The sequence below is a fragment of the Chitinophaga varians genome, assembly GCF_014529945.1.
GTDB classification, from domain to species: domain Bacteria; phylum Bacteroidota; class Bacteroidia; order Chitinophagales; family Chitinophagaceae; genus Chitinophaga; species Chitinophaga varians.
In genome coordinates, this window is the sequence record NZ_JACVFB010000005.1 from 230,686 (window position 1) to 346,028 (window position 115,343).

Annotated in this window: 88 protein-coding genes (2 of these 88 only partly in view); 47 read left to right on the forward strand and 41 right to left on the reverse strand. The window is 49.0% G+C overall.

The genetic code is table 11. The features are described from left to right. Positions 1-1,573, reverse strand: the 5' portion of a protein-coding gene (gene recJ / locus ICL55_RS24465; RefSeq protein WP_188102394.1) for a single-stranded-DNA-specific exonuclease RecJ. 134 nt of this gene lie to the left of the window's left edge; the window shows 1,573 of its 1,707 coding nt (coding positions 1-1,573); it begins with the start codon at positions 1,571-1,573; its stop codon lies off the left edge, out of view. Between the two features lie 138 nt (positions 1,574-1,711). Continuing rightward, on the reverse strand, positions 1,712-2,677 hold the full coding sequence (locus ICL55_RS24470; RefSeq protein WP_188102397.1) for a polyprenyl synthetase family protein: 966 nt from the start codon (positions 2,675-2,677) through the stop codon (positions 1,712-1,714). A gap of 499 nt (positions 2,678-3,176) precedes the next feature. Between ICL55_RS24470 and ICL55_RS24475 the strand changes: the two genes are divergently transcribed. The 3 genes from ICL55_RS24475 (at position 3,177) to ICL55_RS24485 (ending at position 8,578) form a co-directional block, all read left to right on the forward strand. Beyond that, positions 3,177-4,541 carry an OmpA family protein gene (locus ICL55_RS24475; protein WP_188102399.1) on the forward strand — a complete coding sequence of 455 codons (1,365 nt, stop codon included), beginning with the start codon at positions 3,177-3,179 and terminating at the stop codon, positions 4,539-4,541. A 169-nt stretch (positions 4,542-4,710) separates the two neighbouring features. Beyond that, the gene (locus ICL55_RS24480) at positions 4,711-6,666 is read left to right on the forward strand and encodes a KUP/HAK/KT family potassium transporter (RefSeq protein ID WP_188102401.1); all 1,956 of its coding nucleotides are present in this window, start codon (positions 4,711-4,713) and stop codon (positions 6,664-6,666) included. A 154-nt stretch (positions 6,667-6,820) separates the two neighbouring features. Then, entirely contained in the window at positions 6,821-8,578 is a 1,758-nt protein-coding gene (locus ICL55_RS24485; RefSeq protein WP_188102403.1) for a DUF4091 domain-containing protein, read from the forward strand. Positions 8,579-8,666: 88 nt separating this feature from the next. On the opposite strand, the gene ftsZ is transcribed toward ICL55_RS24485, so the two are convergent. The 13 genes from ftsZ to mraZ form a co-directional block, all read right to left on the reverse strand. Beyond that, on the reverse strand, positions 8,667-10,523 hold the full coding sequence (gene ftsZ, locus ICL55_RS24490) for a cell division protein FtsZ (protein ID WP_188102405.1): 1,857 nt from the start codon (positions 10,521-10,523) through the stop codon (positions 8,667-8,669). A 172-nt stretch (positions 10,524-10,695) separates the two neighbouring features. Then, complete coding sequence (gene ftsA, locus ICL55_RS24495; protein ID WP_188102407.1) at positions 10,696-12,099, reverse strand: cell division protein FtsA; 1,404 nt, start codon at positions 12,097-12,099, stop codon at positions 10,696-10,698. After that, positions 12,096-13,205, reverse strand: a complete 1,110-nt coding sequence (locus tag ICL55_RS24500; protein WP_188102410.1) for a cell division protein FtsQ/DivIB — start codon at positions 13,203-13,205, stop codon at positions 12,096-12,098. The genes ftsA and ICL55_RS24500 overlap by 4 nt, the downstream gene beginning before the upstream one ends. 12 nt (positions 13,206-13,217) lie before the next feature. After that, positions 13,218-14,567 carry a UDP-N-acetylmuramate--L-alanine ligase gene (gene murC, locus ICL55_RS24505; RefSeq protein WP_188102412.1) on the reverse strand — a complete coding sequence of 450 codons (1,350 nt, stop codon included), beginning with the start codon at positions 14,565-14,567 and terminating at the stop codon, positions 13,218-13,220. A gap of 28 nt (positions 14,568-14,595) precedes the next feature. Next, the gene (gene murG, locus ICL55_RS24510) at positions 14,596-15,687 is read right to left on the reverse strand and encodes an undecaprenyldiphospho-muramoylpentapeptide beta-N-acetylglucosaminyltransferase (RefSeq protein ID WP_188102414.1); all 1,092 of its coding nucleotides are present in this window, start codon (positions 15,685-15,687) and stop codon (positions 14,596-14,598) included. Between the two features lie 46 nt (positions 15,688-15,733). Then, entirely contained in the window at positions 15,734-16,933 is a 1,200-nt protein-coding gene (locus tag ICL55_RS24515; protein ID WP_188102416.1) for an FtsW/RodA/SpoVE family cell cycle protein, read from the reverse strand. 62 nt (positions 16,934-16,995) lie between these two features. Further along, positions 16,996-18,336, reverse strand: coding sequence for a UDP-N-acetylmuramoyl-L-alanine--D-glutamate ligase (gene murD, locus ICL55_RS24520; RefSeq protein WP_188102418.1), 1,341 nt, complete (start codon positions 18,334-18,336; stop codon positions 16,996-16,998). A 38-nt stretch (positions 18,337-18,374) separates the two neighbouring features. Beyond that, the gene (mraY, locus tag ICL55_RS24525) at positions 18,375-19,634 is read right to left on the reverse strand and encodes a phospho-N-acetylmuramoyl-pentapeptide-transferase (RefSeq protein WP_188102420.1); all 1,260 of its coding nucleotides are present in this window, start codon (positions 19,632-19,634) and stop codon (positions 18,375-18,377) included. Between the two features lie 92 nt (positions 19,635-19,726). Then, positions 19,727-21,193: a UDP-N-acetylmuramoyl-L-alanyl-D-glutamate--2,6-diaminopimelate ligase gene (locus ICL55_RS24530; protein ID WP_188102422.1), complete on the reverse strand. Its 1,467-nt coding sequence runs from the start codon at positions 21,191-21,193 to the stop codon at positions 19,727-19,729. After that, on the reverse strand, positions 21,194-23,299 hold the full coding sequence (locus ICL55_RS24535; protein WP_188102424.1) for a penicillin-binding transpeptidase domain-containing protein: 2,106 nt from the start codon (positions 23,297-23,299) through the stop codon (positions 21,194-21,196). Between the two features lie 212 nt (positions 23,300-23,511). Then, positions 23,512-23,892 (reverse strand): FtsL-like putative cell division protein, encoded by a 381-nt coding sequence (locus tag ICL55_RS24540; RefSeq protein WP_343067866.1) that lies wholly within the window; start codon positions 23,890-23,892, stop codon positions 23,512-23,514. 103 nt (positions 23,893-23,995) lie between these two features. Continuing rightward, the gene (gene rsmH / locus ICL55_RS24545) at positions 23,996-24,907 is read right to left on the reverse strand and encodes a 16S rRNA (cytosine(1402)-N(4))-methyltransferase RsmH (protein ID WP_188102426.1); all 912 of its coding nucleotides are present in this window, start codon (positions 24,905-24,907) and stop codon (positions 23,996-23,998) included. A gap of 11 nt (positions 24,908-24,918) precedes the next feature. Beyond that, positions 24,919-25,386, reverse strand: a complete 468-nt coding sequence (gene mraZ, locus ICL55_RS24550) for a division/cell wall cluster transcriptional repressor MraZ (RefSeq protein ID WP_168870029.1) — start codon at positions 25,384-25,386, stop codon at positions 24,919-24,921. A gap of 513 nt (positions 25,387-25,899) precedes the next feature. Between mraZ and ICL55_RS24555 the strand changes: the two genes are divergently transcribed. From ICL55_RS24555 to ICL55_RS24595, 9 genes are all read left to right on the forward strand, one after another. Continuing rightward, complete coding sequence (locus tag ICL55_RS24555; RefSeq protein WP_188102429.1) at positions 25,900-26,733, forward strand: outer membrane protein assembly factor BamD; 834 nt, start codon at positions 25,900-25,902, stop codon at positions 26,731-26,733. Continuing rightward, entirely contained in the window at positions 26,702-27,043 is a 342-nt protein-coding gene (locus ICL55_RS24560) for a DNA-directed RNA polymerase subunit omega (RefSeq protein ID WP_078668842.1), read from the forward strand. Before ICL55_RS24555 ends, ICL55_RS24560 begins: the two co-directional genes overlap by 32 nt. Before the next feature lie 95 nt (positions 27,044-27,138). After that, positions 27,139-28,362 carry a bifunctional phosphopantothenoylcysteine decarboxylase/phosphopantothenate--cysteine ligase CoaBC gene (gene coaBC, locus ICL55_RS24565; RefSeq protein ID WP_223151583.1) on the forward strand — a complete coding sequence of 408 codons (1,224 nt, stop codon included), beginning with the start codon at positions 27,139-27,141 and terminating at the stop codon, positions 28,360-28,362. Beyond that, the gene (porD, locus tag ICL55_RS24570; RefSeq protein WP_188102432.1) at positions 28,355-29,281 is read left to right on the forward strand and encodes a type IX secretion system protein PorD; all 927 of its coding nucleotides are present in this window, start codon (positions 28,355-28,357) and stop codon (positions 29,279-29,281) included. Before coaBC ends, porD begins: the two co-directional genes overlap by 8 nt. Before the next feature lie 43 nt (positions 29,282-29,324). Beyond that, positions 29,325-29,804: a DUF4296 domain-containing protein gene (locus tag ICL55_RS24575; protein WP_188102434.1), complete on the forward strand. Its 480-nt coding sequence runs from the start codon at positions 29,325-29,327 to the stop codon at positions 29,802-29,804. Positions 29,805-29,826: 22 nt separating this feature from the next. After that, positions 29,827-30,519 (forward strand): CoA transferase subunit A, encoded by a 693-nt coding sequence (locus ICL55_RS24580; RefSeq protein WP_188102437.1) that lies wholly within the window; start codon positions 29,827-29,829, stop codon positions 30,517-30,519. A gap of 47 nt (positions 30,520-30,566) precedes the next feature. Further along, positions 30,567-31,223, forward strand: coding sequence for a 3-oxoacid CoA-transferase subunit B (locus tag ICL55_RS24585; protein WP_188102439.1), 657 nt, complete (start codon positions 30,567-30,569; stop codon positions 31,221-31,223). A gap of 244 nt (positions 31,224-31,467) precedes the next feature. Beyond that, a complete protein-coding gene (locus ICL55_RS24590; protein WP_188102442.1) occupies positions 31,468-32,307 on the forward strand; it encodes an aminotransferase class IV in 840 nt (279 codons plus the stop codon). 1 nt (position 32,308) lies between these two features. Beyond that, complete coding sequence (locus tag ICL55_RS24595) at positions 32,309-33,613, forward strand: cryptochrome/photolyase family protein (RefSeq protein ID WP_188102445.1); 1,305 nt, start codon at positions 32,309-32,311, stop codon at positions 33,611-33,613. Positions 33,614-33,756: 143 nt separating this feature from the next. Here ICL55_RS24595 and ICL55_RS24600 read toward each other — a convergent pair whose 3' ends face one another. After that, positions 33,757-34,566 carry a 1,4-dihydroxy-6-naphtoate synthase gene (locus ICL55_RS24600; RefSeq protein WP_188102447.1) on the reverse strand — a complete coding sequence of 270 codons (810 nt, stop codon included), beginning with the start codon at positions 34,564-34,566 and terminating at the stop codon, positions 33,757-33,759. A 21-nt stretch (positions 34,567-34,587) separates the two neighbouring features. Then, positions 34,588-35,274, reverse strand: coding sequence for a futalosine hydrolase (gene mqnB / locus ICL55_RS24605; protein ID WP_188102449.1), 687 nt, complete (start codon positions 35,272-35,274; stop codon positions 34,588-34,590). A gap of 115 nt (positions 35,275-35,389) precedes the next feature. Between mqnB and ICL55_RS24610 the strand changes: the two genes are divergently transcribed. The 3 genes from ICL55_RS24610 to fabD all read left to right on the forward strand — a co-directional run bounded on the left by ICL55_RS24610 (position 35,390) and on the right by fabD (position 37,540). Continuing rightward, positions 35,390-35,803: a 6-pyruvoyl trahydropterin synthase family protein gene (locus ICL55_RS24610; RefSeq protein ID WP_169224158.1), complete on the forward strand. Its 414-nt coding sequence runs from the start codon at positions 35,390-35,392 to the stop codon at positions 35,801-35,803. Between the two features lie 84 nt (positions 35,804-35,887). Beyond that, the gene (gene folE, locus ICL55_RS24615) at positions 35,888-36,475 is read left to right on the forward strand and encodes a GTP cyclohydrolase I FolE (protein ID WP_168870018.1); all 588 of its coding nucleotides are present in this window, start codon (positions 35,888-35,890) and stop codon (positions 36,473-36,475) included. Between the two features lie 174 nt (positions 36,476-36,649). Further along, the gene (fabD, locus tag ICL55_RS24620; RefSeq protein ID WP_188102451.1) at positions 36,650-37,540 is read left to right on the forward strand and encodes an ACP S-malonyltransferase; all 891 of its coding nucleotides are present in this window, start codon (positions 36,650-36,652) and stop codon (positions 37,538-37,540) included. Positions 37,541-37,657: 117 nt separating this feature from the next. Here the strand turns inward: fabD and ICL55_RS24625 are convergent, their stop codons facing one another. The 3 genes from ICL55_RS24625 to ICL55_RS24635 form a co-directional block, all read right to left on the reverse strand. After that, the gene (locus ICL55_RS24625; RefSeq protein WP_188102454.1) at positions 37,658-38,509 is read right to left on the reverse strand and encodes a GNAT family N-acetyltransferase; all 852 of its coding nucleotides are present in this window, start codon (positions 38,507-38,509) and stop codon (positions 37,658-37,660) included. Positions 38,510-38,582: 73 nt separating this feature from the next. After that, positions 38,583-39,053, reverse strand: coding sequence for a GNAT family N-acetyltransferase (locus ICL55_RS24630; protein ID WP_188102456.1), 471 nt, complete (start codon positions 39,051-39,053; stop codon positions 38,583-38,585). 11 nt (positions 39,054-39,064) lie between these two features. Then, positions 39,065-40,204: a serine hydrolase domain-containing protein gene (locus tag ICL55_RS24635; RefSeq protein ID WP_188102458.1), complete on the reverse strand. Its 1,140-nt coding sequence runs from the start codon at positions 40,202-40,204 to the stop codon at positions 39,065-39,067. A gap of 98 nt (positions 40,205-40,302) precedes the next feature. Here ICL55_RS24635 and ICL55_RS24640 point away from each other — a divergent pair, with 98 nt between their 5' ends. The 5 genes from ICL55_RS24640 (at position 40,303) to ICL55_RS24660 (ending at position 47,379) form a co-directional block, all read left to right on the forward strand. Next, complete coding sequence (locus ICL55_RS24640; RefSeq protein WP_188102460.1) at positions 40,303-40,794, forward strand: DinB family protein; 492 nt, start codon at positions 40,303-40,305, stop codon at positions 40,792-40,794. Between the two features lie 49 nt (positions 40,795-40,843). After that, entirely contained in the window at positions 40,844-41,539 is a 696-nt protein-coding gene (locus tag ICL55_RS24645; RefSeq protein ID WP_188102462.1) for an NUDIX hydrolase, read from the forward strand. An 84-nt stretch (positions 41,540-41,623) separates the two neighbouring features. Next, positions 41,624-43,552, forward strand: coding sequence for a sensor histidine kinase (locus ICL55_RS24650; RefSeq protein ID WP_188102464.1), 1,929 nt, complete (start codon positions 41,624-41,626; stop codon positions 43,550-43,552). A 16-nt stretch (positions 43,553-43,568) separates the two neighbouring features. Then, complete coding sequence (locus ICL55_RS24655) at positions 43,569-45,476, forward strand: sensor histidine kinase (protein WP_188102466.1); 1,908 nt, start codon at positions 43,569-43,571, stop codon at positions 45,474-45,476. Between the two features lie 25 nt (positions 45,477-45,501). After that, on the forward strand, positions 45,502-47,379 hold the full coding sequence (locus ICL55_RS24660) for a sensor histidine kinase (RefSeq protein WP_188102468.1): 1,878 nt from the start codon (positions 45,502-45,504) through the stop codon (positions 47,377-47,379). 3 nt (positions 47,380-47,382) lie between these two features. Here the strand turns inward: ICL55_RS24660 and ICL55_RS24665 are convergent, their stop codons facing one another. Then, complete coding sequence (locus ICL55_RS24665; RefSeq protein ID WP_188102470.1) at positions 47,383-48,393, reverse strand: beta-ketoacyl-ACP synthase III; 1,011 nt, start codon at positions 48,391-48,393, stop codon at positions 47,383-47,385. Positions 48,394-48,586: 193 nt separating this feature from the next. Between ICL55_RS24665 and ruvA the strand changes: the two genes are divergently transcribed. The 5 genes from ruvA (at position 48,587) to ICL55_RS24690 (ending at position 60,782) form a co-directional block, all read left to right on the forward strand. Then, positions 48,587-49,177 (forward strand): Holliday junction branch migration protein RuvA, encoded by a 591-nt coding sequence (ruvA, locus tag ICL55_RS24670; protein ID WP_188102473.1) that lies wholly within the window; start codon positions 48,587-48,589, stop codon positions 49,175-49,177. Positions 49,178-49,312: 135 nt separating this feature from the next. After that, on the forward strand, positions 49,313-56,491 hold the full coding sequence (sov, locus tag ICL55_RS24675; RefSeq protein ID WP_246496547.1) for a T9SS outer membrane translocon Sov/SprA: 7,179 nt from the start codon (positions 49,313-49,315) through the stop codon (positions 56,489-56,491). 159 nt (positions 56,492-56,650) lie between these two features. Beyond that, positions 56,651-57,019: a hypothetical protein gene (locus ICL55_RS24680; RefSeq protein ID WP_188102477.1), complete on the forward strand. Its 369-nt coding sequence runs from the start codon at positions 56,651-56,653 to the stop codon at positions 57,017-57,019. A 206-nt stretch (positions 57,020-57,225) separates the two neighbouring features. Next, positions 57,226-59,511: a TonB-dependent receptor gene (locus ICL55_RS24685; protein ID WP_188102479.1), complete on the forward strand. Its 2,286-nt coding sequence runs from the start codon at positions 57,226-57,228 to the stop codon at positions 59,509-59,511. Between the two features lie 62 nt (positions 59,512-59,573). Then, positions 59,574-60,782: a sialidase family protein gene (locus tag ICL55_RS24690; RefSeq protein WP_188102481.1), complete on the forward strand. Its 1,209-nt coding sequence runs from the start codon at positions 59,574-59,576 to the stop codon at positions 60,780-60,782. A 76-nt stretch (positions 60,783-60,858) separates the two neighbouring features. Here the strand turns inward: ICL55_RS24690 and ICL55_RS24695 are convergent, their stop codons facing one another. The 6 genes from ICL55_RS24695 to lnt form a co-directional block, all read right to left on the reverse strand. After that, complete coding sequence (locus tag ICL55_RS24695; RefSeq protein ID WP_188102483.1) at positions 60,859-61,014, reverse strand: hypothetical protein; 156 nt, start codon at positions 61,012-61,014, stop codon at positions 60,859-60,861. A gap of 156 nt (positions 61,015-61,170) precedes the next feature. Continuing rightward, positions 61,171-61,926 (reverse strand): SDR family NAD(P)-dependent oxidoreductase, encoded by a 756-nt coding sequence (locus tag ICL55_RS24700; protein WP_188102485.1) that lies wholly within the window; start codon positions 61,924-61,926, stop codon positions 61,171-61,173. A 97-nt stretch (positions 61,927-62,023) separates the two neighbouring features. After that, on the reverse strand, positions 62,024-63,952 hold the full coding sequence (locus ICL55_RS24705; protein ID WP_188102487.1) for a T9SS type B sorting domain-containing protein: 1,929 nt from the start codon (positions 63,950-63,952) through the stop codon (positions 62,024-62,026). A 154-nt stretch (positions 63,953-64,106) separates the two neighbouring features. Next, positions 64,107-66,758 carry a PKD domain-containing protein gene (locus ICL55_RS24710; RefSeq protein ID WP_188102489.1) on the reverse strand — a complete coding sequence of 884 codons (2,652 nt, stop codon included), beginning with the start codon at positions 66,756-66,758 and terminating at the stop codon, positions 64,107-64,109. A 36-nt stretch (positions 66,759-66,794) separates the two neighbouring features. Further along, positions 66,795-67,586: an alpha/beta fold hydrolase gene (locus ICL55_RS24715; RefSeq protein WP_188102491.1), complete on the reverse strand. Its 792-nt coding sequence runs from the start codon at positions 67,584-67,586 to the stop codon at positions 66,795-66,797. Continuing rightward, positions 67,567-69,180: an apolipoprotein N-acyltransferase gene (gene lnt, locus ICL55_RS24720; protein ID WP_188102493.1), complete on the reverse strand. Its 1,614-nt coding sequence runs from the start codon at positions 69,178-69,180 to the stop codon at positions 67,567-67,569. Before lnt ends, ICL55_RS24715 begins: the two co-directional genes overlap by 20 nt. 751 nt (positions 69,181-69,931) lie before the next feature. On the opposite strand from lnt, the gene ICL55_RS24725 reads away from it, so the two are divergent. Then, on the forward strand, positions 69,932-72,985 hold the full coding sequence (locus tag ICL55_RS24725) for a SusC/RagA family TonB-linked outer membrane protein (RefSeq protein WP_188102495.1): 3,054 nt from the start codon (positions 69,932-69,934) through the stop codon (positions 72,983-72,985). Positions 72,986-73,008: 23 nt separating this feature from the next. Beyond that, on the forward strand, positions 73,009-74,409 hold the full coding sequence (locus ICL55_RS24730; protein WP_188102497.1) for a SusD/RagB family nutrient-binding outer membrane lipoprotein: 1,401 nt from the start codon (positions 73,009-73,011) through the stop codon (positions 74,407-74,409). A gap of 117 nt (positions 74,410-74,526) precedes the next feature. On the opposite strand, the gene guaB is transcribed toward ICL55_RS24730, so the two are convergent. Together guaB and dprA are read right to left on the reverse strand one after the other, a co-directional pair. Further along, the gene (gene guaB / locus ICL55_RS24735) at positions 74,527-75,999 is read right to left on the reverse strand and encodes an IMP dehydrogenase (RefSeq protein ID WP_188102499.1); all 1,473 of its coding nucleotides are present in this window, start codon (positions 75,997-75,999) and stop codon (positions 74,527-74,529) included. 131 nt (positions 76,000-76,130) lie between these two features. After that, positions 76,131-77,231, reverse strand: coding sequence for a DNA-processing protein DprA (dprA, locus tag ICL55_RS24740; RefSeq protein WP_188102502.1), 1,101 nt, complete (start codon positions 77,229-77,231; stop codon positions 76,131-76,133). A gap of 96 nt (positions 77,232-77,327) precedes the next feature. On the opposite strand from dprA, the gene ICL55_RS24745 reads away from it, so the two are divergent. Continuing rightward, a complete protein-coding gene (locus ICL55_RS24745; RefSeq protein WP_246496558.1) occupies positions 77,328-78,137 on the forward strand; it encodes a 5'-nucleotidase, lipoprotein e(P4) family in 810 nt (269 codons plus the stop codon). Positions 78,138-78,301: 164 nt separating this feature from the next. Here ICL55_RS24745 and ICL55_RS24750 read toward each other — a convergent pair whose 3' ends face one another. The 4 genes from ICL55_RS24750 to pckA form a co-directional block, all read right to left on the reverse strand. Then, the gene (locus ICL55_RS24750; RefSeq protein ID WP_188102504.1) at positions 78,302-80,191 is read right to left on the reverse strand and encodes an OmpA family protein; all 1,890 of its coding nucleotides are present in this window, start codon (positions 80,189-80,191) and stop codon (positions 78,302-78,304) included. A gap of 96 nt (positions 80,192-80,287) precedes the next feature. After that, complete coding sequence (locus ICL55_RS24755) at positions 80,288-80,914, reverse strand: 7-carboxy-7-deazaguanine synthase QueE (RefSeq protein ID WP_188102507.1); 627 nt, start codon at positions 80,912-80,914, stop codon at positions 80,288-80,290. Between the two features lie 36 nt (positions 80,915-80,950). After that, the gene (folD, locus tag ICL55_RS24760; protein ID WP_188102509.1) at positions 80,951-81,838 is read right to left on the reverse strand and encodes a bifunctional methylenetetrahydrofolate dehydrogenase/methenyltetrahydrofolate cyclohydrolase FolD; all 888 of its coding nucleotides are present in this window, start codon (positions 81,836-81,838) and stop codon (positions 80,951-80,953) included. Positions 81,839-82,127: 289 nt separating this feature from the next. Beyond that, positions 82,128-83,729 carry a phosphoenolpyruvate carboxykinase (ATP) gene (pckA, locus tag ICL55_RS24765; RefSeq protein ID WP_188102511.1) on the reverse strand — a complete coding sequence of 534 codons (1,602 nt, stop codon included), beginning with the start codon at positions 83,727-83,729 and terminating at the stop codon, positions 82,128-82,130. A gap of 330 nt (positions 83,730-84,059) precedes the next feature. On the opposite strand from pckA, the gene ICL55_RS24770 reads away from it, so the two are divergent. From ICL55_RS24770 to ICL55_RS24790, 5 genes are all read left to right on the forward strand, one after another. Beyond that, positions 84,060-85,349: an aminopeptidase P N-terminal domain-containing protein gene (locus ICL55_RS24770; RefSeq protein WP_188102513.1), complete on the forward strand. Its 1,290-nt coding sequence runs from the start codon at positions 84,060-84,062 to the stop codon at positions 85,347-85,349. Between the two features lie 133 nt (positions 85,350-85,482). Next, a complete protein-coding gene (gene pssA, locus ICL55_RS24775; RefSeq protein WP_188102515.1) occupies positions 85,483-86,250 on the forward strand; it encodes a CDP-diacylglycerol--serine O-phosphatidyltransferase in 768 nt (255 codons plus the stop codon). 158 nt (positions 86,251-86,408) lie between these two features. After that, positions 86,409-86,654, forward strand: coding sequence for a phosphoribosylformylglycinamidine synthase subunit PurS (purS, locus tag ICL55_RS24780; protein ID WP_188102517.1), 246 nt, complete (start codon positions 86,409-86,411; stop codon positions 86,652-86,654). Positions 86,655-86,742: 88 nt separating this feature from the next. Next, on the forward strand, positions 86,743-87,411 hold the full coding sequence (gene rsmI / locus ICL55_RS24785; protein ID WP_169224191.1) for a 16S rRNA (cytidine(1402)-2'-O)-methyltransferase: 669 nt from the start codon (positions 86,743-86,745) through the stop codon (positions 87,409-87,411). A 161-nt stretch (positions 87,412-87,572) separates the two neighbouring features. After that, positions 87,573-89,456 (forward strand): M1 family metallopeptidase, encoded by a 1,884-nt coding sequence (locus ICL55_RS24790; protein ID WP_188102519.1) that lies wholly within the window; start codon positions 87,573-87,575, stop codon positions 89,454-89,456. A gap of 61 nt (positions 89,457-89,517) precedes the next feature. Here the strand turns inward: ICL55_RS24790 and ICL55_RS24795 are convergent, their stop codons facing one another. From ICL55_RS24795 to ICL55_RS24825, 7 genes are all read right to left on the reverse strand, one after another. Continuing rightward, positions 89,518-90,561, reverse strand: coding sequence for a patatin-like phospholipase family protein (locus tag ICL55_RS24795; protein ID WP_188102522.1), 1,044 nt, complete (start codon positions 90,559-90,561; stop codon positions 89,518-89,520). A 165-nt stretch (positions 90,562-90,726) separates the two neighbouring features. Beyond that, positions 90,727-91,293 carry a DinB family protein gene (locus ICL55_RS24800; protein ID WP_188102524.1) on the reverse strand — a complete coding sequence of 189 codons (567 nt, stop codon included), beginning with the start codon at positions 91,291-91,293 and terminating at the stop codon, positions 90,727-90,729. Between the two features lie 195 nt (positions 91,294-91,488). Then, on the reverse strand, positions 91,489-91,698 hold the full coding sequence (locus tag ICL55_RS24805; RefSeq protein WP_188102526.1) for a hypothetical protein: 210 nt from the start codon (positions 91,696-91,698) through the stop codon (positions 91,489-91,491). A gap of 21 nt (positions 91,699-91,719) precedes the next feature. Beyond that, positions 91,720-92,103, reverse strand: a complete 384-nt coding sequence (locus ICL55_RS24810) for a hypothetical protein (RefSeq protein ID WP_188102529.1) — start codon at positions 92,101-92,103, stop codon at positions 91,720-91,722. A gap of 16 nt (positions 92,104-92,119) precedes the next feature. Continuing rightward, on the reverse strand, positions 92,120-92,677 hold the full coding sequence (locus ICL55_RS24815; protein ID WP_188102531.1) for an RNA polymerase sigma factor: 558 nt from the start codon (positions 92,675-92,677) through the stop codon (positions 92,120-92,122). A 124-nt stretch (positions 92,678-92,801) separates the two neighbouring features. Then, positions 92,802-93,431, reverse strand: a complete 630-nt coding sequence (gene rsmG, locus ICL55_RS24820; RefSeq protein WP_188102533.1) for a 16S rRNA (guanine(527)-N(7))-methyltransferase RsmG — start codon at positions 93,429-93,431, stop codon at positions 92,802-92,804. 146 nt (positions 93,432-93,577) lie between these two features. After that, complete coding sequence (locus ICL55_RS24825) at positions 93,578-94,714, reverse strand: glycosyltransferase (protein WP_188102535.1); 1,137 nt, start codon at positions 94,712-94,714, stop codon at positions 93,578-93,580. A gap of 277 nt (positions 94,715-94,991) precedes the next feature. Between ICL55_RS24825 and tgt the strand changes: the two genes are divergently transcribed. The 14 genes from tgt (at position 94,992) to ICL55_RS24895 (ending at position 114,820) form a co-directional block, all read left to right on the forward strand. Continuing rightward, positions 94,992-96,122, forward strand: a complete 1,131-nt coding sequence (tgt, locus tag ICL55_RS24830) for a tRNA guanosine(34) transglycosylase Tgt (protein WP_188102537.1) — start codon at positions 94,992-94,994, stop codon at positions 96,120-96,122. A gap of 38 nt (positions 96,123-96,160) precedes the next feature. Continuing rightward, on the forward strand, positions 96,161-97,240 hold the full coding sequence (locus ICL55_RS24835) for an LptF/LptG family permease (protein WP_188102539.1): 1,080 nt from the start codon (positions 96,161-96,163) through the stop codon (positions 97,238-97,240). A gap of 569 nt (positions 97,241-97,809) precedes the next feature. Further along, on the forward strand, positions 97,810-99,135 hold the full coding sequence (locus tag ICL55_RS24840; protein WP_188102541.1) for a citrate (Si)-synthase, eukaryotic: 1,326 nt from the start codon (positions 97,810-97,812) through the stop codon (positions 99,133-99,135). 143 nt (positions 99,136-99,278) lie between these two features. After that, the gene (gene recG, locus ICL55_RS24845; RefSeq protein ID WP_343067881.1) at positions 99,279-101,357 is read left to right on the forward strand and encodes an ATP-dependent DNA helicase RecG; all 2,079 of its coding nucleotides are present in this window, start codon (positions 99,279-99,281) and stop codon (positions 101,355-101,357) included. A gap of 164 nt (positions 101,358-101,521) precedes the next feature. After that, a complete protein-coding gene (locus ICL55_RS24850) occupies positions 101,522-105,184 on the forward strand; it encodes a T9SS type B sorting domain-containing protein (protein WP_188102543.1) in 3,663 nt (1,220 codons plus the stop codon). A 6-nt stretch (positions 105,185-105,190) separates the two neighbouring features. Further along, positions 105,191-106,216 carry a PorP/SprF family type IX secretion system membrane protein gene (locus ICL55_RS24855; RefSeq protein WP_188102545.1) on the forward strand — a complete coding sequence of 342 codons (1,026 nt, stop codon included), beginning with the start codon at positions 105,191-105,193 and terminating at the stop codon, positions 106,214-106,216. Positions 106,217-106,293: 77 nt separating this feature from the next. Beyond that, positions 106,294-106,875, forward strand: coding sequence for a hypothetical protein (locus ICL55_RS24860; RefSeq protein ID WP_188102547.1), 582 nt, complete (start codon positions 106,294-106,296; stop codon positions 106,873-106,875). Positions 106,876-107,028: 153 nt separating this feature from the next. Further along, a complete protein-coding gene (locus ICL55_RS24865; RefSeq protein WP_188102548.1) occupies positions 107,029-107,706 on the forward strand; it encodes a phosphonatase-like hydrolase in 678 nt (225 codons plus the stop codon). 20 nt (positions 107,707-107,726) lie between these two features. Next, complete coding sequence (locus tag ICL55_RS24870) at positions 107,727-108,857, forward strand: TIGR03364 family FAD-dependent oxidoreductase (protein WP_223151585.1); 1,131 nt, start codon at positions 107,727-107,729, stop codon at positions 108,855-108,857. A gap of 439 nt (positions 108,858-109,296) precedes the next feature. Next, positions 109,297-109,995 (forward strand): LOG family protein, encoded by a 699-nt coding sequence (locus tag ICL55_RS24875; protein WP_188102550.1) that lies wholly within the window; start codon positions 109,297-109,299, stop codon positions 109,993-109,995. Positions 109,996-110,123: 128 nt separating this feature from the next. Beyond that, positions 110,124-110,762: an O-methyltransferase gene (locus ICL55_RS24880; RefSeq protein WP_188102552.1), complete on the forward strand. Its 639-nt coding sequence runs from the start codon at positions 110,124-110,126 to the stop codon at positions 110,760-110,762. Between the two features lie 39 nt (positions 110,763-110,801). Beyond that, a complete protein-coding gene (locus tag ICL55_RS24885; RefSeq protein WP_188102554.1) occupies positions 110,802-112,289 on the forward strand; it encodes a glucosaminidase domain-containing protein in 1,488 nt (495 codons plus the stop codon). A gap of 52 nt (positions 112,290-112,341) precedes the next feature. Next, on the forward strand, positions 112,342-112,884 hold the full coding sequence (hpt, locus tag ICL55_RS24890) for a hypoxanthine phosphoribosyltransferase (protein ID WP_188102556.1): 543 nt from the start codon (positions 112,342-112,344) through the stop codon (positions 112,882-112,884). A 190-nt stretch (positions 112,885-113,074) separates the two neighbouring features. Further along, positions 113,075-114,820 (forward strand): YfbK domain-containing protein, encoded by a 1,746-nt coding sequence (locus ICL55_RS24895; RefSeq protein WP_188102559.1) that lies wholly within the window; start codon positions 113,075-113,077, stop codon positions 114,818-114,820. Positions 114,821-114,823: 3 nt separating this feature from the next. Here ICL55_RS24895 and ICL55_RS24900 read toward each other — a convergent pair whose 3' ends face one another. Beyond that, on the reverse strand, positions 114,824-115,343 hold the 3' portion of the coding sequence (locus tag ICL55_RS24900) for a class I SAM-dependent methyltransferase (RefSeq protein WP_246496560.1). It continues 422 nt past the right edge of the window; only the last 520 of its 942 coding nucleotides appear in the window; its start codon lies off the right edge, out of view — the gene reads right to left on this strand; it ends in the stop codon at positions 114,824-114,826.

Consider the following 115,343-nt stretch of genomic DNA (forward strand, 5'->3'; position numbering starts at 1 on the left):
ACCCGATCCCTGAAAGGGTAGGGCCGGTGCGACCTTGTTTCACCGAAAATTTGATATGTTCTTCCTTCACCAGTTTGGAGTAGCCGGTATCGGTAATGTTCCGCGCCAGAAAAACAGGCCGCAGGTTATCCGGTCCCAATGGCTCAAACTGTTTGAGGATATTATAAAACGCATTGTTGATATCACTGAAATAAATCTCGGTATCGATCACTATTTCCGGAACAAGCTGGTCTGGCCTGATACTGTTGGCCACTACTTCTTCAAAGCGTTGCTGGAAAGCAGGTACATTTTCCGGTTTAAGGGTCATGCCGGCTGCATAAAAGTGGCCGCCGTAGTTCACGAGCAGGTCTTTGCACTGGTGAATGGCTTCATATACATTGAAACCCGTAACGGATCGGGCAGATCCTGCCACCACGTCATTGGATTGTGTGAGGATGATGGTAGGGCGGTAGTAGTATTTGTCGATCAGTCGTGATGCCACGATGCCCACCACGCCTTTATGCCAGTGTGCCTGATACAAAACCGTTGATTTTCTGCGGCTTACCGATTCATCATTTTGCAGCAGGGAAACAGCTTCCTGTGTGATGGTATTGTCTATTTCCTTCCGGTCGAAGTTGTCGGCGTGTAATACCGCAGCGATGGCGGCTGCCTTTTCCTCGTCATTTTCTATAAACAGGTTGACGGCCTTGCGGGCGTCGTCCATGCGGCCGGCCGCATTTACGCGGGGGGCGATGACAAATACGAGATTGGAGATGGTAAGCTGTTCTTTCAGTTCGCTGAGGGTGATCAGTGCTTTGATGCCTGGTAAGGGGCTGCTGTTCACCTTTTTCAGTCCATGAAAAGCCAGGACCCTGTTTTCCCCCGTCATAGGAACGATGTCTGCTGCGATGCTGGTGGCTACCAGATCGAGGTATTGATTCGCTTCTTCGATGGGGATGCCTCTTTTCTGGGCGAAGGCGCAGATCAGTTTGTAGCCGATACCGCAGCCGCTTAGTTCTTTATAAGGATAGGGACAGTCGTATTGTTTGGGATTCAGAATGGCCACAGCCGGGGGGACTATCGCATCGGGCAGGTGATGGTCGCAGATGATGAAGTCGATTCCCATGTCTTTGGCCGCTGAGATCAGTTCTACTGATTTGATGCCGCAATCCAGCGCGATAACGAGGCTGAAGTCATTGTCACGGGCATAAGCGATGCCTTCCGTAGAAATACCATATCCCTCCCGGTACCGGTGTGGGATATAAAACTCGATATTATTGTAGAGTTTGTGTAGAAAAGCGTACACAGTGGCAACAGCCGTACAGCCGTCCACATCATAATCGCCGTAAATAAGTATTTTTTCGTGGCGGAAAAATGCCAGTTCAATGCGGGAGATGGCTTTGTCCATATCCTTCATCAGCCAGGGATCATGGAGATCATCGAGAGTGGGGCGAAAAAACTGGCGGGCAGCCTCATAGGTATGTACATGCCGTTGTACCAACAGCCGGCACAGCAAAGGATGTATGCGGAGCGAGGATTGAAGTGCTTTTTCCTGGTTTGGTTGATATGCTTTGACTGTCCAGCGTTTTTGCATTATGTTGTCAGGTAAGAGGAACCGTTTTAAAAGTGAAAAATGTAAAATAATAATGTAAGTGGTAATGGCTGGCGGTTTTCGCGAGCATTATTACAGCTACAGTTTACATTTATTATTTTACATTTTTGCTTTTTTCTTCTAAAATGTTCTGTCGGTGGTGAATCTTACCAGTGATTCCAGGCCGTTCCGGATATCGTTTTGCGGGAACTTGTGCAGGATCGCGAGGGCTTCATCGCGGTATTCCAGCATTTTTTGTTTGGTATAGTCAATTCCGCCGGAAGCTTTTACCAGCTGGATGACTTCTTCCACGCGGTCTTTTTCCGTATTGTGATTTTTAACGATGTTGATGATTCTCCGCCGTGTTTCAGGAGTGGCATGTTCGAGCGTATAGATCAGCGGAAGGGTCATTTTCTTTTCGCGGATATCGATGCCGGTGGGTTTCCCGATTTTGGCAGAGCCATAGTCGAAGAGGTCGTCCTTGATCTGGAAGGCGATGCCCACTTTTTCACCGAACAGCCGCATTTGTTCCGTGGCGTGGTCGTCGTTGCTGGCGCTCCATGCGCCGGCAGCGCAGGCGGAGGCCAGGAGGGAGGCTGTTTTGCGCCGTATGATCTCAAAGTAAATATCTTCCTTGATATTCAGTTTTCTGGTTTTTTCGATCTGGAGCAGTTCCCCTTCGCTCATTTCCTTTACCGCTTCGGAAAGGATTTGCAGGGAACGGAAGTCGTTGTTGTTTAATGACAGCAAGAGCCCTTTGGACAGTAAATAGTCGCCCACCAGAACAGCTATTTTGTTTTTCCATAATGCGTTAATGGAAAATAATCCCCGGCGCTGGTTGGCGTCATCTACCACATCATCATGCACCAGGGTGGCAGTGTGCAGTAGTTCCACGAGCGCAGCGGCCCGGTAGGTGCTTTCCCCGATTTCCTGACTGAAAAGCCGGGCAGACAGCAGTACAAACATCGGTCGGATCTGTTTCCCTTTCCGCTTTACAATGTAATGCATGATCCGGTCCAGTAATGGCACGTGGCTTTTTACTGAATCTGCGAATTTGCCTTCAAAATCCTGTAATTCCTTACCTATCAGTTGCTTGATATCGTCCATGTATAAAATAAAAAGGATTGCTAAGCTAGGTTTTAAATGGGAAACTTTAACATTTTGGCCTTTAATTTGTATATGAAGTATAACATTCCTTTAACACAGGTGAAGGATTCTTTTAACAAGGGCTAAACAATACTTTAACTTAACGTGGAAATAAGGTATATAAATACTTTCAGTTAAGCTCTAATATTGAAGCACTTATCAATGAAAATAATATTGCAAGAAAAATTTGTATATTCATTTATGATATTTACCTTTGCTAGGTAAAAAACGGGTTATTAGTAAATTTTTAACAGTTTTTAAATAAAACACAATTATGGCAAGCAAAAAGTACTTATTACTGGCAGGCGCTGTGGGTTTACTATCAGCATCTACCGGTTTTGCACAGGTTCAACCAACCGGCTATGATGCATTGGATTCTTCCAAAGTGTCAGGCAAGCGGTTGGTACAACAAAATAACTTCCTGAACCATCAATCTAATTTCCCTGCTAAACCTAGGGATATGTGGGAACTTGGTCTTTCTGGCGGTTTACACCTGATCAGCGGAACCGTTCCGGCTCAACCAGGTTTTGGTGGTGGTATCTCCCTGAGAAAAGCACTGGGTCATACCTTCTCACTGAGAGCTGAGTACATCGGTTCTATCGACAAAGGACAAGATTACAAACTGCGTCCTGCTATCGCAGCAGCTGGCAACCCTTGGGCAGCAACTGCAGCTAGAAACGGCGGTATGATCGTTCCTAACTACCGTTCTCAGAACCATCAGCTGTCTTTGGACGTGATCGCTTCTCTGAGCAACATCCTGTTCTACAGAGCAGAACCTAAAGTTAACTGGTACGTACTGGCAGGTTACTCTATCGTAGCTGCTGACGTTGACGTTGACGCTCTGGACGGTAACGGTAATGGTTATGACTACTCTGGCATCAACTTCGGTGCTAAACGTAGCGACATCAGAAAACAACTGAACAACCTGAGAGATAAAAAATACGAGCAAAATGCTCCTTCTCAGGGTAACAGAATCTCCATCGGTCGTAACGACGACAACCAGCTGATTCGTCACGCGCTGGACGTTGGTACCGGTGTTGCTTTCAAAGTTTCCAAACGTTTCAACATTGGTATTGAAGAGAAAGTAACGATGCCTTTTGACGCTTACCTGGATGGTTATCCTGGTCCTGGCGGTTCTTCAAAAGACTTCTACTCTTACACCAGCGTACGTCTGAACTTCAACCTGGGTAACGCTTCTAAACGCGTACAGCCACTCTGGTGGATCAACCCGCTGGAATACGCTTACAGCGAGCTGAGCAACCCTCGTCACATGAAACTGCCTACTCCTGTTCTGCCTGATGCTGACGGTGATGGCGTTACTGATCAGTTCGACCGCGAACCTAACACTCCTGCAGGTGCACCAGTTGATTCTCACGGTGTAGCTAAAGATACAGATGGTGACGGCGTTCCTGATTACAAAGACAAACAACTGATTACTCCTACTTACTGCCAGCCAGTTGACGCTGACGGTGTTGGTAAATGCCCGGATCCTGAGTGCTGCAAAAACCAGCCTGTAGCTGCATCTTGCGGTTCCCTGGTTCTGCCTAGCGTTTCCTTCAAAGGTGCTTCTACTAAAGTAGGTCGTGATCAGGAAGCTATCCTGGCTTCTGTTGCCTCTACCCTGAAAGCTAACCCTTCTTGCAACGTGCTGGTTACTGGCCACGCAGGTGCTAAAGGTAAAAAAGGTGGTGTTGACCTGAGCAGCCGTCGTGTTGACTCTGTGATCGACTACCTGGCTGACAAACAAGGCATCGACCGCGGTCGCTTCATCAAACAAAACACTCCTGGTGAATCCGGTACTGTTGACTTAGCTCCTGCTAACTAATCAGTTCCATCTCACTAAGATGAATAATTAAAAAAAGCCTCTCCCAGTACAACGGGAGAGGCTTTTTTAATGCCAACTACCCCCAATCAACCTCTTCCACTGTCACCTTTTTATTGCTGGTCTCAATATTTACTCCTAATTTTGGAGGCTTTTTTAAAAATTTTTCTTCGTGGGCATAAACATTAACAGGGTATCCCTGGCAGGTTTAGTAGTAGCGCTGGGTATCATCTACGGCGACATCGGAACTTCTCCGCTCTATGTTTTTAAAGCCATTGTTGGCGGTAATCCCATCAGCGATCTCCTCGTTATCGGCGGTATCTCCTGTATCATCTGGACGCTGACCCTACAAACTACTGTTAAATACGTTATTCTTACCCTCCGGGCAGACAATAAAGGCGAAGGAGGCATCTTCTCCCTGTACGCCCTTGTCAGACGACATGCCAAATGGACGGTAATTTTTGGCATGATCGGTGGCGCTGCCCTCCTGGCAGATGGCATCATTACACCGCCTATCACCGTCACCTCTGCCATCGAAGGTCTCCGTACCCTGGAGGTATTTAAAGACCTCAGCCAACTCACTATCGTAAAAATCGTATTGACCATCATCACCGGCCTGTTCATCATGCAACAGTTCGGGACCGTGTCTATCGGCCGCATGTTCGGGCCTATCATGGTATTATGGTTCTCTATGCTGGGCATTCTCGGCATCTCCCATATTACAGACGATTTGGGTATTCTCCGGGCCTTCAGTCCGCATTACGCCATCGAATTGCTGACGACCTACCCGAAAGGATTCCTCATCCTCGGCGCCGTATTCCTCTGTACTACAGGGGCTGAAGCGCTTTACTCCGACCTGGGCCACTGCGGCCGTGGTAACATCCGCGTATCCTGGATTTTCGTGAAATCCTGCCTGGTACTGAACTACCTCGGGCAGGGCGCCTGGCTCCTGAGCCAGAAAGGACAAATCCTGCCTAAAGACCAGAACCCGTTCTTTATGATCATGCCGGAATGGTTTATCATCTTCGGTGTACTGATCGCTACACTGGCATCCATTATCGCCAGCCAGGCATTGATATCCGGCTCCTTTACCCTCATCGCGGAAGCGATGCGGCTCAACCTCTGGCCTAAAATGCGGGTAAACTATCCCACTGAAATGCGCGGACAGCTCTATATCCCCGGTATCAATACCATGCTTTTTGTAGGCTGCGCGGCCATCGTGATCCTCTTCCAGGAATCTTCCCATATGGAAGCGGCCTACGGGTTGTCCATCACCATCTGTATGTTGATGACCTCCTGTCTGTTTGCCTTTTACCTTTATACGCGAAGGGTCTGGACCGGCTGGATACTATTATATCTCATCGTATACCTTTCTATCGAATTCTCGTTCCTGTTCGCCAACCTTGTTAAGTTTATGCATGGTGGTTACGTGACTGTAATTGTGGCAGGAGCCCTCTTCCTTGTGATGATCGTATGGTTCAAATCCCGCAAGATCAAAAACCGCTACGTGGAATTTGTACGGCTGGAAGATTATCTCCCTATTATCCAGGAACTCAGCAATGACACCACTATTCCCAAATACGCCACCCATCTGGTGTATATGAGCAGTGCCGACAATCCCAAGGAGATAGAACATAAAATCATCTATTCCATCCTCAATAAAAAGCCGAAAAGAGCCGATATATACTGGTTTGTACACGTAGATGTGGTAGATGAACCTTATCTCAGCGAATACTCTGTTCAAACCATTATACCCAACGAAGTCATCCGCGTGGAATTCAGACTGGGCTTTAAAGTGGAACAGAGGATCAACCTGATGTTCAGAATGGTGGTGGAGGACATGGTAAGAAATAAGGAAGTGAATATCACCAGTCGCTACGAATCCCTCAGCAAAAACAATGTGGTAGGCGATTTCCAGTTTATTGTCATGGAGAAATTCCTTTCCCACGATAATGACCTGCCATTATATGAAAGAATGGTGATGAAGATGTATTTCTTCCTGAAGAAAATCAGTCTGTCAGAAGAAAGAGGCTTTGGACTGGACTCCAGTTATGTGACTATTGAGAAATACCCGCTGGTAGTGGCTCCGGTCACCAACCTGCAATTAAGACGCATTATTCACCACTAATCATTTGAGAATTTTGATATTTTGATATTTGGATATTTATGACTCGAAAATCCCGGTTTTTTTTAAGATCTTGGAAGTCATGGATTTTGTACTGAGTTTGGGCTAATAAACCCAATAACCAAATCTCAAAATATCAAAATTTCTAAATTATTGTATGGTGAACAAATTTTTTGGCGTGCTGGTATTACTGGCATTGCAACAAAACGTATGGGCCCAAAGTGGTCCGGCCGGTGATTATCAGGAGATACCTGATCCCAGACCGGTCAACAAAGCTTCCTGGGAAGCTGTCAAGGGCGACCAGCTCCACGTTGCCTTTGGTTCCAAAGATATCCGTTATGAAAAGAGGAATGCACCCGATCCGCAAAGCCTGGCAGCCTCCTGGAACGCCAAAGCCTGGAAAGGCGAACGGATACATACCCAATTGCTGATCTGGACTACTCGTCCGCTTACCAATGTCACGGTTACCTCCGGCGCGCTGCAGGGCGGCAAAGGCACTACCATCCCAGCCTTCGCGATCACCACAGGCTTTGTGAGGTATGTCATGACCGATGAGTTGAATAAAGACGGCAGCGGTTGCGGTTATCGTAAACCGGAGAATTTCGATTCCTCCCTGGTAGCTGACGGTATTGACATCCTGCGCGCCAAAGACATCGCTGCCAATCAAACGCAGCCCGTGTGGCTGAGTATTCAGGTACCTGCCGGCACCACTCCCGGCGTGTACAAAGGCACGGTGAAAATCAACGCGGGTGGCGCCGTCAGCAGTCTGCCTTATGAAGTAGAAGTAGTAAATCATACCCTGCCGGCACCGAAAGACTGGAAATTCCATCTGGACCTCTGGCAGAGCCCCGACGCCATAGCCCGCATGTACAACGTAAAACCATGGAGCGAAGCCCATTTTAAGGCGATGACGCCTTATATGCAGATGCTGGCCAATGCTGGTCAGAAATGTATCACCGCCACGCTCATTTACGACCCATGGAACAGCCAGACAGAAGATGTGTATGGCAGCATGATAAAATGGACTAAAAAGAAAAACGGTACCTGGTCTTTTGATTACACCATCTTCGACAAATGGGTGGAATATATGATGGGCCTGGGTATTAAAAAGGAAATCAACTGCTACAGCATGATTCCCTGGAACCTGAAGTTCTATTATTATGACGAAGCCAAAGGCAAGGACACGCTGCTGATCGCCAAGCCCGGCTCTCCGGAGTATGCCGCACACTGGCAGCCTATGCTGAATGATTTTGTCAAACACCTGAAAGCCAAAGGCTGGTTCAATATTACCACTATTGCCATGGACGAGCGTCCTATGGCAGACATGCAGCAGGCGCTGGCCCTCATCCGCAAGGCGGATAAAGACTTTAAACTGTCGCTCGCAGGCAGCTATCATGCGCCGCTGGACAAGGATATTTATGATTTCTGCGTGGCCTCTAAAGAGCCTTTTCCGGATGAAGTGCTACAGGCAAGGCTGAAGAAAGGCTGGCCTACCACTTTCTATACCTGCTGTACAGAAGGTTTTCCTAACACCTTTACTTTTTCACCTCCGGGAGAAGCTGCCTTTATGGGCTGGCATGCGGCTTACAAAGGATACACCGGTTATCTGCGCTGGGCTTACAACTGCTGGGTAAAAGCACCGCTGCAGGATAGCCGTTTCCGTGCCTGGGCGGCAGGAGACACGTATTTCGTATATCCGGGACCGCGGTCATCTATCCGCTTTGAGCGGCTGGTAGAAGGTGTGCAGGATTATGAGAAGATCCGTATACTGCGGGAGGAATTCACGAAAACCAATAACCGGGAAGGGTTGAGTAAACTGGAAAAGATGTTATCACCATTTGATATCAACGCTCCGAAAAACACGCCGGCCGGTGATTTGGTGAAGGCGGCCCAACAAACACTGAATACTTTATAAAAAGAAAAATCCTCCGGGGAACCGGAGGATTTTCTTTTAACACAACTAAAAAACAATCAAATGTCCGAATGGAATATCTCTATGTTCATCAATCGGGCTTCTTCCCATCTAAAAATGTATTGATAGTATTTATTTCAGTGTGATTGTTCTGGCCCGGATCGCTCACGGTATAGTTGGAATAGAAGTGTTCGGCGGAGCCGGCACCATTTTCCAGGGCTATGTTACGACGCAGGTAGGCCGGAACATTTTCAATTTCCGCATTGTTGTCCATGTTCTTCACGTTGAAGCTGATGCTGCGCAGTTTAGCTACTCTTTCAGCTTGTTTACGTTTTTGCTCTTCCAGTTCTTCATAGGAAGAGTGTTGCATGGGCACTTCCGGAGGCAACGGATTGCCTGGTTCTTCTTCTCTGTACACCATTTTCATTTCCGGGGGCGTAGGCGTGCTGCCTGGCTCCACGTAGATGTTAGCCGGACGGTTCAGGTAACCACCTGCTGCGCTGCCGCCCTGTGGCTGTATTACGTTCACATTAGGCTGAACAGGTTGTTGCACATGTTGCGGCTGCACAGGCTGTTGTACGTGTTGCTGTTGTTGCGGCACGTGCTGCTGTGGCTGCGGAATGTGCTGTTGGACCGGTTGTTGTTGAATCGGTTGCTGTTGCACCGGCAGGTGTTGTTCCTGAGCGGGTTGCGGCTGCTGGGCGGGGATCTGTTGTACGTTCAGTACATAGTTCTGCCTTGCAGGAGCAATGGGCGCCTGTTGTTGTGGTTGCGGAGGAGTATATCCGGTAGCAGGTTCAGGATGGGATACTACAGGTTCCATCAGGCGCGGGGCCATCAGGTCCTGTGGTTCCTGGAACAGGAGACCCTGAGACTGCTGGATGTTCATTTTTTTCTCATCGCCGTCTTTACCCAGTTGCATCACGATTTTAGGTTCGGTGCGTTCCGGGGTGGAAGGGGTCATTTTCATCTGCTGGATGGGTTTCTGTTCGAAGCCGGTAGCGATGATCGTAACGCCCAGTTTACGGTCCAGTGTCTGGTCGTAGCCCACACCGAGGATCACGTCGCAATCCTCGCCTGCCTGGCTTTGTACGTAGGCCTGGATGATATCCATTTCATCGAGGGTGTGTTCGAATTCACCTTCAGAAGAAGAGATATTGATGAGGATCCATTTAGCGCCACGGATATCGTTGTCGTTCAGCAGCGGAGAAGTCAATGCATCTTCGATCGCACGTTGAGCGCGGTTTTCACCTTCAGCGATAGAAGCACCGAGGATCGCCACGCCACCGTTACGCATAACGGTGCATACGTCGGCAAAGTCCACGTTGATCTGACCGGTGGAGTTGATCACATCGGTGATACATTTGGCAGCGGTAGCCAGTACGTTGTCCGCTTTTTCGAAAGCGGCCTTAAACTTCAGGTCACCGAATTTCTGTCTTAATTTATCGTTGGAGATGATCAGCAGGGTATCCACATACTCTTTCAGGCGTTGTACGCCTTCATCAGCCTGCAGCATTCTCTTTTTTCCTTCGTAAGAAAACGGGGTGGTAACAATACCAACGGTCAGAATACCCAGTTCCTTGCATATCCGCGCGATGATAGGAGCGCCACCGGTACCGGTGCCACCGCCCATACCGGCAGTGATGAAGGCCATTTTGGTATTCACCTCCAGTATTTTTTTGATTTCTTCAAAGGACTCTTCTGTTGCCTGCTTACCAATTTCGGGATTGGCGCCGGCACCAAGGCCCTGTGTGAGGTGTGGTCCCAACTGTATTTTGTTGGGCACAGGACTGTTGGCAATAGCCTGAGCATCGGTATTGCAGATAATAAAATTCACCCCTTCAATGCGCTGGCTATACATATGATTCACCGCATTACTTCCACCGCCACCAATGCCGATGACCTTGATGATAGAAGATTTTTCCTTAGGAAGATCAAAATGTATCATGACTCTATACTTTTATGGGTTAGTATGGATAATTAATAATGAACATGTTCGGTGTTATAAGCGTGTATTCTTTGCCGTTAATATGGTTCATTTGTCCTATCATTATTAATTATCGATCTTAATTCTTATATATTAAACGTTTGCAGTTCACAACAATTGCGCCATTTCACATTTACAGTTTTGCATCTTCTTCTTCTGTAAACATGTCAATGATCTTCGTTTTCATTTTATCCAGGAAATTCTTCAGGGAAGCATTCCTTTCTTTGGCTTTTCTGTCCTGTATTTCCTGAGTAGTGGGGCCTTCTTCCTCCCATTCTTCCTGTTGGGCTACCGACTGAGCGGCTTGTTCTTTCGCGAGGTAACTGGTATTAATTTTTATATAATTTTCTTCCAGTGATTTACGGTCATTTTCGAAATCGTTGTAGCCTTTGAGGATCAATCCTACGCAGGTCGCATACATGGGTTTGGTCAGCTCCTCATCGAACAGGCCGCTGGCCAGGTGTTCGTTGGGGAAACCGATGCGTGCGCTGGCGCCGGTAGTGTATTCTGTCAGCTGGATCAGGTGTTTCAGCTGAGAACCGCCACCGGTGAGGATAATACCACCATTCAGCATTTTATTGTCCATCCCGATCTGTTTAAGGTGATATACTACGAAATCGAGTATTTCACTCATACGGGCCTGGATGATATGTGCCAGGTTTTTAACGGAGATTTCTTTGGGGCTTTGTCCGCGTAAACCAGGGATAGTGATATAAGCATTGCTTTTAGCTTCATCGGCCAGTGCATAACCGAATTGGACTTTCATCTGTTCGGCCTGTGTTTTTAATACGCCCAGACCGTTTTTGATATCGTTGGTAATATTTTCGCCACCATAGGGAATAACAGCCGTGTGTTTCAGGATGCCTTCGTAGAACACCGCCAGGTCGGTGGTACCACCGCCAATGTCTACAATGGCCACCCCTGCTTCAAAGTCCATATCGCACATCACAGCTGCGGCAGAAGCCAGCGGCTGCAGTACGAGGTCGCGGATTTTAAGCCCGGATTTTTCCACGCTGCGGTTAATGTTGCGGATGGCGTTTTTATCGCCGGTGATGATATGGAAGTTGGCGCCCACCTTCACACCGGACATACCGATAGGATAGGTGATGTTTTGCAAACTGTCCACAATATATTGCTGAGGGATCACATCAATGATCTGATCACTCGCGGGAATGACGGTTTTATACTGATCATTGATCAGCTGGTCAATATCTTTCTGGGATATTTCCGCGTCAACATCATTGCGGACAATATCACCACGGGTTTGCAAACTTTTGATATGATGACCGGCGATGCCGACATATACTTCATTGATTTCCAGGTGGGGGCTGGAAGCATAACAGTTTTCCAGGGCTTGCCTGATCGCTTTAATAGTCTGGTCAATGTTCAGCACCATTCCATGCTGCACACCAAACGATGTAGCTTTACCGAATCCCAGGATTTCCAGTTTCCCGTATTCATTCTTCCGTCCTGCTATGGCAGCAATCTTCGTAGTTCCGATGTCGAGACCTACAATGATGGGAGCTTCCTGATTCATGGCGTTGTTTGTTTTTTTGATGTGTTAACAGATTTATTCCCTGGCTTATACACTGCTTTAGGTTGTTGCTTGGGCGGCGCCGCTTTCTGTGGTTTAGCTTTCTTCTCTGGCGCTTTTGCCGTCGCTTTGTGGTGGGCAGCTGCGGGTTTAGCCGCTGGTTTCGCTGCCGGTTTTTCGGCCGGTTTGGCAGCCACCGTTGGATGTTCCGGTGGTTTTGCTGCCGTTGTTTTCTCTGCGCTGTCTTCACTTTCCGCGATGGGCGCTTCGTCAGGCACAAACTGTTTGACCGAGTCTTTGGGTATCACCGGTTGCAACGGTGCTACACCATCCTTACGCGTACATACGACTTCATTCTCAAAAGCGATGTTGATGCGTGAATAATTATTCCAACCTACCTTATTCAGTCCTTCCTTGTAAAAAGCCAGCAGTTTGGTGAATTTTTTTTCAATGTCGGCACCGTCTCCGAAAACGATCACCTGATCGCCCAGTTTCGGTATGAATTCAAACTTCCTGTCGGGTGTGACCATCAGCTGTTCTACCTGCGCCATCCAGAAAGGGTCTTTGCCGATAAAACGGCCCATGTCCACTATCTGGGCAGCCAGCAGGCTGTCTGTCCGTTGCAGCTTGTCGGCATCTGTGGGGAAACCGGTAAATACCGGTACCCTGGCGGCGTAGCGGGATGATACCGGTATACGCTCTGCTGCTTCGTCGAGATAAAAGCTGTTGCCCGAAAAGGTGAACACCCTTGCTACCGGTTCCCGCTGTGTTACTTTAATATGCAGTTCCTGTTTGCTGTTGAAATAGATCTCTGCATTTTTAACCCATGGGTCCTGGTCTACCACTGCTTCCAGTGTCCGGATGTTGATATCCCGGATCGGTTTGCCTACCGGGTTCAGTGCCTTGTCTTTCGTCAACAACGACCGGATATCTTTGGATTCAATGAAGAAGTTATCGTCCTTCCCTTCAAACTTCACCTGAATGCCTTTGCAGATACCAGATTCCTTGTCGTTATTAGCTGCCGCCAGGAGGATAATAAAGCCGGTTACCGCCAGCACCCAAAGGAGCAGCGCACCCAGTCTTTTTAATATCGTCGTGGTTTTAGCCAATGTTTTTTCTGTTTAGTGAAGCAGTTGACTGATCGGTTCTTTTAACTGGTCAATATCGCCTGCCCCGGCTGTTATTAATAACGGGACGGGTGTTTTCTTCAGCCAGTCCAGTACTTCTTCTTTTTGCATGATCTGCACCGGTACGGTGATCTTTGCTTTCAGTATCTCGCTGGTAACGCCTTCAATTGGCAGTTCCCTCGCGGGATAGATAGGCAGGAGGACCACTTCATCCGCCAGTGAAAGACTTTCCGCGAAGCCATCCGCCAGGTCACGGGTGCGGGTGAACAGATGCGGCTGGAATATCACGGTGCAGCGCCTGCCGGGGAACAATGCTTTCGCACTGGTGATCAGTGCGCGCAGCTCTTCCGGATGGTGAGCGTAATCATCGATATACACCTGATGATCGTTCTTGATCACATATTCAAAGCGTCTTTTGATACCTTTGAAACTTTCCACTGCTGCTCTGATCTTATCAGCGCTGATGCCCAGCAAATGCGCTACGGTAATGGCTGCTACCGCGTTTTCAACATTGTGCATGCCACCGATGTGCAATCGGATGTTGTCGATCATCCAGTCCTGCTGCATCACATCAAACTCATATCCACCGTTGATCATCCGTATGTTGGCAGCGTATACGTTGGCAGCGTCGTTTTGTAAACTGTACAGCAGTTTGTTGTCTGCTTTCAGCTCATTTCCGCGATGCAGGCCGAACTTAGCAATCAGCGTGCCATTGGGCTTTATATTGTGCGTATAAGTGATAAATGCTTCTTCCATGGCCTCCGGTGTGCCGTAAATATCCAGGTGGTCTGCATCCATGGCAGTCAGTATCGCGATATCCGGACTTAATTTCAGGAAGGAGCGATCGTACTCGTCTGCTTCAATCACCGCCACTTGTTTATCGCTGCTCCAGAAATTTTTGCCGTAGTTAACGCTGATGCCGCCCAGGAAAGCGTTACAGCCATATCCGCTGTCGGTAAGGAGGTGCGCGATCATGGTGGAAACGGTGGTTTTACCATGCGTGCCCGCTACCGTGATGGCGAACAGTGATTTGGTAATTTCCTGCAAAACATCGCTGCGTTTCACCACTTCAAAGCCATGGTCCCGGTACCATTTCAGTTCTTCATGGGTAGCGGGGATGGCCGGCGTATATACGACCAGGTTAGCCTTTTGGTCCAGTGCATGGATATCGTCAGTATAATGGATCTGCATACCCTCTGCCTCCAACTGCCTTGTCAGTGCTGTTGGGGTACGGTCATAGCCGCTTACTGCCACTCCTTTCTCATGGAAGAAGCGGGCGATGGCGCTCATGCCGATACCGCCGATGCCGATGAAATAAACCCGTTGTATGTTGTTCAAATCCATATGAATCCTAAATCCCTAAATATCAAAATCAAAAAATGTTTATCACTTCTCTGGCAATCACCATATCTGCGTTGGGATTACCCAGTTCGCCGATATTTTTCTCCAGTTGTTCCATCAGCGCCCTGTTTTGCAGAAGGCTGAACAGTACGGAGGAAAGCTGTGCTCCTACCTCGTCGTTTTTGATCATCAGGCCAGCCTTTTTGTTCACCAGGTTCATGGCGTTGGAAGTCTGATGATCTTCCGCAGCAAAAGGGTACGGCACAAAGATGACCGGTTTTTTCACCACACAGAGCTCGGCGATGGCCAGTGCGCCTGCGCGTGAGAGTACCACGTCTGCTGCTTTGTAGGCGAAGTCCATCACGTTGATGAACTCATGCACTTTAATATGGCTGCTGTATGGTGCAGCCGCAGCTTTGGCGGTTTCGTAGTAAGGCTTGCCGGTTTGCCAGATCAGTTGCAGGTCTTTCTGCACCAGCGTGGGCAGCAACGGCTGCAACGCTTCGTTGATCGATTTGGCGCCCAGGCTGCCACCTACGGCGAAGATGGTTTGTTTCTGACTGCTCAGTCCAAAGTGCTGCAGGGCATCTTCTTTCGTAACGGCGGATTGTGTGATGTTGTTCCTGACAGGATTGCCGGTGAAAACAATCTTGTCTGCCGGAAAAAATTTGTCCATGCCATCATAAGCCACACAGATCTTTTTAGCGTGTTTACCCAGTATCTTATTGGTTTTGCCTGCAAAAGAATTCTGTTCCTGTATGAGCGTCGGAATACCATTTTTCTGTGCCCTTCTCAGCATGGGGAAGCTGGCATAACCACCAACACCCACTACTGCATCCGGTTTAAATTCGGCCAGGATGTTTTTGGCCTGCCGGAGACTTTTCCAGATTTTGAAAGGCAGCAGTATGTTTTTAAAAATATTGCTGCGGTTAAAGCCTGCTATTTCCAATCCTTTGATGGGATAACCTGCCTGCGGTACTTTTTCCATTTCCATTTTACCGACGGCGCCCACGAAGAGGATGTCAATATCCGGCTGGATTTTCTTCAACGCATTGGCAATCGCTATCGCCGGGAAGATATGTCCTCCCGTGCCTCCACCTGCTATAATCACTTTGCGTTGCATGTTCTTCAGTTACGATTGATATTCTGTCTGTTTATATAAATACGCTTTAAGCTACTGCTGCGTTTTCTGCATTGGCAGCCATTACGCGTTCGAGTCTTTCTTTTTCTGCCTGTTTTCCTTCCATTTCTTCTACGTTGCGGGCCACGCTCAGGATAATGCCGATGGCCATGCTGGTGAAGAGTACGGAGGAACCACCCATGCTGACCAGCGGGAGCGGCAACCCGGTTACGGGAAACAGCTGTACGTTTACCGCCATGTTGGTCAACGCCTGTATTACCAGTGTTACGCTGAGTCCCAGTGCCAGGAAGGCGCCGAAGGCATACGGACATTTTTTGTATATCCGGATACAGCGCAGCAGCAGTAACATGTAAGCTGCCAATATCAGGAACGCGCCCATCAGCCCATATTCTTCGATGATGGTAGCGTAGATATAATCAGAGTAGGCGTGTGGCAAAAAGTTACGTTGTGTACTGTTGCCGGGACCTTTTCCGAGTACGCCGCCGCCTGCGATGGCGATGTTGGCCTGTTGTACCTGATAGGGTACTTCTGTGTGGTCATCATTCATGAAGCTGTCCAACCGCTTTTCCCATGTTTTGGTACGCATCTCCATTCCGGAGATTTTAGCGATGGCAAACATCAGTACGATAGCCAGTGCTCCTGCGGCCACCATTCCGGCGAGGAACCTCACCGGTACCCTGCCAATGAAACAGAGCAGCATGCAGCTGGCCATTAACAGCAAAGCCGTGCTCATATTGGCCGGCATGATGAGTACGCAGATAATGCCTACTGGTATGATGATGGGCAGAAACCCTTTTTTAAAATCGTTGATCACATGCTGCCTTCTCGACAACTGCCGGCTGACATACATGAAGATGGCCAGCTTGGCAACGTCCGATGTCTGGAAGGTCAGATTGATGATCGGTAGCCGTATCCATCTGCTGGCGTCGTTGATATGCGAACCGAATGCCAGCGTATAAACCAGCAGTGGTATTGATATCAGGAAGCCTACCTGTGCCACCCGCGAGTAAATGGTATAGTTCACCCGGTGAGCAAAGTAGATGATCACCAGTCCCATTCCCAGTACGATGAGCTGCTTCAGAAGATAATACTCCGTATGGCCGCCCCGTTCGCGGTAGGCAAGTGAGCCGGTTGCACTATATACAGCCAGCAGGCTCACCAGCGATAGAAAAATTACTATCGTCCAGATGACCTTATCGCCTTTTGTTCTATAGAGCAATCCGTTCATATTGTTAATAATTTCGTTTTATCGTTTCCGTTATTCAACCCTTTTACCAGCAACCCCGGTGTTTACAACGCTTTCACTGCCTCTTTAAATTTCCGGCCCCTGTCTTCGTAGTTTTTAAACAGATCGAAGCTGGCGCAGGCGGGAGAAAGCATGACCACATCGCCTTTGGTGGCTTGGGCAAAAGCTTCGCGTACGGCGTCCATCATGCTGGAAGTGCTGATCATCACGGGCGTATCTTTTGATAACGCGTCAATGATCGGTGTGTTGTCCACGCCCATGCAAATAATGGCTTTTACTTTTTCTTTCACCAGGTCGCGGATAGCGGAGTAATCGTTGCCTTTGTCCACACCGCCCATGATCAGTACGATGGGTTTTTCAATGCTTTCGAGGGCAAACCATACAGAATTAACGTTGGTAGCTTTGCTGTCATTGATAAAATCCACGCCTTTTACAGTTGTCACATATTCCATCCGGTGTTCGAGGCTTTTGAAGGAAGCCAGGCTTTCGCGGATTTTTTCCTTTCTAATATCCATGGTTCTGCCTGCAATTGCTGCTGCCATCGAATTATACAGATTGTGTTTCCCTTTTAGCGCCAGGTCATACATCGACATGATGACCGGCTCTCCGTCAACCAGTATTTGCAACTGCTCGTTGGCGATAGAACCGCCTTCTTTCAGTGGTTTCATGATGGTAAAAGGTATTAATGTTGAATAAATGGGTTGCTGCGCCAAATGCTGCATGATCTCCGGATCGTCCATACAATAAACGAAGGCATCTTCTTTTGTCTGGTTCATCGCGATCCTGAACTTGGAGGCTACATAATTTTCCATTTTGTAGTCGTACCGGTCCAGGTGATCAGGCGTAATGTTGAGCAGGATAGCAACGTTGGGTTTGAATTCCACGATGTCATCCAGCTGAAAGCTGCTGATTTCAATCACATAATACTCCGCCGGTGCGGTTGCCACCTGCCTGGCATAGCTTACGCCAATGTTGCCGACCATGGCCACGTCCAGTCCTGCCGTTTTGAAAATGTGGTAGGTGAGGGCGGTGGTGGTGCTTTTGCCGTTGCTGCCGGTGATGGCAATAATCTTTTTACCTTTTGAAAAACGGTAGGCCAGTTCAATTTCGGAGATGACGGGTACGCCTTTCTCGCGTACTTTTTTCATCAGCTCGGTTTTTTCAGGGATACCCGGACTTTTGACGATTTCGTCTGATCCCAGTATTATGTCCCACGAGTGATGGCCTTCTTCGAAAGGAATATGGTTTACCGCCAGTTCCTGTTTATAGTTGTCTTTGATAGTGCCGCCTTCAGACACAAAAACATCATACCCTTGCTGTTTTCCCAGCAAAGCTGCTCCTATCCCGCTTTCTCCTGCTCCTAATATGATGAGTTTATGCGCCATTTTCGTATATACTTCTTTGTTAGTTTTTTAGTTTTTAATTATCTCATTTTCAGTGTCGCGATCGTAAATACCACACACATGATGGTGATGATCCAGAAGCGTACGGATATTTTACTTTCGTGATAGCCGAGTTTCTGATAGTGGTGGTGCAGGGGCGACATTTTCAGGATGCGCCGGCCTTCACCGTATTTTTTCTTGGTGTATTTGAAGTAAGACACCTGCAGCATGACTGACAGCAGTTCTACGAGGAATACACCGCAGAAGATGGGGATCAGCAGCTCTTTACGCACGATAAATGCCAGTGCCGCGATGATACCACCCAGTGCCAGGCTGCCGGTATCGCCCATGAATACCTGCGCCGGATAAGCGTTGTACCAGAGGAAGCCCACACATGCGCCCACAAAGGCGGCGATGAAGATGGACAGTTCACCCAGGTTAGGGATGTACATGATGTTGAGGTACTCCGCAAACTGAATGTTACCCGATACATAAGCAAAAATGCCGAGACATATTCCTATGATACCCGACACCCCTGTGGCTAGTCCGTCCAGTCCGTCCGTTATGTTTGCGCCGTTGGATACGGCGGTAATGATAAAGATGACGATCAGGATGTAGACGATGAACGTGTATTTTTCTGCGCCGGGGATCCAGGAAATCAGCTTGGCGTAGTTGAATTCGTGGTTCTTAACGAACGGGATGGTGGTGATGGGTGTTTTCACATCCGCAAACCGTTGACCATCGCGGGTCACCCTTTCCGGGTGATTGGTGAGGCGTCTTTCATAAGGCGCCAGTTTCTGCGTGTTCATCAGCTCACGCGACACTACCACGTCGTTATTGAAATACAGGGTGGTGCCCACGATGAGGCCCAGTCCTATCTGTCCGAGTATTTTAAAGCGGCCGGCCAGCCCTTCCTTGTTCTTTTTGAAGACTTTAATATAGTCGTCCACGAAACCGATGAGGCCTAACCATACGGTGCAAAGCAGTACCAGCCAGATATACACATTCGCTACCTGCGCAAACAGGAGGGTAGGGATGATGATGGCTGCGAGGATGATGAGGCCGCCCATGGTAGGGGTGCCCTTCTTGGTGTTTTCACCCTGAAGGCCCAGCTCGCGGATCGTTTCTCCGATTTGTTTACGCTGCAGGAATCTGATGATACGTTTACCCAATAACAGGGAGATGACCAGCGACAGCAACAGGGCCATCGTTACCCGGAAGGTGATAAACTGGAACATACCACCACCCATGATGCTGATCTTAAATTCTGTTTTCAGGTAATTTAAAAAATAATATAACATATGTTTTAGTCGGAGCCTCCCCGTCCGCCTCATTTGGACAGGTGGCTTTTAAGTCATTGAGTTATTAAGTATTTAGTTTCGTTCCGTTAAAATTATTTGTCGAGCAGCCTCATTACTTCTTCCAGCACTTGTTTATCATCGAAGGGATGTTTCACCCCTTTGATTTCCTGGTATTTCTCGTGTCCTTTTCCGGCTACGAGGATGATGTCTTCTTTTCCGGCGAGGGTTACGGCTGTTTTGATCGCTTCCCTGCGGTCGGTAATGGAGATCACTCTTTTTTTCAGGTGTACCGGCACCCCTGCTTCCATTTCGCGGATAATCGCTTCCGGTTCTTCGGAGCGGGGATTATCGGAAGTGAAGATGACCCGGTCGCTGCTGTCTGTTGCTACCGCTGCCATGACAGGCCTTTTAGCCGTATCACGGTCGCCGCCGCAGCCTACCACTGTGATGACCTGTTCATGTCCTTTGCGCAGGTTTTTGATGGTGGCCAGCACGTTTTTCAGGGCATCAGGTGTGTGGGCGTAGTCCACAATAGCGATGATCTGGTCGTGTGCAGACACGATATAGTCGAAGCGGCCTTCCGCGCCCTGGATATTACTGAGGGCGCGCAGCACCGTGGCTTTGTCCTGTCCCAGCAATACAGCTGCACCGTATACTGCCAGCAGGTTGTAGGCGTTAAACTCACCGATCAGGCGGAAGTGCACTTCCGTGTCGCCCACCTGCATGATCAGTCCGGTGAGATTGTTTTCCAGGATTTTACCCTTGAAATCAGCCAGTGTACGCAGACTATAAGTGGCCTTGCGGGCTTTGGTGTTTTGCAGCATCACCATGCCTCTTTTGTCGTCGAGGTTGGTGAGGGCAAAAGCGGTGGCCGGCAGGTTGTCAAAGAATGCTTTTTTTACCCGGATGTATTCATCAAATGTTTTGTGATAATCCAGGTGATCATGGGTGATATTGCTGAAGATGCCGCCGGCGAATTTCAGTCCCGCCACCCGTTGCTGATGGATCGCATGGGAGCTCACTTCCATGAAGGCATACAGGCATCCTTCCTCTACCATCCGGGCCAGCAGTGCGTTGAGGCTGATGGGGTCCGGGGTGGTGTGGGTAGATGGTATCACGGCATCGCCTATCTGGTTTTGCACGGTGGACAGCAGTCCGCAGTGATAGCCCAGTTGAGAGAACAAACGGAACAGGATGGTGGCGATGGTTGTTTTTCCGTTGGTACCGGTTACGCCTACCAGCTGTAGTTTGTGGGAAGGGTTATCATAGAAGTTGCCTGCTATGATGCCGCTTGCCTGGGCGCTGTTGTCTGCCTGTACATAGGTGACGGTGTCCAGCAGCACTTCCGGCATGGTTTCACAGATGACGGCTGCAGCTCCCTGTGCGATGGCTTTGTCGATGTACTGATGGCCATCGGTGTGTACTCCTTTCACGGCAATGAAGGCATCGCCGGGTCCTACGGACCTGGAATCAATAGCGGGCGCGTTCACGGTGATATCGGTATTACCGTGTACGGCCCTGATGCCTACATTGTATAATATGTCGCGCAGCGTCTTCATCTAGCTCAGTTCTATTACGATAGTTTGTTCGTTTCCTATTTTGGTGCCACCGGGGAGTGATTGTGTTTTCACTTTACCGGCGCCTTTTACCACTACGCGCAGTCCTGCATTTTCGAGCAGGTACAGTGCGTCTTTGAGTCCCATTCCCGTTACATTGGGCACGGCGCCTTTCGCCTGGGAGAGCTGTTGGAAGCTTACTTTCCGGTTGCTCACGCTGGGGCTTACCCAGCTGTTATTGGCGATCGTGCCGCTGATGGGCATCTGCAGGGTTTTAAGTATCTGTTTCCATTCGCCGCCTTTTCCGTTTTTCAGGGCCAGGAGGGTGTCCAGTTGTACGTTTGCCTGCATGGGTTTCTGTTTTTCCACAGCGATGGCATAGAGTTTATCAGCCACTTCGCGGAACACAGGGCCTGCCACGTTAGCGCCATAAAAGCGCAGGGCATGCGGTTTATTTCTGATCACCACCACACAGGTGTACTGTGGGTCATTAGCGGGGAAGTACCCTGCAAATGAGGATTGGTAGATCTTGTCGGCATAACCGCGGCTGCCGTTGGCCACCAGGGCGGTACCGGTTTTAGCTGCGAAGCTGTAATAGGGGTTGGCCAGTTTTCTGGCGGTGCCGTCTATTGCCACTCCTTCGAGCATGGACTGTACCTGCTTCAGGGTACTGTTGGTGCAGATGCTGTCCAGCAGTACGGTGGGCTCAAACTGTTTAACTACCTGGCCATATTCCTGTATGGAGTTGACGAGGTAGGGTTTCATCATTTTACCGTTGTTGGCCACTGCATTGTATAGCATACAGGTTTGCAGCGGGCTTATCAGCACTTCATACCCGAAAGCCATCCAGGGCAGTGACGTGTTGCTCCATGTTTTGGAGCTGGTGGTTTTAATCACCGGATGGCCTTCCCCCACCAGGTCGATGCCCGTGTTCTGGTCGAGCCTGAGTTTTTTCAGGTTTGCCACGAACTTGTTGGGCTGTCTGCCATAATGTTGGACGGCCAGTTTAGCCATTGCCACATTGGAGCTGAGCTCAAATGCGTGTTTGATGGTCACGTTCTGGGGGCCGGGATGCGGTTCGGAATCGAATACCGTTCTGCGTCCAACCTGCCAGCGTCCGCCGTCCATGTTGACCATCGTGTTCATGGAGGCGTATTTATCTTCCAGCACAGAGATGACGGTGGCCAGTTTAAAAGTGGAACCTGGTTCGCCTACCTGCAGTGCATAGTTCATATCTTCCCAGTAGCTGCCATCTGTTTGTCTGCCCAGATTGGCGATCGCTTTGATTTTTCCTGTTTTCACTTCCATCAGGATACAGGTACCGTGGACTGCTTCATTTTGCACCATCATGTTCATGAGGGCTGTTTCCACGATGTCCTGCATGTTTACGTCGAGGGTGGTCACCACATCGCGGCCGTTTTCCGGTTCGATGTCATATCCTTCCACGGGAACGTATGTACCACCGGCGATGCGGCGCATGAGCCTTTTACCGGTCACCCCTTTCAGGTATTCGTTATAGGTCCTTTCCAGTCCTACGCTCTGCGAGTTTTCGCGGGGCAGTCCGATGGTCCTGTTGGCCAGCAGTTTAAAGGGGTTGATGCGTTTGCTTTTGCTTTCCGCGATCATACCGCCTTTGTTTTTGCCGAGGCGGAACATGGGGAAGGCGCGCATTTGCTGGTACTGGTTAAAGGGCACGTTTCTTTTTAGGAGAAAATAGCGGTCCTTTGATTTGTAGCCTTCCTGAAGCATATCTGCATAAGCGGCTTTGCTGCGGTCGCCGAACATCTGGGAGAGGGACAGGGACAGGGAGTCGAGATTTTCCCGGAACACTTTCCCTTTTTTGTCCCGCAGGCCGTCGGCTGCGAAGTCTATCCGTATATCAAAATACGGGATGGAGGTAGACAGCATTCTGCCTTCCTCCGAATAGATGGTGCCTCTTTCCGCGTCGAGCGCTACGTAGCCGGTGTGCAGGCTGTCAGCCATATTGCGCCAATAGCTGCCTTTCACGTTTTGGATGTAAAAGACTTTTGCCAGGATGGCGACGCCGAAGAGCGCCATGCCGATCAGGCACAAATACACTCGCCACAATATGTCTTTTTTTACGTCCACGTTCCGGCTGTTTAGCTTTAAGCTTTTAGCGGTATAACTTCCAGGGTTTTAGTTGCCGGGAAAGCGACTAAGGCTAAAAGCTAAGGGCCAAGAGCTAAAAAAGATACCTGACGCTGGCTGCTATTTATATGAGATGCTTGCCATTTGTTTTTACCAGCATCCCCGTCCTGTAATTGTTTCAGGCGGGCAGCATCAGGTACCAGTATTGAATGTTATTTTTCGTTTTCTTTTTTCAACACTATTTTCTGTGGAGGGGAGCTGAGTTGTTTAAGGCCCAGTTGCTCTACAGATTTGCTGACTTCACTCATTTTGCTGCGAAACATGAGCTCACTCTTCACGTTGATGTATTCCCACTTAAGCTCTTTTATTTCTTTGCCAAGCTGATTAATGCGGCGTATTTTTTTTTCAGCGAGGTGGCTGTTAGCGATATAGATCAATGCCAGAACAGCGAGGAAGCCGATATAGGGCAGGTTTTGTACCAACGCTCTGTAGTTGATACGGAGCCGCCATTCCCTTTTCGGTTCTTTCACCGGTGTACTTTCGGTACCGGTAGGTTCTTCCTGGTTTGTTTCTATAACTTCTTCCTGCAACACGCGCTATGCTTTTTTAATAAATTGACAATATAAAATTGAAAAGCAAATCACAACAGATGTGTATAGGATAGGATAGGAGCTGGATGATAGGGTATTAACCGTATCATGCTGTTTTTTCGGCCACCCGCAGTTTTGCGCTTCTCGATCTGCCGTTGAGCTTTAGTTCTGCATCGCTGGCGGTTACCGGTTTTTTTGTGATTAATCTGAACAATTTAGGGGGTGTTTCCTTTCCAAACGGATCTTCCGGTGCTTCCTCGAAACTGCCTGTCTTCATAAAATTCTTTACCAGCCTGTCTTCCAGCGAGTGGAAGGTAATGATGGCCACTCTCCCTCCTGGTTTTAACACATTGGCGGACTGGGTGAGCAAATCTTTTAAGGCGCCCAGTTCATCGTTGACGGCTATTCTTAGTGCCTGAAACACCTGTGCGAGGTATTTCTGCGGGTTGCCTTTTACGATGGGCTGGATCACGGATTTAAATTCCGCGATGGTGCGCATGGGGTGTGTTTTTCTTTGCCGTACAATGGTTTGTGCCAGGGTTTTGGCGTTGGTCACTTCTCCATATTCCTGGAACAGGAGTTGTAACCGGGCTTCGCCCCAGGTGGCCAGAATCTGGGCCGCAGTGAGGGTAGTCCGGGTGTCCATCCGCATGTCCAGATCGCCGTTAAAGCGGATGCTGAATCCTCTTTCGGCGGTATCGAACTGGTGTGAAGACACGCCCAGATCTGCCAGTATGCCGTCTACCTGTTCCGCTTTATGTAACTTCAGAAAACGTTGCAGGTGCCGGAAATTTTGTTGTACAAATGTTACACGGTCATCGATGATTCGGTTACGGTATGCATCCTCATCCTGATCAAATACAATCAGTCGTCCTTTTTCGCCCAGTTTCTCCAGTATGGCCCGGGAATGTCCTCCGCCTCCAAACGTGGCGTCCACATAGGTCCCTTCCGGGTTAATGTGTAACAGCTCCGTTGTCTCCTGCAGCAGAACGGGTAGGTGATATTGTTGTTCGCCCATATTGCTCCAGTTTAAATTGAAATGTTGTTGTCTCCTCCTCCCATTACCTGTTGAGCCAGATCACTGAAGGCCCCTGGTGAGAAATTTTCAAAGAACTCCTGGTATTTACCTTTATCCCAGATCTCGATTTTATTGGATGCTGCTGCCAGCACAATGTCTTTTTCCATGTTTGCGTACGACAGCAGGTTTTTCGGTACCAGCAGTCTTCCTGCGCTGTCCAGTTCCAGAATGGTCGCCCCATTGAGGAAGTAGCGCCTAAATTCCCGCACTTTCGGGTCAAAATCGTTCAGCTTGCTGATACGTTCGAAAATGGGCTGCCACTCGTTCATGGGATACAGTGACAAACATTTTTCAAAGCCTCTGTTGATGACAAACTGTCCCCCGGCGGCTTCTGACAACTGCTTTTTGAATCCGGCAGGTAACAGAAAACGTCCTTTTGCGTCCAGCGTAGCCTCATATTCGCCTAGAAAACCTGTCATACCATGGGGCAAAGTACTTGAAAAACCATTTTCTAACACAAAATAACACTTTTTCCCACTTTTTAACGAAAAAATACTTTATAAATTTTTTCCACAGGAGAACATGGCCTGCCGCAGCGGGTTTGGACCACCTTTATGCACCTTTTTTGCGCAAGGGATATCAGATGGTGTGGATAATGTGTGAATATGTGTTAATATCGTGTGTGTAACCTGTTAAAAACGCAACAGGACTGATATTGCCAGGGGTAAAATGACTGCAGCTTTTTTTCAGCAACGCGAATGAATGTTTTTTTTACAAATAGGATTAAATTATAATTCGATACCTCTGCGCTGATATTTTTTTGACAATATCCGGCGGTTTTTTATTTTCGGCAGGTAAGCGGCAAAAGGAATCATTTCTTCGGTAAAATGTCCCGACTCAGCGATTTAACGGCCTCTTTTGCAAAATTTTAACAGCAATGAAAATCTCTTCGCCTTACATTTACATTTAATTCTTAATTTTGCCACTCTTTTATGCGGAAATTTTTATTGTATAGCAGTCTCCTTGCGCTGATCGTGGTCGCTTCTTCCTGTAACAATGAACTGAGAAGAATCGAAAAAAGCAACAACTTCGAGAAGAAGCTGGCGTATGCTGACAAATTGTACTCGAAGAAAAAATACAATACGGCGCAAACACTGTATCAGGACCTCCTGCAGGTGTATAAAGGCACTGAGAAGTTTGAAGGCCTGTATTATAACTACGCATACTGTTCCTACTACGTGAAGGACTATGTTCAGGCAGCTTTCCATTTCAAAAACTACCTCGACGTATTCCCCAACAGCCCCAGAGCGGTGGAAATCGACTATATGCAGGCATACTGCTATTATAAGCAGTCACCCAAAGTATCGCTGGACCAGACCAACACCATGAAGGCCATCGCCCAGATGCAAACCTTCATCAATAACTACCCGCAGGCAGAAAAAGTACCGGAAGCCAATCTGGTAATCGAACTCTGCCGCAGGAAGCTGGAACTCAAAGAGTTCAACAGCGCCGAACTGTACTATAACCTGGGCTTTTACAAAGCGGCCGGTATCGCCTTCAAAAACCTGATGCGCAACTACCCCGACTCTGACAAAAGCGACGGCTACAAGATAATGGCCATCCGCGCCTACTACAACTATGCTAAAAACAGCATAGAAGAAAAACAAAAGGAACGCTACGAGACCGTTGTCAGCGAATACATGGACTTCGCAGACCACTATCCCAACAGCAAATTGAAGGCGGATGCCGAAAAATTTTATACCTTAGCGCAAAACAATATTAAATCACTGGAAAATGAGCAAAATAAAGAGAAGTCTAACCAGTAGTCTTAATCCCTGGGTAGAAACCAAAAATACTACCGATATTAAGAACCGGACCGGTAATTTATATGAGTCTATTGCCGTGATAGCCAAACGCGCCAATCAGATCAATATTTCCGTGAAAGAGGAGCTCCATTCCAAGCTGGAAGAGTTTGCCAGTCATACTGACAACCTCGAAGAAGTACACGAAAACAAGGAGCAGATCGAGATTTCCCGCTTTTACGAAAGGCTGGCAAATCCTGCTATCCAGGCTACTCAGGAATTCCTGGACAATAAAATTTATTTCCGCAAGAACGACGACGACCTGTTCAGCTAATCCGCCACACATTATTTTGTGAGGTGCGTGATTGCGAAAAATAAAAATATTAATTTCATGGCGGCAGATTCAATTCTGCCGCTTTTTTTATATCTATGGACGATATCAAAATACTACAAGGAAAGAAAATCCTGTTGGGCGTGTCCGGCAGCATTGCTGCCTATAAAGCCGCTACCCTCATCCGGCTGCTCGTGAAGGAAGGCGCCCTCGTGAAGGTAGTGATGACACCGGCAGCGGCTGACTTCATCACGCCACTGACCCTCGCCACCCTCTCCAAAAACGAAGTACCGCTCCATATCAGCGACCATAACAGCTGGAACAACCACGTCATGCTCGGCCGCTGGGCCGATGTGATGCTGATTGCACCCGCTTCTGCCAATACCATCGCCAAAATGGCCAACGGCCTGTGCGATAACCTCCTGCTGGCCACCTACTTATCCGCTACCTGCCCGGTACTCTATGCACCAGCTATGGACGAAGACATGTGGAAACATCCGGCTACCCGCGCCAATGTGGCACGCCTCCGCGAATACGGCCATACGCAGATACCCGTGGCTGCCGGTGAACTGGCCAGCGGCCTCGTGGGAGAAGGACGCATGGCGGAACCGGAAAATATCGTCGCCCTGCTGCGCCGCCACTTCAGCCAGGTGGCCGGTGCCCGTAAACCACTCGATGGCAAAATAGCCGTCGTAACAGCCGGCCCTACGATCGAACATATTGACCCGGTAAGATATATCAGCAACCACTCCAGCGGTAAAATGGGCATCGCGATTGCCGAAGCCCTCGCCGATGCCGGCGCCCAGGTGAAACTGGTGCTGGGACCCACTAACCAAACCACGCACCACAGCGGTATCGATATCATCCCGGTACAATCTGCCGATGATATGTTCCGCAGCGTAATCGCGGTATACCCACTGTCGGATATTGTAGTGGCGGCAGCTGCCGTGGCCGACTACCGCCCGGCACAGGTGGCAGACAAAAAAATCAAAAAAGGAGAAGATAAGTTCAGCATCGCCCTGGAGAAAACACACGATATCCTCCGGACACTGGGCAACAATAAAGGTCCGCAGCAACTGTTGGTGGGCTTCTCCCTGGAAACAAACAACGAAAGGGAGTACGCCCTGAAGAAACTGCGCGACAAAAATCTGGATATGATCGTGATGAACTCCCTCGCCGACCCGGGCGCCGGATTCAACTACGATACCAATAAAGTGACCCTGTTCGACAACAGGGGAAAAGAACGTGACATCCCCCTCAAATCCAAACAGGAAGTAGCCAGGGATATTGTTTCTGCTATAATAGAACTGCAACATGCGTAACCGCTTCCCCTTCGCCCTGCTGCTGGCAGGTATTTTCGTTTTCACGGCCAACTGCCTGCAGGCGCAGGAGATCAGGGCTAACGTGACCGTAGTGGCCAACCAGGTCCAGGGTGTTGACCGGAAAGTGTTTACCACGCTGCAAACAGCCCTCAGGGAATTTCTCAACAACCGCCACTGGACAGATGATGCCTTTACGCCGGCAGAAAGAATTGAATGCAACTTCCTGCTGAACATAACAGGCGTGACAGGGGAAAACATGTACAAGGCTTCCCTCACCATACAGGCTACCCGCCCGGTGTTTAACAGCAGCTATGTGACCAGCCTGCTGAACACGCAGGACAACAACGTGGCCTTTCGTTACGTAGAATTCCAACAGCTGGAATTCAGCGACAACCGCGTAGTGGGCAACGATCCCATGGCTTCCAATCTCACCGCCATCATGGCGTATTACGTGAATATCGTTCTCGGATTGGACTACGATTCGTTCTCTCCCCGCGGCGGTGACGTCTATTTCAAAAAAGCGCTCAATATTGTCAACAACGCGCCGGATGGAAAAGACATCTCCGGATGGAAAGCTTTCGAAGGTACCCGCAACCGTTACTGGTTGCAGGATAACCTCCTGAATGCCAAATTCCTCAACTTCCATGATGTGATGTACCAGTATCACCGCAACGGACTGGACGTGATGTACGAAGACGTTAACAGAGGCCGTGCGGCCATTATGAACTGCCTCAACCTGCTGTATGCCATTCATCAGGACATACCCAACTCCATGTTGATGCAGACATTCTACTCCGCCAAGGCCGATGAACTGCAGAAGATATTTTCCAAGGCCATGCCACAGGAGAAAATGAGGGCGGCCGAATTACTGGCCCAGATGGATGTGCCCAACGCACAGAAATATCAGCAGATGAAATAACAGCCGGTGATCATCTCCGGACACAACAATTTTTTAGAAAAGAATGAACAACCGTTTTAAAGCGCTCGTAGCAGGACTCGTATTTTTGATGGCAGCTTGTGGTGATCCGGGCAATGTCCCCAAGGAGTATATCCAGAAGGATAAAATGAGCAAGATCCTGGTAGACATGACCCTGGCAGACGCCTATGGCAACGAAGTGAGCGCGCTGACTACACCCCTGCCTGATTCTGTCAGACTGGAAAAAGTAAAGATCTACTACAAACAGATACTGGACCTGCACCACGTGTCCGTAAAGGAATTCATGACCAGTTATAATTGGTATGAAAGTCACCCGGACCGGATGAAAGACGTGTTTGAAAAAGTGCAGGCAGATATCGCTATCAGAAAAAATAAACTAGGCAATCCGGTGGAAGAAAACGCGCCTGTAAGGCACCGCCTGAAAAGCTTTTTCCCCAACGCAGACAAAGCTTTCCTGTTACCCGCTTCCGATACGGTACGCCCCTTTATCAAGCGACAGCCATAAGATCAATATAAAACACCAAAACATGAACAAAGTAGTAGCAAATGCAGACGAAGCCATAAGGGACATCCGGGATGGCGCGGTGGTAATGCTGGGGGGATTTGGTTTGTGTGGTATTCCGGAAAACTGTATCGCAGCGCTGGTCAGAAAGGGCGTAAAAGAACTGACCTGTATTTCCAACAATGCCGGAGTCGACGACTTTGGATTAGGCATGTTGTTGAAAACCCGTCAGATCCGCAAGATGATGTCTTCCTACGTAGGGGAAAACGCAGAATTTGAAAGACAGCTGCTGGCCGGCGAACTGGAGGTAGACCTGATCCCGCAGGGTACCCTCGCCACCCGCATACAGATGGCCGGTATGGGCATCCCCGCTTTTTTCACCCCCGCCGGTTATGGCACTGAAGTGGCCGCCGGTAAAGAAACCCGCGAATTCAACGGCAAAAACTATCTCATGGAGATGGCACTGCATGCCGATTTTGCTATCGTGAAAGCCTGGAAAGGAGATACCATGGGCAATCTGGTATTCCGTAAAACCACCCGCAATTTCAGTACCTCCATGGCCAAAGCCGGTAATATCACCATCGCGGAGGTAGAGGAACTGGTACAGCCGGGTGAACTGGACCCCGATCACATCCACGTACCGGGAATCTATGTGCACCGCATCTTTGCAGGCTCCGACTATGAAAAACGGATAGAACGCAGGACCGTACAGATGTAACGGTAACGACTACACGTTATTATTCCACTTTCCAAAATCAGTATGTTATGCCTCTCGATAAATTTGGTATCGCCAAAAGAATAGCAAAGGAGTTAAAAGATGGTATGTATGTCAACCTGGGTATCGGTATTCCCACACTGGTAGCCAATTACATCCCTGCCGGGATTTCTATTATGCTGCAGTCTGAAAACGGTATGCTCGGTATGGGCCCGTACCCGTCTGCCGATGATATAGATCCGGACCTGATCAACGCCGGTAAGGAAACGGTGACTCTCCTGCCCGGTGGCAGTTTCTTCGATTCTGCCGAAAGCTTCGGCATGATCCGCGCCGGCAAAGTAGATCTCACCGTATTGGGCGCTATGGAAGTAGCCGACAATGGTGATATCGCCAACTGGAAAATACCCGGTAAAATGGTGAAGGGCATGGGCGGCGCGATGGACCTGGTAGCTGCGGCCAAGAATATTATTGTGGCCATGATGCACACCAATCCTAAAGGAGAGAGCAAACTGCTGTCTGCCTGTACACTGCCGTTGACCGGTGTCAACTGCGTTAAAAAAATTGTGACGGACCTCGCGGTGCTGGAAGTTACCCCCGACGGTTTCCGCCTGCTGGAACGTGCTCCGGACGTGAGCGTGGAAGAAATCAAAGCCAAAACTGCCGGCAGGTTGATTGTGGAGGGAGATATTCCTGTAGTAGCGATTTAAAATAACTGAATACATGAGTGGCCCGCCTGATAATTTTCCGGCGGGCTTTTTTTATGCTCATATATTTAATTTAACGTCTATGTTACTCCATGGGTGAATGAGTGTTTTTTCTGTGATTACCCTGCCTGATTTTAACGTTTCCTTTTTGTTCGATTACCGCTATGGTTGCGGCGAATCCCTAAAAAGAGGTCGCTGAAATGACAAAATAATTGGGTAACTTACACTTTGCTAAACACAGTTCGAGGTGCAAGTTGGTTTTCTTTGTTATAATGGTAAGTTTTACTCTTCCGGTGACCCGATTTTTACAGCAGACAACCGTTCTTTTCGTTATGGGGACGGCTGCTTTGAAACAATGCGGGTGCATCAGGGAGAAGTAGTATTGAGCGATTTACATTTTGAACGCTTACTTGCCAGCCTGCATCTGCTGCATTTTGATATTCCGTCCCATTTCACGAAAGCTTTTTTCCTCCGTCAGATAACAGACCTGTGCCACAAAAATAACCTGACCCATATGGCACGGGTGAGGTTCTCCGTATTCCGCGCTGATGGCGGATTATATGAGCCGATCAATAATCTTCCGTGTTATCTCATACAGGCATGGGAATTGAGCAGTACCGTACTGGAACTGAATGAAAACGGACTCGTGTTGGACATCTTCCCGGATGCCAGAAAAACCAGTGATAAATTCTCTTCCATTAAATCCAATAACTGTCTCCCTTATGTGATGGGCGCCATGTATGGCAAACAACACGGCTTCAATGAAGTACTGTTGCTTAATCAATATGGCCGGGTGGCAGACAGTACCATCGCTAATGTTTTTATGGTGCATCATAAAACCATTTACACACCACCGCTTTCGGAAGGTTGTGTTTGCGGCGTGATGCGCAAGCATCTGCTAAATTCAGAATTACCCTTTAAAATAGAGGAAAAGCCACTCACTATCGAAGACCTGGAAAATGCAGATGAAATATTTCTGACCAATGCTATACAGGGCGTACGCTGGGTAGGTCTTTTCCGTGACAGCAGCTATGGCAACGCCACTGCTGCTATTTTACACGAAGTACTGTTTGATGGTAAAGTCTAGTATGAAACCTGCTGTTAATCTTTGCTGGCTCCGCCGCGATCTGCGGCTGAATGACCAGGCTGCTTTATATCATGCGTTAAAAGGCGACCGTCCGGTGGTCCCCGTTTTTGTGTTTGATGCCCAGATACTGGACGACCTGGAAGAGAAAGCAGACCATCGCGTGATATTTATTCACCAAACGCTGGAAGCGCTGCAACAACAACTCACGGCTGCCGGCACTACCCTGGATGTTTTTTACGGAACACCGGAAGCAGCATTTAACCACTGGACAGCACGGTACGATGTGCAGAAAGTATTTACCAACAACGATTATGAACCGTATGCCCGTGAGCGTGATACTGCTATCGCCAAACTGTTAAAGGAAAAAGAGATTTCTTTTCACAGCTATAAAGACCAGGTCATTTTTGAAAAGAAAGAAGTCTTAAAAGATAACGGTGACCCCTATACGATATTTACCCCTTACAGTAAAAGATGGCTGGCCACGCTGACACCATTTTATTACAAGCCTTATCCGGTGGAGAAGTATACAGACAACTGGTATCAGCAGGCGCCGCTGAAAATACCTTCACTGAAAACAATGGGATTTAAGGCTGTCAAAGTCACCTTTCCGCCAGCCGATATTCCGGAAAAAATTATCAGCCACTATGATAAAACCCATGATATTCCTGCCATACCAGGCACTTCGCACCTGGGGGTGCATTTACGCTTTGGTACCATCAGCATCCGGGAACTGGTAAAAAAGGCACTGGACGACAACGAGACGTTTTTGAAAGAACTGATCTGGCGGGAGTTTTTCCAGATGATATTGTGGCATTTTCCGGAGGTGCAGCATGCTTCCTTCAAAAAAGAATATGATCGCATTCCATGGCGGAACAATGAAAAGGAATTTGAACGCTGGTGTCAGGGACAGACAGGCTATCCCATTGTAGATGCCGGGATGCGTGAACTGAATACCACCGGTTTCATGCACAACAGGGTGAGGATGATCACCGCCAGCTTTCTCACCAAACACCTGTTAATCGACTGGCGCTGGGGGGAAGCTTATTTTGCCGCTAAGCTATTGGATTACGACCTGGCTTCCAATAATGGTAACTGGCAATGGGCCGCTGGCTGCGGTTGCGATGCAGCGCCTTATTTCAGGGTATTCAATCCAACGTTACAGACACAGAAGTTTGACAAGGACCTGCATTATATCCGTCAGTGGGTACCGGAGCTGGATGATTTTTCTTATCCCCGGCCAATGGTGGAACATGATGCGGCGAGGAAGCGTGCGCTGGAGGTGTATGGGAAGGCGCTTGCCCGGTGATCACGCAAAGGCGCATAAGCAGCAAAGACACAAAGAATAATATACACGAGCAGAGAAAGCAAAGGAGCGAAGATCAAATTTTGATCTTCGCTCCTTTGCTTTCTTATTAATGCTGATTGAAAAATGCTTTGCGTCTTTGCTGCTTATGCGTCTTTGCGTGCAACAACACCTTCAGCTGCTGTCATCAGCGCTGCTACCGCTGCGTGGCCTTCTTTGCCGAGGTCGAGGCTGAAATCGTTGACATACAAATCGATATGCTGGCGCATCACCTGTTCATCCATTTCCTGTGCGTGGGATTTGATGTAGTCAGACAGCTGAGGATATTCACTGTAGGCATGTTGCAGGCTTTGGTGGATCAGTGCATCCACCTGCGCGCGTGTTTCAGCGGGGATATCCTTGCGGATGAAGATACCACCCAGCGGAATGGGGTTGCCGGTGGTAGACTCCCAGTATTCGCCCATGTCCATGAGTTTCACGAGGCCTTTGAGCTGATAGGTAAAGCGGTTTTCGTGGATGATCACGCCGGCGTCCACATCACCATTGAGCACGGCGTTTTCGATTTCTGAAAACAGCATCACCTTTTTGTTGGTCGCTTCCGGGAAAGCGATGGAAAAGAGGAGGTTGGCCGTAGTATTCTCGCCGGGGATGGCTATTGTCAGGTTTTTGATTTCTTCGCGGGGGATATCTTTCTTAGCGATGAGCAGGGGGCCGCAGCCGCGTCCGAGGGCGCTGCCGCTGTTGAGCAGGTCGTACTTGTCCCTTACTTTCAGGTATACCGCAAAACTCAGCTTCGTGACAGGCAATTTCCCTTCCAGCGCCCAGCGGTTGAGCGTTTCCACATCTTCCAGCTGCGTATCAAATGTAAATCCTTGCGTATCGATCTTGTTGTTAACCATGGCATCGAAGATAAAAGTATCGTTCGGGCAGGGTGAGAAACCTAATGATAAGTGCATATGCTTAGAAAATTTTATTTGTTAAGTTAAGCTTGCCAGCGACTTGACAACTGAAATGAGTTCGTCGTTCAGTTGTTTGACAGCCAGGGGGATATTCCATTTGCTTTTATCGCGTATTTCCACATAGTTGGAGATGCTGCGGACCTGCAGGAAGGGAATATTTTCCGAGAGGCAGGCGTAGTGGAATGCTGCGCCTTCCATGCTTTCCACATCGGGCATGTATTTGCTTTCCAGCCGGGTGATGGTGGGGGTGCTGCCGCTGACCATATTTACGCTGACGCCTGTTGCTTTGGGCAGCTCAGGCCGGTAGGGCAGGTTGGCAAAGGTGTTCACGAGGGCGTTGCCGGTGAAAGGGGCCTGGGAGGGCTGCCAGAGTTGTATATCAAATAAATCTTTAAACTGATCCTGATCTTCCGCGCCGAGGTCGGCCAGGTATTCCCGGTCCACCATCACCACGGAGCCGAGTGCCCATTCACGGCGGAATGAGCCGGCGATGCCGGCCTGCAGGGCCATATCGGGGCGGTTAGTGGCGAGGTAACGGCCAAGGCTGTATGCATAGTGCATCATGCCGATACCGGCAATCAGTACCTGAATCTCGCAGTTGGCCAGGCGGTATTGGTGGGCAGATACTTTTTGGCTTTCATGGTCCAGGAATTGCAGAAAAGGCTGGACTTCCAGTATGGTCGCAGCGGTAACCAATAATTTCATGCGGTAAAAGTACGGCAAAAATGATCGCTGGCAGTGTAAAACAATTGACAGGAATAAGGATAAACTTGGGACTACTCATAGAATAGTGGTATTTTTGCGAAAATTTTTTGCAATAATGATTTATTTAACGCGAGTAGAGAACTTTAATGCAGCGCATAAGTTATCTAACCCGGCATGGAGCGCAGAAAAGAACGAGGAAGTATTCGGAAAATGTGCCAATGTTAACTGGCATGGTCATAACTACGAATTGCATGTAACCATCAAAGGTAACCCTGATCCGGAAACCGGGTTTGTGTTCAATGCCAAGACTTTAGGTGTGATTATCCGGGATGCTGTTATTGAAAAGATAGACCATCGGAACCTCAATCTGGATGTGGATTTTATGGCAGGTAAGTTTACCTCTGCCGAAAATCTCGCTATTGCCATCTGGGACCAGTTGACCCCGCATTTACCTGCGGAAGTACAGCTGCACTGCATCAAGCTGTATGAAACTCCCCGTATATACGTAGAATATTACGGCGGCAAATAATATTGCCCACGCCTCATAGTATGACTTTGCGCAGTATTGGCAGGTGCGGGAAAGCATTTGGAATTTGAATAAAATCATATAAGAATGGCGTATAATAAGGTTGAAAGTTACGATGAAAAGATCACGTCCGGTCTTGTAAAGAACTATAAAGAGTGCCTGGAACTGCTCGGTGAAGATGCTGAAAGGGAAGGGCTTCTGAAGACACCGGAAAGGATGGCCAAAGCGATGCAGTTCCTCACACAGGGTTATCAGCTGGATGCCAGGGAAATCCTGAACGGTGCCAAGTTCACGGAAGCCTACAGTGAAATGGTGATCGTAAAAGATATAGAACTGTATTCCATGTGCGAGCATCATATGCTGCCTTTCTTCGGCAAAGCGCACGTGGCTTATATTCCCAATGGCTATATCACCGGTCTGAGCAAACTGGCCCGCGTGGTGGACGTATATGCCCGCAGGCTCCAGGTGCAGGAAAGGATGACACACCAGATCCTGGACGCTATCCAGGAAACACTGCAGCCGCAAGGTGTGGCAGTCGTCATCGAAGCACAGCACCTCTGCATGATGATGCGTGGGGTGTCCAAACAGAATTCCGTTACCACCACTTCCGCTTTCAGCGGCCAATTCCAGGATGGTACCACCAGAAGTGAATTCATGAAACTAATTGGCAGATAATCCTTTTACGGACAAATGAAAAATGGTTTAACCGGCAACCGGTTAAACCATTTTTTGTTTTAATGCTTTTTTGATGCAGCTTTGCAGCACCCGTAATAATTCTTTATTAAATTCTAATTGATTGTATATTTGAATTATTTTTCATTTGATATAAACACTTCAATATAAGCAACCATGAAGCATGCATATGTATTTCCCGGGCAGGCATCACAATTTCCGGGTATGGGCAAAAACCTGTACGACACCAATGCTAACGCAAAGGAACTGTTTGAGAAAGCCAACGAAATCCTGGGATTCCGCATCTCTGATGTAATGTTTACCGGCACTGAGGAAGACCTGAAACAAACAAAAGTAACACAGCCGGCGGTATTCCTGCATGCTGTTGTCGCTTTCCTGACCTCCGAACATTCACAACCGGAAATGGTAGCCGGCCACTCCCTCGGCGAATTTTCCGCGCTGGTAGCCAACGGTGTACTGTCTTTTGAAGAAGCCCTGCGCCTGGTAGCTATCAGAGCGAATGCGATGCAGAAAGCGTGTGAACAACAACCATCTACCATGGCCGTTATCCTCGGTATGGAAGATGCGAAAGTAGAAGAAATTTGTGCTAAAGTAGCCGCAGAGACCAATGAAGTGGTAGTACCGGCCAACTATAACAGCCCGGGTCAACTGGTGATCTCCGGCACCCTGAAAGCGGTGGAGACTGCCTGCGCGGAGTTAAAAGCTGCCGGTGCCAAAAGAGCGATGATCCTGCCGGTAGGTGGTGCTTTCCACTCTCCGCTGATGGAGTCTGCCCGCGAAGAACTGAAAGCTGCGATCGAAAAGGCAGTGTTCAACACCCCCAGCTGCCCGGTTTATCAGAACGTGGTGGCCGCCGCCGTGACTGATCCTGCTCAGATCAAACAAAACCTGATTGACCAGCTCACCGGCCCGGTAAAATGGAGCCAGTCTGTATTGGCCATGGTAGCCGACGGTGCCACTGAATTCACAGAAGTGGGTCCCGGTAAAGTATTACAGGGATTGGTGCAGAAAATTGCCAAAGAAGTAACTGTTAACGGAATCAGCTAAACGATTTACGGATTTTCTGATTTTGATATTTAGATATTTAAAATGCAGCGGAGACCACTTTATATCAGGTGATTTCCGCTGCATTTTTAATATCAAAATATCTAAATAACCTAATGACTAAATCTCTATCGCCATCTCATACTGAGACAGAAAGTGTTGGAGTCCTGACTTTTCGAGAAAAGCGCCTATCTCCGGATTTTTTTCATCAATGTTGATAATGCTCATTGGGCCATTCAGCGCTGTGGACACATGTTGCAGCAGCGTGCTGCCAACACCACGCCTACGGAAGCCCGGATGTACAGCGATATTACGGATACGCCTACTCTCTTTATGTACACTGATGAAGCCGGCTGTTTGTCCGTCCAGCGTGGCCTCGAAAGTAACCGTGGCCGGATATTCCCTTTGTATGCTGGCAACGGAGTTGCTCCACGCAGGTGTCATATCCATGAACGTGTTCAGTACAGCCCATTCAGGCTGCTCGGTTTCCCGGATGGTAATACCTGGCGTGGTGTTATGAACGGTTACGGTTCCTTTGTAGCAGTGGAATGTGCGCAGTTTGTGAAACCCGCTGTTCGTATAGGCTTTAATGGCTGGAAGGTTAGAGCTGATTACTTCCAGTATTATTTTCCGGATGCCTGCCTCTTTATAACGCGGAATAAATTGCTGATACATTTTCTGTATCAGGTGCTGGCCGCGGTAGGCGGGTGTTACGCCGGTGCCGCCATTATACAATACAGCAGGATGTGCTTCATGGTCTGTGCCATGCAGGATAAATGCGCCAAGGTCGTTTCTGTTGAAAGCGCCGATAGACCACTCCCGGCGGAGGTTTTCAGCTTTCATTTTCTGCTCAAGGATAGAGGGGGTCAGGTGCATCGGCACGATGTAATCGCTGAATGCTTCGTTGAACGTATGGCTGAGGGTTTCGGTGGATTCTCCCCGGAGGTCTCTGAAATCGTGAAGAAAAATCATGATAAAAAATGTATGTCATCAATATTAACGATGATTGATGACATACGGGATGAGAATATTATAAACGGGAAGTTTATGATAACTCGATGCTTACGTTTACCCACTCCGGATCAAATTTGGCGGCGTATTTTTTATAGAAGTTGATGGCGGGTTCGTTCCATTCCAGTACCTGCCAGAGAACGCCACTGTATTGCCTTTCCTTAGCTTCTTCGATGATGCGGTCCAGCAGCAGTTTGCCAATACCTTTGCCGCGCCATTGTTCTGTCACGATCAGGTCTTCCATGTACAAACGGCAACCTTTCCAGGTAGAGTAGCGGATGTAAAACAGGGCAAATCCTACCACCAGTTCTTTACCGTCTGCATCGGAGGCGGTGGCTACAAAAGCCTTCCATACCGGGCTGGCGCCAAAGCCGGCCTCTTCAAAGTGAGCGAGGCTTACCGTTACTTCCTGTGGGGCTTTTTCAAATTCTGCCAGCTCCCGGATAAGTTCCATCAACCGGGGACAATCTTCTTTTCGTGCAATCCTTAACGTTATATCTGCCATATGGTGTTTGTTTACATGAGTGAGTCCGCGATTTGTTTCAGCACTTCCGGCCACCAGTCTATCTGCCCCCATTTTTTGCCAAAACGTACGATGACGGCCTGTTTTCGGGGGGAGATATAGATCAGCTGGCCTTTTACGCCTAACGCAAAATAATCAAAATTATGAGGATCTGTTTGGTATCCCCACCAGAGGTACTTGTAATATCCATGCGGGCTGCCGGCCCATTTACAGAGTGGCGGCATCATGCGCGACAGATACGTTTGGGTGTCGGGCATATGTACAGGCCTGCTGGTAGACTCCTGCATCCAGTCGGCCGGAATAATGGAGCGGCCATTCAGTTGCCCATTTTGCAGGCACAACTGCCCGAACCGGGCAAAATCGATGGCCAGTGCGTTGAAGCCACTTTCCATTTTCGCGAAGCCGGAGTGACGGCTGTCCATGCTCCAGGAGGCGCCGGCTTCGGCGCCCATAGGTTGCCAGATTTTTTCACTGAAATAGGCCGGTACGGATTGTCCTGTTGATTTTTCGAGGATCATGCCCAGCAACAGGAGATTGTAATTGTTGTAGTGATACACCGTGCCGGGTGTTTCTATGAGCTTCGCTTTCAACGCCTGCTCGCGCAGGCGGAGGCCATAATACACGCGGGCATCGTCTGTCCACGGAAACACCCCCTCCCTGTAATCCAGCCCGGAGCACATCTGCAGGAGATGGGAGATGGTGATCTGGTCGGGTCCGTGCCGATCGAAAGCCGGGAGGTAACGGGCCACAGGATCGTGTACGGAATGAATGGCCCCTTCGGCGATAGCGATGCCGACGAGCGTCGAAGTCATGGACTTGGCCGCAGAAAAGGACGTGTTGACAGATGTCCGTTGATAGCCATTGAGATACTGTTCATATAGGACCTGGCCATGTTGCAGCACGATGCAGGCCGTGGTGCCGGTGTGGGCCAGCAGGTCGGGAAGCCTGCCTTGTTTTGGCTGCCCCCTGAATTTCCAGGAGACAGTGGGCAGTGGCATTTTTTCCGGGGCCGCTTCCAGCGGGAGAATAGTGTTGCCATTGGCAATAGAGGCATTGGCAAAGCGTTTGTAGTCGTCGATCTTCGGGATATTCCAACACACACAGCGACAGAGGTAAGTGAGCGTATCCATCATATTTCAGGTTAGGGATGGCAAAGATCGCAAGTAAATTGACAAACAATATTGTAATTTGTTGAAGAATCATTAGGATTTGAATAAATAACCTTTTGTCCATGAAAGAGATCCTGGTGCGGTTCGCATCCTATAACCACTGGGCTAATCAACAGCTGGTGGCCGTCATGTTGAAGCTGAATGCAGCGCAGGTCATGGAGGACCTTGGAGGTAGCTTTTCTTCCCTGTTTAACACGGTCTGTCATGTATGGTGCCGGGAGAGTATCTGGTACCAGCGGTTGCAGCTGACGGAGCAGCCGGTAGACCCTACGGCGGCTTTTAGCGGTACTTTTGCGGAGGCTTGCGAGGCCTGGCTGCGGCAGTCGCTTCAGCTGCAGGAATGGGTGAAACAGGCTACTGAAGCGAGATTGAGCCATACCATCGCGTTTACGCCCCGTAAAGGGGAGCAGGTAAAGTTGCCGGTACAGGACGCCGTGATTGATACCTGCAACCATAGCACTTTTCACCGCGGACAGCTGGTACATATGCTGCGTCAGCTGGGTGTTAACCGCATTCCTGCTACCGATTACCACCGCTTTAAGCCTAAAAAGTAGGCGATTTATATTATTTTTACCTCCTATACGCAGGAAAAAATTCCGTTTTATGAATGCTGCTTCTTTTTATGCCCAAGCCCCGAAACACCTGGTGGCAGTAGACTGTATCATCTTTGGTTTTGACGAAGGAAAGCTGAAGTTATTGGTGATGAAACGAAAAGTGGCTCCCATGGAGGGCGAATGGTCGTTGGTAGGTGGTTTTGTGCAGGCGGAAGAAAGTACCGACGATGCTGCGGGACGGGTACTCAAACTCACCACCGGTCTGGAGAATATCTATATGGACCAGCTGCATTGTTATGGTGAAGTAAATCGTGATACCGGCGCAAGGGTGATATCTGTGGCTTACTATGCACTTATCCGCATCAGGGACCATGACCGGCCGTTGGCACAGGAACACGGCGCCCACTGGCTGGAACTGCATGAAATCCCTACCTTGATATTTGACCATAACCGCATGATCAATGATGCATTGGTACAACTGCGTAACAATGCTCATTTCCATCCTATCGGATTTGAACTGCTGCCGGAGAAGTTCACCTTGTCGCAGCTCAGAAGCCTGTACGAAGAAATATACCAGAAGACACTTGATAAGCGCAATTTCCGGAAAAAAATACTGTCGCTGGACGTGATGGAGAAGCTGGAGGAAAAGGACAAAACGTCTTCCAAAAAAGGCGCACACCTGTATCGTTTTGACCCCGCGCGGTATGAAGCACTGATGCGTAAAGGGCTGGTGTTTGAGATATAGTCAGTGCCGGATGAAAATGAACAAAATGAACAGCCACGGATGATGCCCGGTTCGCTGTATTATTTTTACTTTTCCGGTTGAATTATGATGATCCTCAGACGATATATGCTGTTGCATATGTGCTGGTTGTTGTTTGTTTTCCCGACATTGCTGCCTGCGCAGCATAAAGAGATCGGCAGGATTAAATCACAACTGCCGCATATAGGCGACAGCGTAACCTACGTAGATGCCCTTAACAGACTGGCGGCAGTGTATCAGGCCTGCCAGCTGGACAGCTGTGGGCGTTACGCGTCTATGGCGCGGGATATGGCCGTCCGCATCGGTTATCCTTCCGGTAAGGCCCGCGCCCTGCGTAATCTGGGGAACTACTACGCACTCCGTCCCCACCGTTACCTCTCTTATCTTTTTTATAATGATGCCCTGGACGAAAGCCGAATGGCCGGCGATTCCGTCAATGTATCACAGGTGCTGATGAACATAGGCATCTATCACTATTTTACCGGTAAATATGCCTCTGCCAATGATTACGTGACCCAGTCACTGAAACTGACCCATACACTGAAAGAAGACTCGCTGCACGCCCTTGGGTTGGGCAACTATTACGCGATCAACTACACGGACAGCAGTCATCTCCCGGCGGCTACGAAAGCATTGCAGGAAGCCACTACGCTGGCGGAGCGTTATCACGATATCCGGGAACTGCTTTATATCCGGTTGCTGCTGGCCAATGAAGATTATATGGCTGAACGGTTTGAAGCTGCCAAACAACGGGTACGGGAGGTGCTGGACACTGCGATAAGAGACGGCTTTGAATATTATGCCATGCGCGCTTCGATGGAACTGTCGGAGTACAAAAGCCGGCTCAGGGAGCCCGATTCATTGGTCTATCTCCAGGATGCGGTCACACATGCTGTTACCGGCGGGTATGTAGGCCTGCTGCTGCCACAGGTGACGCAGCTATACCACTATTTCCAGCAACAGAAAGATACCTTGCAGGCGGCCCGTTATAGCCGGATAGCCCTGAATATCATGCAACAGCAACAGGATGATATGCAACAGGGGGAAATGGACTATATCGCCTATTCACTGCAGGACCAGACACTGGATTCGCTGAAGATGCAGTCAGCGCTGCAGAAAACGGCGCTGCAGAAAACAAGGCTGGCGCAACGCTACTGGCAATACCTCTTCATATTTGTGGTGGCCATTATCATGCTGCTGATGATACTCACCTGGTTCCTGATCCGCTCGTACCGCTCTTCCCGCCAGCGTTCTGTGAGGCTTGCCCGGGTGAAGACAGAAATAGTCGCCGCCAACGAAGTGCTGAAAAAAAATGATGACTTTAAAAACAAACTCATCTCCCTGATAGCGCACGATTTCAGAACACCATTATACAACATAATTGATATCACCGGGTTTGTGAATGAAGATATTCTTACCCCGGAAGATGCTGCCGGTATGGTGATGGAAGTGGAACAAACCGCCACCGCCACGCTGACTGTTTTTGAAGAGATCCTGAGCTGGATGCGGACACAGTTGTCAGGTTTTGTATACCGGCCGCATTCCTTTGTGCTGACGGATATGCTGGAAGTATCTGCCCGTAATGTACAACATCTGTTGCGCGAAAAAAGTGTTCGTCTGGAACTGCGTATCCCTTCAGGATTGACCGTGCAGGGCGATTTCGAAATGCTACAGTTTGTACACCGTAATTTTCTGCATAATGCCATTAAGTTTTCACCGGAAAACGGCACTATAACGATTATGGCTATACGTAAAAATGGCTATGTGGAAGTTTTTTTCCGCGACCAGGGACCGGGCATTGATCCGGTGGTGTTACCGGGTCTGTTCACCTACGATAGTGAAAGCTACGCTCACAAGCGAACGGGCAAAGGTGCGGGACTGGCGTTGATCATATGTCGCGACTTTATTGATAAAATGAAAGGTGATGCCGGCGCTGTGAATAACGACCACGGTGGGAGCACCTTCTTCTACCGGGTACCGGAAATCGATGTTTAAAATGGATACAGGGTACATGATAAAAACGTTTATACGTAGGCGTTATATAGCAGCGATGGCGGCAGCCGTATCGCTGTTGCTGCTGCCGATGCTGAAAAGCAGCGGCCAGGCAGCCGTATTGCCACGTTTGCAACACGATCTGGCGCAGCAGCGCGACAGCGCCGGCTATGTATCTGTATTGGGCAAAATAGGCGCACTATATGCCAGCATCAATCTGGACAGTTCTTTTTATTATGCACGCCAGGTACTGGAAATAGCCAGTCGCCGGAAAGACCTCAAAGGCATGGCGGATGCCAACAATATGCTGGGATGGTATTACACGGCCAAAACAGACTATAACGTAGGTATTCAGTATGCTTATAAAGCATTGCTGCTCAACGGACAGCTGGGCGATTCTGCACAGATGGTCCGCTCGTTGAACATCATCTATGGCTGTTATAAAAATTCCGGTCACCCGGCGGAAGCCAACACTTACTTTTACCGCGCTTTTCATATCGCCAGCCGGCTGCCATCCGACAAAGACTCTATCACAGCCACCATGTTGGTCAACTACGCGTGGCGCTTTTTAAATGACAGCACAAAAATAGATTCGGTCCGCCTCGTGTTGCAACAGGCAGGCGCCATCCTGAAGAAATACCCCGATAGCAGGGCCGGTTTTTATGTGGCTGCCTTTGAGGCCGACCTGATGGTGCGGGCAGGCAAAGGAAAAGCAGCAGAGGAACGGATATATACGCTTGCAAGCCTGGCGCAACAGAAGGGCATGTCTTATGTAGCCATGGATATGTATGCACGGCTATACGATTTTCAGCGCTTAGGCTACTTTGCGGACTCCACCCGTTATCAGGAGCAGGCATACGAAGTAGCGCGACAGTCTGCCAGCATGGAACTGAACCTGTATTGGCTGGGCAGACTGTATGATTATCACCGCAGCCGCCGGCAGCCGGAAAAAGTAGTGTATTACGGCAATGAGATCATGCGGCTGGCGGCAATGGACCGCTATCATGACCATCACGAGGAAGCTGCCTACATTGATTTTTTCCTGAAAGAAAAAGCCTTGCAGGCTTTATCGCTTTCCACCAGAATACAACAACAGGAACTGGAAAAGGAGCTGGCGGAGAAAAAGAACAGGACCCTTATTGTCAAAGGGCTGTTGATTATCATCCTCCTCCTGATATCGCTGTTTGGCAGCCGATACCTGCATTATCGCCGCTGGAAACACCAGGAGAATGCGTTGGCGCTCAGTTATGTGCAGCTGGCCAAAAACAATGCGGCCCTGACAGAGAACGACGTGTTCAAAAACAGGTTGATCAGCATGCTGGCAACGGACTTCAGAACACCGCTGCATCATATCATTGCCGTGGCTGATCAGCTGAAAGCGGGTACGCTTACACAGCCGGAGGTGGCAAGTCTGCTGAAGCAGATCGGTAATGCCTCCCGGAAAACACTGGATGCGTTCAATAATATTCTGAAGTGGCTGAAGCTGCAGTTGTCGGGGTTTGTGTACCGGCCGGTCACGACGGAGCTGCTGCCGGTGATTGTGGAGGCGTTGGCGCCGTTGCAGGAAGAGATCCGGGATAAACAGCTGACCATCGTGAACAGAGTAGGGCCGAGAATTACCGTTGTTGCAGATACGGAGATATTGCAACTGGTAAATGTGCAGTTGCTGCAGGTGGCTGTCAGCACCGCGCGGCCCGGTACCCTGCTGCTGATCTCCACGTATGGTGAAAAAGGGAAAGTGACGGTGCGGTTGATGGTCGACGGTGGCGCAGCTACCCGTAAGCTGCTGGAAGAACTGAAAGACAAAGAACATAATATTTTTGCGTTAGGTATTATTATCAGCCGGGACTTTATGCACAAGATGAAGGGAGGCCTCGTAGTCGAAGAAGAAGACAACGGGTTTCTCATGATGGAGTACACGATTTGATCCTGTAGTTATCCATTCTACGTATATGCGTCAGTGTTGTATCACCGCTTTAGCATGCCTGATATGCTGGCAGCTGACGGCGCAGGTCCCGCAAATGCCGGAGTTGCAACGTGAGTTGTTGCAGCAGCATGACAGCGCCGGTTATCTGGCGGTGCTGGGCAAGATCAGCGCGTTGTATTCCGTGATAGACGTAGACAGCAGTTTTCAATATGCGGTTAAAATACGCGATATGGCAGCCCGGTTGCATGATGCAAAAGGGCAGGCTGATGCCAATGATTTGTTAAGCTGGTATTATGCTTTGAAAACAGATTTTGGTGTGGCGGGCATCTATGCCTACAAAGCCCTGAAAATACATGAACAGCTGGGCGACTCCGCCCGGATAGCCAAAACACTCAGCAATATTTATCTATACTACCGCAACACGGGCCGGCGGGAAGATGCCAATAATTACTTCTACCAGGCATTTAAGATGGCCAGCCGCCTGCCACCCGGCCGCGACTCCGTATATGGTATCCTGTTAGTTAACTATGTGATGCGCTTTTATAAAGACAGTACGCATGCAGACTCGGTCCGTTGGGCATTGCGGCGGGCGCGGCAGGTGATCGAAAAATATCCGCGTTCCAAAATCAGTTTTTATGTAGATGCTTATTCACTGAATGATCTGGTCCAAAAAGGACAGGGCCGGGAGGCAGAAGAAATGATCTATCAGCTGGCAGACAAAGCCCTGCGTAGTGGCATGCCCTATGTGGCGATGGACATGTACGGACGGCTGGATGATTTCCCCCGCATGGGTTATTGTCCGGACACCGTCCGATATCAGGATAAAGCGTATCAGTTAGGCGTGCAAACCGGTAGTATAGAACTGAATCTTTACTGGCTGGCACGGCTATACGATTATTACAGTAAGAAAAAAGACCTGGGACATGTAGTACAGTATGGGCGTGAAATCATGCGGCTGGCAGCAGAAAAGAGGTATCAACCCAATGCCCATTCATTTGATTACATCGATATTTTCCTGAAAGAAAAAGCGGTGGCGGACCTGCGTCTGCAAAATCGCCGGCAGCAGCAGGTGTTGACTGCGGAACTGACGGAGTCGGACAATAATCAATTGATCGTGGTGGGGATACTGATCGTGGTGGTGCTGTTCATTGCTTTGTTCCTTGGGCGGTATTGGCACTATCAGCGATTGAAGCAACAAGATGAGGCGTTGCTGCGGGGCTACCGCGAAATGGCGGCTGTCAACCAGGTATTGACGGAAACAGATGCTTTTAAGAATAAATTAATCAGCATACTGGCGCGGGACTTCAGGGGACCGTTGGTACATTTAACTGAGGTGGCGGCCCGCTTTAAATCAGGTAATCTGTCGAAGGCAGAAATGACTTCCTATTTGAAGCATATCAGTGTCACCTCGGGGAAAGTGCTGGAAGTGTTTGACAAGATCTTAAAATGGCTGCGGTTGCAATTGTCCGGTTATCGTTATCAGCCGGTGCGGTGTTTATTGCTGCCGCTGATGCAGAGCGCACTGGAGCCGCTGGAAGGGGAGCTGGCGCAGAAGCAGCTCAGCGTGAAAAATCATATTCCGGGAACAGCTTCCGTACTAACAGATGAGGAGATGTTGAAACTGGTGAACATACAATTATTACAGATAGCCGTTGCCGTAGCAGTGGCCGGCAGTATGCTGGAAATAACTGTTGACCGGACGATGGGGCAAACGGAGGTGTATATCAGGGTGAAAACGGGGGCCGATGCGCATTTTGTGCTGGCGGGGCTGGAAAACTGGCAGGACAACGGACTGGCGTTGGGCCTGGTGATCAGTCGTGACCTGATGAGGATGATGAACGGCTATATAATAGCAGAAGGCCAGGAACATTCGTACCTGGCCTTCGGGTATATCTTACCGTAAAAATTATTTACCGATTTTGTCGCCGTCGTAAGCCCATTTGATGTAGCTGGCGCCCCAGGTGAAACCACCGCCAAATGCGGCCATGATGATGTTATCACCTTTTTTCAGTTGTTTTTCGTAGTCCCACAGGCACAAAGGAATAGTACCGGCAGTGGTGTTACCATAGCGGTGGATATTCATCATTACCTTTTCTTCCGGCAGGTTGATATACTGCGCGGTGGCTGCGATGATACGTTTATTGGCCTGGTGTGGTACGAGCCATGCGATATTTTCTGCATTGAGGTTGTTGCGCTGCAGGATACCGTTAGCCGCTTCGGCCATATTGGAAACCGCGTATTTAAACACCATTTTACCTTCCTGGTATACGTAGTGTTCGCGGTTCTGCACTGTTTCGAGGGTGGCTGGTTTTACGGAGCCGCCGGCTTTCATGTGCAGGTATTCGCGGCCATGGCCATCACTTTTCAGGATGCTGTCCACTACGCCGTATCCTTCCGTGTTAGGCTCCAGCAGCACGCCGCCGCCGCCATCACCGAAGATGATGCAGGTAGTTCTGTCTGTATAATCAATGATAGCGCTCATTTTGTCGGCACCGATCACCATTACTTTCTGATAACGGCCACTTTCAATGAACCGGGCGCCGGTGTCCAGTGCGTACAGGAAACCGGAGCAGGCAGCACTGATGTCGAAACCGAATGCGTTTTTAGCACCGATTTTATCTGTGACAACATTGGCTGTGGCGGGGAAGGTCATGTCAGGGGTTACTGTGGCTACGATCAGCAGGTCGATCTCTTCAGGGGTAATACCTCTTTTTTTGCAGATTTCCAGGGCGATAGGTACACATATGTCGGAAGTGCCTTTCCCTTCTCCTTTAAGAATTCTTCTTTCAGAGATGCCCGTTCTGGTTAAAATCCACTCGTCTGTTGTGTCTACCAGTTTTTCCAGTTCCTGATTGGTCAGCACGTAGTCAGGAACATATCCACCCACCGCTGTAATAGCGGCCGTTATTTTATTCATATAAACTAAATATGTGTTTAAATCGAGGCGTAAAAATACGATATAAACGAATATTTCCTAAAAAAGTCGCATATGAACCCGTTAAAGGCTTGTCAATCCGTTAAAAGTTAGCATCTTTGTCGTTTATTGACACAGGGGGTAATTATTCCTCTTTTTTCGTAAGTTTAAGTAAATTATCGAACCTTTACCTTCTATGATCGCTTATTTGGATGGAAAATTGGCTTATAAGTCACCAGCTCTTGTTCATATGGATGTGCACGGAATAGGGTATGAAGTTCAGATCAGTCTGAATACCTATTCAAGGATACAGGGCCTGGACAGCTGCAAATTGTTAACCTTCCTGCAGATCAAAGAGGATGCACACACGCTGTATGGTTTTTTTGAGGAGGCAGAAAAGAACCTGTTTCTCCTGCTGATCAGCGTATCGGGTGTAGGCGCCAGTACGGCGAGAATGATGTTGTCTTCTCTTCAACCGGAAGATATCCAGCGGGCCATTATGATGGAAAATGAAAAAATGCTGGAAAGTGTAAAAGGCATAGGAGCCAAAACAGCCAAAAGAATTATTCTGGAACTAAAAGACAAAGTAAAGAAACAAAAGGATACCGTCGGACTACAATTATCTGCTACCGTAAACAATACAATTCATGAAGACGCGTTAAATGCTCTGGTAACTCTTGGCATAGCCCGGAACATGGCGGATACGGCAATTCAGAGAGTTATGAAGAACGAACCACTATTGCAAAACTTGGAAGAGCTGATCAAAAAGGCCCTGAAGAGTTTATAATTATATCAAGACCTCTATAAAAACCTATTTTTCTTGGCAAGAAAGACTTATTATGGCGCTTTTGCAGTAATAGGAATTGTATCTTTTATCATTGTTGACACCGCCGCAAGGGAACGATCCGGGAATTTTCATTTTTTGAGCAGAACGAGTTGGAAGTCGGATACCACAATTACTGGTAATACCAAAATCGATACTACCGGGAAAAAAGATACCTTGAAATATCCCCTGAAGGACAGGCGCGGCCCCAGTATAGCGGATCCGGCGTCCAGGAATGTTATTGACCTGAACGACCCCGCCAATATCAACAAAACAGTAGAATACGATCCCGTTACCAAACAATACACCGTTACGGAGAAAATCGGTAATCAGAATTACCGAAACCCTACTTATATGAACTTCGACGAGTTCTATAAGCTCCAGTCGGCGCAAAGTGAAAGAAACTATTGGCAGAAAAGGGCCAGTGCTCTTGGTAACCTGAACCAACGAGGCAACGGTCCCCAGCTGTATAACGGCAGCAATCTGTTTGACCGCATCTTTGGCGGCAGTAAAGTGGATATCCGTCCCCAGGGTAGCCTGGACCTCACTTTCGGCTATCAGGGCCAGAATATCAAAAACCCGGTACTGGTGGAACAAGCCCGGAAAAACGGAGGGTTCAACTTCGACATGGGCATCAACATGAACGTCACCGGCCGGATCGGGGATAAACTGAAACTCATCACCAACTATAATACCCAGTCCACCTTCGATTTTGAAAATCAGGTGAAACTGGAATACACCGGCTATAACGATGAAATTATCAAGAAAATAGAAGCCGGTAACGTGAGTTTCCCCCTGCGTAGTTCCCTGATATCCGGTATCCAGTCTCTCTTCGGGGTGAAAACACAACTGCAGTTCGGCCGCCTCACGGTAACCAGCGTACTGTCCAACCAGAAATCGCAGAAACAGAACCTCATGCTCAAAGGCGGTACCATGGTGCAGGATTATAATATCCGGGCCGACGAGTATGAAGATAACCGACACTTCCTGCTGGCACAGTTCTACCGTGATACCTTTAACTATGCCATGTCTAACCTCCCCATCATCCGCTCCCTGTCCAATATCACCAGGATTGAGGTATGGGTGACGAATAAAACAGGGGCCACCACCCAAACCCGCGATATCGTGGGCCTGATGGACCTCGGGGAATATAAACCCTACAACACGGGGATCAGGGTAAACACCTCCTCGCATCTGCCTGACAGGGCTACGAACAACCTGTATGAAAGCCTGATCAGCGATCCGGCCAGCCGTAATACCAGCATCGTCGTCAGCCGGTTGCTGGCTTTGGGACTTAAACCGGTATCGGAATTTGAAAAAACATTCGCCCGTAAACTCGACTCTACAGAGTATACCGTCAACAAACAACTGGGCTTCATCTCCCTTAACCAACAGCTGCAACCGGATGAAGTACTGGCGGTAGCTTATCAATATACTTACAACGGCCGTACCTATCAGGTGGGTGAATTCTCACAGGACGTACCGCCAGACCAGAACAACAGCGCCAACTCCCCGGTGCTGTTCCTGAAATTGCTGAAAGCCACATCCGCCCGTCCGGTACTGCCCATCTGGAAACTGATGATGAAAAACATCTACGCTACCGGCGCCTTCCAGGTGAACAAAGAGGACTTTAAAATGGACGTCTTCTATAAAGACCCCGGTGCAGATGGAAGACCGCCGAGCGATAAACGTTATCTCCCCGATGGCAAAGGCGATTATGCCGGTGCACCGATCATCACCGTGTTAAACCTGGACCGCCTCAACAACCAGCTCGATCCGCAGCCGGACGGCGTGTTTGATTACGTGGAAGGATATACGATCAACTCCCTGACGGGCAAGATCATGTTCCCCATGCTGGAACCATTTGCTGATGGGCTGAAGAAGGCCTTTGGCGGTGACGGTACCCTCGAAAAACAATACCTGTACCGCGTGCTGTACGACTCCATCAAGGTGGTGGCGCAGCAGTTCCCGCAACTGAACCGCTACGTGATCCGTGGGTCCTATAAATCGGCCAACTCGTCGGAAATTAATCTGGGCGGCGGTATCACCATTCCGCCCGGCTCCGTGACGGTTACCGCCGGCGGCCAGCTGCTGCGGGAAAACGTGGACTACATCATCGACTATAACCTCGGCAGGCTCAAAATTATCAACGGCGGCGTACTCAACTCCGGCGTACCGATCAATGTACAGTTTGAAAACAACGCCCTGTTCGGACAACAGGTGCGGAACTACTTCGGTACCCGCTTCGACTACCTCGTTAATGATAAACTCAGTATTGGCGGTACCGTTGTCCGCATGACGGAACGACCCTACTACCAGAAAGTAAACTACGGCGAAGACCCTATCAAAAACACCATGGTAGGTCTCGATGTGAACTACGCCTCTGAATGGAAAGGCCTGACACGTTTCCTCGATAAACTGCCTAACTACAGCACTACCGCCCCGTCAAACATCCTGTTCACCGGTGAGGTGGCCCGCCTGTTCCCCGGTCACAGTAAACTGATCAACCAGGCCGGCAGCAAGCAGGGTACCGCTTATATCGATGACTTTGAAGGCGTGAAAAGCGGGTATGACCTGAAGTTCCCGGCTACCAGCTGGGCACTGGCTTCTACCCCGAAAGGCGCCACCAACGCGGCAGGTACCGTGTTATTCCCCGAAGCAGAGTTGAGCAACGTATTTGAATATGGTAAAAACAGGGCTAAACTGGCGTGGTATATTCTGGAACCTACCCTCCAGCTGCCCAAATCACCTAACCTGCCGGCAGGCATCTCCCTGGATGATCAGTCAGATCCGCGTGTAAGGCTGGTATATCAGAAAGAGGTGTTCCGTAACAGGTCTACCGACTTCGGACAAAGCCAGCTCAGCACCCTTGACCTGGCCTACTATCCCACGGAAAGAGGCCCGTACAACTTCACCAGCAGCCCTACGGCTATGGACCGTGACGGTAAACTGGCACGTCCGAAAACAAGATGGGGCGGTATTATGCGCGCCATCGACAACAGCGACTTTGAAACCGCTAATATTGAATATATCGAGTTCTGGATACAGGACCCATTCATTAAAACGCCCGGTAGCAGCGGAGGTTCCCTCTTCTTTAACCTGGGTAACGTATCTGAAGACATCCTCAAAGACTCGAAGAAATTCTTTGAGAATGGTATGCCTGATCCCCGGCAGGACCCGAATAAAATCGATTCCTCCAAATGGGGCCGTCAGCCTAAGTTCCAGCAGCAGATCACACAGGCCTTCGACAACGATCCCAACATCCGGTCTTACCAGGACGTGGGATATGATGGTCTGAAATCTTCTGACGAAGCAGCTTTCTTCAGAAGTTATATGGACACCATGGCCATGAACTTCGGCGGCTCTCCGGTATACCAGCAGGCGCAGAAAGATCCGGCCAACGACGATTATAAGCACTATCGCAACGCCGATTACGACGCTGCGCGTGCCGGTATCCTCGAGCGTTACAAGAACTACAGCAACCCGGAAGGCAACTCCCCGGTGTCTGACCCGAAATCCACTTTCTCTACCGCAGCTACCAATATCCCTGAATCGGAAGACCTGAACAGGGATAACACCATGAACGAAACGGAAGAATACTTCCAGTACCGTGTGGACCTCAAACCAGGTATGGCTGTTGGTACCAACTACATTGTGGATAAAATTGATGCGCCGGTAGATCTGCCGAATGGTCAGAAAACCACGGAAACATGGTATCAGTTTAAAGTGCCGCTGAACCAGTTCAATGCAAAAGTGGGCAACATCCCCGACTTTAAGTCCATCCGCTTCATGCGTATGTTCCTCACTGATTTTGCGGAACCAGTGGTAGTACGTTTCGCCAAACTGGAACTGGTGCGCAGCCAGTGGCGCCGCTACATGTACGAGTTGAGACCAGGTGATCCTGTGCCGTTAGACCAGACCACTACTTTTAACTCTTCTTCTGTTAATATTGAAGAAAACTCTTCCCGCAGCCCTATCCCGTACGTGCTGCCTCCGGGAGTGGTAAGACAAAATACTATCAGCACCAACAATACCACGCTGCAGCTGAATGAACAGTCCCTGTCCGTTCAGGTATGTAACCTGCAGGACGGTGAAGTGCGCGCGCTGTATAAAACGCTCAACATGGACCTGCGTCAGTACAAGAAAATGGAAATGTACATGCACGCAGAAGCCGTAGGTTCCGCCACCGCGTTGAAAGACGGACAGGTACAGGCGGTCATCCGTATCGGTAGCGACTTTGTGAGCAACTACTACGAATACCGCATTCCGCTGAAAGTAACTGCCTGGAATTCCAAAGCGCCGATTGAAATATGGCCTGATGGCAACAACATGCAACTCATCATGGAGCGCCTGAGCCAGCTGAAACAGAAACGTAACATGTGCGATTCCTGTTCTCCGCTGCTGGCTTATCCGATGACACCGGTGGCCGACGAATTCGGCAACTTCATGTCGGTGGTAGGTAACCCCAGTCTCGGCGATGCCCGCACCATGATGATCGGTGTCCTGAACCCGAAAGATGATGGTATGCCTCGTTGCGCTGAGGTATGGTTCGATGAGCTGCGCCTCTCTGATTTCGATGAAAAAGGGGGGTATGCTGCCCTCGGAAGACTGGACCTGCAACTGGCGGACCTGGGCACCCTCTCTCTGTCCGGAAATATGCACACGGCCGGTTTTGGTAACATCGACCAGCGGGTGAATGAACGTTTCCGTGACAACTTCCTGCAATATGATGCAGCGGCCAACCTCGATCTGGGTAAACTGCTGCCGAAGAGCACCGGTATGTCGATCCCGGTATATGCCGGTTATTCACAGTCAGTGAGCAACCCGGAATATGATCCTTATGATCTTGATATCAAACTGAAAGATAAACTCTCGCTGGCGAGGTCCAGATGGGAGCGGGACTCCATCCGCAAAAATGCGCAGGACTTTACCTCTATCACGAGCCTGAACTTTACCAACGTCCGGAAACTCAATCTGCGGCAGGGTAAACGCCACCTGTGGGACATCGAGAACTTCGATATCAGTTACTCCTTCTCGCAGATCAACCGGCATAACCCGCTTATTCAGAGCGACCTGCTGACCAAACACCGCGGTGGTATCGGATACAACTTCTCCGGCCAGCCGAGATACCTGGAACCGTTTAAGAAACTGATCAAAACCAAGACACACTGGCTGGACCTCATACGTGACTTCAATGTCAACTATGTGCCGTCCATTATCAGTTTCCGCGCAGACATTATCCGTCAGTTCGGCGCCTCCCGCATCCGTAACGTAGGCGGCGATGTGAAATATCAGTTGCCCGAAACGTATGATAAATACTTCACTTTCGACCGGTACTATACCCTGAAATGGGACCTGACCCGCAGTCTTAATATAGAATTCAATGCGGTGAGCAACAACCGTATAGATGAACCTGCCGGCAGAATCAATTCCGGCGCGAAGAAAGATACCATCTGGCGTAACTTCTTCAAAGGCGGCCGTTCCGTGAATTACATGCACAACGCCAACTTCACATATACGCTGCCTACCGCCAAGTTCCCGGCCCTGAGCTGGACCAACGTGGCCATTGGTTATAGTACGGAATACCGCTGGACAGGCGCGTCCCGACTGGCGCTCTACCTGGGTAACGCCATTGAAAACAGCATGCAGAAAACAATGACGGCCGAATTCAAATTTGTAGAACTGTACAACAAATCGAAATTCCTCCGACAAATCAATACACGCAAGCCTGTTTCCAACAACAATAACAATCAACAGAACAAAAACAACAATCAACAGAAAGATCAGCAAAACAATAACTCATCATCTTCCGATGAAATTAATCCGTGGGTGAAGGGTGTATTGAAAGCGCTGATGGCACTGAAACGTGTTGGGTTCAACTATAACGAGAACGCCGGTACACGTTTGCCTGGTTATCTGGACAGTACCAAGGTGCTGGGCATGAACTGGCAGTCAATGGCGCCGGGCCTCGGTTTCGTACTGGGTAAACAACCTGACAAAAAATGGCTGGATGATTTTGCGAAGAAAGGACTGATCACCCGTGATCCGTCATTGAACATACAGTTCCAACAGCAGTACACCCAACGTTGGGATTTGCAGGCACAGCTGGAACCGTTCAACGATCTGCGTATCGATCTGAGCATGACCAAATCGTTTACCAAAACACATACTGAGCTGTATAAAAACCTGGTGGACACCAACGGGGTTGATCTGGGCTTCCAGCACCTGAGCCCATATGATGCGGGTGGTTTTGAAATCTCTTACATCGCCATTCAAACGATGTTTGGTAAAATCAATACCGCTAATGGCGTATCAGAAACGTTCCGCAACTTTGAAGCTTACCGGAATATTATATCCAGGCGTTTGGGGGCGGCCAACCCGTACAACAAAGACCCGGGTGTTCCGTCTGGCGATCCTAAAGATCCCAGCTATGCTTACGGTTATACGAGATATGCACAGGACGTGCTGATTCCGGCCTTCCTCGCGGCCTATACCGGTAAGTCCCCGGACAAAATCGGTCTGTTGGAAGGACCGGGTAATACCGTGAAGAGCAATCCGTTCAGGAATTACGTACCCAGGCCCAACTGGCGTATCACATATAATGGTCTGTCCAAGTTGGAACCTTTCCGTAGCTTCCTGACCAACTTTACGCTTACACATGGGTACATTGGTACGTTGTCGATGAACTCCTATAATACCTCTATGTATTATGAAGATCCCAGATTAGCGGGTTATCCGGCGTTCAGGGATACCATATCCGGCAACTACTATCCGTACTTCCTGGTGCCTAACCTGACGCTGACAGAGCAGTTCTCTCCGCTGCTGGGTGTGGACCTTACTTTTACGAATAGCCTCAATGCGCGGGTGGAATTCAGAAAGAGCCGTTCACTCAGCCTCAGCCTCATCGATTATCAGTTGACCGAATTACGTTCCAGTGAAATCGTGATAGGCGCCGGTTACCGGGTAAGGGGATTGCAGCTGCCTTTTGCTGTGGGTAAAAACGGTGGTAAACGTCTTCAAAATGATCTCAATTTCCGACTGGACCTGAGCTTCAGGGATGATAAGACGGCCAACAACCGACTGGATGCTGATCTGGTGATTCCTACCAGTGGTCAGAAGGTGGTCGGCATAGCGCCATCCATCGATTATGTGGTGAATAACCGCCTGAACCTGCGCTTCTTCTATGATCGCAGACAAACGATCCCGGTTATTTCCACCGCTTATCCGATTACGAATACCAGAGGTGGTATCACCTTCCGGTTCGTATTGTCGCAATAGTGAAAGAACAGATACGATTATCATAGTATATCCCCGGGGTTGAGCCCCGGGGATTTTTTTTGCCCTTCGGGCGATGTTTAACCGGGAGCCTGACCATGCTTAACAAGCTGGCTGACAAAAATCATGAACGCTTTAACATTTCTTTTATAAGTTTGTGCCGTGAAATATTTCCTCATCATATGCATTTCTTTGGGCCTCTTGCTGCAGACTTTCAGCAAAAGCCTCATTGTGCTGCAGTTCAGGGCGCAACAGTCCTTTATTGCACAGGTGCTTTGCGAAAACCGCAATAAGCCCGAAATGCATTGTAACGGTAAATGTTATCTGAAAAAGGAACTGGACCGCGATGCCAGTCAGGACAAAAACAACAACAGTAACAAAGAACGTTACGAAGTGATGTTTGTCAATGCCCTGCCGGAACGCCTCACACCACCGTCTGCAGCACCTGTGGCGCACATCGTATTCTACACCGAGCCGTTCCTCGAAACTCCCATCCACAGTATTTTCCACCCGCCTCAGTTCCTGAGTTGACTACTTGTTCGGAATGCCTTTTAGTTAGATGACCTGACAACCAGATGCTCGTATGGAGCCATCTACAGGCATGTTCCATCCTTTCCGGGGCTTTGGCTCCGGGTTAAGATATCAGCGGGCTTTTTATCCGGCCTGATGTAAGTCTGGTATTTTCCTGATAAACCAAGATGTATGTCTGCCAAGGCATGCGTCCAACTAATGACGTAATGAAACAAATTTATATACTGCTCATTGCCTGTTTGGCGATGCGGGCAAGCTATGCCCAGGAGCTGGCCGGACGCGTGGCAGATGCAAGGACACGGGAAGCTTTGCCTGGCGTAAGTGTGAATCTGATAGCAGCCGGAAAAGGTTGTACATGTAATGCACAGGGACGATATTCATTCGCTGTAACTGCCGGCGATGACACCCTGAAAATATCCTATGTGGGTTATATCACCCGGAAAATAGCCGCGTCAGCGGCAGCCCAAATGCCGGTCATCTATCTGGAAGCCAGTTCCACCAATCTGAATGAAGTGATCGTTTCCTCTTCCCGCGAGAAACAACGGCGGACAGAAGCGCCCATAGCCATCAGCACCATTTCCCCGCAAACGCTACAGGAAACCAAAGCTACCACGCTTGATAAAGTACTCAACAAAGTAAGCGGCGTATACATGGTAGATCTGGGAAATGAACAGCATACCATGGCCATTCGGCAGCCGATCGGTTATAAAAGCCTCTTTTTGTATCTCGAAGACGGTATACCTATCCGCACGGTGGGCGACTTTAACCACAACGCCCTGATAGAAGTGAACATGGCCGCCCTGCGTAATATTGAAGTCATTCGCGGCCCCGCTTCTTCCCTGTACGGCAGCGAAGCGGTAGGCGGCGCGGTGAATTTTATCACGGCGGCGCCTACGCTGGTGCCTACGGCTAAAATACAGCTGGAAGCCAGCAACCGGGGCTATAAACGGACCGACTTCAGTGTGTCTGATACCAAAGGCAAAGCGGGTTTCTATGTAGGTGGTTATTATGCTGATCAACGCAACGGATATATGGACCACAGCGATTTTCATAAACTCGCCGTGACCGCCCGTACAGATGTTCAGTTGAATGAACGTAATAAATGGACCACCACTGCCACGCTGGTCAATTATAAAACAGACCAGACCGGTGGCCTCGACAGTGCTCATTTCTATGCTAAAGACTATACGAACTTCCAGACATTCAGTTATCGTGAAGTAAAAGCATTGCGCATCCGTAGTACGCTGGACCATACCTGGAATGCCAGCAATCATACCAGCATTACTGCTTTCTTCCGGCATAGCACCATCGGACAAAATCCCTTTTATGCCATCAGGGATATTCGCAATACCCTGAAGGCAAGGGGAGAAATCAACAGCGATGCTTTTTATAGCTATGGGGTGATTGCGCAGCACAAGAAAGATTTCGACTGGAAGCAGGCATCGCTGATAGCCGGCATCAGCGCGGATTACAGTCCTGCTACCTATCATGCCAATTACATTGACATTACTAAAAATGCCGCTGGTTATTATACCGGTTATCAGGCTTCAGACTCACTGTTGACCAATTATCGTGTAGGACTGCTGAATACCGCCGTATATACACAGTTTGCTTTTGCACCGGTGGAAAACATGCGGGTAGTAGCGGCATTGCGTTACGACAGAATGGATTATAATTTTGATAATTACCTGCCGCCGTCTGCCTTTACCGGAGCGCCCAGTGAGAGGAATAATTTTAATGCACTGACTCCCAAACTGGGGCTGACATATAATCTGCAACACAATCGTGGCCTGTATGCCAACTACAGCAGAGGTTTTGCTCCTCCCAATATTTCAGAGTTATACAGAGGGGTGAAAGTGCCGGTATTGAAATCCGCTACGTATGATAACTACGAAGCAGGCGGTTGGTTTGCTTTCGCCCGGCAGAAGGGGTATGTGGACGTGAGCATCTATCAGATGAAAGGTACAAATGAGATTGTCAGTGTACGCGATGCGGATGGCTCTTATAGTAATCAGAATGCCGGCGCCACCACACACCGTGGTGTCGAATGGAATGTCCGTTATACGCCGGTAAAGTCTTTGTTTTTGCGCACCAGCGGCACCTACGCGCGTCATATCTTCGACGCCTATACGGAGAATGGAAAGACTTATGATCATAACGAAATGAATGGCGCGCCCAAATGGATCACCAATACAGAGATGACCTGGAAGCCGGTGTTCTTAAAAGGTTTCCGTATCGGCGGGGAGTGGCAGCATGTCAGCGGATACTATATGGATGCGGCTAATACTGCATGGTATAAAGGTTACGACCTGTTCAATATCCGCGCCGGCTATCAATGGAAAGGATTTGAGTGCTGGCTGAATTGCATGAATGTGGGTGATCAGTTATATGCTACCACGGCGGAGAAATCTGCCTATGGCAAGAGTTATCGTGTCGGTCCCAGACAGACGTTCAATTTCGGCGTGGCCTATACATTTGTTGGGAAGAAGTAGGCTCGCAAAGGCGCAAAGCAACAAAGGCGCAAAGAAATATAATGGGTTTAAAACATAAGCGTATGAAACGAAATATATGGTATATGGTTGTGTTGTTGTTGACATTGGCTTCATGTCAACCGAAAGATACAACACCGGCGGGCGCCGTGGTGCTGTCGCATGCAGGTAAGGATGCGTCCTGCCCGTACATCACCAAAGATGCAAAGGGGCGTACCGTGATCAGTTGGGTGGAAAAAGACAGTACAGAGGATACAGGTATGATGTGTTATGCTGTTTCTAACGACAACGGGTATACGTTTTCTGATCCGGTGAAGATAACATCCACAGCGGGTGTGTTTCCTCATGCGGAAAATCTGCCCAAGTTGCTGTTCCGTCCTGATGGCGGTATTATAGCGTTGTTTGGCGTGGAGCAGCATGATCCGCGCAACAAGTACGCCGGTAAAGTGATGTATGCGGTTTCTGCCGACAGTGGCCATACGTGGGGGGCGCCGGTGCCGCTGGTAACAGACACGGCGGGTTATGATCAGCGTTATTTCGACATGGCGTTGTTGCCGGATGGAGAGGCAGCGGCTATCTGGCTGGATAACCGTAAGGACACCAAAGCGGAAGGGTCTACACTGTATTGGGCGGTGACCAACGGCAGGAGCGGTTTTCAGGCGGCGAAGCCTATTGCGAATACGGTGTGCCAGTGTTGCCGTACCCGTTTGTATGTGGCCAGCAATGGCGATATTCATGTGGCGTACCGTGATATCATCAACGATTCCATCCGGGATATGGTGCATCAGGTGTCTGTTGATGGCGGCCGGTCTTTCAGTGGACCGGTGCGTATCAGTGCGGATAACTGGGTGGTGAATGGTTGTCCGCATACAGGACCGGCACTTACGGCCAATAAGAATGGGCTGCATTTTGCCTGGTTTACCATGGGCGGCGGTCAGGGCGTTTTTTATGCCGCGTCAAAAGATAACGGTAAAACCTATACGCAGAAGGAGTCGCTGAGCAAGGCACCGATGGCCAAGCATCCGCAGATAGTGACCATTCCGGACGATCGGGTGGTGATTGTTTGGGACGAGCCGGTGAAGTGGCAGGGAGACTTCCGGAGCAGGGTAGGGATAGCGATAAAATCGCCCGAAGGGCAAACCATTACCAGTCGTGCATTGACAGCGGACAGTGTGTATGCCACCTATCCGGTGACGGGTGCGGTAGACAGTAAAACTGTGATAGTGGCGTATACCCGTAAAGGACAGGTCGTATATGAGAGAGTAAATATCTAAATACCAAAATATCAAAACCCCTAAATGAACAGGGCCAGACATTTGTCCGGCCCTGTTGCATTTGATAATTTCTTACTCAGCTATAGCTCCAGCTATAACCCTCACTCCAGTCTTTGCGGGATGCCCAACGGCCATAAGTGCCTCTTTGGGTTTTTCCGAAATAAAGGCGCCACTGTTCTTTCCATCTGGGATAATACAGGCGCAGTACGTACATAGTTAAGAACGTAAGCATAGGGATATGGTTTTCAGTAAGAGGATAGTCTTATCGTCTCGGATTTAGTCTGATGATGGCATTGGTATAAATTTTTCACACATAGGGTATGTAAAAAATATATAAATCATTTCAAATATAGAAAAACCGACTTAACTATGTACTCACATAAACGTGTTAATTTTTATCTATATAATAGGCGTTGGCCTGTTGTAGCGGTGTTAGTACCAGGTCATTGATACATACATGCGGGGGGAGGGAGGTGCAGTAATATACTACATCCGCCACATCCTGGGCGCTCAACGGAATAAAGCCTTTATAAAACTCTTTGGCCTTGTTTTCATCGCCTTTGAAGCGAACAACGGAAAACTCTGTTTCTGCAGCACCCGGGTGAACAGCCGTCACTTTAATCCGGTAAGGCAGCAGATCTATCCGCATACCCTGTGTGATGGCATCAACGGCCGCTTTGGAAGCGCAATACACATTGCCTTTAGCATATACGTTTTTGGCAGCGGTAGAACCGATGTTAATAATGTGGCCGCTGGTACGGGCGCGCATCCAGGGGATCACCACGCGTGATACGTACAGCAGACCTTTTACATTGGTGTCTATCATCGTATTCCAGTCATCCAGATCCCCCTCGTCGATGGTATTGAGCCCTGCTGCCAGCCCGGCATTGTTGACCAGTATGTCCACTGCTTTCCATTCCTGGGGAATGCTATTCAGTGTTTCCTGTACAGCCTTTTCATCGCGTACATCGAAATTCAACGCCAGCACATTGGCGCCATATTCCTGTGATAACTGTGTCTGTAAAGCGTCGAGCCTTTCTTTGCGGCGGCCGGTAATGATCACATCATATCCTTTTGCTGCAAATGTTTCTGCGCATGCCTGGCCAAAACCAGCGGTAGCACCTGTGATAAGAACGATTCCCATAATAACTGATTGATGACACTCACCGGTGTGAATGCCTGTTGAAACAATACTGTAAAATTAGCGTGATATTGCCTAAAAACGATACTTTTTCCGGCAGTCAACGGATGAGCGTGACAGTTCCTTTTTTAAGGATTTCCCGGCCATTAAAGTCGGTGCCCTGTAATATCCACAGGTAGGTGTCCACCGGTGCGGGCATTCCCTTGTAAGTACCGTCCCATCCGCTTCTGAAGTCCGTGGAGGAATATATTTCCTGCCCCCAGCGGTTAAAAATCCGGAAGAATTTATAATTGACGATGCCCACGGGAATAAAGCGGAAGCGGTCGTTGAGGCCGTCGCCATTGGGAGTGAAAGCATTGGGGATATACATCTCTGGTCCGGTATAGTATTTTACACTGATCGTATCATATCCGGTACAGCCTTGTTGATTGGATACCCGCAGCACATAAGTGATGTCTTTGTTATAGTTGAGCAGCGGGTGCGCGATGCCGGGATCGCTCAGGCCATCTGACGGCTGCCAGGAGTAAATATCGCCGCCACTGCCCTGCATCACCATGGTTTGTCCTTTAGCCAGAATGGTATCGTTGCCGGCAAAGGGCAATACTTCGTATATGCGTATGCTTTGGGTCACCGTTTTATCGCATTGTTTGTCGGTATGGAGCGTCAGGGAAACGGTGTACAGGTTGCCTTTGTCGAACCGGTGCGCGATGTCCCGGGTGTTGCCCGGGACCAATACACTGTCTGTTACCCCGAATTCCCAGGTACGGCTGACAATGTTGCCATAACGATAAGAGGACGTATCGTAGAAGGTGATAGGATCGCCTTTGCAGACACCAGCGCTGGTGAAGCCGGCGCGCAACCCGGGATAGTTACGGACTACGCCCGTAATACTGTCGCGGCACGAAAGGTGTGGATTCACGACCAGTTTTACTTTATACACACCGGTATCCGGATACTGGTGAAAGAAAATGGTTTTGTTCTCTGTAGTGGTATCGGTACCATCGCCAAAGCTCCAGTAGTAGGTGGAAGTATATCCCGCTGTACTATAATTGGGAAATGCCACCTGCAGCTCGGGCGACTCTGTACAGTTGTTGAGCACCGATGGGAAACCGGCCACAATTTTAGTGGTACAGTCAAACACCGTGAGCAGGATATCTTTGCTATGGGTACCCAGTAATTTTTTAGTCACCCTGTCGAATTCGTTCACACATACCGTGATCACGAATTTGCCCGCCCTGTCGGGCGTGCAGGTGATCATGCCCTGATTGTCGATGGAGATGGCCGGACTGCCGCCCATCGGATTGGAGCCGGAATACGGCGGAATATACCGCACGGTGGAATTATAAGGCGGAGGGGTAGTGGAATTGGTTTCGTTGTTGACAGTGCCATCTGTCAATGCATTGCAAAGATGATAGGTCAGGCTGTCGCCATCTTCATCAAAAGCAGCGTAGTTAATTTTAAACGGCATCTTATTACAAATCACAATGGCGGAGTCTTTGTCGAAATAAGCGCTGTTATTGTTAGGTCTGGATTCTGTGCCGGGTATCACAGTATAGTAGGTGGAGCCTTCATGCTCCGAATCATATATGTTGGTTAGTTTTTCTCCCCGGCAGCAACGTTGTGATGCCACATAATATCCCCCGGGTGCGGGCGCCAGTTCTATGGTGGCAGTATAAAAGGCTACTTCCAGGTGTTGTGCCTGCGGAGCGAGACAGGGGTTTTTCAGGGTATCGATCAGTGGTACTACATGACTGATATAGAGATATACAGAAGACATGACGCGGGTGCCGTTGGCGGAGTAAACATTGGCTACCACCGGATTTTCAAACCGGTCAATACAACCCTGCCGGTCGCCGCAGGTAAAATCTGCGTCACGGTATAGTTTAAGGGTGATGAGATAACGGTAGCGGGAATTATCTCCACTCATACCCATCGTCTTGTAATAAATTTCGCCACCAATGATGTGGTAGGCGGCTGTGTGGAGGTGAAACAAACAGCAGCCAAGAACCAGTAACAGGGTGCTCTTCATGTTTGGGGGTTACTCCTATCTGAATTTAACAAAAAAAAAGCAGACCCGGTTCAATAAGCTAAAGTATTATTTCCCTGTACCACAGAGGATTTTAGGTGAGTTGATTATATGCAATTAAATATCGGAATACCTAATGACTTACCTGTCAGCAGATTTATCTGATGAGTGTGACGGTACCTTTCCGAAGGACGGTTTTATGGTTGATATCCCTGCCTTGTACCACCCATACATAGGTGCCGACAGCTGCCGGTTGACCATTGACTCTGCCATCCCACCCTTTCATATAGGTGGTATTGTCGTACATCAGTTTTCCCCAACGATCAAATACACGGAAGAAGTCCATCTGCACCATGCCCACCGGTATCGGCCGGAATACATCGTTCAGTCCATCGCCATTCGGTGAAAAGGCGTTAGGGATATAGATTTCAGGGCCTGCGATGAAACGTACGAAGATGTCGTCTGCACCGGTGCAGCCTTCTTTGCTGTAAGCGGTAACGGTATAGGTAACATCCCGGTTGATCAACGTCACCGGATTGGGAATGTTGGGATTGTTCAAACCGGTGACTGGTGTCCAGGTGTAGCGCACACCTCCGGTGGCCAGCAATTGGAAAGGTATGTTGAGCATCACGATGGTATCGTTGCCTGCAAACGCATGGACCTGCGGTACCACCTGTACCAATACGCTGGCGGTCACCTTTTTAGGACATCCCAGTGTATCCGTGACGGTTACCGTAAAGCGGGTAGTGTCCACAGGGTTGGCAAAGGTAATGGGAAGGGTAGGGTCTTTTACATAAAAGGAAGGAGACCATCGGTAATAGGCGCCGCCTTCCGCCCGGAGGAGAACGGGCATACCAAAGCAAATGGTCGTATCCGGGTAGGCAACGGCCTTAGGCGGGTCTACCACCTTTAGGCTAACGGTATCGGCTGTATGACATTTACCAAGGCTGGCCAGCACTTCGTAGGTCTGCCGCGGCGGGGCCGGCGTAACAAAGGCATCGATCAGGTTGCTCACTACCTGGTTGTTGCCCAGGTTGGTCCACTGATAGGCATAGGCGCCGTCGGTCTGTACAGAGAGATGGACTTCATCTCCGGTACAAACAGCACTGTCGCCGGGTATCGTGTGAATAAACAGGGAGTCCCTCACATCCACGCCCACTCTTTTTTCGTTGGTGCATCCCTGTTGGTCGGTGAAGGTGACGGTGTAGGCAGTGTCTATCCTGGGGAATACGACGGGATTGGGCGTATTGGGGTTCAGTATCTTATAGTTGTTCGGCGTCCACTGGTAAGTGCCCGGCATAGCAGAGGCGGCCCACATTTGCAGGCTGTCCCGGAAACACAGCAGTGTATCTGCAGTAGCGCTAAACGGTGGCCGGTCATATACAGTAAAAGGATGGACGATATTTTTTTCACAGCCTACGGTGGAGCGCACAAACAGCTGTACGTTATAGGTGCCTGGTTGTTTGTACTGGAACCGGGGGGCAGGAGTGTTGGTGGTATCATCTGCATTGCCGGTACCGAAGTCCCATTTGTAGTAGGATACCGTACCGCGGTCCACCCGCGTTACGTCGGGCGTAAACAGGGATGGTTTTTCGGTACAGAGTCCGGCTACCCTGAAATCGGGATCAAATTTAGGGTAGGCGTACACGGTAGCCAGGGCACTGTCGCCACAGTTGCTGTTTTTGTCTACCCACAGTTTTACGTAATAGGTCCCTTCTTTGGCGTAGGTATGCGGAAGAGGATCGGGGGAGGTGACTGTCAGCTGGGGCGTACCGTCGCCGAAGTCCCAGGTGTAAGGTTTACCGAGGGTGCTGTTGTTGATAAAGGTGATGGTGAGGCTGCTGCAATCGGCATATTTTTCCGGCATGGCGGCGGTCACTTGTTTCACGCAGGTGGTGACGGTGATATGAAAGTCCTTGCGCAGGGTACCTATTTTTTTTCCGTTGCGGTATTCATTGACACAAACCGTCACCACATATTTGCCGGCGGCTGGTGCCGTCCCGGAGATAATACCGGTTTTGCGGTCGATGATCACCTTAGGGCCGAGCGGAGATTGTCCGCTAAACGGAGCGGTGTATTGTACAAAACTATACGGCGGGTTCACGGCCATGGGAGGGATGCCGCTTTGGTCTGTCAGCTCGCCGCCTTTGTAGGCGTCACAGAATTCATATTCCAGCTGGTCGCCGTCGACATCGGATGCAGAGAAATCGTATACAAATTTTTTGTCGGAACACACGAGGATAGCTTCCTCCTTGTTAAAGGCAGGACTGGAATTTTTTACCGCACCGCTGACAGGGTCTATAGCGCCACTGTTGGTACCGGGGATTTCAGCGAAGTAGGTAGCGCCGGTGCCGCGGTCGTTAGACCCCGGAATACGCTCTGCTACGATATTCATCATAAAGGGATCGCGGCAGCAGCTCTGGAATGCGATCGTGTATCCGGCCACGTTACTCGGCAGGGTAATGGTCGTTTCAAAAGTACCCACCTGAAAACACACTCTGGGCGGGTTGACGATGCAGGGATCTATCTGGGTAGCTGATTTTTCTTCGAAGGCGGTGCGGTCAATCCTGTACTGGGCAACATAACCGTTATCTTTTTTATCGAAAGAAGCCAGGATAACGGTTTTAGGCATTTCTGCAATTCGCTCCCCATTTTCACAGATGCGATATAGTTTCAGTGTCACCTGGTAGGTGTTCATTCCGCTTTCGGAGCGTAGTAGTTTATAGAAAATCTGGCCACCGATAATATGGCTGGCATACACGGGGAGGGTGCATACAAAGCATATCAGGAGAAGAGTAATTTTCTTCAAAACAGGGTGATTTTGGTCGTGGTGATAAAAGTTTTGTCAAAGCTGACAGAACTCCACAAACTGCTGCAAGATCACGTTGGCAGTTTCATATATTTCCCACATTCCCATATGTCCTACTTCATCAAAAATATGAATGCTGCTTACCTTGGGGAGAGTAATCTGCGGCAATATGATGTCTGTCGGTACGGCTGCATCATCTTTCCCAATGACGAACAGCACGGGTATCGTTGTGTTTTTTAGTACGCCGGTGCGGTCCGGGCGCTGCATCATAGCTTCATAATAGGCTATCATGGCTGCTTCGGAACACTGCATGCCCATTTGTACATAGGCGTCTGTACGGTCGGGCTGGGCGGTTTTGAATGCCGGGCTGAACATGTTTGGCAGGGTTTGTCTGACAAAGGTTTCAGCCCCATATTGTTGCATCATCCGGATAGACTTCCGGCGTGCATCTCTTTTTTCGTCGGTGTCCGCGGTGGCAGTGGAATGGAACAGTCCGAGTCCCTGCACCAGCTGCGGGTATTTCTCTGCCAGGGCCAGGGCTACATAGCCGCCCATGGAGTGACCGATGATGGTTGCTTTATCTATATTTTCGGCTAACAGGATGGCATATACGTAATCTGCCATGGATTCCATGGTCAGGGGTGTTGTCAGGGGTACATTGCCGGCGCCCGGAAGGTCCGGGGTGATCACGCGGAAGCGGTCTTTGAGATAAGCCTGCTGGATGTCCCATAGGGTGGCATTTTCAGCAAAACCGTGAATGAGTACTACTACCGGGCCGGTGCCCTGATCATCGTATTGGCTGTTTCCGTTATCCGTTGTTTTCCGCATGTCTTAAGCCGGGAATAAATCGTGAAATAAAAGCATGTACCAGCAACAAGATACAAAATATTACCGCTCCTTTGGACAGAAGATCGCCATTTTTGACATAGAACGTTTGCTCCCGCCTGGGTGTTACAGTTGCCTTAAAAACGGCTTCTTCCCAGTAGGGTTGGAGGTGATACAGATTGCCGGCAGGGTCGGCGACGGCGGAGATGCCGGTATTGGCGCTCCTGACTACCCATTTGCGGGTTTCGATGGCGCGTATCCGGGCATATTGCAGGTGTTGCCGATGCCCTTCGGTACGGCCCCACCAGCCGTCGTTGGTGATCACCATCAGCAGGTCGGCGCCGGGTTTCACACCAGCGGCCACATAGTCACTGAAAACAGACTCATAACAAATGGTGGGGAATATATTGATACTGTCGGCAGGATTGGTCAACAAAGTAGCGCCAGGGGTACGGCCATAGCCGCCGGTGATACCGCCAAAATCCAGGGCCAGTGTCTGCATAAAAGAGAGGTACCGTACATAAGGGATCAGTTCCACGCCGGGTACCAGTTCATATTTATGATATACCTGAATATTTTGTGAAGTATCAATTTGCAGGGCAGTGTTAAACGGCTCCCAGGCGGTCCCGTCTTCCATGCGGCGGGCGGTGGCCGGTATTTCGTCTGTCTCGCGGTATTGTTTCATGGTCACCGCGCCGGTGATCACTTTGGCTTTGGGATATCGCTGCAACATGCGGCGGATGGCCTGTATCTCCGGCTGATAGTTCAGCTGATGTTCCCAGGCGCCCTGGGGGAACAACGCCGTTTCCGGCCATACAATATATCGGGTGGTGCTGTCTGTTTTGGACTCGGAAAGACGGATGAACTTTTCCAGTTGCTGCATGACCGAGTTCGGCGTAAACTTTTCATCATAGGGGTCGATGTTGGGCTGCACCACTACCACACTGATTTTCCGTGCCGGATCGTCCGGGGTGGGGTAGATGAAGGCGGAGCAGAGCAGGGGCAACAGCATCACGGCAGCCGGTTTCCAGATTTCTTTGCGAAGTAGTTGTCCCCAGCTGAGGTCGTATATCCGTGCCCGTTTCCAGGTCTGGTAAAGGATGATATTGGTTAATAGTACCCAGAGGGTGCCACCGCTGGCGCCGGTGAACTGGTACCACTGTATCCATCCCGGCCGCATGGCGAAGGCGTTGCCCAGCACGAGCCAGGGCCAACTCAGTTCCCACGTCTGATGTATCAGCTCAAACGTTAGCCAGTATACGATCAGGGCAAAGTAGGACACTGTTTCCGGAAGGCGCCGGCGGCTGTTTTTGTAGGCCAGCCAGGGAATGCTCATCAGCAGGGCATTAAAGCTGTTGGCGAAGACGCCGCTGGCAGGTACGGTGGTGTTGCCTACCCACCAGGTAGTAGCCACATTCCATATCAAAAAGGAGAAAAATATCCATCCGAAATATTTCCCCCTGTGATGTACTTTTTCAGTCAGGTATAATAATGGAGTGAAACCGATGAAAACCAGCGGGGTAAAGGGCATGGTGGGCCAGGCCAGCCATAGTAACAGGCCGCTGAAAATACTGCAGAGGAAGGAGGATAATTTCATGATCGGATATAAATCAAAACAGGGGCGAAGATAAGGAAAGGAGCCGCGCTATTTTAAGTAGATTTTAATGATTTAATTCAATATTAAAACGGACATTTATTATATACACAAGATAAATAAGCAGAAAAGCTCTTGATAACTAGATAATACGAATCATTAAAAATCATATATGTCTACGCTTGAAAAGTTTAACAATTTTTTCATAATTTAGACCAGTCATACATATAATGGACCGACTACATAAAAAGTATGTGTTGTTGTCCGGATCGCGCTATAAAGAAGTCAACTGGAGAGCCATAGAAGGAACGATGAAAAATCAGGCTGCAGGACGCAGCTGTCAACCGAAGCAAAGGCACTTGTTAAGAAGTCAATGAAGGAAGGACGCAGGCTGGGCGTCGGTAGTTCCAGCAGTTATTTTACCTTACTCGTGAAGCAACGATATGAGCCAGGTCCTCCCGGACAGGCAATATGTATTGTGCTTAAAAGGTTTTTGCATCATCTAAATCAAAAAAAAACAACATCTAAATCTAAAACAGCGACCAATTATCTGAACACTTAAGCCAAGTGCTTAACTAACACCATTATCCCGGATCATCACTGTCACACAAAACTGGCATTACATCCCGGATCAGGATTTTATTGTCTACTAAAACCTTTTAGTACGTATAACCTACATGGCTATACGAATTAAGAGATGGCTATGCCATTGTTATCAGGTATCAGAAATCATCTTTCAAAATCTAAATTGCTCATGAAGAAAGGGTTATTCCTTTGGTTGTTCGTGACCATCTGTATGCTGCATGCATACGCACAAACACGGACCATTACCGGTAAAGTAACCGACGCAAAGGACGGTTCTCCCTTGCCTGGTGTAAACGTACTCATTAAAGGCACCTCTAAAGGCACCATTTCCGGACCGGACGGAAACTTCAAGCTGGAAGCACCCGCGGGAGCTTCCCTCGTATTCTCTTTTGTGGGATATTCCAATCAGACAGTGGTAACAGATGCCAGCGGCAACCCGCTCGTAGTTACCCTGAAAGGCAGCAACCAGGCGCTGAATGAACTAGTGGTAACGGCACTGGGCATCAAACGTGATAAACGCACCCTTACCTATGCTACGCAGGAAGTAAAAGGCGCCTCCATCGTGGAAGCGAAACAAAACAACCTGGTAAACGCATTGTCCGGTAAAGTGGCAGGCGTGCAAATCACTAACTCCAGCGGCATGCCCGGTAGCTCCGCCAGGATCGTGATCCGTGGTAACAGCTCCCTCACCGGTGAAAACCAGGCCCTCGTGGTTATCGATGGTATCCCCATGGATAACGGCGAAGCGGGCAACCCTGACGGCGCCCTCAGCGGTGGCGGTACTTCTAACCGTGCTGCTGATATCGATCCCAACATCATCGAAAGCATTAACGTGCTGAAAGGCTCTGCGGCCACTGCCCTCTACGGCTCCGCAGCGGCTAAAGGCGCTATCATCATCACCACCAAAAACGGCATGGGCGCTAAAGCCGGCAAACCTACGGTATCCGTAAGCTCCAGCTATTCTTTCGAGAATCCTATCCTGCCCAGCTTCCAGGACAAATATGCACAAGGCTCCGGTGGTAAATATGTAAACGGTAACGCCGGTCAACTGGGCTCCGCTTCCTGGGGACCACTCATCGATACCCTGAAAGTAGGGGGCGTTCCTGTTCAGAAAAGAGATAACATCAAAGACTTCTTCCGTACCGGTCATACTACTGATAACAACGTGTCAGTAAGCGGTTACACCGATAAGTCCAACTACCTGGTGTCTTACTCTTTCGTGAAAACAGATGGTACCATGCCTAACACGGATTATTCAAGGCATGCACTGTTTGCAAAATATGGTATAGAGCTGGCTAAAAACCTGCGCCTCACCACCCAGTTCAACTACATTCACTCTGATAACGATCGTCTGCTGGAAGGTAACGGCCTCGCCAATCCACTGTGGACAGTGTATGCTGCACCCATCTCCTGGAATCCGTTCCCTACCACTAAAGCCGACGGTTCTCAACAGGTATACCGCGCTGCCCGTAACAACCCTTACTGGCTCGTAGACAATACCGGTCTGACAGATAAAGTAAACCGCATCATCCCGGTGATCAACCTGTCTTACTCTCCGCTCTCCTGGTTAACCATCACCGAAAGATTCGGCGCCGATATGTATGTTAACAATACCGACTATCATGAAAACGTTGGTATCATCGGTTCCAAATCTGTTGACGGAAGATTATACAAACGCGATATCCAATACCAGCAGTTCAACCATGACCTGATTGTTCAGGCTCATAAAACCTTCGGCACAGACTGGACCACAGATGTGATCCTGGGTAACAACATCCTCTCCAACTACAATAACAACAACTATGTAGAAGGCGTGGGCCTGTCTGTTCCTGGTCTGTATACTGTTGCCAACACCAGCAATGTGACCTCCAACTATTATCTGTATAAATCCAGAAAAGTAGGTTTCTATGCACAGGCAAACGTAGAATGGAGAAAAATGCTGACATTGGCCGTGACAGGCCGTTATGACGGTACTTCCGTATTGTCTAAAGACAAACAATTCTATCCTTACGGTTCTGTGAGCGGTGGCTTTATCTTCACCGAAGCACTGGGCATGTCTGATAATAAAGTCCTGAACTTTGGTAAACTGAGAGTGTCCTATTCTGCCGTAGGTAACGACAACGTAGGTCCTTACAGCCTGACCACTCCTTATATCAAAGCTTCTGTAGGCAATGTCAACTTCCCATTCCAGGGCCAGAACGGTTATCTGCAAAGCACCACTTATGCTTACCCGCTTAAAAACGAAAGCGTAAAAGAATTTGAAGTAGGTCTCGAAACCAAATTCTTCCAAAACAGAGCCGGACTGGAAGTAAGCTACTTCGACAGAAAAAGCTCCGACCTGTTGACTACCAGCACGCCGATTTCCGGCGCTACCGGTTATCCTGCTGCCAGCATGAACTCCGGCGATATGCGTAACAAAGGCGTGGAAGTAGTACTGAATATAACACCGGTGAAAACCAAAAACCTGACATGGGATATCGGTGTTAACTACACCAAAATTGATAACAAGGTTACCAGACTGGCTCCTGGTCTGAACAGCATCTTCCTCGCAGGTTTCACCACGCCCGGTATCTATGCATTTGAAAACCAGGCTTATGGTGTGATCATGGGTACACACTTCAAACGTAACGATGCCGGCCAGATGCTGCTGAGCGACGATGGATATCCGCAGGTGGCTGATGATATTGCTGCTATCGGTCACGTAACACCTAAATGGCTGGGTGGTATTACCAGTACCCTCACCTGGAAAGCGCTGACTTTCTCCTTTGTACTGGACCACAAGCATGGCGGCGACATCCTCAACCTGGACAACCACTACCTGCTGTTCTACGGAACACCTAAGGTTACTGAAAACCGTGGTTCCAATGTGGTATTCCCGGGTGTGATAGAAAGTACTGGTAAACAGAATACCCTGTCAGTACCTTATACACAGGCCTATTATACCAATATCTATTCCGCTGCGGATGAAAGCTCCATCGAAGACGGTTCTTTCCTGAAATTAAGACAGGTATCACTGGGTTACAACTTTGGCAGTATCCTGAAAGGAACACCTTTTAAAACACTGGCAGTGAACGTTACCGGTACCAACTTTATCCTGCATAAAAACTATACCGGTTCAGATCCTGAAGTGAGCCTCAACGGAAGCGGCAACGGACAAGGTTTTGCCAACTTCATGGCGCCTTCTAACCGTACCGTGATCATTGGTTTAAAAGCAACCTTTTAGTAGTATTTAAAAGCATAACAATCATGAGAAGATTACATATAGCCACCATATTTTTAAGCACCGTGCTGTTGGGTAGCGGCTGTAAAAAGTTCCTGGATGTGAACCAGGATCCTAATAACCCGATGGAAGTATCGGAAAAACTGATTCTTCCGCCAGTAGAAGTGACGGTGTCCACACAGGTAGTGGGCGGCTTCAATGGCGTGAATGGCGCTTATTGGATGCAGCAGTTGTCTCAAAACCAGCCGTCACCCGGTCAGGAAACCTACCGTATTTTCCCGGTAGATGTGGACAACACCTGGACTTTCTACATCTATCCCAACATCCTCAACAACCTCCGGTTGATGATGGACCAGGCCAGGGCTGCCGGTCATAATGAATACATGGCGATAGGTAAAACGCTGTTTGCCTTCAACCTGGCTATTGCCACAGACGTGTGGGGCAATGTGCCTTACACCGATGCGATGAAGCTGCCGGCTATTTCCCGCCCGAAATATGACAGTCAGGAATCTATCTATCAGCAGCTGCAGGCAACACTTGACAGTGCCATCTACTTTGCCAGCCAGCCGAAAAGCGCTATTGCGCCCGGTTCAGATGACTACATCTATCAGGGTAATATGACCAAATGGAAAAAACTGGCTTACATGCTGAAAGCCCGTTTTTACCTGCGCCTGACCAAAGCGCCCGGTCATACCGCTGCTGCACAGGCAGATCTCGCCCTTGCCGCGCTGGCCAATGCTTTCGCTGACAACAGTGACAACGCCACCGTAACTTATACCGGCGCTGCACAGGCAGAAAGCCCCTGGTTTAAAAACACAGAACCAGGCGCCGGCGGTGTGGTAATGAACAAAACCTTCATTGATTTTCTGAAAAGCAATAGCGACCCTCGCCTGCCCATCATCGCTACCACAGACGTAGATGGCGGTTATACCGGTCGTACCCCTGGTGCTACAACTGTTCCCGATCCAACCGTGCTGTCACAGGTGAACAGCTTCTACGCATCAGCTGATGCGCCGCTGTACCTCGCTACCTACGCAGAAGCGATGTTCATCAAGGCTGAGGCTACTTTCCTGAAATCAGGCGCCGCTGCCGCCACACCGGTATACCAGGCTGCTATCAAAGCTTCCATGGATATGCTGAAGGTAGGTGCTGCTGATGCGCAGACTTATATCAACAGCCGCCCTGCGCTCACAGATGCCAATGCTATACAGCAGATCATCTATGAAAAATATGTGGCAGGCTTCCTCTCTATCGAAACCTACAACGACTGGAGACGTACGGGTTATCCGCAGTTGTCACTGCCGGAAAATCCTTTCGTGAACTACATTCCAAGAAGATGGCCTTATCCTTCCAATGAGATTCTGGCCAATCCTCAACCGGATCAGAAGGTGACTACCGCTGACCGTGTATGGTGGGACGCGAAATAATTACGAATTACTAATTACGAATTTAAAAGCGAAGACCTGAGCATATAATATCGCTCAGGTCTTCGCTTTTTTAAATTCTTATTAATCTCCGCTTACTAATTCGTAATTCGTAATTGATTATCGGCTGTAGTTCGGTGCTTCTTTAGTGATCACCACATCGTGAGGGTGGTTTTCTTTCACGGTAGCAGCGGTGATTTTTACAAACTGAGCACCCTGCAGGGCTTTCACGTCTTTAGAACCAGTGAGGCCCATACCTGCACGCAGACCGCCAACGAATTGCTGGATGACTTCAGACAGGTAACCTTTGTAAGGTACACGACCTACGATGCCTTCCGGAACCAGTTTCTTGATATCATCTTCATCCTGGAAGTAGCGGTCTTTACTACCTTCCTGCATGGCTTCGATAGAGCCCATGCCGCGGTAGGACTTGAATTTACGGCCTTCGTAGATGATAGTTTCTCCGGGGCTTTCTTCCACACCGGCGAAGATGGAACCGGCCATGATACAGGAAGCGCCGGCGGCGATTGCTTTTACCATATCACCGGTATAACGGATACCGCCATCGGCGATTACCGGAATACCCAGTTTCTTCAGTGCTTCAGATGCTTCCAGAATAGCGGACAATTGAGGGAAACCAGCGCCGGTTACGATACGGGTGGTACAGATAGAGCCTGGTCCCACACCTACCTTCACAGCGTCAGCGCCTGCCTGTGCCAGTGCCAGCGCACCTTCTGCGGTAGCTACGTTACCGGCAATCACCTGCAGTTTCGGGAAAGCTTTCTTTAATTTTTTGAGTGTGTTGATCACCGCGATAGAGTGACCATGGGAGCTGTCCAGACAAACTACGTCAACACCTACGTTGATGAGAGCCTGGGCGCGGTCCAGTACATCGGGGGTAATGCCCAGTGCAGCACCTACCAGCAAACGGCCAAATTCATCTTTTACGGCATTGGGATAGCTGGTCAGCTGCAGAATGTCGCGATAAGTGATCAGGCCAACCAGTTTACCTTGTTTGTTAACAACCGGCAGCTTTTCAATTTTATATTGCTGAAGGATTTTTTCCGCCTTTTTCAGATCGGTGCCTTCTGGTGCTGTGATGAGTTTTTCACTGGTCATTACTTCTGATACCAGGCGCTTTTTGTTTCTTTCGAAACGCAGGTCCCTGTTAGTCAGAATACCAACCAGTTTGTTATTGTCATCGATAATGGGAATACCACCAATGCCGTTTTCTTTCATGAGCTTCAGCGCCTGGCCAATAGTGGCATCGGCTTTCAGGGTAACGGGGTCCATAATCAGACCGCTTTCGCTACGTTTTACCCTTCTTACCATCTCCGCTTGTCTTTCGATGCTCATGTTTTTGTGGAGAATACCTATACCCCCTTCTCTCGCCAGCGCGATAGCCAGATTGGCTTCTGTCACAGTGTCCATAGCCGCTGATACCATCGGAATGTTCAGACGTATGTTCTTGGTGAGTTGCGTAGAGATGTTTACTTCTTTAGGCAGAACTTCGCTGTAGGCCGGCACGAGGAGCACGTCGTCAAAGGTAAGGCCGTCAGCTACAAATTTGGGTTTAGATTTTCCCGCAGGCATGATGCAATTATTAATCAGTTAAAAAATAATTGCACGCAAATGTAGCTCTATTTTGCCAATAAATAAAATATTCACCACCAACACACCCCTGATGGACTGTTAATATTACGTTATTAACATTGGTCGTGTATCTATACTATTAGCTCGTAACGCTGTCCGGGTAAGCTTTTGAGTACACTTTGCATTTCAAGCCTGAACAACGCCTCCGCCACCTGACTACCCGTGAGGCCGGTCAACAGATACAACTCTTCCACGTGCCGTGGCGACTTCTCCCGGAATAATTGCATCAGCTGCTGTTCATTGTCTGACAATTGTAAAAACAATTCCCGCTGGACGACCGGCGGCTTTGACGGTTCTTCCCATCCCATCATCTGTAAAACATCTGCTGCGCCAGTGATCAACATCGCTTTATTGTTTTTAATCAGATGATTACAGCCTGCTGCCTGCGGATCATCTGCTCTTCCCGGAACACAGAACACGTCCCGGTGATAACCACCTGCCAGGTCTGCCGTAATGAGGGATCCGCCCTGCAACCCGCTTTCTATGACAATGGTAGCATCACAGATACCGGCTACGATACGGTTGCGCTTAGGGAAGTTCTGCCTGTCGGGCAGATGCCCGCTCATAAAATCGGTCAACAGCCCGCCCTGTGCCATCATGGCTACAGCGGTGCCTTTATGCGCCGCCGGGTAAATACGGTCCAGCCCATGCGCCAGCACGCCAATAGTGGGCGTACCTGCCTGCAAAGCCGTTTCGTGGGCCAATATGTCAATGCCATATGCCAGTCCGCTCACTACTGTTACCTGCGCGGCAGCCAGCTCTTCCGTGAGCTGCCGGCAAATACGCCGGCCATACGATGATGGCTTCCTGGTGCCTACCACACTCACCATCCGCGTTGTATTCAGCGAAGCAGCACCTTTAAAATATAACAGCGAAGGACTGTCGTAACAATGATGCAGCCGCTGTGGATACTCCGGGTCCGTACAGAACAATGCCCGGATACCATACTTCTCTATAAAAAGTATCTCTTTCTCCGCTGCGCTGAAATCACGGAAACTACGAATGGCATTGGCCCTGACGCTGCCTACGGTTTCTATGCATTCCAGTTCGCGCCGCCGCGCACGGAAAATATCACCGGCACTGCCAAATGTTTCCAGCAGCTTACGGACAATCACATCACCAATTAAAGGAATACGGGTTAAGGCTATCTGGTATAGCAACTCCTGGGACATAACAAACAATTTCCTTTTAAATTACGATTTTCCTATCAGCACACATGTTGCGGGAACCAATTATTTTTGCAGTCAACAACAGTAATTTTTATGATGATGAAAAGGTTATGGACAGGCGCACTGCTGCTGGGAATGCTGGCCTGTAAAACAACAACGCCCGTAGCTGTGCAAACACCCGCTGCACCGGCTACACAACTCACGCCCTACGGCCCCGCATGGGCTGCTTTATGGCAGCAACAGGCCGGTGAATACAAAGCCCTCTGCCTGCAAGCCTATCAACTGGCGGCTTTGCGGCTCGATCAATACCTGACACAACCCCATCATCTGCCACTCGCTGTGGTAACAGACATCGATGAAACAGTACTCGATAACAGCCCGTACACTGTACATCAGGCATTCAACGGCAAAAGTTATGACGAGAAAAGCTGGGTGGAATGGACCGCCAGGGCCATCGCTGACACAGTACCCGGCGCGCCTGCTTTCTTTAAATATGCTGCCTCCAAAGGGGTGAAGGTTTTTTACATTACCAACAGATTGGAAACAGAAAGGGCGGCTACACTGAAAAACCTGCAACGCTACGGCTTCCCCGACGCGGACGATCAGCACCTGCTGCTGAAAACAGCCGGCTCCGGTAAAGAACCCCGCCGCCAACAGGTATTGCAGCAGTATGAAATTGTACTGCTCTTCGGTGATAACCTCAGCGACTTCGCCGCTGCTTTCGATAAAAAACCGGTTGCAGAAAGGAATGCTGCCGCGCTACAATCCGCTGCCAGCTTCGGTAGCCGGTTCATCGTACTGCCTAATCCTATGTATGGCGACTGGGAAGGGGCGTTGTACAACTATCAGTATAAACTCACGCCATCACAAAAAGACAGTGTGATGAAAACGCGGTTGCTTAACTACTAGTTTTTTTTCACGCAAAGACGCAAAGCAGCAAAGGCGCTAAGACAATAAAAGAAAACAAAGAAAGCAAAGGAGCGGACACCAAATGTGATCTCCGCTCCTTTGCTTTCTTACAATTCTTAAAAATATTTCTTAGCGTCTTTGCTGCTTTGCGTCTTTGCGTGAAACTATTCCACGCTCACAATACGGAATACCGTTCTCCTGTTCGCGGCGCGTCCTTCCTCGGTATCATTGGTGGCAATCGGCTGCGTTTCCCCATAGCCTTTGAAGGTAAGGCGGTTCGCGGCAATACCTTTGTCTGTCAGGTATTTTACAACTGCCTTGGCCCGATTGGTTGACAGTACCATGTTGTCTTTATCAGCCCCCACATTGTCGGTGTGGCCGGTGATCTCGATTTTAATCACGGGGTTGTCCTGCATCAGTTTCACGAGTTTGTCCAGTTCGGTCACCGACGCCGGTTCGAGGCTGTACTGGTTGCTCTGGAAGAAGATGTTATGCAGGATAATGCTGGCGTTGACGGCCAGTGGCTGCAACGGAATGTTTTTCTCAAACGGTACGCCGGGGTGATGATCTTTCAGGGAGAAGTTATCGGAATAGAACAAATATCCCTTTTTATTCACGTGGAAAGCATAGTCTTTCCCTACCGGCAACGGTGCCAGGAAATCGCCGTTATCGTTTGTTTTAACTGCCGCAATCGGGTACCCGCCTTGCAGGTCTATCACGTCGATATTGGCGGTAAGCCTTTGATGTGTAGTGGTGTCGTATACAAAACCTTTTACATAGAGGGTTTGCAGGGGACGGGCTTCGGGATACAATTCAAAGCGGTAGATGTCGAGTGCGCCGCGGGTGTCTGAGCGGTCGGAGGCAAAATAGGCCGTTTTACCATTGGCTTCTACTACCAGTGATGCGTCTTCATCGATGGTATTAATAGGATAACCCAGATTGGTGGCGGGGCCCCAGCTGCCATCGGGCTGGCGGCGGGAGTAGAAGATATCGAGGCCTCCATAGCCGGGATGCCCGTTGGAAGCGAAGTACAGCGTTTGTCCATCAGCGTGGATAAAGGGAGTGGTTTCTCTGCCGCGGGTGTTAATATTAGGTCCAAGTCGCTCCGGAACGCTCCAGCGGCCATTTTCAAGCCGACGGCTCATAAAGATGTCGGCACCTGCATCAGATGTTTCGCGGGCGAAATACAACGTTTGTTTGTCGGCAGAGAGGCAGGGCTGAGATTCCCAGTCACGTGTATTGATCGGTGCCCCGATGTTCTGCGGTGGTGTCCAGCCGTTGGGTGTTTTCTCGGAATAGTAGATGTCGCAGCTGCCTTTGCCTTCAGGGAATTCACAGCCGGTGAACACAAGTAAGGTACCATCCTGGGAGATGTTCTGGGCGCCTTCGTTGAAGGAGGTGTTTACCGGTTCTCCCATATTCTGTGCGGGCTGCCAGCCGCTGCTGTCGCGGTGAGAGATGAAGAAGTCCTCATTGCGGCCATTAACGCGGCGTGTATAGATCAGCGTTTGTGCATCGATGGTGAGTGACGGAAAGTACTCCGGGTCCTGACTGTTGATATGATCTCCCAGATTTTCAGGATGGAAAGGGACCTGTTGATGTTGGGTGACTGCAAACTCATAATTATCTCTGAGTCTTTCTGCGTTTTTATTCAATGTTTTGCTGGTGGCAAGATATTGACGGATAGCATTCAATGCGCTTTGAAAGTCGCCGGTGCCGGCGAGAGAGCGGGAATAGGCTACCATGACCGGTTTGAGGCCGCTGCTATCGAGTTGTTTTAATTTTGTGAAACTTTCTTTGGCGGCGGAATAGTCTTTCAGATCGATGTAGCAGAGGCCCATCTGACCATAGGCATCGGTAAAGCCGGGCGCCGCTTTGATAGCGTTCTGCAGCAGGCTGATGGCTTCTTTGCTTTTATACATGCGGACAGCGTCTACTGCCTCATCAAAAAAGGCTTTGGCTTTCTTAGGGGCTGTTTCATAGGTGACAGTCTGGGCCTGCGTTTGCAGGCAGCAGCACCATAAACAGGCGGATAATAACAGCGCACGTTTCATAAGTGTATCTGGGTTGTGTGACGAAGATAAAAGATAAAACGAAGAAGCCACTGCTTTCATTGCAGTGGCCTCTTCGTTTTATCTTATCTTATCCTGTTACGGTACATTGATATATTTATGTACCTGTAAAGACAGGCCCCATTCGGGGTGTTCTTTGATGTAGTCGATGATCAGCGGCGTCATTTCTGCGCTGCGGTCCCATTCCGGCGCGAGGTACAGCTTACATTGTTTGCTGACCAGTGCGGCATATTTTTCTGCCCAGGCGAAGTCGGATTTGTTGAAGATGACCACTTTCAGTTCGCTGGCCACTTTACAAACTTCCGGCAACGGCGCTTTGAATTTTTTGGGTGACAGGGTAATCCAGTCCCAGCTGCCGCTTAGCGGTGAGGAGCCGGATGTTTCCATATGGGTACGGAATCCTTTTTTATGCAGGGCTTTGGTGAGCGCGTCCAGGTTGTGCATCAACGGTTCGCCGCCGGTGATAACCGCGAGGCGGCCCGGTTGGGCAGCAGCCTCTTCCACGATATCCGTGATCTCGCGTTGTGGGTGTTTTAAGGCATCCCAGCTCTCTTTTACGTCGCACCAATGGCAACCTACGTCACAACCACCCAGCCTGATAAAATAGGCTGCCTTGCCCTGATAGTAGCCTTCACCCTGAAGGGTGTAGAAACTCTCCATCACCGGCAGGGTGCTGGTCTTGGTATTTGTTGTAATAACTGACATGATTTACGGCACAAAGTTCGGTATTTACCGCAACTTTTAGTTCATACTTCCTTTCAGGCCGATATTGGCGTGATAGGTATTTTTCAGCAGCGCTGCGATGGTCATAGGACCTACGCCGCCCGGTACTGGCGTGATGAAGCTGCATTTAGGCGCTACTTCATCAAATTTAACGTCTCCTTTAAGGCGGAAACCGCTCTTTTTGGAGGCGTCAGCCACACGATTGATACCTACGTCCACTACGACAGCGCCTTCTTTCACCATATCTGCAGTCACAAAGTCCGGTTTGCCGATGGCAGCGATGATGATATCGGCCTGGCGGCATATTTCAGCCAGATTTTGTGTGCGGGAGTGGGTGAGCGTCACGGTGCAGTTGCCCGGGTTGGTATTACGGCTCAGCAGGAGGCTGATAGGGGTGCCCACGATGTGGCTGCGGCCTATCACTACAGCATGTTTGCCGGCAGTAGGAATATTATAGTGTTCCAGCATCAGCATGATGCCATAAGGTGTGGCAGGAATAAAGGCTGGTAAACCGCTGACCATTTTACCCACGTTCATGGGATGGAAGCCGTCTACGTCTTTGCTGGGATCGATGGTATTGATCACCAGTTCTTCGTTGATGTGTTTGGGCAAAGGCAGTTGTACCAGGATGCCGTCCACATCTGCGTTTTCATTGAGCAAAATGATCTGGTCCAGCAGGTGTTTTTCGGAAATCTGCTCGTCAAAACGAAGCAGGGTGGAGTTGTAACCACATTCTGCACATGACTTTACCTTGGAAGCTACGTAAGTTTCGCTGGCGGGATTGTTGCCTACCAGTATAGCTGCGAGATGCGGTACTTTTTTACCAGCAGCCTTTAATTCAGCCACCTGAGCGGCTAATTGGGCTTTAATAGCCTCAGAAACGAGTTTACCGTCTAAAATTTGCATGTGCAAAGCTACGAAATCAATTACGAATTACGAATTACGAATGAAGGGTTGTTTTACAGAAAGGCTACTTAATAACCGCTCTATAAAACAACCCTTCATTCGTAATTCGTAATCCGTAATTAATTGCGCGGCATCCGGCAAAACAAGCAACAAGGGGAGGCACTTGTTTTGCCCGGGCATTGCGCCCGTCAGAATGCGCGATAGTGGAAATTATAAGGCAAAACTTGCATATATACTTCCCTGCTACCCGCGGGTAGCAGGGAAAGATTTTTGATCACATAAGAGAACATCAGATTTTTGGTGCAGCAGCGAGGATTTCAGCGTCTGCAGCGGCAGCGTATTTTTCGAAATTGCGGATGAACTGGGCGGCCAGGTCTTTCGCTTTTTCATCGTAGGCTGCTTTGTCATTCCAGGTATTACGCGGGTCCAGGATTTCGGCCGGAACGCCGGGGCAGCTATCAGGCATCGCCACACCGAATACAGGATGAGGGTGGAAGGTGGCGTTGTCCAGCTCTCCTTTCAGGGCAGCAGAGATCATCGCACGGGTATAAGACAGTTTGATACGGCTGCCGATGCCATAAGCACCGCCGGTCCAGCCGGTATTGATCAGCCATACGTTCACCTGGTGACGGCGCATTTTCTCACCGAGCATCTGGGCGTACTGCGCCGGGTGCAACGGAATGAAAGGTGCACCAAAGCAGGCGCTGAAGGTAGACTTAGGCTCGGTAATGCCTGCTTCCGTACCAGCTACCTTGGCGGTATAACCGGAAATGAACTGGTACATCGCCTGACCGGGCGTGAGCCTGGAAATAGGCGGTAATACGCCATAAGCATCACAGGTCAGGAAGAATATGTTTTTAGGAATGCCTCCGATAGAAGGTTCCAGCGCATTATCGATATAAGACAGGGGGTAAGATACCCGGGTGTTTTCCGTAATGGTACAATCAGTGTAGTTAACAGTGTTGGTGCCGGGGAAGAACTGAATATTCTCCAGCAGGGCGCCGGGGCGTACTGCACGGAATATCTGCGGCTCTTTTTCTTCAGACAGGTCGATACATTTGGCATAACAACCGCCTTCAAAGTTAAACACGCCGGTGGGTGTCCAGCCATGTTCGTCGTCGCCGATGAGTTTACGGGAAGGATCTGCACTGAGGGTCGTTTTACCGGTACCGCTCAAACCGAAGAAAATGGCAGTATCGCCTTCGTCTCCCTGATTGGCAGAACAGTGCATGCTCAATACCTGCTTATCATGTGGCAGCACGTAGTTGAGGATCGTGAAAATACCTTTTTTGATTTCGCCGGTATAGGCGCTGCCACCGATGATGATGGTTTTACGGGAGAAGCTTACCATGCTGAAGTTGCCCTGACGGGTGCCGTCAATGGCAGGGTCGGCGAGGAAACCAGGCGCCTGGATCACTGTCCAGTCGGTATGCATGTAATCCAGTTCTTCTTCTGTGGGACGCAGGAACATGTTATAGGCAAACAGGCTGGACCAGGGCAGTTCAGTGACCACCTTGATGTTAACCCGATAGTCTTGATCTGCGCAGGCGTAGCAGTCACGTACCCATACATCTTTGCCGGTAAAATAGGCAGTGATTTTCTGATACAGACGGTCAAACACGTCCGCGGAAACGGGAATGTTAAAATCGTTCCAGTTAACAGTGTCAGCGGTGAGCTCGTCTTTTACAATAAATTTGTCTTTGGGTGATCTGCCGGTAAATTGGCCGGTATTAACGGCCAGCGCTCCTGTGTCGGCCAGTACGCCTTGTTTTCTGGCTAACGTCTGTTCAACCAGTTTTTCTGGAGACAGTTGGTAGTATACATTCGACACATTCTCTATGCCCAGTTCCCGTAAGTCAGCAACAGGGTTCCTTACGCTACTCATTTGCATAAAAAGCAAGATTGTTTTGGTGTAACAGCAAAACTAGGCATTTTTTGATATCGTCAAATTTTATCGGTGTTACACCACTAAAATTTAGAAAAAGTGAGTGGTACTTGGGGTTATTGTTGATAGATTTTTAATTTGGCTGCGTTTCCTTGCAGTATTTCAAAAGGTAGATGTGTGAATATAACATTAAGTATTTGCAAGAGAGTATCAGTATTTAACCAGCTCTCTCCGCTTTTTAACCAGTTTACCTGAATTTAAATTTATCACACAGCGGATTCATGAAATCACAAAATTTTGGCCTAGGTTTGGAGCCTCATTTGAAATATAGACGATATGAAGAATCTGCCCTTGGACTCGCAGCTGTTCGTTAAAAACCGCGCGCGTTTTGTGGCCAAAATGCAGCCACAGTCAATAGCTATTATCAACTCCAATGATGAATTGCCGACCAACGGTGATGCGTTGCATAAGTTCAAACAAAACTCCGATCTGTACTGGCTTACCGGTATTGATCAGGAAGATACCATGCTGGTGTTGTTCCCGGACAACCCGGACCCGAAATACCGCGAAGTACTGGTACTGGTACGCCCCAACGAACTGAAAGAAAAATGGGACGGCCACCGCCTGCGCAAAGACGAAGCCTTTGCCATCTCCGGTATCGGCACGGTAGTATGGCTCGACAGCCTCGATGCCCTGCTGCAGCAATGGATCAACGATGCCACCAATATCTACCTGAACTCCAACGAAAATAACCGCAAAGCCAGCCTGGTACCGGTAAAAGATTACCGCTACGTACAGGAAATGAAGCTCCGCTACCCGCTGCACCACTATCTCAGAGCGGCTGTTATCTTCAAAGAGCTGCGTGCGGTGAAAACAGCGGAAGAAGTGAAAGTGATGCAGGAAGCGGTAGACATTACAGAAAAAGCGTTCCGCCGTATTCTGAAATTTATTAAGCCCGGTGTATGGGAACATGAAATACACGCGGAAATTGTGCATGAATTCCTGCGCAACCGCTCTGCCGGTGAGGCTTACGGTTCTATCATCGCTTCCGGCGACCGTGCCCGTACCCTGCACTACGTGTCCAACAACCAGGAGTGTAAAGACGGTGAACTGATCCTCATGGATTTCGGCGCGGAATACGGTGGCTATAATGCTGACCTTACCCGTACGGTGCCGGTTAATGGCAAATTCACGGACCGTCAGCGTCAGGTGTATAACGCCTGCCTGCACCTGCATAACTATGCTAAAAGCATTCTCCGTCCCGGTATCACCATCGCTAAGTACCACGAAATGGTAGGAGAGGAAGCCGGTAAAGAGTTTGTGAAACTGGGCCTGCTGACGGAAGCAGATATCAAAAACCAGGACCCTGAAGCGCCGGCATACCGCAAATACCTGTACCATGGTATCTCTCACCATCTGGGGGTAGACGTGCACGATCTGGGCCCGTCTATGTACAAACCTATACCGGAAGGCGCGGTGATGACTGTTGAACCAGGTATCTACATCGAAGAAGAGAAAATGGGCATCCGCATTGAAAACAACATATGGCTTACTGCCAGCGGCAATGTGGACCTTTTCAGGAATATTCCTATCACTGCTGAGGAGATCGAAGCACTGATGAAATAAATTACGAATTACGGATTACGAATTACGAATGGAGGGCTTGCTGGCAGAGCGGTTATTAAGTAACCTTTCTGTGAGCAGACCCTCCATTCGTAACTCGTAATTCGTACTTTGTAATTGAATTAAAGCTATTTGAATGCGACAACTTCCTAACATTATTACCCTATGTAACCTTTTTTGCGGTGCATTGGCCATTATTTGTGTGCTGCATGCGCCGGAGTTCCGGGTGGAGTTTAACGGCAATGATTATACGGTGACTAATCCGGAGCCTGTATACTGGGCTTCCGCATTGGTGGTGCTGGCGGCGGTCTTCGATTTCTTTGACGGTATGGTGGCGCGTTTGCTGAAAGTACAGTCGCCCATGGGCAAGGAGCTGGATTCGCTGGCAGATGTGGTGACTTTTGGGGTAGTGCCCGGCATGATGCTGTACCGGCTGCTGCGAAGCGCCTACTACCAAATGCCGGATACTTTTGACGTATCCATGGTGAACCTCGCGCCGGCCTTGCTGGTACCCTGTTTTGCGGCGTACCGTCTGGCTAAGTTTAATCTCGATACCCGTCAGTCTGAAAACTTCATTGGCGTGCCAACACCGGCTGTAGGCCTGCTGGTGGCCTCTTTCCCCATGATCGTACTATATAATCCCTATAATCTGGCCCACTGGTTGCAGAACATCTGGGTCTTGTATGGTATCATCGTAGCGCTCAGCTATCTGATGGTGGCGGAAATTCCCATGCTCAGCCTGAAAATAAAGGAGAAATCCCTGAAAGCCAACTGGACAAGGCTATTGCTGATTGCACTGGTGCTTGTCAGCATTCCTTTTCTGAACTATGCAACAGTTCCGTTTATATTCATCTGTTATGTGTTGCTCTCGCTGGCAGTACCGCCCAAAGTAACACCCGCATAGCATTACGAATCACGAATTACAAATTACGCATTACGAATGGAGAGTTCGCTGTTGGAGCGGTTATTCAGTAACCTTTCAATGACAGGATCCCTGCATTCATAATTCGTAATTCGTAATTCGTAATTTTTTTTAGTAGGTTTGCGCCAAATTTTAGCACAATGACTTTTACTGCACATATCAATGTGATGCCACTGAAAGAATTATTGGACCCGCAAGGTAAAGCGGTGATGAGTGGTCTCAAAAACCTTGGCATGGGCCAGGTGCAAGATGTACGGATTGGCAAACACATTACCCTGCAAATTGAAGCCGCCAGCAAGGAAGAAGCACAGCAGATCGCTGAAAGTGCCTGCCAGAAGCTGTTGGCCAACCAGGTAATGGAATACTTCGAAGTACAGATACAATAAAAATAATTACGAATTGCGAATGACGAATGACCTGAAACAAAACGGTAGTCCCCAATTCGTCATTCGTCATTCGTAATTCGTAATTAACATGAAATTATACCTCATTCCATCTCCAATCGGTAATCTCGCCGATATTACCTACCGGGCTGTCAAAGTACTGGAAGAGGCGGAATTGGTGCTGGCCGAGGATACCCGTACCTCCGGCGTGCTCCTCAAACATTACCAGATCAACAAACCGGTAACTCCCTACCATCAACATAACGAACACAAAATTGTGCAGCACCTGCTGCAACAGCTGCAATCCGGCAAAACCATGGCCCTGCTCACAGATGCAGGCACGCCCGGTGTTTCCGACCCCGGATTCCTGCTGGTCCGCGAATGTATCCGTGCCGGCGTGCCGGTAGAATGCCTGCCCGGCGCTACCGCATTCGTTCCTGCACTGGTCAACAGCGGCATACCCATGAACCGCTTTACTTTTGAAGGCTTCCTGCCGCTCAAAAAAGGCCGCCATACACTGTTCACCCAGCTGGCCACCGAAGAACGCACCTTCGTTTTTTACGAGTCACCCATGCGACTGGTGAAAACACTGGCCGATCTGATACAATACCTCGGTCCCGACCGCCCCTGCTGCGTTAGCCGCGAACTCACCAAAATGTTCGAGGAAAACAAACGTGGCACCCTGCAGGAAGTACATGACTACTTCCTCGAAAAAGGGGTAAAAGGCGAAATCGTGGTAGTTGTACAGGGCGCTGACTAAACACATTTTTTCATTTTCTCATTTTTATATTTCCCTAAAATCCCAAAATCAGGGAATTCCAAAATTAATAGCCCAATAACCCAACAGCCCAATAACTCAATAATCAAATAGCCAAATACCTAAATGTTGTTTATTTTAGCCCGGAATAAAAATAACACTGAATGAAGCACGGGGTATTAGGAAGCTGCCTGGCCCTTACCATGATGACGGGCAGCTGGTTACAACTAAATGCACAGTCAGACCGCTGGCAACAAAGGGTAAAGTATACAATGGATGTGGCGATGGACGCCCCTGCCAACAAACTGACCGGTAAACAACATCTGGAGTATGTCAACAATTCTCCCGATACACTGAAGAAAGTCTTCTATCACCTGTACTGGAACGCTTTCCAGCCAGGAAGTATGATGGACGTGCGCAGCCGTGAACTGGGCAAAATCGTGCTCGGTAAAGATAAAAACGGCAATCCCCGCCAGGACTGGGATGCACGTGTACGGGACCGCATCTCCAAACTGAAACCGGATGAAATAGGCTACCAGAAAATCATCTCCCTGAAAAGAGATGGTAAAACACAAGCCTTCAAGGTAGTGGAAACAATTCTGGAAGTACCACTGGACAAGCCTATCCTGCCACATTCAAAAGCTGTGTTCGATATGGAGTTTGAAGCACAGGTACCCGTACAGATCCGCAGAAGTGGCCGCCAAAATGCAGAAGGCGTGGACTTCTCCATGGCCCAATGGTATCCTAAAATGTGCGAATACGACTACGAAGGATGGCATCCTACTCCCTACATCGCCCGCGAATTCTACGGCATATGGGGCGATTATGATGTGAAAATCTCCATCGATAAAAAATATGTGCTGGGTGGCACCGGTTACCTCCAGAACCCTAACCAGATCGGCTATGGCTACGAAACACCGGGCACTAAAGTAACCCGTCCTGCTGGTAATACACTGACCTGGCATTTTGTGGCGCCTAACGTACACGATTTCGTATGGGCCGCAGATCCGGACTACAAACACATTACACAGAAGGTAGATGGCTTTACGGCGCATTTCTTTTACATAGAAAATGAAAGCACCCGCGAATCATGGCCCGAGCTGGCTAAAATGATTCCGACAGCTTACCAGTATATCAAGTCACATTACGGCGCCTATCCTTATCAGCAGTACTCCTTTATACAAGGCGGTGATGGCGGGATGGAATACCCAATGGCTACGCTGATCATGGGCAACCGCAACATCTCCGCACTGTATAATCTGGCACTGCATGAATGGATGCACACCTGGTACCAGGGGATGCTGGCTACCAACGAAAGCCTCTATCCATGGATGGACGAAGGTTTCACCACTTTCGGTGAAGACGCTACCTACTATAATACCGTGGATTCCCTGAAGGGAAGAAACCCGCATGAAGGCTCTTACGATGGCTATTTCGCACTGGTGAAAAGCCCTTATGAAGAGCCGGCGTCTACCCATGCAGACCACTTTAATTCCAACTATGGCTACAGCCTTACTGCCTATTCAAAAGGGGCTGTATTCCTGGAGCAGCTGGGGTATGTGATCGGTAAGGACAACCGCGACGCCGGCCTGTTACGCTATTACAACGAATGGCGTTTCAAACATCCGAATGCCAATGACTTTATCCGCGTAATGGAGAAACAGAGCGGTATCCAGCTCGATTGGTACAAACAGTACTTTATCAATTCCACCAAACATATCGATTATGGTATTGACAGCATCTATAGCAAGGGTAGCAAAACGGTGGTGCGCCTGCGCCGTATTGGTCTGTTCCCCATGCCAATAGATTTTATGGTGACCGATAAAAAAGGCAATCAGGTGATGCACTATATTCCGTTGTCGCTCATGTTTGGGGAAAAACCCAATGAGCAACCATCAGTAAAACGTATAGTCGATCCTGTTTGGTACTGGACCAACCCTACTTACGAAGTAGAACTGGACCTGCCGCTGTCTGACATAAAAGAGCTGGAAATTGACCCCAGCCGGCGTTTGGCAGATGTTGACAGAAGTAATAACAAAGCAATATAAATTACAAATTACGAATGACGAATGGAGGGTTTTTTCATGGAGAGGTTAATAAATGAACTTCTCATGAGGAAACCCTCCATTCGTCATTCGTCATTCGTAATTTGTAATTCGTAATTACCTCAGCGGCTTTCGTTTCCCCGTCGGCTATCATGTTTTTAATAGCGCGGTTGATAAATTCCAGTCCGCCCATACCTGCAGCCGGCGAGGTATCCGGCCTTATCACATGCAGGTTTAATATTTTTTTCCCTTTGAACGGCGCTGCCTCCGGCAGGTCAAAGCATTGATGGATCGTGTCCGGTGGTACGCCTGCAGCCTGCAGCTGGCGTTGTATCGCTTCCAGATAACGAAGCGACTGATTGTACACCATCGGTACGGCGATATCCTTTTCAGACATATTGATGGTGGCCCAGTCCATGGTACGTTCCAGTACGTCCACCAGATTTTTAAACTGAATATTATATTCTTCCTGTGCTACCGGCGTATGCAATACAAGGTAAATGTCTGTTGCACCCCTGTCTATGGCGAGTTTTACCGGAGCATACAGTGGGCCGCCGCCATCAGTGAGTTGTTGAAGTGGTTGATCGGGCTCGGTAATATCTACGGGCGGCATAAAGGCTGGCTGCGTAAAAGAGGCTACCATAGCGTCGCGCAGCGTGTTCATATCCGGGAGCTTTTTCACCGTGTAGCCGTCACTGTTGGACTCCCGGTTGGAGAAATAGATGTTGCCTCCGGTTTGAAGGCTTCTGGTGGCAATGAACAATTCACGCGGAGCGTCCATCAATTGCTGGTAGCGGTCTTCCGTAACGATGGCGTTGATCTTGTGCAGTAACGGAATAATGTTATACAGCGAAAGATGGTTGTTGGCCAGTCGCTGAATAGCATGATTGGTGGAAAGGAAGTCGGGTGTAACATTGGCGGTAAAAATCTTTTCGGCCAGTTCATTGTCTCCGATGGCTGTCAGCAGGGCAATCAGCGAGCCGGTACTGGTACCACAAACGATATCGAACTGGATATCCGGATGATACTGTCGGATGTATTTGACCACTCCTATGGCGAAGGCGCAACGGGCACCGCCTCCTCCTAATACTAATGCTGTTTTCGTCATGATAGATTTTTCAAGAATGATGTACGGTTTGTACTGCTAAACTGGCAAGGGGTTATGCGTATGACATTTGGTGGTCATCTCTCAAATTACAAAATCCGGGCAAAAAAAAATCAGGACAGCATCGCGGTCCTGATCAGGCGTAAAAATAAGTTGGATATATAACGATTAAAAGATGAGTTGTTGTAATTGATTTTCCCAGTTGTGGCGTTGTAGTTCATGGAATTTCAGCTGTTCAAGATGGTGTTCTGTATGATAGGCCGTGAAGTACAACATTTCCCGCATGGTGATTTTGCCCAGCAGGGGGTGGGGCAGGCGATACTTATCAAGCTCATTTTCAGACCATCTGCCAAGATTTTCCAGCAGTCTGCCCTTTTGTTTAAGGAAGGCTTCTATGAGTACGGGCCGCTGTGCGCCGTAAACAATACCGGGCAGGTAGGTGATGGTGGATTTGCCGCCATGGGCCAGCAGCTGGCGATAATCTTCCACCAGTTCCGGATAGGAGCGTGATGGCTGGCGGCTGGTGCCAAAGTAGTGCAGCAATATTTTCGGATATCCCATAGCGGTAGCTACAGGCCTGGACGATTTAATGAGATGTTGGAGTTGTTGTCCTGCAGACCATTTACCATAAGGCGTAGCCGTGAAACGATGATCCGGCAATGTCTGCACGAAATCAACAAAATTATCGAAGCTGCTATTGATCTGAGAATGGATCTCATGCTGGTTCAGGTACATAGGAAATGATTTAGAGGGTGCATAAAACACAAAACCGGACGCTTCCAAACTGATACCCGGGCCACTTTGCATTCTTCCTGAAGTTACGCCGGTTTTGTGACCTGTCCAATAAATTGATAGATATAAAATATAGTAATATTTACTTTTCAGGTGCTAAACTCAATAAATTGATCATTTCTACCTGTGAAAAATCAATTATTCCAGTATTTCACAGAGAAATCCCTGTCGTTGTACGAAATCAATGATGATATTCTCAGTCACCTGAAGGTCGCCAATTCTGAGCACCCTGTCGCAGTCATCGAGGTCCACGTGGCAGCTGGCTACCTGGAAGCTGGAGGTAATAGCCTGTATCATGGCTTGTTTGTCGTGTTGACTTCCGATATTGGTTTTGAAGATGCCTATCATAGCGGAACGGGTTTAGTTGGGTTATACTTGTTTGTCCTCTCTTTCACCGCGATCTTTCTGTTGATCGAATTCTTCCTCGCGCCAGTCAAACCGGCGGGGATCACAGTAGTGGCGGAAACGTTGCCTTATTTTTTCCCGTTGTTCCGGTGTCATGTTGGCCAGTTTCTCTTTCCATTCTTTGCGTTGGCGCCATCCGCCCCATCTGCCGCCACCGGGCTTATGGCCATGCCAGCCAAAGAGCAGTTTGCCTAATACGAGCAGGCCGAGGGCTTGCCAGTAGGAGATCACGGGGCCGTGGAAGAGTTCTGGTATCAGGTTGTTCCATAATACTTGTGTCAGCAGGATGACGAGGGCAAAAAAGGCGATGCCTGCCAGTACCAGCCCTATTTTTTTGATGGGTCGCATATCTTGAATAATTTGTTTAGTTATTAAATAGTTCCTGATAAAGTTCCGACAGCCGTTCCCGCAGATACAGTACTGCATAGCGTTTCCTTGACAGCAGCGTATTCACGCCGACGCCTGTTTCTTCACTCATTTCTTTAAAGGATTTGCCTTCCAGTTCATGTTGCAGGAAGACCTGTTTTTGTTCGGCAGGCAGTTCATCGATCGCCTGTGTAATAGCTTCTGATATGATCTTCCGTGTCAGCGGGGAATCGGCTTGTAAGTTCTCGTCAGCAAGGATTTCCGGCAGGAAAAGAACTTCTTCCCCTTCTATTTCGCGCGTAAAGTCGGTGAAAGGTGTTTCTTTTTTCTTGCGGAACCAATCGGTGATACGGTTGCGCGTCACAGCGAAGAGCCAGCCCGTAATGGAATCAATCTGGCTGCCAAGGCGCAGGTATTCGGTAAATTGGTACAGTACGTCCTGCAATATGTCCTCCGCATCCGACGCGTTGCTAACACGCTGCCGGATGAAGTGCAGTAAACGCTTGCGTTCCTGCTTCACCGTAGCCTGTATGCGGTCGTTTTGCTCTTGGGCCATTATGCTGTTTGTGAGGAGCAACTGTTTCATCGTAATAAGGAAGACGAAACAGTAAAAACGATATTTTATTTTTCGAAAAAAAAATATCAGGGGCAACAAAACCGGTATCCATGGCGGTTATTCCTCAACTCTTCACCATCACAATGTATTTTTCCTTAAAGCTTTCTTCCGGAAAAACGTCATAGAGGTCTATTAACCGCGGTTTTACGCCGCTTTCGGAGATTTCTGCTGCCAGATCGCCGCCTTTCAGGCATATCAGTCCTTTTTCAAACTGTTTGCCGGGCACGGCCGATTTTTTCAGCAGGGGCTTGCTCCACCGCCACAGGTCGGCCAGCGGGGCTACGGCCCTGGATACAACGATATCGAATTTACGGTTTTTAATTTCTTCTACACGGCTATGCGCGCTGGTCACGTTTTTCAGGCCAAGGGCTTCTGCAACGCCCTGTACCACCTTGATTTTTTTGCCGATGGAGTCTACCAGGTGAAACTGTACTTCCGGGAAAAAGATGGCCAGCGGAATGCCGGGGAAACCGCCCCCGGTGCCCAGGTCCAGTATCTGGGTGCCCGGCTGGAAATCTGCGATGGCCGCTATGCTCAGGGAATGCAGCACATGCCGCTCATACAGGGAGTCAATATCTTTCCGGGAAATCACATTGATCTTCCCGTTCCATTCCTCATACAATCCTTTCAGGGCTTCCAACTGTTGTAACTGAGCAGGCGTAAAATCGCTGAAATACTTTAAAATAATCTCCATGGCGCAAAAGTAAAACCATTTGGTTATTTAATCATTTGATTATTCGATTATTTAAAAAGGGGACGAAAATCCGCTCGGATCTTCGTCCCCTTCTAAATATCTAAATGACAAAATATCTAAATGACAAAATAATCAAATGAACGGGTCTACCATTTGTTCTTAGAGCGAAACATCAGCGCAGGTGTAAATATGATATAATATAACACCATGAAGATGTCCATCAGCCAGCTGAACTTGAAAAGATCACTCTCATCAAGCCTGCGCATGGCGGAGTAGGTGATGACAGACTGCACCAGCACTTTGGCGGCAAAGATACCCAGCACATACCACAGGACCGGCGGTGGGAAAAACAGCGCGAAAATAAGCGCCGGATAAAACAGGAAGTGGGTCAGGGAAAACAGGCCCAGCACAAACTTATGCCCAAAGCGGTAGTGTTTGCCGGTAGACATATGCCTTGTTTTTTGCCTGAACCAGCTTTTCCAGCTCAGTTTCGGCTCCGAATAGGTAAAAGCCTGTTTATCAATGACCACGCCCACATTTTTGCGGGTAGCGGCAGAATTGACAAACAGATCGTCATCACCGCTGGCCAGATGCTGGTGGCTGGTGAATCCTTTATGCCGGAAGAACAGCTCTCTTTTATAAGCCAGGTTACGGCCCACGCCCATATAAGGCATGCCGCTCATAGCGAAGGAGAGATGTTGCAGCGCACTGAAAAATGTTTCGTAACGGATCACCTTATTCAGGAAGCCCGGTTTTTTATGATAAGCGCCGTAGCCCAGCACTATTTCCTTTTCATCCTCAAATCCCTGGCTCATTAATGTCAACCAGTAAGTACTGCCCGGTTTACAATCAGCGTCCGTCAGCAATACGGTATCGTACTGGGCACCTTTCAGGCCTATAGACAGCGGATATTTTTTCCCGGGAATGAACTTGGCGGCTTGTTTGATTTCAATATGCCGGTAGTGGGGATAGCCCGGCTCTATAGAGCGGAGATAATATTTGGTATCATCTTCAGAGTTGTCGTTGACCACAATCACCTCATATTCCGGTTTATGGTGCACATGATAACGCTGTTGCAATACGCCCGGCAGATTTTTCTGCAGGTTAAGTTCTTCATCCTTGGCGCAGATGATCACTGAAAAAGGGCCGCCAGGCGCTTGGTCCAGGTCAAACTTACGACGATAAAAAGCTACCCGGGAAAAAACAAACAGATAATATATCGTCTGAATTCCTGCTATGGCAGCGAAAAAGTATAAGGCAATTTCACCCAGATTGTCAAGCATAATGCTGGCAAAAATATAATATTTTTATTATCTGTAAAATAATAAAAAACCCATAGAATTTTTAAATTTTAAAATTTGATTATTTAGATATTCGATTTAAGGATTGGGGAATTTCCTGATTTTTGAATTTGAAATAGCCCGAAGACCACGTTAGATCGTTCTTCACGGATGTAAAATTCCCCAATCGGTAAATTCCCAATCCGTAAATCCAATAACCAAATAACCCAATAACAAAATGCCCAAATAATCCGATCTTTGCACGCTGAAATTAAGAGCTGTGAATTTTGAACTGATAACAACAGATAATGGCAGTAATGCCAGGGCAGGTAAGATTACCACGGCCCACGGTACCATAGAAACGCCGATTTTTATGCCGGTAGGCACGGTGGGCAGCGTGAAAGCCGTTACCCAGGACCAGGTGCGTGACGATGTACAGGCACAGATCATTCTGGGCAATACCTATCATCTTTACCTGCGCCCGGGGCTGGAAGTGTTGTCACTGGCCGGCGGCCTGCATAAATTCAACGGCTGGGAACGCCCCATACTGACCGACAGTGGCGGGTATCAGGTATTTTCCCTGGCTGCCAACCGCAAGATCAAGGAAGAAGGGGTGGTATTTCAATCCCATATCGATGGTTCCAAACACCTGTTCACCCCTGAGAACGTGATGGATATCCAGCGGACCATCGGCGCCGATATTATCATGGCGTTCGATGAGTGCCCGCCCTACCCGTCTGAATACCGCTATGCGCGCAAATCCATGGAGCTGACGCACCGCTGGCTGGACCGCTGCATACAGCGCCTCAAAGACACACAGCCTGCCTATGGTCACGAACAGACCCTGTTCCCCATTGTGCAGGGCAGCACCTATAAAGACCTCCGTAAGGCATCCGCGGAGTATATTGCCTCCCGCGGCGCCGCCGGCAACGCCATCGGCGGCCTGAGCGTAGGCGAACCCGAAAATGAGATGTATGAAATGTGCGGACTGGTGACCGAAATCCTGCCGAAAGACAAACCCCGTTACCTCATGGGCGTGGGCACTCCCTGGAATATCCTGGAGAATATCGCCCTCGGCGTGGATATGTTCGACTGCGTGATGCCCACCCGTAACGGCCGTAATGGCATGCTCTTTACCTGGAACGGTGTCATGAACATCCGCAATAAAAAATGGGCCACCGATTTCAACCCCATCGACGCCAACAGCGAATGTTTCGCCACCCGCGACTACTCCCGTGCCTATCTGCGCCACCTGTTCGTGGCCGGCGAAATTTTAGGCATGACATTGGCGAGTATCCACAACCTCGCTTTTTATCTGGAGCTGGTAAAAGAAGCCCGCCGCCAGATACTGGCCGGCACCTTCGCTACGTGGAAAACAGGAATGGTACAGCAACTGAAAACGCGACTGTAAAAGTTCAGACTATAAAATAAACTAATATCTTTGGGCTCATGACTAAAATAGACTGGTACATTTTACGCAAGCTCATTGGAACTTTTATTTATTCCCTGATGATATTGCTGGTCATTTCCGTAGTGATCGATATCACAGAGAAGATAGATGATTTCATTAAGTATCATATATCCCTGCACGATGTGATCGTGGATTATTACTTTGGTTTTATCCCGCATATCGCAGCCTTGCTGTTTCCCCTGTTTATATTCATTTCCGTTATTTTCTTCACCTCCAAAATGGCCTACCGGTCGGAGATCATTGCGATCCTCAGCGCCGGTGTGAGTTTCCGCCGCTTCCTGCGCCCTTACTGGGTAGGTGCGTTCCTGTTTGGCGGTATCCTCTGGCTGGCCAACTATTGGGTGGTGCCCAATGCCAACCGTGTCCGTACCACTTTTGAAAATACCCGGATACATACGCCGGACAATGAGCAGTCGCAGTACGACCGTACCAGCCGTATCGACAGCTTCACCTACGTAACTTTCGGTACCTACGACCCCAACTATAAAAGCGGCAGCAACTTCACCATGGAAAAAGTGGATAAACAGCTGATGTCTGTAAAGTTGCGTGCCGACCGTATCACCTGGGATTCCACCAAAAAAGCATGGAGACTGGATTATGTGTCTGTGCGGCATATGGATGGACTGAAAGAAAAATGGTACAGTCGCCAGGATTCCATTCTCAAAATAGCACTGAACCCGAAAGACCTGCTGGAGGTGAAAAATCTGCAGGAGGCCATGACTACGCCCGACCTGCGCCGGTATATCAAGCGGGAAGCCATTCGGGGCTCTGAAGGGCTGAATACCTATTGGGTGGAGTATTACCGCAGAACGGCTGCCGCTGCTGCCGTGGTGATACTGACCCTCATCGGCGGCATTATCGCCGCCAAAAAAGTTAGGGGCGGCAGTGGTTTGCACCTGGCGGTGGGCATCGTGATCAGTGCCAGCTATATCATCCTGATGCAGTTTACCACTGTATTCAGTACCAAAGCCGACCTGAACCCGCTGGTGGCGGTGTGGATACCCAATGTGCTCTTCGGGGGACTGGCATTTTATCTGTATCGCCGCGCGCCAAAATGATGCAAATCCGCATCCCCGTTCCCAGGGCTGGAGCCCCGGGCTACGATGTGTGTCAGGCTGGTGATTTCATAGGGCATAAGTATTGGCTACCTACCGTATTTCTTCATAAGGAGGCTCCTTTAAAGAGGGGCCTTTTTCATGTGACAGGGTATCTCAGGGGCTCCAGCCGGCGTGAAAATTTGCTTCATTTTATCATGAGCGCAAAAAAAACTGTTTTATTTTCTCTCTGCGTTATAACGGCGTCCCAATTTTGTTTCGATAAACAAAAATTGTCCAATCTGATATACGAAAATGAAATTTTAAGGCCGATGCTTTCAGTATTTTCAATTCATTCTGAAAAAATTTACATTTCTTTAACGTCGATTTAGTATGGTTTATTTTGTATTTATAAGTGATTGATTTGTATATATGTTATATCCATGTGTTGTTACCTGACCTTCTTGTTCTTCGCGGTTGATTTGCTTATTAAATTGACATTAAATACTGCTAAATGGTGGTAACTTCGTTAACAAATCATTACTTTTGACAATTGATCGATTTTGTTTCATTTTATAAACAATAGCAGTAAAATGGGGTACATAAAAGAAAAGTTCAAGGTTAAAGCAGATGATCTTAACGTTGAAGTAAAGGACCTGGTAAAGAACCACGGCACAAAAAAAATTGAAGACGTAACGTTGGCGCAGGTTTATCAGGGTATGCGCGGTATTACCGGCATTGTAACGGAGACTTCCCTGCTGGATGCAAATGAAGGTATTCGTTTTCGCGGATATTCCATTCCGGAACTGAGGGAGCATTTACCCAAAGCGCCAGGTGGTGCTGAACCACTGCCGGAAGGGCTGTTTTATCTGATGTTGATTGGGGAGCTGCCAAGTGAAGCAGATGTTCAGTATATATCCAGCATGTGGGGGCGTCGTTCTCATGTACCCAATCACGTATTTGATGCTATTGAGGCATTGCCTATTACTACTCACCCGATGACGATGTTTACTGTAGGTATTATGGCGCTGCAAACGGAATCTGCTTTTGCAAAAGCCTATGCTGAAGGTATCAATAAAAAAGACTACTGGAGCTACATGTATGAAGACACGATGAACCTCATCGCCCGTCTTCCCCGTATCGCTGCTTACATTTACCGTCGCAAATACAAAGGCGGCCAGCATATCCAGCCTAACGGCATGCTGGACTGGGCGGGTAACTTCGCACACATGCTGGGTTACTCCGACGAAGGCTTCAAAGAGCTGATGCGCCTTTATATGGTGATTCACGCCGACCACGAAGGTGGTAACGTGAGCGCACACACGACGCATCTCGTTGGTTCTGCACTGAGTGACGCTTACCTGTCTTTCGCTGCCGGTATGAACGGCCTGGCAGGTCCGCTGCACGGCCTGGCCAACCAGGAAGTGATCAAATGGATCCTTGCTATGCGCGAAGAACTGGGTGGTGGCATGCCTACCAAAGAACAGATCGAAGCGTACGTACGCAAAACCCTGTCTGAAGGTAAAGTAGTGCCAGGCTACGGTCACGCTGTACTGCGTAAAACCGACCCCCGCTTCACCGCTCAGATGGAATTTGCTAAAAAGCACCTGCCTAACGATGAACTGGTGAAAATTGTGTGGACAGTATACGAAACCGTACCGCCGATTTTACAGGACCTGGGCAAAGTGAAAAACCCATGGCCTAACGTAGATGCACACTCCGGCGCATTGCTGGTACATTACGGCATGGTAGAATATGAATTCTACACCGTACTGTTTGGCGTATCCCGCGCACTGGGCGTACTGGCTTCCCTCTGCTGGGACAGAGGTCTGGGACTCTCCCTCGAAAGACCTAAATCCGTTACTACTGAATGGATGAAACAGTTCGTAGAAGGAAAAGTAACTGCTGACGCAGAATAATTCAGGATACTGACCGAAAATAGAAGATTAGCGAAGATGAAAGCTTTAGCAGCTTTTATCTTCGCTAATCTTTTTAAATTATCTTCGTGGCTCATTAAAACCGGTTTAATATTTCAACTTTCACACCCATATTATCCAATCCGATAGAATATCTCAAAGGCGTAGGTCCGCAGAAAGGAGAGCTGCTGCGCAAAGAGGTCGGCATACACACGTTCGGCGATCTGTTGCAGTATTTCCCTTTCCGGTACGTAGATCGCACCAAGATAGACAAGATAGCTTCCCTGAGCGGCTATGAGGATTTTGTGCAGATACGCGGACGTATCCTGCGCATGGAAGTGGTGGGGGAGAACAGAGGGAAACGACTGGTGGCCACCTTTAAAGACGAAACCGGTGTCATTGAACTGGTGTGGTTCCAGGGATGGCAATGGATGCAGAAATCCCTGCGTGAAAATGTAGCCTATCTGGTATATGGCCGTATCTCCGTATTCAACGGCGTACCGCAGCTGGCGCATCCGGAAATGGACCTGCTCACGGAAGAGATCGCGTCAGGAAAACAATACCTGGAACCGGTGTATTCCACCACTGAAAAACTGAAAGCCCGCGGACTAACGGCAAAGGCTATTGGAAAATTGACGAAGGCATTGCTCGAACAAATGTCGCCTGCAGAAGTAAGGGAAAATATTCCGGTGGAAGTATTACAGCAATACCGGCTGATGCCCCGCTCCAGAGCCTATTTCAAGATACACCTGCCCGGCAATGAAGACGAAGCACATCAGGCCCAGCGCCGCCTGAAATTTGAAGAGCTGTTCATTGCACAGATCAGAATATGCCGGCTTAAAATTAAACGGCAAAAGTTATCGCACGGCTACGTGTTTGGCGCCGTGGGAGAGTCTTTCAATGAATTTTACAATAACCATCTGCCTTTTGATCTCACCGGCGCACAGAAACGGGTACTGAAGGAAATCCGCATGGACACTGTACATGGCCGTCAGATGAACCGTCTGTTACAGGGAGACGTGGGCAGTGGTAAAACCATGGTGGCCCTGTTGACCATGTTGCTCGCTAAAGACAACGGTTTTCAGGCCTGCCTCATGGCGCCTACGGAGATCCTGGCGCAACAACACTATAAAGGGCTGGCAGAACTGCTGCAGCACATGCCTGTGAAAATAGCACTGCTGACAGGCAGCATCAAAGGCAAAGCCCGTAAACAAATACTGGCCGGCGTGGCCGACGGCAGCATCCACTTCCTGGTAGGCACTCATGCCCTGCTGGAAAAAGAGGTGGTATTTCAAAATCTCGGCATGGCTATCGTAGACGAACAGCACCGTTTTGGTGTGGCCCAACGGGCACGGCTATGGGAAAAAAATACCATTCCGCCGCATATCCTCGTTATGACGGCAACGCCTATACCGCGTACGCTCGCCATGACTATCTACGGTGATCTCGATGTGTCGGTGATCGACGAAATGCCTCCCGGAAGAAAACCCATCACCACGGTCCACCGCACAGAGTTCCAGCGCCCGCAGGTGATGAACTTTATCAAAGATGAACTAAAAAAAGGCCGGCAGGCTTATATCGTATATCCGCTCATCGAAGACAGCGAGAAACTGGATTACGAAAACCTGATGAAAGGGTATGAGGAAGTGAAAGCATTTTTCCCCGAACCGCAGTTTTACATCAGTATGGTGCATGGCCGCCAGCCGGCAGAAATGCGGGAAACCAACATGCAGCGTTTCGTTTCCGGCGATACCCACATCATGGTGGCCACTACGGTGATCGAAGTAGGCGTGAACGTGCCCAATGCCTCTGTGATGGTGATTGAAAGCACGGAACGTTTCGGCCTCTCGCAGCTGCATCAGCTCCGGGGCCGCGTAGGACGCGGCGCTGAACAGTCTTTCTGCATTCTGATGACAGGCAGCAAACTGGGACAGGTATCCAAAGAACGCATCAATGTAATGGTACAAACCAACAATGGTTTTATCATCTCGGAAAAAGACATGGAACTGCGTGGGCCGGGCGATATCGAAGGTACCCGCCAAAGCGGGATACTGGATTTCAAACTGGCGGATATCGTGCAGGACAGGGCCGTGCTCGAAGCCGCACGCGCCAGCGCCGAAAAAATATTATCAGAAGACCCTGATCTCGTCCTCCCTGAAAATCAAGGCTTAAAAGAATATTTAGCCCTTCAGCGCGGGAAATCTCAATGGAGTAAAATTTCCTGACGTTTTTAACGTTTATTAATTTATACCGTCTGAATATATGATATAATCCCTAAAACATATCGTCAGGACAGCGGTATTATATCTTGTGCCCGTAACAATTTAATGGGCTTCTGCGTTTATAGATGTATATTGGTTTTTTTAGCATTAAAATAAATCTTATCCCGTTGAAATTTACCCTCCCGAGCGGCCTTATTGGAATGATGATCCTCCTGTTGTTTACCGGTTTCATTGCCCGGGGGCAACAGTCAACCAATTTCACCCCATTGAACTTTATCGAAAATAAAGGCCAGTGGGACCCTCAGGTCCTGTTTAAATCAGACGTGGGCACCGCCGATATATGGCTGAGAAAAACAGGCTTCACTTTCATGTTGTACAACAAGGATGACATGCATGACCTGTACGAATATATGCATGGACATGGCGAAGCTGCTGATTCCGGCGCAGTGGTGGTGCCGAAAAATAGTATCGCCGGTAAAGCTGCCGCAGCTGCCGGAAGCGGAGAGCCCTCACCAGGAAGGCCACGCCGGTTGCCGGATGTAAGAGGTCACGCATATCAGGTTAATTTCATCGGCGCCAACGAGAACCCCGAAATCATCCCGGAAAAGGCGCAGGAATCACTCAGCAATTATTTCATCGGCAACGACAGATCTAAATGGGCTTCCAATGTGAAATCCTATCAGGGGCTGTTGTATAAATCATTGTACCCGGGCATTGATGCACATGTATACTCCGATGCTTCCCAACTGAAATATGATATCATTGTGGCGCCAGGCGCCAACCCTGACAAAGTACAGTTATCATACGAAGGCGCCGGCAGCATGGAAATCAAAAAAGGACAACTACTGGTACATACCACTGTAGGCGATGTGATTGAGCAATTGCCTTATGCTTATCAGTACGTTAATAACCAACGGGTGTCAGTAAAAGTATCCTATCGCCTGAATGGTAACAAGGTAGGATTTAAAATCTCCGGTGAATACGATCCTGCTTATCCGCTGGTGATAGATCCGGTATATGTATTCTCCACTGTTTCCGGTTCCCGTGCAGACAACTGGGGGTTTACCGCTACCTATGACGATGCGGGCAACTTCTATGGCGGCGGCATTGTATTCGGTGCTGGCTATCCTACTACTACCGGTGCTTATAAGACAGCATTCAATGGCGGGACCTTCGATATTGGTATCTCCAAATTCAACCCTAACGGTACCCGGTTGATTTACGCTACCTATATTGGCGGCGATGGCCAGGAGCAGCCACACAGCTTATTTGTAGACAAACAGGGCAATCTGGTCATTTCCGGCAGAACTACTTCCGCCAATTATCCTTATGATAAAGTGGAAGGTACCAATCGTGGCGGATGGGATATCGTAGTCACTAAACTTAACGCTACCGGCAGCGGTCTGATCGGATCATTGATCATTGCCGGCAGCTCAGATGACGGCGTTAATATGCGGGAAAACCGCGCAGGTGGTGACTGGGTACTGCTGCGTAACTACGGTGATGACGCACGCAGCGAAGTAGTGATTGACGATGCCGGTTATATCTACGTGGCCGGCTGTACCCGTTCCGGCGACTTCCCGGTAACAGCAGGCGTTTTCCAGGGGACCTTCGGCGGTGCTCAGGATGGCGTGGTGATGAAGATCAACCCGCTGTGCCAGGCTTTGGTATGGGCCAGCTATCTCGGGGGCTCGGCAGAAGATGCTGCATACGTGATTGCACTCAATAAACTCAACACCTTATACGTAGCAGGTGGTACGGCCAGCAGCAACTTTACGGTTACTCCCGGCGCCATTTATCCTGCTTACCGCGGCGGCGTATGCGATGGTTTTATTACCCACATCACCAACGACGGAACAAAAATATTGCAGAGCACTTACCTCGGGTCAGACGATCCGTCGGCTGATCAGGTATATGGTATACAAATGGACAAGAACGGATTTGTATACGCCATGGGAACCACAGAAGGAACATGGCCCATCAAATTGCTCAACCCCGGTGACTACAACGATAACTCACTGCAATATATCGTGAAGTTGCAGCCCGATCTGAGTGCCTTTGTTTATTCTACCACCTTCGGTAAGCGGCGACAGCTGGCTTCTACGCCGTCGATCTCTCCTACTGCTTTTCTGGTGGACCGTTGCGAAAACGTATATGTGTCCGGCTGGGGCGGAGGTATCAATAACTCATTGCACTACCCGAACTCCGGTACCTTCGGTTTGCCGGCAAAAAATCCTATTCAGAGTTCTACTGACGGCATGGATTTCTACTTCTTTGTGTTGCAGCGTGATGCGGCCGCGCAGTTGTTTGGCAGCTGGTTTGGCGGCAACGGTCTGTATGAACACGTAGATGGTGGTACCAGCCGCTTTGATCGCAACGGTGTGATCTATCAGGGCATCTGTGCATGGTGTAATGTAAGCGCGAACGGTAGCAAGCCCCGTTATCCCACTACGCCGGGCGCTTATTCCAGCACGCCGCCACAGGCATGTAACTATGGCGCTTTAAAAATTGCTTTTAACCTGGATGGGGTGAAAGCGGGTATTAAAACACTGAACCGCAGATCGAATTTCTGTGTGCCCAGTGAAATTACTTTTGTGGACACTACCCGTCTGCCGGCTGAAAGATGGGAGTGGCATTTCCCGGATGGGACCGTGGTGAATGGAAAAGATACTATTAAACATACTTTCAATCAGGTAGGCACTTTTACCGTTATGCTGGTAAAAGTTGACCGCGCGAGCTGTAACGGCGCAGATACTGCGTACATCGATGTGAAGCTGGGTAACAACGAAGCAAAATTTGATTTCGATGCGCAAAGGCAACCGCCCTGTGCAGACCTGGCCTATATCTTCACCAGCAATGCCACACCTGCCGGAGCATTCCGTGATAGTTCCTTTATCTTCGATCTGGGTGATGGATCTAAGCCGGAATATGTAGGGCCGTCTAAATTCCCCTATACACATAAGTTTGCCGCGCCGGGTGTTTACAATGTAAGCCTCACGCTGGTAGACAGTAACTTCTGTAATGCGCCGGAGACCATTACTAAACCATTACGTGTGGCCGTTAACGTTACTGCGCAGTTTACAATGCCGGATACAATTTGCGTAGGCACAGAATTGCAGCTGGATAATACCACGCTGGGTGGAGACAGTTTCCTGTGGACATTTGAAGATAACGGCGAGCAGTCTACCGAACCATATCCGTTACACAAATTCAATGTGCCCGGACTGTGGAAAGTGAAGCTGGTGGCATTGGATGAAAACACCTGTAACAAGAAAGACAGCATTACCAAACAGGTACTGGTGGCCGCGCCACCGATTGCTGATTTCGACTTTAATCCTACCAAAGCTACTGAGAATACACCCGTTACTTTCACCAACCAGACGCAGGGACAAGAACCGCTGCATTTCCTGTGGAACTTCGGTGACGGCGATACGACCTCTGTGCGCAACCCGCAACACCAGTACCTCAAAACCGGTACTTATAACGTGTGTCTCACGGCTGCTAATCAGGAGGGATGTACCCATACTGTCTGCAAACAGGTGAGTGCTATCGTGGTACCGTTGTTTGACGTGCCTTCGGCGTTTTCTCCCAACAACGACGGCATAAACGATGTATTTTATGTGAAGTCTTTTGGTGCGACTAAGTTTAACCTCAAGATATTTAATCGCTGGGGACAGTTGATTTTTGAAAGTTCTGACCCCAGAATAGGCTGGGATGGCCGGTTTAAGGGAGCGGTGCAACCAATGGATGCATATGCCTACGTGGTAAGCCTCGAGTTTACAGACGGTACCAAGGCCAATAAGACAGGAAATGTAACCTTGTTAAGATGATGAGTCATGAAGAAGCTGATTGTTAACATCACCGCAGGTTGGGTGATTGTAATGTTGATCACGGTAAGCGTGTCCGCCCAGGACCTGCACTTTTCGCAATATTACAATTCACCGTTAACCACCAACCCTGCTAATACCGGTTTTATCCCCGACGGAAATTTCCGGGTGGGGGCCAATTATCGCGACCAATGGAGCAGTATCCCGGTGCCTTACCGGACCATGTCGGTATATGGTGATTTCCAGCTGTTGAGCGACCGGCTCATTTACGGATGGCTGGGCGTAGGCGGCGTTATTCTTCGTGATGTGGCAGGTAGTGGAAACTTGTCCTCTACCAAAGGCTATGCCTCTATAGCCTACCATCAGCTGCTGGGCGAAAGCAGCCTGTTGTCAATGGGCTTTCAGGCCGGTTCCGCCGGTAAACGGGTGGATATCACCAAGCTGACTTTCGGTGATCAGTGGAACGGGAAATTTTTCGATTCCCAGGTGCCCACAGCAGAACCTTTTACCCAGTCGAGCGTGAATTATTTCGATATGAATGTGGGAATGAATTATGCTTATTTTCCTACAGAAAACCTGTATATCAATACCGGTTTCGCTGTGCAACATATCAATACGCCACGGGAAACTTTCTATAACGGCGATAACAAAGTGCCCCGCCGGTATACCGGTTTTCTGAATGCCAGTATCAAAACAAGTGATGTGTTGATCCTCAACCCCAGCGCGTATTACTCCCGGCAGGCCAGCACCAGCGAGTTGGTGATAGGGTTCAATGCAGCCTACAACCTCTCCGGTGATGGTAATAAACAGGTATCGGGTGGTATTTACTACCGCGCCAAAGATGCCGCTATGTTTATGGTAGGTTATCAGTTGAGTAATATTAAACTCCAGTTCAGTTACGATGTGACCACTTCTAACCTGGCTGTGTCCAACAGCAGGAGAGGAGCTTATGAAATAGGCCTGGTTTACAGTGGATTATACTCCAACCGTAGTTTTACAAATGCAAAAAAATCTACTATCTGTCCATCTTTCTAAAGAGAAACAGTAAATGGTTATTTTTGCCCCGGAAACAAGCTATCACCCCTAACATTAGTTAACATAACAAACCAGGTATGAAACGTTTATTCATAGGTATCTGCCTTCTCATTTCCGCCCAGCTGGCGCATGCACAGTATTATAAAACAGACACCAGTGCGCCGCGCGGTTTCGACCGTTCCCGATTGATACTGGGAGGTTCGCTGGGTATGGTTTTCGGCGATTATACCAATGTGGAGATTTCCCCACTGGTTGGTTACCGCTTCAATGATTACATTGCTGCCGGTATCAACGTAAACGCGCAGTACGGGCAATTTAAAAGCTACGATGGTTACGGCTCTGTGGCCCAGCGTGATAAGTACACCATCTTTGGCGGTGGCGTGTGGGGCCGCGTATATCCTATCCCGATGCTGTTTGTGCATATTCAGCCGGAATATAACCACATCACCCAGAAATCAACCGTGTATTATACAAATCCTAAAAGTGATTTCAGCACCAGCTACACAGTGCCCAGCCTGTTGGTGGGCGCCGGGTATACCCAGAGCGTAGGTGGCCGGGTAGGTATCGGTATTTCTATCATGTATGATGTCATTCAGGATAACCGCTCCCCCTACCGCAATAACCTGATTTACCGTGTAGGCGCCGGTTTGGGCTTCTGATCTGCCCCCGAAAATATTTTTATATGACCCGTCTGGCAATGGTCGGACGGGTTTTTTTATGTCTCCCCATGTTACCTCCTTGTTAAATTTGTTTATAAATGCTAAACTTATTTTTACAACTTTTATACCTTTGTTCCATCAATTTTTAAAGAGATGGAGATTAAATTAGCTGTTTTTGATATTGCGGGCACCACGCTGCACGACGAGGCCAATGTGGCCAAAGTATTGCAAAAGGCCATTCAACTGGCCGGTGTGCATGTATCCCTGGAAGAAGTCAACGAAGTAATGGGGTATGCCAAACCTTATGCGATCCGTTATTTGCTGCAACAGAAGAACGATGCGCGGTATGCAGACCATGATTTTATCAACGAATTGCACACCCGGTTTGTGGAAGACATGAAAGCGCACTATGCTACAGATACCTCCGTGAGGGAGAAGCAGGGCGTATCCGCGGTGTTCGCAGCATTGCGGCAGAAAGGGATTAAAATAGCGCTGGACACCGGTTTCGACCGTGACATTACCAATGTGATCCTCCAAAGGACCGGCTGGCAGCAGCAGGGCCTGATCGATGCGGTAACCACCAGTGATGAGGTGCCTTATGGCCGTCCTTATCCTTATATGATTTATCGGATCATGGAAACGCTGGAAGTGCGTAGCATCGCAGAAGTGATGAAAGTGGGCGATACTATCTCTGATCTGGAAGAAGGTACCAATGCAGGTTGCCGTTATGTGGTAGGGGTTACTACCGGCGCTTATAGCAAAGAAGAGCTGGAGAAAGGTCCGCATACCCACCTGGTAGCTTCTCTCGATGAACTGTTATCTATTTTATAAACTCTTGCTCAATAGCGATCATGCAACAACAACAAGCGGATGTAGCGGTAGTAGGCGCCGGCATCGTAGGACTGGCCATGGCGTACAAACTGGCGTCCAAAGGGAAAAAAGTAGTTTTATTTGAAAGAAACAGCAGGGCCATCAGCGCTTCCATCCGCAATTTCGGACTGGTATGGCCTATCGGTCAACGAGCAGGCAAAATGTACCAGCGTGCGATGCATAGCCGTAGCGTATGGAAAGAACTGGCGGCAGCTACAGGGCTGCAGTGCCAGGAAACCGGTTCCCTGCACCTGGTGTATGAAAAAGATGAACTGGCCGTACTGGAAGAGTTTGCAGCGGCAGCACCCGCCAATGGCTTTGACTGTCAGCTGATAGCACCGGAAAATATCGGTCAATATACCCGGGCCATCAAAACGGAAGGCTTGCAGGGCGCACTCTGGAGCCCTACGGAGATGACGGTTAACCCGCGGCAGGCCAGTGCTGCCATCGCGCGACACCTCGAAGAGCAAATGAACGTCACCGTGCGTTTTAATACAGCCGTTAACGGTATCAGCATGCCTTATATCGAAACCAAAGATGAAAAGTGGAAGGTAGACCAGGTATATGTTTGCAGCGGAGCCGATTTTGAAACACTGTATCCCGCAGCATATGCGGCGGCGCCACTCACCAAGTGCAAACTGCAAATGATGCGCACCATCCCGCAGCCGGGCAACTGGCAGCTGGGGCCCGCATTGTGTGCTGGCCTTACATTGGCCCACTACGCTTCTTTCAATGACTGTGCTGCACTGGTACCGCTGAAACAACGGTTCGCAGAAGAGATGCCGGAGTATGTAAAATGGGGCATCCACCTGCTGATTTCCCAGAACGGTGCCGGTGAACTGACCATCGGTGATTCACATGAATATGGTCCGGACTTCGAACCATTTGATAAAGCATTTATCAATGACCTCATCCTGAAGTACATGCACACCTTCCTGGAGGCGCCTGCTTACACTATTCAGGAGCAATGGCACGGGATTTATCCTAAACTGACTAATGGTGGCACAGAACTGATACTGACCCCTGAAAAGGACGTTACTATCGTGAATGCCCTCAGCGGAGCTGGTATGACGCTGTCATTCGGCCTGGCAGAGGAGCTGACGAGCATTTAGATATTTTGATATGTAAATATTTAAAAAGGGAGAACTATTTCGTATAGGCGAAATAGTTCTCCCTTTTTAAATATCTAAAACAGCCTAAACCAAATATCTAAATATCAAAATAACAAAATCCCAAAATGATTAGGATTTTGTACGAATTATTAATAAATTAAATGCAGATCAAACGTTATGAAAACAATGCCACGACGATGGCCTTATATTGTGCTGAAACTTATTCACCATATTGTATCACCCAACTTTAGCAACGTTTCTGCAGCCAGGTTTTAACAACATGGCTGCATGTTCATAACGTGTTAAATGTAAAGCGGGTTTCTTTTAAGTTACCTGCTTTTATTACTTTATATGCCAAAAAGCCAATAATTCTATAAATTACAGGGTGTCCCTGCCCGTAAGTAGAGGATCGCATTTTTTTACAAAAAAAAGCATCGGCATGAATGGTAATTTAAAAAACCTCAAGGAAAGAGACTGGACAGAAACAAGAGCGCATTCCAGCTGGCAGATATTCAAGATCATGGCGGAATTCGTAGAAGGCTTTGAATCACTTGCTAAAATAGGCCCCTGTATATCTATATTCGGATCTGCCCGCACCAAGCAGGGCAACCGTTACTACGAACTGGCACAGGAAATTGCACGCAGACTGGCAGAAGAAGGTTTTGGTATTATTACCGGCGGCGGTCCAGGTGTGATGGAAGCGGCCAATAAGGGTGCACAGGCTGCACATGGAAAATCTGTAGGTGCCAATATTACCCTGCCACACGAGCAGAACCCCAACGACTTTATTGATCCTGATAAACGGCTCAACTTCGATTATTTCTTCGTTCGTAAAGTAATGTTCACCAAATATTCCCAGGGATTTGTGATGATGCCTGGCGGGTTCGGCACCATGGATGAATTTTTTGAAGTGGCCACCCTGATCCAGACCAAGAAGATGGAAGAAACCCCCATGGTACTCGTAGGCCGCGAATACTGGAGCGGTCTGCTGGAATGGATACGTACCGTCATGATGGAAAAGGAAAGCAATATTAACCCGCAGGACCTTGGCCTGTTAAAGCTTTTCGATACTGCCGACGAAGTAGTGGAATATTTCCGCGTGTTTTACACTACCAATAAACTCAGACCTAACTTTTAATACGGCCGCGCCCGTCTGGCGCGGATATACCTGCCCGTTAGCCGGAAGAATAAATTCCGGCCGGGCAACGTTATGTTGATGGGTGTCGCCGCAACCGGTTTTTTCATAGCTTTGCAGAAATTTTATATATGGAGCTCATACCGGCAGTTGAGGCATATGCTGAGAAATACACCAGCCCGGAAAATCCGCTGTTGTACAAGTTGAACCGTGAAACGCATCTGAAAGTGGAATTGCCGCATATGTTAAGTGGCCATGTACAGGGAAAATTCCTGGAAATGGTCAGCCGTATGTTGCAGCCCCGCCGGATACTGGAACTGGGCACGTATACAGGATATTCCGCCATCTGCCTGGCAGCAGGCCTGCCCGATGACGGTATATTACATACCATCGATATTAACGAAGAACTGGAAACCCTTTGTCATCAATATTTTGAGGCATCCGGGTATGCTGATAAAATAAAAATGCACATCGGAAAAGCAGCCGAAGTGATGACATCACTGGATGAAGTGTTTGATTTAGTGTTTATTGATGCTGATAAAGCCGGTTACGTGCATTATTACGATCTGGTTTGGGAAAAACTGCGCCCCGGCGGATTTATTCTGGCTGACAATGTATTGTACCACGGACAGGTACTACAGCCGGAAAATGAGCAGGGTAGCCAGGCTAAAGCCATGGTCAGATTTTGTGAGAAAGTGCTGGCAGACGACCGCGCAGAACAGGTGTTACTCACCATCCGCGACGGTATCCTGCTGATCAGGAAGAAATAAACCAGCACCTACACCCATGCCCATTAAATTCGATTATACATGCAAGTAAGAAAATTTTTGTTGGTAGTCAGTTTTCTTATTGGCTGCATGCCTCTGCTGAAGGCACAAAAAATGACGACCCAGCAATACATCGCTACTTACAAGAGTATTGCTGTGGAGGAAATGCGCCGCACAGGCGTGCCCGCAGCCATCAAACTGGCGCAGGGCATCGTGGAAACCCAATCCGGCAACGGGACCCTCTGTTTACAATCCAACAACCACTTCGGTATCAAATGTAAAAATACCTGGACCGGCAAAACCATCCGCTACGATGATGATGCCGCACAGGAATGTTTCCGCGTATATGATAATGCCAGGGATTCGTACCGTGACCACTCCGACTTCCTGCGTAGCAATCCACGCTACGCTTTCCTGTTCCAGTTTGATGGTGATGACTATAAATCCTGGGCTTTCGGACTGAAACAGGCAGGATACGCCACCAATAAAACCTATCCACAGCAGCTGATCAAGGTAATTGAAGATTACAACCTGCAGCAATACACGCTGATCGCGATGGGTAAGGCCGCTCCCGAACAGGAGTACAATGAGGAAAAACCGCCTGTGTACGCGGGCAACAACGGTCGCCCGGATAACCGCCCAACACCTTCCAGGCCCCAGCCCGGCGGCGGTAAACCCACAGCTGGCAATTATCCCAAAGGCGTGTTTGAAATCAATGGTCGCCGCGTAGTATTTGTGAAAGCCGGTACCTCTCTGATACAACTGGCCAGCAAACATGATATCCGACTGAGCAAACTGGTTCGCTTTAACGATCTTGATAATGACAACCCTCCCCGTAAAGACATGTTTATCTTCCTGCAGAAGAAAGGTAAAAGAGGTAGTAAGGAATTCCATCAGGTAGGCAATGGAGAAACCATGCACGATGTTGCACAGGCAGAAGGTATCCGGTTAAGATGGCTGCGCCGCCGTAATAAAATGCATGAAGGGGAAGAACCCGCTGCCGGTCAGCGCCTCGCGCTCGAAGGTTTTGCCTCCGGCACCCCTGCACTGGCAAAAAATACCCGCATTGTGAGAGAAGAAGACCAGGAGCCACCAGAAGATTTCTCTCCCCGCAAAGAAATTGAAAAAGTAAAGGAAGAAGTGGCCAAATCCACTGGCGGCGCGACTGCTGTGCCGGAATCACAGCCAGCCCGCCCACAGCAGGGCGGCGTTCCTGCCGGTATGGTGGACGACCTGAAGAAAGTAGGCGACGTGGGTGGCAATGGTACCGCCAAAAACACGACACCAGCGCCCCAACCTCCGGTATATAAGCCCGCTCCTGCTCCTGCTCCGGCCACACAGCCTCCTGTCTATAAACCGGCACCCCCGGCATCAGCCGGCACGGGCGCCAGATACCACGAAGTACAGCCAAAAGAAACACTGTACGGTATCTCTAAAATGTACAACAAGTCTGTAACCCAGTTACAGGAATGGAATAATTTGCAGGGCTTCGATATCAAAATTGGACAGCGCCTGTTGGTGAATAAATAAGCAGTAATCCTTTTCGGCTTATTATTGTTAAATATGGAAATGAAGTAGTATTATGTCGGTTATTCAGGTGCATGACAAGAAATTCCAGCCCTATATCGGTGCAACAGAGCTGCAGCAGCGTATTAAGGAAATAGCTGCAGACATGAGCAGGGACCTTCAGGATGAGCGCCCGCTGTTTATTGCTATCCTCAACGGCTCTTTTATGTTCGCCGGTGATGTGTTCAAATATCTCAACATTCCGGCTGAGATATCCTTTATCAAACTGGCTTCCTATAAGGGGACCAAATCTACCGGTAATGTGGTGCAGGCCATCGGTCTGGACGAAGACCTCTTCGGCCGTACGGTGGTGATCCTCGAGGATATTGTGGATACCGGTAAAACACTGAGCCAGTTCCTGCCACAACTGGAACATCAGCAACCTAAAAAACTGCTGGTAGCGTCTTTGCTGACCAAGCCGGACGCCATGGTACATCCTATTAAAATTGACTATCTGGGCTTCTCCGTGCCGAATAAATTCCTGCTGGGCTATGGCCTCGATTATGATGGTTTGGGCCGCAATCTGCCGGAAATCTATCAGCTGGTAGAAGGAGAGTAGTTCACGCGCCCGCAAAGATGCAAAGCAGCAAAGAGCGCAAAGAGAATAAATAAGAAAATAAAGAAAACAAAGGAGCGGATATCAAAATTTGATCTTCGCTCCTTTGCTTTCTTCGCTCGCTTATATAATCTTTGCGCTCTTTGCTGCTTTGCGTCTTTTGCGAGAACCCTGAAAATGATTACCTTAACATATGCGAAAATTCCTATTACTCCTGTTGTTATGGGCTGGCAGCGTACATGCACAAACAATCTGGGTATCGGGAGCAGTAGAGGACAGTGTTACCCATCGTCCTGTAGCCGGAGTGACTGTTAGCGTTATTGATGATACGACGAGAGTACTGACAAATGCCTTCGGGCTTTTTAGAATGGGGATCCCCTCCACTGTTGCTCAGCTGCTGTTTACCCGGGAAGGTTATCGCCCGTTACAAATGACGGTGAAATCCACGGATCGTTTGTTGATAACGCTGGCGCCTATACGTAAAGTCCCTGATGCCATTGCCCTGGCCAAGGCCAGCGCCCGCACAAGGCAGAATAGCAACCCCAACTACGGCAACGTAGGCATGGGCATACATGCTTTTTATAATGAAACATACGGCACCACTTATGAAAACAAGTTCACCCGCACACAGGTACAACCGGTATCCGTATTTGCGGTAGATGTGGACAGGGCCGCCTATAGTAATATCCGGCGTTTCCTGCGACTGAAAGAACCGGTGCCGGTAGATGCCGTCCGGATAGAAGAAATGGTGAACTATTTCCACTACAATTATCCATTGCCGCCGGAAGGTAAGACCATGGCGGTATACAGCCATTATACCTCCTGCCCGTGGGAACCCGCGCACCAGCTTTTGCAGATAGCACTGCGGGCGAAAGCCCTGCAGACAGACAGTCTCCCACCCAGCAATCTTGTTTTTCTGATCGATGTTTCCGGCTCGATGGGAGTGCCTAACAAACTACCCCTGTTACAGGCAGCCTTCCGTATTCTGGTCAACAACCTGCGTCCGGTGGATAAGGTGGCGATAGTGGCCTATGCCGGCACGCCCGGCATCAAACTGCCCGCCACGGCCGGCGACCAGAAAGAGACCATCCTCAACGCCATCGATAACCTCAGTGCCGGCGGTGCTACCGCCGGAGAAGCAGCCATCAAAATGGCTTATCAGATAGCCGTAGACCAGTTTATCCCGGATGGAAATAATAGGGTGATCCTGGCTACTGACGGAGATTTCAACGTAGGACTTACCAGCGATGTTGAAATGGAGGAGCTGATCATGCAGAAGAAAGAAAGCGGCGTGTTGCTGACCTGCCTGGGTTTTGGTATGAAAAACTATAAAGACTCGAAGCTGCAATCCCTTTCCAGCAAAGGCAACGGCAATTTCGCCTATATCGATGACCTGGAAGAGGCCAGTAAAGTCTTTGCACGCGAATTCGGCAGTACGCTGTTTACCGTGGCCCGGGATGTACAAACAGAAGTGACATTTAATCCTGCGGTGGTAAAATCGTATAGGCTTATCGGTTATGAGAACAAGGTGTATGAAGCGAATACAGATACTTTATCGAAACACAATGGCGGCATTGTAGGAAGCGGACATTGTGCCGTGGCCATGTATGAAATTGTACCGCGCGACAGTGTGATGGCAGCTGATAAACAGTTGGCCAATATCAGCATTTCTTACCGCCTTCCTCTGGATACGGCATTATGCACACTGGAAACCGATGTCAAAGCCAGGGCAACAGCTTTTGAGGCAGCTCCGGATGATTGCCGGTTTGCCGCTGCGGTGGCGTTATTGGGTATGATACTCCGCAATTCCGCTTACCGTGGCTGTGGTGATACCGACATGGTATCAGAAATCGCCCGCAGGGCCCTCGGAAAAGACAAAGAAGGGTACCGACAGGAATTCCTGAAGATGGTAAAGCAGGTCCGTAAAATGAAGCGTTAAGGCTTATTTAATAAGCCGGTAGCATTTACGCACCAGTTTCTGCTGGAAGTCGAAGGGAAGTGTTTGATTGGTGATGTCCTTGATGCTGCTGGCATTGATTTTATCTTCTTCCAGTATAAAACGACGATAGTTATTACTGAAATATACCACGCCATCTTTTTTAGTAGCGAGCAACACTTTGTTGAGTAGTTCCGCATGGTCCCGCTGAATATCCAGGAAATCCTTCATCCGCTTGCTGTTGGAGAAGGTCGGCGGATCGATGATCACCAGATCGAAAGTGTTGAGTTTAAGGGTATCGAGATATTGCAGCACATCGGCGTGTACAAAGGGATGTTTGGCGGGATCGAAGCCATTGAGCCGCATGTTGTCTTCAGCCCATGCCAGGTAAGTCTTGGAGAGGTCTACAGACGTAACTTCCGTGGCGCCGCCGGCAGCTGCGTATACGGAGAAGGAGCCGGTATAGCAGAAGAGGTTGAGCACCTTTTTATCCTTTGCTTCGCTGCGCACCATATTACGGGTGGTG

Bases quoted from the DNA above. Each gene is read 5' to 3' on its own strand.
- folD (WP_188102509.1), bottom strand. From the start codon at position 81,838: ATGCAAATTTTAGACGGTAAACTCGTTTCTGAGGCTATTAAAGCCCAA.
- ICL55_RS24475 (WP_188102399.1), top strand. From the start codon at position 3,177: ATGTGGGAACTTGGTCTTTCTGGCGGTTTACACCTGATCAGCGGAACC.
- ICL55_RS24700 (WP_188102485.1), bottom strand. From the start codon at position 61,926: ATGGGAATCGTTCTTATCACAGGTGCTACCGCTGGTTTTGGCCAGGCA.
- purS (WP_188102517.1), top strand. From the start codon at position 86,409: ATGACTTTTACTGCACATATCAATGTGATGCCACTGAAAGAATTATTG.
- ICL55_RS24660 (WP_188102468.1), top strand. From the start codon at position 45,502: ATGCGTCAGTGTTGTATCACCGCTTTAGCATGCCTGATATGCTGGCAG.
- ftsA (WP_188102407.1), bottom strand. From the start codon at position 12,099: ATGAATCAGGAAGCTCCCATCATTGTAGGTCTCGACATCGGAACTACG.
- murD (WP_188102418.1), bottom strand. From the start codon at position 18,336: ATGGCGCATAAACTCATCATATTAGGAGCAGGAGAAAGCGGGATAGGA.
- ICL55_RS24555 (WP_188102429.1), top strand. From the start codon at position 25,900: ATGCGGAAATTTTTATTGTATAGCAGTCTCCTTGCGCTGATCGTGGTC.
- ftsZ (WP_188102405.1), bottom strand. From the start codon at position 10,523: ATGATACATTTTGATCTTCCTAAGGAAAAATCTTCTATCATCAAGGTC.
- ICL55_RS24840 (WP_188102541.1), top strand. From the start codon at position 97,810: ATGGGGTACATAAAAGAAAAGTTCAAGGTTAAAGCAGATGATCTTAAC.
- murC (WP_188102412.1), bottom strand. From the start codon at position 14,567: ATGGATTTGAACAACATACAACGGGTTTATTTCATCGGCATCGGCGGT.
- ICL55_RS24800 (WP_188102524.1), bottom strand. From the start codon at position 91,293: ATGTACCTGAACCAGCATGAGATCCATTCTCAGATCAATAGCAGCTTC.
- ICL55_RS24485 (WP_188102403.1), top strand. From the start codon at position 6,821: ATGGTGAACAAATTTTTTGGCGTGCTGGTATTACTGGCATTGCAACAA.
- ICL55_RS24690 (WP_188102481.1), top strand. From the start codon at position 59,574: ATGAAACGAAATATATGGTATATGGTTGTGTTGTTGTTGACATTGGCT.
- pckA (WP_188102511.1), bottom strand. From the start codon at position 83,729: ATGCAAATGAGTAGCGTAAGGAACCCTGTTGCTGACTTACGGGAACTG.
- ICL55_RS24715 (WP_188102491.1), bottom strand. From the start codon at position 67,586: ATGCGGAAAACAACGGATAACGGAAACAGCCAATACGATGATCAGGGC.
- ICL55_RS24705 (WP_188102487.1), bottom strand. From the start codon at position 63,952: ATGAAGAGCACCCTGTTACTGGTTCTTGGCTGCTGTTTGTTTCACCTC.
- mraZ (WP_168870029.1), bottom strand. From the start codon at position 25,386: ATGACAGGTTTTCTAGGCGAATATGAGGCTACGCTGGACGCAAAAGGA.
- ICL55_RS24635 (WP_188102458.1), bottom strand. From the start codon at position 40,204: ATGATGGATACGCTCACTTACCTCTGTCGCTGTGTGTGTTGGAATATC.
- guaB (WP_188102499.1), bottom strand. From the start codon at position 75,999: ATGCCTGCGGGAAAATCTAAACCCAAATTTGTAGCTGACGGCCTTACC.
- rsmG (WP_188102533.1), bottom strand. From the start codon at position 93,431: ATGGAGATTATTTTAAAGTATTTCAGCGATTTTACGCCTGCTCAGTTA.
- mqnB (WP_188102449.1), bottom strand. From the start codon at position 35,274: ATGAAATTATTGGTTACCGCTGCGACCATACTGGAAGTCCAGCCTTTT.
- lnt (WP_188102493.1), bottom strand. From the start codon at position 69,180: ATGAAATTATCCTCCTTCCTCTGCAGTATTTTCAGCGGCCTGTTACTA.
- ICL55_RS24795 (WP_188102522.1), bottom strand. From the start codon at position 90,561: ATGACGAAAACAGCATTAGTATTAGGAGGAGGCGGTGCCCGTTGCGCC.
- ICL55_RS24885 (WP_188102554.1), top strand. From the start codon at position 110,802: ATGCAAGTAAGAAAATTTTTGTTGGTAGTCAGTTTTCTTATTGGCTGC.
- mraY (WP_188102420.1), bottom strand. From the start codon at position 19,634: ATGTTATATTATTTTTTAAATTACCTGAAAACAGAATTTAAGATCAGC.
- fabD (WP_188102451.1), top strand. From the start codon at position 36,650: ATGAAGCATGCATATGTATTTCCCGGGCAGGCATCACAATTTCCGGGT.
- ICL55_RS24560 (WP_078668842.1), top strand. From the start codon at position 26,702: ATGAGCAAAATAAAGAGAAGTCTAACCAGTAGTCTTAATCCCTGGGTA.
- ICL55_RS24880 (WP_188102552.1), top strand. From the start codon at position 110,124: ATGGAGCTCATACCGGCAGTTGAGGCATATGCTGAGAAATACACCAGC.
- ICL55_RS24530 (WP_188102422.1), bottom strand. From the start codon at position 21,193: ATGAAGACGCTGCGCGACATATTATACAATGTAGGCATCAGGGCCGTA.
- ICL55_RS24755 (WP_188102507.1), bottom strand. From the start codon at position 80,914: ATGTCAGTTATTACAACAAATACCAAGACCAGCACCCTGCCGGTGATG.
- pssA (WP_188102515.1), top strand. From the start codon at position 85,483: ATGCGACAACTTCCTAACATTATTACCCTATGTAACCTTTTTTGCGGT.
- ICL55_RS24895 (WP_188102559.1), top strand. From the start codon at position 113,075: ATGCGAAAATTCCTATTACTCCTGTTGTTATGGGCTGGCAGCGTACAT.
- ICL55_RS24665 (WP_188102470.1), bottom strand. From the start codon at position 48,393: ATGAATAAAATAACGGCCGCTATTACAGCGGTGGGTGGATATGTTCCT.
- ICL55_RS24815 (WP_188102531.1), bottom strand. From the start codon at position 92,677: ATGGCCCAAGAGCAAAACGACCGCATACAGGCTACGGTGAAGCAGGAA.
- dprA (WP_188102502.1), bottom strand. From the start codon at position 77,231: ATGTCCCAGGAGTTGCTATACCAGATAGCCTTAACCCGTATTCCTTTA.
- ICL55_RS24770 (WP_188102513.1), top strand. From the start codon at position 84,060: ATGAAGAATCTGCCCTTGGACTCGCAGCTGTTCGTTAAAAACCGCGCG.
- ICL55_RS24835 (WP_188102539.1), top strand. From the start codon at position 96,161: ATGACTAAAATAGACTGGTACATTTTACGCAAGCTCATTGGAACTTTT.
- ICL55_RS24575 (WP_188102434.1), top strand. From the start codon at position 29,325: ATGAACAACCGTTTTAAAGCGCTCGTAGCAGGACTCGTATTTTTGATG.
- ICL55_RS24725 (WP_188102495.1), top strand. From the start codon at position 69,932: ATGAAGAAAGGGTTATTCCTTTGGTTGTTCGTGACCATCTGTATGCTG.
- ICL55_RS24730 (WP_188102497.1), top strand. From the start codon at position 73,009: ATGAGAAGATTACATATAGCCACCATATTTTTAAGCACCGTGCTGTTG.
- ICL55_RS24625 (WP_188102454.1), bottom strand. From the start codon at position 38,509: ATGATTTTTCTTCACGATTTCAGAGACCTCCGGGGAGAATCCACCGAA.
- ICL55_RS24805 (WP_188102526.1), bottom strand. From the start codon at position 91,698: ATGATAGGCATCTTCAAAACCAATATCGGAAGTCAACACGACAAACAA.
- ruvA (WP_188102473.1), top strand. From the start codon at position 48,587: ATGATCGCTTATTTGGATGGAAAATTGGCTTATAAGTCACCAGCTCTT.
- rsmH (WP_188102426.1), bottom strand. From the start codon at position 24,907: ATGGGCGAACAACAATATCACCTACCCGTTCTGCTGCAGGAGACAACG.
- ICL55_RS24865 (WP_188102548.1), top strand. From the start codon at position 107,029: ATGGAGATTAAATTAGCTGTTTTTGATATTGCGGGCACCACGCTGCAC.
- ICL55_RS24645 (WP_188102462.1), top strand. From the start codon at position 40,844: ATGAATGCTGCTTCTTTTTATGCCCAAGCCCCGAAACACCTGGTGGCA.
- rsmI (WP_169224191.1), top strand. From the start codon at position 86,743: ATGAAATTATACCTCATTCCATCTCCAATCGGTAATCTCGCCGATATT.
- ICL55_RS24610 (WP_169224158.1), top strand. From the start codon at position 35,390: ATGATTTATTTAACGCGAGTAGAGAACTTTAATGCAGCGCATAAGTTA.
- ICL55_RS24595 (WP_188102445.1), top strand. From the start codon at position 32,309: ATGAAACCTGCTGTTAATCTTTGCTGGCTCCGCCGCGATCTGCGGCTG.
- ICL55_RS24470 (WP_188102397.1), bottom strand. From the start codon at position 2,677: ATGGACGATATCAAGCAACTGATAGGTAAGGAATTACAGGATTTTGAA.
- porD (WP_188102432.1), top strand. From the start codon at position 28,355: ATGCGTAACCGCTTCCCCTTCGCCCTGCTGCTGGCAGGTATTTTCGTT.
- ICL55_RS24515 (WP_188102416.1), bottom strand. From the start codon at position 16,933: ATGAACGGATTGCTCTATAGAACAAAAGGCGATAAGGTCATCTGGACG.
- ICL55_RS24630 (WP_188102456.1), bottom strand. From the start codon at position 39,053: ATGGCAGATATAACGTTAAGGATTGCACGAAAAGAAGATTGTCCCCGG.
- ICL55_RS24745 (WP_246496558.1), top strand. From the start codon at position 77,328: ATGAAAAGGTTATGGACAGGCGCACTGCTGCTGGGAATGCTGGCCTGT.
- ICL55_RS24790 (WP_188102519.1), top strand. From the start codon at position 87,573: ATGAAGCACGGGGTATTAGGAAGCTGCCTGGCCCTTACCATGATGACG.
- ICL55_RS24695 (WP_188102483.1), bottom strand. From the start codon at position 61,014: ATGCTTACGTTCTTAACTATGTACGTACTGCGCCTGTATTATCCCAGA.
- ICL55_RS24810 (WP_188102529.1), bottom strand. From the start codon at position 92,103: ATGCGACCCATCAAAAAAATAGGGCTGGTACTGGCAGGCATCGCCTTT.
- coaBC (WP_223151583.1), top strand. From the start codon at position 27,139: ATGGACGATATCAAAATACTACAAGGAAAGAAAATCCTGTTGGGCGTG.
- ICL55_RS24685 (WP_188102479.1), top strand. From the start codon at position 57,226: ATGAAACAAATTTATATACTGCTCATTGCCTGTTTGGCGATGCGGGCA.
- ICL55_RS24870 (WP_223151585.1), top strand. From the start codon at position 107,727: ATGCAACAACAACAAGCGGATGTAGCGGTAGTAGGCGCCGGCATCGTA.
- ICL55_RS24655 (WP_188102466.1), top strand. From the start codon at position 43,569: ATGATAAAAACGTTTATACGTAGGCGTTATATAGCAGCGATGGCGGCA.
- folE (WP_168870018.1), top strand. From the start codon at position 35,888: ATGGCGTATAATAAGGTTGAAAGTTACGATGAAAAGATCACGTCCGGT.
- ICL55_RS24855 (WP_188102545.1), top strand. From the start codon at position 105,191: ATGAAGAAGCTGATTGTTAACATCACCGCAGGTTGGGTGATTGTAATG.
- ICL55_RS24585 (WP_188102439.1), top strand. From the start codon at position 30,567: ATGCCTCTCGATAAATTTGGTATCGCCAAAAGAATAGCAAAGGAGTTA.
- ICL55_RS24750 (WP_188102504.1), bottom strand. From the start codon at position 80,191: ATGAAACGTGCGCTGTTATTATCCGCCTGTTTATGGTGCTGCTGCCTG.
- ICL55_RS24860 (WP_188102547.1), top strand. From the start codon at position 106,294: ATGAAACGTTTATTCATAGGTATCTGCCTTCTCATTTCCGCCCAGCTG.
- hpt (WP_188102556.1), top strand. From the start codon at position 112,342: ATGTCGGTTATTCAGGTGCATGACAAGAAATTCCAGCCCTATATCGGT.
- ICL55_RS24825 (WP_188102535.1), bottom strand. From the start codon at position 94,714: ATGCTTGACAATCTGGGTGAAATTGCCTTATACTTTTTCGCTGCCATA.
- murG (WP_188102414.1), bottom strand. From the start codon at position 15,687: ATGCAACGCAAAGTGATTATAGCAGGTGGAGGCACGGGAGGACATATC.
- ICL55_RS24600 (WP_188102447.1), bottom strand. From the start codon at position 34,566: ATGCACTTATCATTAGGTTTCTCACCCTGCCCGAACGATACTTTTATC.
- ICL55_RS24875 (WP_188102550.1), top strand. From the start codon at position 109,297: ATGAATGGTAATTTAAAAAACCTCAAGGAAAGAGACTGGACAGAAACA.
- ICL55_RS24640 (WP_188102460.1), top strand. From the start codon at position 40,303: ATGAAAGAGATCCTGGTGCGGTTCGCATCCTATAACCACTGGGCTAAT.
- ICL55_RS24650 (WP_188102464.1), top strand. From the start codon at position 41,624: ATGATGATCCTCAGACGATATATGCTGTTGCATATGTGCTGGTTGTTG.
- ICL55_RS24580 (WP_188102437.1), top strand. From the start codon at position 29,827: ATGAACAAAGTAGTAGCAAATGCAGACGAAGCCATAAGGGACATCCGG.